The organism is Pigmentiphaga sp., assembly GCF_033795525.1.
In the GTDB taxonomy this organism is placed as follows: Bacteria; Pseudomonadota; Gammaproteobacteria; order Burkholderiales; family Burkholderiaceae_B; genus Pigmentiphaga.
The window spans coordinates 846427-959028 of the sequence record NZ_JARYGM010000001.1; the positions used below are offsets into that span (position 1 = coordinate 846427).

The window sequence follows — 112602 nt, forward strand, 5'->3', positions numbered from 1 at the left end:
AGGTTCTAGACATCATCGAGGTCCAGGCGGCAGCAGACTGGCTTGCCCCTGGATGCGGCTGCCGCGGGACTCGCGCCACCTTGGTGCATCGGCACTGCCTATGAGCGCCGTACGGCATCGCGCGGACCGCTGCAAAGCCCGTGCCACCGTACGCGCCGCGACTGCTGCGCGATGCCACGTCATAGGTACGGCCTATGCCTCGTCGCCTTACCCCCCGGAATGCCTAGGCATGGCCGCGGACGCGAACCGTCCCGGCCCGGACGGGGCATGGAAGTTGCATGACTCATGGCATGCACCAGAGCGAGTCCCTTTCCCATCCGTCGCGCTACGGCGATCTACGCCTGCGGCATGTCCGCATCGGCACGCAGGCGGCGCCGCAACCGGTGGACCTCGTCATACGGGATGGGATCATCGCCGCCATCGACCCACCGGCGGCAGCTGCCCCCCGGGCCGGGGAGACCGTTATCGAAGCTGGGGCACTGGTTGCCTTTCCCGGCTTCGTCAATGCGCACGCCCACTCCAACGAGCAATTCGAACAAGGCGCCTATGAAGGCGAACCGCTGGAAGTCTGGCTGGCCATGGCCTATCCGCCGCTCGGCGGCATGAAGGTGCCCGCGCGCTGGCATTACTTGCGCGCCATGATGCTGGCAATGCAATCGCTGCGCAGCGGCGTGACCGCGCTGCACGACGATTTTCTCAACCCGGCTCTGGACGCGGCAGCACTCGAATCTACGCTGGACGCCTACGAAGACGCGGGCATACGCGCGACCGTCGCCGTCACCCTGGCGGACCGGGGCTACCTGGACGGCATTCCGGCCGCACGCGAACATCTGCCTAGGGACCTGGCCCGCCAACTCGACGCAGTGCCCGTCGCACCCCTTTCGGCCCAACAGGCTCATTTCGAAGAAGCCCTTTGCCGTCTCGCGGCGCGGCGGTCACGCCGGCTTGCGCTGTCGCTCGGGCCGCGCGGCCCGCAACGCTGCACGCCCGAGCTGCTGCGCCTCGTTGCCCGGCTGTCCGCCGAACACAAGGTGCCGGTCCACATGCATGTCCTGGAATCCCGGGTCCAGGCCCTGACCGCGCAACAGCAGCACGGCCGCAGCTTCATCGAGGTACTGGACCAGCATGGGTTGCTCGGACGGTCCCTCTCGCTCAATCACGCAATCTGGCTGACCGAGGCGGACATTGGGCTCATCGCCCGGCGGGGCGCACGCGTGGTGCACAACCCGCTGTCCAACCTGAAATTGGCCAGCGGCCTCTGCCCCGTCGGCTCGCTGCTTGAGTCGGGCGTCGAGGTCGCGCTCGGCACCGATGGCGCGGCAACGGGTGACAGCGTCGATTACCTGGACAGCTTGCGCATGGCCGCGCTGCTCCACAGGCTGCACCCGCAGGCTGCGCCACCCACGGCCGCGGACGTCGTCACCATGGCCACGACCACGGGCGCGGCGACCATGGGCCAGTCAAGCAGCATGTCCGGCCTGCAGGTGGGTTCACGCGCCGACATCACGCTGTTCGACGCGACCGACCCTGCCTTCGTCCCGCTCAACGACCCGCAGCGCCAGCTCTGCTATGCCGCCACCAGCCGCAGTGTGCACACCGTCATCGTTGACGGCCAGGTCGTCTACCACCACGGGCGCTGCGTCTTGGTGGACGAAGACACCCTGCGGCATGAAATCGCGCAAGCCGCGGACGCCTTTCGTGAGCAGCGCCTGCGCATGCGTGGCCGCCCCGATCCGCTGCTGCGCGCCTTGCAGGCAATGACCGACGAAGCCCGCGCGCCGGCACAACGCCTTTTTACGCTGAACCGCATCCAGCTTCCGTGATGCGCCCCTGCCTGACCAACCGCCGCTCAACCGAGGACATCGCCATGATTCGCACCTTCAAGTATCTTTTGGCCGCACTGGTCGCCTGCAGCAGCGCCACAGCGCAAGGCGACACGCTCGACGACATCAAGACCAAGGGCGTCGTCGTGGTTGCCAACGGCGGCGCCTACCCGCCCTTCGGCTTCGTCGAAAACGGCAAGATGGTGGGCTTCGACATAGACCTGGGCAACGAAGTCGCGAAGCGGCTCGGCGTACAGGCAAAGTGGGAGAAGATCGATTTCAGCGGTCTGCTGCCCGCGCTGAGTTCCAAGCGCGTCGACATGTTGATTACGGCCATGACCTGGACGCCGGAGCGGGCACAGCGCATCACGTTCTCGACGCCCTACTACAACTCGGGCATCGCCGGGGCCTACAAGCCCGGCAACCCGGTCAAAACTCCCGCCGACCTCGCGGGCAAGACCGTGGCCGTCCAGATCGGCTCGGCCGGCGAACGCTTCGTGCGCGAGCTCGGTACGGCCAAACAGGTCAAGACCTACAACGATTTCCTGCTGGCGTTCGCCGACGTCGAGGCTGGTCGCGCCGACGTAGTGGTCAACACCTTGCCTGTGGTGCGCTACAACGCGCTGCGGCGGACCAGCGGCCTGGAAGTCTCGCCCACCTGGGACAAGCGCGACGTCGGCATCAACACCCGGATGGAGGACCAGCGGCTGCTGCAGGCCATCAACGCCGTCCTCGCGGATCTCGAACGCGAAGGCTTCCTCAAGCAGCTCGACGATAAATGGTTCCGCTGACGGCGGCGAATCGCAATGGACTTCGCCTTTCCTATTTTCGTCGAAGCCATCCCCTCCTTGTTGGCGGGAATGGCCGTGACGGCACAGATCGCATTCATGTCGGCCCTGCTGGGGTTCGTTCTCGGCACGGCCGGCGGCCTTGCCCGCGTATCGAGCCGGCGGGTGGTCGCGGCGCCGGCTTGGCTCTACGTGACGCTGATGCGGGCCACCCCGGTGCTGGTGACGCTGCTGTTCCTCTACTACGGGCTTCCGTCCGCCGGCATCCTGATGGACGCCACGACCGTGGCGGTGATCGCGCTGGGCGTCACCAACGGTGCCTACACCAGCGAGATCCTGAGGGGGGGCATAGAATCCATCGACCCGGGACAGATGCGGGCGGCGCGGGCGCTGGGTATGTCGTATCCGCTCGCCATGCGGCGCATCGTGCTGCCGCAGGCGGCGCGTCGCATCCTCCCTCCCATCACCAACGAGCTGATCAGCCTGATGAAGAACACGTCGCTCGTCTCGACAGTGGCGATCTCGGATCTGCTGCGGGCAGGCATGGACTTCATGAGCTGGAAGGCGAATACGTTCAGCCCTTTTGTCGGCGTCGCGCTGGGCTATCTGCTGCTTACGCTGCCGCTGATCGGAATCAATGCCTGGCTTGAAAAACGCTATCGGGTGACATGATGCCGGACCGTCCCATTCTCCGTATCACCAATCTGCACAAGAGCTACGGCGACAACGAGGTCTTGCGCGGCATAGACCTGAGCGTCGCGGCCGGCGAAGTCGTGGTCATCATCGGACCATCCGGATCCGGCAAAAGCAGCCTGCTTTCGTGCATCAACTTCCTCGAACCCTTCGACGCGGGCGAGATCGTGTTCGACGGCAAGCCGGTCGGCTACGGACCGGCAGGCGGTGCGGTCCGGGTACGCCTGGCCGATGCCGAAGCCAACATGCTACGACGCGACCTGGGTATGGTCTTCCAGCAATTCAATCTCTTTCCTCACCTGACGGTGCTGCAGAACATCATGGAAGCGCCCATCCACGTACGGGGCATGGCGCCGGCCCAGGCACGCACGCTGGCCATGCAGTTGCTCGAGAAGGTCGGACTGAGCGCCAAGGCCGATGCCTTTCCCCGATCGCTGTCGGGCGGACAGCAGCAGCGCATCGCCATTGCCCGTGCCCTGGCCATGACGCCCAAACTCATGTTGTTCGACGAAGTCACCTCGGCGCTCGACCCTGAACTCAAGGGTGAAGTGCTGCGCGTCATGCGCAACCTGGCCGACGACGGCATGACGATGCTGGTGGTCACCCACGAGCTCGGCTTCGCTCGCGAGGTGGCCGATCGAGTCGTATTCATGGAGGCCGGCAAGGTCATCGAGACCGGGCCGCCGGACGACATGTTCAATCGCGCGCGCAACGAGCGCACGCAGCGCTTCCTGAGCGCCAGCGCGAACTATTAATCGGCGAGTCGGCGGCCTGCCTACGGCGCAGGCGCGAAGGCAAACTCGTAGCCAAAGACATGGTCCAGTCTCACGGTGTGATGGTCCACCACATTGGTGTCCGCCAGCTCGAGATTGAAGAAGGCCAGGGTATCTCCCGTGTCGAAGAATGGTCCCGCGTGCCAAGTCCCGCGCGCCAGCATGATGGCCTGGTCGCCCTCGACGCGGAAAGCGCGGATACGGGCCGCATCGGGCAACGCCTGGGCATCGTCCGGAGAATCCGGAGGTGCCACCGCGATGAACCACGGCTTGCCGCCCACGGAGGCCAGGCATTGCGTCACCGACAGGTGCCGGGTGATGTGGCGGAACCGCGGTGGGCGGCGATGCAGATTCATGATGTAGAAGCGCGGCGTGCCGCGGTCCAGGACAAGCCGCGCATCGTGCGGGCCGAACGGTACGCCGTCCTCTGTCGCCTCGATCAACGTACCGTAGGGGCGGAAACGCTCGGCAGTGATCCGCTCCAGAGGCAGCTCGATACGACTCGCCGGGATCTCGGCTTCGGGGGATGTATGCATGTCCGGCCTCCAGGTCTGAATACACGGGCAACGCAACTCGCGTGCCACGCACGCCCCTATGCCTGCGAAGGCTTCTTCGACCGGCAAAACATCGGGCGATGCGTGCAGCCACCATCATCGCATCCGATCGCCGGCCCCAGCTTTTGCCAATGCCGGACCTCGATGCCTGCGTGCCCTGCCCTGCGCTGGTGCACCCGCGGCGCGGACTTTGCACAGCTATCGGGCCGCCGATTCAGCTTCGCTTGCTTTCCAGCAATTCCCAGCGTTCCAGCTTGGTCATGAGCTCTTCCTCGATGGCCGTCATGCGCTGCTGGATCGCGGCCGCTTCTTGCGGGTTCTCGCGATAGATCGAGCCGTCGGCCAGGCGTTCGGCCAGGGCATGCTGTTCGGCCTCCAGCGCCGAAATGGCCTCGGGCAGGGCATCGAGCTCCTTGGCCTCCCAGGAACTGAGCCGCGAACGTGCCGCCGGCTTGGCGGCAGGCGTCGCCGAAGCAGACGTCGAGGCGGCGTCCTTCATGTCCTTGGCTGGCTCGCGCACGGGCTTGCCGGCGGCCGGTGCCGCGGATGCCGGCGCGCTGCGCGCACGCTGGGCAGCCCAATCCTCGTACCCGCCTACGTAATTGCGCCAGCGCGCCTCGCCTTCGTAGGCGATGGTCTGGGTCACGACGTTGTCCAGGAACATCCGGTCGTGGCTGACGAGGAACACGGTGCCCGGATAATCCTGCAGCAACTCTTCGAGCAGCTCCAGCGTCTCGATGTCCAGGTCGTTGGTGGGTTCGTCGAGCACCAGCACGTTGGCGGGCCTGGCGAACAAGCGCGCCAGCAGCAGGCGGGCCCGCTCGCCGCCCGACAGGCTCTTGACAGGCGACCGGGCCCGCTCCGGCGGAAACAGGAAGTCGCCCAGGTAGCTCATCACGTGCTTGCGCTGGCCGTTGATTTCTATCCATTCGCTGCCCGGGCTGATCACGTCCGCCAGCGCCATCTCGTCATCGAGCTGGCTGCGCATCTGGTCGAAGTAGGCCACGGCCAGGTTGGCACCCTGGCGCACCGTTCCCGAATCGGGCGGCAACTCGCCCAGGATCAATTTGAGCAAGGTCGTCTTGCCCGCACCGTTGGGCCCGATGAGGCCGATGCGGTCGCCACGCAGGACCGTGGTCGAGAACGACCGGATCACCGGCTTGTCGCCGAAGGACTTGGAGACGTCCACGAGTTCGGCCACCAGCTTGCCGGAGCGCTGGCCCTCGGCCACGTCGATGGACACCTTGCCCATGCGCTCGCGCCGCTCGGCGCGCTGGACGCGCAACTGCTCGAGCCGCTTCACCCGGCCCACGCTGCGCGTGCGCCGCGCTTCCACGCCCTTGCGGATCCACGCTTCCTCCTGGGCCAGCAGCTTATCGAAGCGCGCTTGCTCCAGCCGCTCGGCCTCCAGCATCTCCGCCTTCCTGGCCTGGTAGGCCGAGAACGAACCCGGGAAACTCGCCAGCACGCCGCGATCGAGCTCGACGATGCGCGTGGCGACCGCATCGAGGAATCGCCTGTCGTGGGTAATGAAGACCACGCTGCCGGGAAAAGCCTTGAGCAGGTCCTCCAGCCATCCGATGGCTTCGAAGTCGAGGTGGTTGGTGGGTTCGTCCAGCAGCAGCAGGTCGGGATCGCCCAGCAGCGCCCGCGCCAGCGCGACTCGCTTGCGCGTTCCGCCCGACAACCCGGACACCGGCGCATCGGCAGGAAGGTTCAGCCGGGCCAAGGTTGCCTCCACCCGCGCCTGTACCGTCCAGCCGTCGTGGGCTTCGAGCTCCGCTTGCAACACCTGCAGGCGCGCCAGGAGCTCATCGCGCGCGGCACCGGCCGGCGCCGCCGCCAGTTCGTGCGTCAGGCGCTGATAGGCCCGCAGCAGGTCCCGCCCTTGGGCCAAGCCTTCGCTGACCGCGTCGAACACGGTCCCGGTCTCGTCGAAGGCCGGCTCCTGCTCGACAGTGGCGACCTTCAGGCCGTCCTGGCGGGAAATCAGTCCGTCATCAGGCTGCGCGCGGCCGTCCAGCAGCTTGAGCAAGGACGACTTGCCGGTGCCATTGCGGCCGATCAGTCCTACACGCTCGCCGGCCTCGACCGAAAAACTGGCTTGATGCAAAAGCGGAACGTGGCCGTAGGCCAGCTCGATGTCGGTGAGTGCGATAAGAGCCATATGGACAGCGCTGCGAGCACGCAGCCAAAAAAGCGCCCTGGCTTACGCCAGGGCGCCTTGTTCAAGAAAATCGAGGACGCCTGCGCGGCGTCTTAGACGGAGAACGAGGATCCGCAGCCGCAGGTAGACGTGGCGTTGGGGTTCTTGATGACGAACTGCGCGCCTTCCAGGCCTTCCTTGTAGTCGATTTCCGCGCCCACCAGGTACTGGTAGCTCATGGCATCGATCAGCAATTGCACGCCATTCTTGTCCAGTTGCGTGTCGTCCTCGTTGACGTCTTCGTCGAACGTAAAGCCGTACTGGAAGCCGGAACAGCCCCCGCCCTGCACGAAAACGCGCAGCTTGAGTGCCGGGTTGCCTTCCTCATCGATCAGTTCCTTGACCTTGGCTGCCGCGGCGTCGGTAAAGACGAGTGCGGAGGGAGGCGCTTCGAGATTGGCTTGTTCAACTGCTGCGTTCATAACTGCTCCTTGCATACGCGCCGGCTGACGGCCGGCAGCCGCGCATGCGCTCAAATCATAGATGAATAGGTAATTCAACCGCTATTGGCGCCTGATTTCAACCCCGGCGCCGGAAGGGGCACTGGCGATATGTCGCCGGCCGCCTTCGTCTTGTCCTTCTTTAGATCGGGGCGGGCGGAAGAGGTTCAAGACCGCCCGCCCGCTCATGCTGGAAGGTTGACGGTACTCTGGGACCGCACCATTCCTCCTTCCACCACGCGAACCGTGACGCTGTGGACCACGAAATCCAAGGGCACTTGCAGCGTGCCCTCGGCGCGCTGGTACTGCCGGAAGCGCAGCGCCAGCGGATCCTGCGCCCCGCTGCCTGTGGCCGACTCGTCCACCGGCGTATCTCCGGGCACCAGGAAGGGCTGCAAGTCCATCGTCACCGTGGACCCGCCGCGAAAGCCCGACGCCGAAAACTGCAGCCGCCCCTTGAACTCGCCCGAAGGCCGTCCTCCACGCATGAGCAGCACGCGATAGCGCAACAAGGTTCCCTGCCGCTCCAGTTCGGCCGACCGGATGCTGACCTGTGTCTGCCGCGGATCCATGGGGATCAGCTGGTCGAAAAACGCCAGGTCGTTGCGCATCTCGCCCATTTCTTTTTGCGCGTTGCGCAAGTCGGCCGCCAGCTGGTCCTTCGCAGCGCGTTCGATGGCCAGGCGGCTCTCGGCAGCCACCAGGCTGCCCTGCAGCCGCTCGTTGTCCGCGACCAGGCGCTGGTTCTCGGCCCGCAGCTGGGCGACCTCCGACGCCGATATCTGCGGAGCGCCGCCGACCAGACGGCGGGCGGACTCATACAGCCCCGTTCCGAGTGCGGCTCCCAGCGCCAGCAACACCAGCAGCACGGCCACGCGCCACGGCGACCCTGCCGTCAGACCTTCTACCTCCTGGCGCGCACCCGGCCCCGCGCCACGCCGCAATCGGCGTGGCACCAGCGCCGGGAACAGCGGCCGGCGCTTCATCAGGGCAGCACCGCCACCTGGCCAAGGCCGGCGTCCTCAGGCAGGCCGAACATCAGATTCATGTTCTGCACCGCCTGGCCCGAGGCGCCCTTCACCAGGTTGTCCTGTACCACGAGTACGACCAGCTGGTCACCATTGCCAGGACGGTGCACCGCGATGCGGACCATATTGGAGGCGCGCACCGACCGCGTGTCGGGCGTGCTGCCGGCGGGCATGACGTCGACGAAGGGTTCGTTGGCATAACGCTGCTCGAACAACTGCTGGAAATCGACGTCCCGGGCTTTCGGGTCGATGCGCGCATAAATGGTCGAGTGCATGCCGCGGATCATGGGCGTGAGGTGGGGCACGAAGGTCAGGCCGACCGGACCGCCGTGCAAGGTCTGCAGATGCTCCACGATCTCGGGATGGTGGCGGTGGCCCGACACGCCGTAAGCCTTGAAATTGTCGCTGGCTTCGGAAAAAAGGATGTGCAGCTCGGCTTTGCGCCCGGCTCCGGTTACCCCGGACTTGCAGTCCGCGATCAGCGACGAGGCGTCCACCAGCGGCGACGAAGCGCCGGCCTTGCCTTCCAGGAGCGGCGCCAGGCCCAGCAGCACCGTGGTCGGATAGCACCCTGGGTTCCCCACTACGCGCGCGCCGCGGATTTTCTCGCGGTTGATTTCCACCAGCCCGTAGACCGATTCGCGCAGCACGTCCGGGCACGCGTGAGGCATGCGGTACCAGGTTTCGAACGCGGCAGTATCCTGCAGGCGGAAATCCGCGGCCAGGTCGATGATCTTGGCGCCCGCGGCCAGCAGCTCGCGCGCCTGGGCCATGGCGACGCCGTGCGGCGTGGCGAAGAACACCACGTCGCACTCGGCAAGGGGCGCCTTCTCCGGAGACGAGAAAGCCAGGTCGACCTTGCCGCGCAGGTTGGAAAACATGTCGGCCACCGGCATGCCGTCTTCCTTGCGGGAGGTGATGGCCGCCAGCTCCGCATTCGGGTGCTGAGCCAGCAGGCGCAGCAGTTCCACGCCCGTATAGCCCGTGCCTCCGACGATACCTACCTTGATCTTGGCGGAACCCGCTTCTGTCTTGCTCATTGATATCTCCTGGAGCCCCGCTGCGCGCCTGGCGCAATTACCCGGAAGCGGCGCTGGGGCCTGGGGGAACCGGCCCGCCCGCGCCCGGATCGGAAAGGGGCATTGCCTTGCGGCGATGAACGAAAGAATACCCTAGCTGGCGGCTGTCTATGTGACGCCGCCGTAAGGGCGGCGTGCGCGTATTGCGGCCGGTCAGCAAAGAGAGCCCGCACGCTGGGCCCCGCGGGCCCGGCAGCAAAAAAAAGGCCGCATCGCTGCGGCCTTTTTTGCCCGTCCGCCGGCCGGGGCCGGAACGGAACGAGTGGGATCGAAGCCGATCAGCGCTTGCTGAACTGCTTGCGACGTCGCGCCTTGTGCAGACCGACCTTCTTGCGTTCGACTTCACGGGCGTCACGAGTGACGAAGCCCGCTTGCGACAGAGCCGGCTTGAGCGTGGCGTCGTAGTCGATCAGCGCGCGGGTGATGCCGTGGCGCACCGCGCCGGCCTGCCCGTTCACGCCACCGCCGTGGACGTTGATGTGGAAATCGAACGTTTCCAGGTGGCCGGTGAGTTCGAGCGGCTGACGCACGATCATCCGGCCCGTTTCACGGGCAAAGTATTCGTCGACGGGCTTGCCGTTGACGGTGATCTTGCCCGAGCCCTTCTTCAGGAACACGCGCGCTACCGAGGTTTTGCGGCGGCCGGTTCCGTAATTCCAGTTACCGATCATGCGCGGCTCCTCAGATTTCCAGCAGCTTGGGCTGCTGCGCGGTGTGCGGATGTTCGGATCCTGCGTACACCTTCAGCTTCTTGATCATGGCGTAGCCCAGCGGTCCCTTGGGCAGCATGCCCTTGACGGCCTTCTGGATCGCACGACCGGGAAAACGCTGCTGCATCTTCAGGAACGTGGTTTCGGTGATACCGCCGGGATAGCCCGAGTGACGGTAGTAGCGCTTGTCTTGCGCCTTGTTGCCGGTGACGATGATGTCGGCGGCGTTGATGATGACGATATAGTCGCCGGTATCAACGTGAGGCGTGAATTCAGGCTTGTGCTTACCGCGCAAACGGCGTGCGACTTCGCTGGCCACACGACCTAGGACTTTGCCCTTGGCGTCAATCACGTACCAGTCACGCGTCACTTCATGCGGTTTCGCAACGAAGGTTTTCATGATGGATCTCTGTGACGTAGCGCCGCGCTGAAACGGCGGCGCTTGCGTTATTGCCCGTGAGCCCCCTGTGGGCTTTCCTGACGGCACTCACCTCGAGCCACCTAGGCATTGTCATCTGCAAGTGTGGCAAAGGTAAGCCGGCAATATTAACGCATATTGATGCGCAAAGTCAAAAAGCCCTCCCCAAGCAGGCACGGCCGGCCCTTTCCCTCCATGTTACGGGCGGCTCTCCAGCTGTAACGATCTCCGACGCGGCTCCCCGCATCGCCCGTGATGCCAGTGCCGCGCTTCATGCTTTGATAAACATCCATACATAAGAAAAGATCCCCCCTCCCCGCCAGGACACACACTAGTCGTTCGAAGCCTCAAGGAGAATCTTCCAATGAAAACGATCACGACGATGCTGTCGGCCGGCGCACTTGCTGCCGGCCTGGCGGCCTGCTCGGCCCCGCAGACGCAGGCGCCCACGCAAACCGGCGTTACGCCGCAGTCGGTATCCTCAGACCAGTTGCAGCGCTTTGCCAATGCAGCCCGGAAGGTGAACGCGGTATCGGGCGGCGCCACGGCGTCGGGCGGGACCGCCGCGACGGGCACCACCAGCACCACGCAAGGCGGCCAGCCCACCAACGCGACCTTCGACGAGGCCAACGGACGCAAGGCCCAGGCAATATGGAGCGAAGGACTGACCGTGCAGGAATTCAATGCCATTAACGCGGCAGTCCAGCAAGACCCGGCCCTCAGGGAGCGCTATGGCACGCTGATGCGTGGCTCGTCGGGCTCCGGCGCTATGGGCGGCGGCTCGACCGGTGGCAGTTCCATGGGTGGCGGTTCCATGGGTGGCGGTTCCATGGGTGGCGGTTCCATGGGTGGCGGTTCCACGGGCGGCGGCACGATGATGCGCTAGCGGCCGCGATGCGGCCCGCCGGCGCGGGCCGTGAACTACCACGCCTGGCCGATCCGGACGGGGCCAGGTAAAAAAAATGCCCGAAGCCGCGAGGCTTCGGGCAAATCCACCAAAGGAGGAGGGTGGAGGAGACACCGGTAGATGTGCTTTGCGGTGCTATCCGACGATGCCGAGGGGCCCGGGGCCGTGTCGACATACAAAGCGACATCCGTTGAGTGAATTATAGGGAGGAGTTTTGTGCGTTGCAAGAACTTTTTTCGCTCTTACTTCACAATGCGGCACCCGATTTCAGTAGCCAAAATACCAATAAAAATCAAATACTTAATAGACCTCATCAGCCGTTTTTACCAACGAAGCCCGCGGGCGAGCACTACGAGAAATTTTTTCACGCCGCCGAAATCGACGTTCTTTCATGGCGTTTGACGCAAAGCAGCAAATCTATGTGGCTACAGGACGCGGGCACTGAGACACCAGCAAGCGACGCCACGGGCGGTCTCGGGCAAAAAAAAGCCCGAAGCCGTGAGGCTTCGGGCTAATCCACCAAAGGAGGAGGGTGGAGGAGACACCGGTAGATGCGCTTTGCGGTGCTATCCGACGATGCCGAGGGGCCCGGGGCCGTGTCGGCATACAAAGCGACATCCGTTAAACGAATTATATCAGCGCTGTTTGTGCACCGCAAGAACTTTGAGGGTTGTTGCTTAGGTACAAAAGCCCGGTCTGGGGCCTCAAAAAGAAACTCGGCAAATCAAGCACTTACAGCAAATTCTAGCGGCGTCTTGGCGCCATGGCGAGTGCCAAATAGCAACGTCTTGCAATGCCCCAAGGCCCAGCCGGCCGAGCTCGCCTTTTATTTTGCGCCGCAGCACCGTATCCAACGCAAGCCGCGGGAAAACCGCGGGCGCCACCCGCTATCATGCTTACGGTCGAATTCTTTATCGCAGCACGAGGAAATCATGGAATGCACCGTAAGCTGGGGAGGCCCCCAGGGAATGTTGTTCACGGCCCAGACCGGCAGCGGCCACGTGGCCGTCATGGATGGCGCGCCGGACGGCGGCGGCAACAATCTGGCCCCGCGGCCCATGGAGCTCGTCCTGGCCGGTACCGGAGGGTGTACCGCCTACGACGTCGTGCTCATCCTCAAGCGCGGCCGCCACGCGGTGCGGGGCTGCACCGTCGCCCTCCAGGCGGAACGGGCCGAGACCGACCCCAAGGTCTTCACCAAGATCCATTTCGCGTTCACGGTGAGCGGCAAGAATTTGCCCGCCGCGGCGGTCGAGCGGGCCGTGCAGCTCTCGCATGAGAAGTACTGCTCGGCTTCGGCCATGCTGGAAAAGACGGCGGAAATGACCTGGTCCGTCGAGGTCGTCGAGGCCGACTGAGCCGGCCCGGGTTCTCATCAAATGTAGTAAGCGGTAGAGGTCATGACCCGTGACCCGCACCGCATGGCTGCCCGCGCCGGCGCGGGCAGCGACACGCCGCCGTACTGTTCGGCGGTCACCCGGTGCTGGCGTTCGTCGACCGACATTTGTTCGACGATGGCACGCGAGCGAGTGTCGTTGGCGGGCAGCGATCCCAGGTGGCCATCGAGGTGGCGCTCCACTTGGCGTTCGGTTTCCGCCATGAACCCCAGGTTCCAGGCGTCCCCCACCCTGCCCGCGAGCACGCCCAGCCCGAAAGCGCCCGCATACCAGAACGGGTTCAGGAAGCTGGGGCGGGAACGCAGTTCCCTCAACCGCTCGTCCAGCCATGCCAGGTGGTCGGTTTCCTCGGCCGCGGCATCGAGGAACAGCCGGCGCGTAGCCGGCTTCTCGCACACCAGCGCCTGTCCGCGGTAGAGCGCCTGGGCACAGATTTCCCCGACATGATTCACCCGCATGAGACCGGCGGCATGCCGGCGCTCGGCTTCGGAAAGCGGCGCTTCGCCGTCCTCGCCCGCGGCAGATCCAGGCGCGACGCGCCCGGCCGGATTGGGCCGGCGCGCGGAAACGGAACCGGTCAGCACGCGCACCGCGCGATCCGCCTCGGCAAGCACCCGATCAAGCAAAGAAGCACGACGAAAAGGCACGGCTTCCGACATACGACCTCCGATCCGGCGCTGGCCGGCCTGCAACATCAACCAGGTATCAGTATAGGCAATCCCTTCTTCGTTGTTCATACACAACAGGAATCGGGATATGACGCAACTGTCATTTTCGCCTCATGTTGCGCCGTCATGCTCTCGTCCGAGCACCGAAGCAAGATTTTGCGTGCCACATCACAAATACCACCTGGAGTTCTCAATTGAAAAAGACCCTCATTGCCGCCGCTCTGCTGGTCGGTTTCGCCGGCACGGCGCAAGCCCAGAGCGTGACGCTGTACGGTATCGTCGACATGGGTTACGTCTATGACAAGCTGGACGGCTCGTCTGCCACCAACAAGCTCGACAGCGGCGCGCTGGGCAGCTCGCGCTTCGGCCTGCGTGGCGTGGAAGACCTCGGCAACGGCCTGAAGGCGAACTTCCAGCTCGAAAGCGGCTTCAGCGCCGACACCGGCGTCCAGAGCACCAGCGGCCAGCTCTTCAACCGCCAAGCCTGGGTCGGCCTGTCGGGCGGCTTCGGTGAAGTCCGCCTGGGTCGCCAGGATTCGCTGGGCTTCAACTGGTTCCGCGGCGCCGTCAACCCCTTCGGCAACGCCTACCTGCTCGGCCAGAGCAACACCGTCTTCAACGTGGACGGCGTTGAAGACCGCTTCAGCAACAGCATCTTCTACCTCTCGCCCAAGTTCAGCGGCTTCCAGGGCGGCGTCGGCTACAGCTTCAACACCGCCGGCAGCGAAACCACCGGCAACGATGCCGACAATCCCGCCTACTCGCTGGGCGTGCGCTACGACAACGGTCCCATCCTGGCCGTGTTGACCTACGAACAGCAGAACGGTGCCGACAACGACCCGACCCAGGCCGACATCAAGAACCTGCAACTGGGCGGCGCCTATGACTTCGGCGTGGTCAAGCTGCACGCGGGCTACGGCCAGCTGCGCAACGCCGCTTACGTCAGCGGTGCCGAGAAGCAGAACACCTACCTGCTGGGCGTCTCCGTTCCGTTCGGCGCCAGCAAGATCATGGCCACCTACCAGCGCGTGGACAACGTCAACGTGAACGCCGGCAACGAAGACAAGGCCATCGACGGCTTTGCCATCGGCTACAACTACTCGCTGTCCAAGCGCACCACCCTGTACGCGCTGTTCAACCAGTACAGCGACATCGGCGTGCGCGTCGACAACGGCCGCCTGGCCGACCGTCGCCAGTTCGCCGTGGGCGTGCAGCACAAGTTCTAAGAAACCCCACCCGGTACGCGCGTGACCGGTCTCCCACGCGCATACCGGTAGTTCTTTGCAGCAGTGAGTATTTCCCGCCTTCGGTTCGCCCGAAGGCGGGTATTTTTGCTTGTGCTTTCGGCATGAAAACAACAAACCGGGGTAAGAATCAGTAAAAACCCGAGTCTTCGCCGGCCGTAGACTTGGTAGAAACCCTAGTTTTTGCTGCAATAGCGTCAACTTCCCATCGGGAAGCGCTGGCTTTCCCGCAGCAGGCGGGCACCCGACGATGGACCCGCGCACGCCATCCCCCTTCGCACCCGCCGCCCGCTGCGAATGCCAGCTCAACATGGAGATGTTTCAATGAAGAAAACGTTGATCGCTGCCGCCGTCATGGCGGGCATGGCAGGTGCCGCGCACGCGCAAAGCTCGGTCACCCTGTACGGCATCATGGACATGGGCTACCTGTATTCCAAGACGGATGGCATGAAAGCCCGCAATGCCTTCGATAGCGGCCTGCAGAGCGACTCCCGCTTCGGCCTGCGCGGCTCGGAAGACCTGGGTAACGGCCTGAAGGCCAACTTCCTGCTGGAAGCCGGCATCAATGTCGACGACGGCACCAGCTCGCAGTCGAGCCTGTTCAACCGCCAGTCGTGGGTGGGCCTGTCGTCCAGCACGCTGGGTGAAATCCGCCTGGGCCGCCAGTTCATCCTCGGCTCGCAATTCTTCACCAACATCGACCCGTTCGGCACGACCTTCCGCCAGGCCGGCATGGGTTCGACCTTCATCGCTGCCAACCAGGTCCGCAATAGCAACAGCGTGATGTACTTCACGCCGACCTGGGCCGGTTTCCAGGCCGCCATCGGCTACAGCTTCAACCGCTCGTCCACCGAAACCCCGATCGCCGGCACCAACAACCGCGCCATTACCTCGGGCGTCCGCTATGCCAACGGTCCGGTCGAAGTCGCCTTGACCTATGACCAGGTCGAACCGGCCACCGGCGGCGGCGTGGGCAAGTCGACCCAGCTGGGCGGCACCTACGACTTCGGCGTCGTGAAGCTGCACGCCGCCGTGGCCGACCAGCGCAACGCCGCGGTCAACGTGGGCGACGTGCCGGGCTGGAACGGCCGCTTTGCCGACAAGACCCTCTCGTACATGGTGGGCGCCTCGGCTCCCGTGGGCCCGGGCTCGCTGTTCGGTTCCTACCAGAAGGCCCAGGACTGGGACATCAAAGGCTTCAGCGTGGGCTACACCTACCCGCTGTCGCGCCGTACCAACGCCTATGCTTTCTATAGCGACATCGACAACGTCGGCAACTACGGCCAAGCCGCTGCCCGCGACATCGGCACCCGCCAGTTCGGCGTGGGCCTGCGTCACGCGTTCTAAATCGGCGACGACGCGCGCCTAGCTGCGGCATCCAGAACCCCCTGGATGGCCGCTGGAACCGGACCGGAAACGGTCCGGTTTTTTCATGGACGGCCGTTTCCGATCTTCACGACTTACTCATGCTTTTCGATTACGCTATCGAGTCGTTCACGCACCGATATGGCGCAGGCAAAGCACTCCTCGCCAGCCCGCCCCGCGCCCGTCCAGCATGCCTGTCGCTTTTTCCTCGCCGCTCCGCCCTGCCTCGCCACGCCTTGCGACGCTAGCATCCGTCCTGGCGCTGCTCGTCCTGGCGGCAGGCTGCACGCTGCGGGCCCCTGCCCCGTCGGTGCCTCTCCCCACCCCGGCGAATTGGTACACGCCGCCACCGCAGCCTGATGCGGCCGCTGCTGCGCTGTCGGCGCCGACGCGCCAGCAGCGCCTGCTGGACTGGTGGTCGCAGACTGGGGATCCCGCCTTGGTCGACTTCATCGAAGCTGCGCAGGCGGCCAGCCCGACGACCGCCGCGGCGCGTTCGCGCTTCCTGCAGGCGCGTGCCGCGCGCACCGCGGCCGCCGCCGCGCTCGGTCCCGCCCTGGATGCCACCGCCCAGACGAGCCGCGGCTTCTCCCAGATTGCCGGCGGCATCGCGACCCAGAACCAGGCAGGCTTGCAGGCCTCGTGGGAAGTCGATCTATTCGGCGCCAATACGGCGACGCGCGACGCCGCCCAGGCGCGGCTCGAGGGAGCGCAGGCGCAATGGCATGACGCCCGGATATCGGTGGCCGCCGAAGTCGCCAACGAACTGAACAACTTTCGCGGATGCCGGCGCGAGCAGGCCATCCTCGAATCCGACGCCGCCTCGCGCGCCGAAACCGCTCGATTGACGGACCTCGCGATGCGCGCAGGCTTCCAGTCCACCGCCGACGCGGCCCTGGCCCGGGCCAGCAGCGCCGAAGCCTCAGGACGGGTCAGCCAACAGCGCGCATTGTGCGACATCAGCGTCAAGGCGCTGGTGGCACTGACCGCGCTCGATGAGACGCATCTGCGGGCACGGCTGGCCGAACCGCCGGCCCGGCCACCCGCCGACGCCCTGTTCGCCATCGACCAGCTGCCTGCCGCCGTGCTGGCGCAACGGCCCGATGTATTCAACGCCGATCGCAACGTGGCCGCCGCCAGCGCCGAAATCGGCAGCGCCCAGGCCGAGCGCTATCCCCGCCTGACCTTGAGCGGCAGCGTGGGCGCGGCCTCGTTCCGTGCGCGCAGCATGGCGCTCAATGTGAACACCTGGTCGATCGGACCGCTGGCGGTCACGCTGCCGCTGTTCGATGGCGGCCGGCGCCGGTCGGACATCGACGCCGCGCGCGCCCGCTACGACGAAGCGGTCATCCAGTACCGTGCCACCGCCCGCCAGGCCGTGCGCGAAGTCGAGCAGGCGCTGGTCAATCTGCAAAGCACGGCTGCCCGCGCCGCCCAAGCGCAGACCGCCGTCGAGGGCTACCGGGACTCGTTCGAAGCCGCCGAGCAACGTTATCGCAGCGGCCTGGCCAGCCTGTTGGAATTGGAAGAATCGCGGCGCTTGCTGCTGGCCGCCCGTACGACGCAATCGGCCCTGGAACGCGAACGGATGGCGGCCTGGATCGCGCTCTACCGGGCGGTCGGGGGCGGATGGCAGCCTGGCGACGCGGTGCCGCCGGAACAAGCTGCGTCCCCGGCCCCGTCCGCTGCCGTCCCCGCCGTGCCCGACCCATCCTGATGCGTATAGAAACCCGTGCCGGCGGCGCTGAGCGGAAACCGCGCCCGCTGCCCTGGCCGATCCAGACCATGACTCCTCCATGCCGCTACGCCTACTGATCGCCTCCGCCCTGACCCTGGCCCTGGTCGCCGCCATTTCCGTCGTGCCCGTCCTGCGGGCCGCCAGCGAGGATGGAGCCGCCGCGCAGCGTCCCGCGCTGACCGTGACCATCGCACAGCCCCAGACGCAGCCGATGCGCGTTTCGCTGCAGGCCAACGGCAACATCATGGCCTGGCAGGAAGCCAGCATAGGTGCGGAGATCGGCGGGCTGCGGCTGCAAGAGGTCCTGGTCAACGTAGGCGACGCCGTCAAGGCTGGGCAGACACTGGCCACCTTCGCGTCGGAGACCGTACGGGCGGATATCGCCCAGGCCCGCGCCGCACTGGCCGAAGCCGAGGCCAGCGCGGCCGAGGCGCGCGCCAATGCGGAACGGGCCATGTCGCTGAAAGCCTCCGGCGCCCTGAGCGAGGCGCAGATCAATCAATACGTGACCGGCGGGCAGACCGCGCGGGCCCGCGTCGAGTCGGCGCGCGCCAGTCTCGCCTCGCAGGAACTGCGGCTCAAGTTCACGCAAGTCAAGGCGCCCGACAGCGGTGTCATTTCCTCACGCACGGCCACGGTGGGCGCCGTCGTCAATCCCGGCACCGAGCTGTTCCGCATGATCCGCAAGGGGCGGCTGGAATGGCGCGGCGAAGTCACCTCGGCCGAAGTCGGCCGGATCCGTGTCGGCGGCCCCGTCACCGTCGTCGCGGCCAGCGGCGAACGCCTGCAGGGCAAGGTGCGCACCATCGGCCCCACGGTCGATCCGCAGACCCGCAACACCCTGGTCTATGTGGACCTGCCGGGCGCAAGCGCGGCCGGGTCCTCGGCCAAGGCCGGCATGTTCGCGCGCGGCGAATTCGAGCTGGGCAACGCGCAAGCCATGACGGTGCCGCAGCAGGCCGTCGTCATGCGCGAGGCATTCAACTACGTCTTCGTCGTCGGACCGGACAATCGCGTAGCCCAGCGCAAGGTGCAGACCGGGCGGCGGGACGGCGATCGCGTGGAGATCCTGGAAGGACTCAAGCCGGATGAGCGCGTGGCCGTACGCGGCGCCGGGTTCCTCACCGATGGGGACCTGGTGCGCATCGTCGAAGCGCCCGCGCCCGCCGCCACGCCGGCAACCGCCATTACGCGGTAACCGGAGGCGCCGCGATGAACGTATCGACCTGGTCCATACGCAATCCCATCCCCTCGGTGATGCTGTTCGTACTGCTCACCTTTGCCGGCCTGCTCTCGTTCCAGGCCATGAAGGTGCAGAACTTCCCGGACATCGACCTGCCCATGGTGATGGTCACGGCGACCTTGCCCGGGGCGTCGCCCAGCCAGCTGGAGAACGATGTCGCGCGCAAGCTGGAGAACTCCATCGCGACCCTGCAGGGGCTCAAGCACCTGTACACCAAGATCCAGGACGGCACGGTCACGCTCACCGCCGAATTCGAGCTGGAAAAGCCGCTGCAGGAAGCCGTGGACGACGTGCGTTCGGCCGTCTCCCGCGTACGGGCCGACATGCCGGCCGACCTGCGCGACCCCATCATCAACAAGGTCGATCTCGCGGGGCAGCCGGTGTTGGCATATACCGTGCGCGCGCCCAGCATGGACGACGAGGCGCTCTCGTGGTTCGTCGACAACGACGTGGCGCGCAAGCTGCTCGCCGTGCCTGGCGTAGGGGCGGTCAATCGCGTGGGCGGCGTAACGCGCGAGATCCGGATCGCGCTCGACCCCCAGCGCCTGCAGGCGCTGGGTGCCTCGGCCGCCGACATTTCGCGACAGTTGCGGCAGGTACAGCGCGAGAGCTCGGGTGGGCGGACCGACATCGGCGATAGCGAACAGCCTGTCCGCACGCTTGCCACCGTGCAAACGGCGGAAGAACTCGCGGACCTGCGCCTGGTCCTGAGCGACGGCCGCCCCATCCGCCTCTCCGAAGTCGCCACCGTGACCGACACCATCGCCGAGCGGCGCTCGGCCGCGCTGCTGGACGGCCGGCCGGTCGTGGGCTTCGAGGTGGCGCGCAGCCGAGGGGCGAGCGAGCTCGACGTGGGGGCGGGCGTCCAGCGCGCGCTGGACGAACTCACGGCGCAACATGCCGACCTCGAGATCACCGAATCCTTCAACTTCGTCACGCCGATACAGGAAGAATACGACGGCTCGATGCGCTTGCTGTACGAAGGCGCCCTGCTCGCGGTGCTGGTGGTCTGGCTGTTCCTGCGCGATTGGCGCGCCACCCTGATCTCGGCCGTCGCACTGCCGCTGTCGGTGATTCCGGCCTTCGCCGGCATGTACTTTCTCGGCTTCTCGATCAACGTCATCACCCTGCTGGCGCTGTCGCTGGTCATCGGCATCCTGGTCGACGACGCCATCGTCGAGGTCGAGAACATCGTGCGCCACCTGCGCATGGGCAAGAAACCCTACCAGGCCGCGATGGAAGCGGCCGACGAAATCGGCCTGGCAGTGGTGGCGACGACCTTCACGCTTATCGCGGTCTTTCTTCCCACCGCTTTCATGAGCGGCATCGCCGGCCGCTTCTTCAAGCAGTTCGGCTGGACCGCCTCGCTGGCCGTATTCGCCTCGCTCGTCGTGGCGCGCGTGCTCACCCCCATGATGGCGGCCTACCTGCTCAAGCCTGCCGTCGACGCCGGCAAGGAACCGCGCTGGCTGCAGACCTACATGGGCTGGGTGTCGGCGTGCATGAAGCATCGCTGGCTCACCATGCTCGCGGCCACCGTGTTCTTCATCCTGTCGATCGGCATGATTCCGCTGCTGCCCTCGGGCTTCATGCCGGCGGACGACAACTCGCAGACCCAGGTGGTCATCGAGCTGCCGCCGGGAGCGACCCTGGCCCAGACCCTGGACACCGCCGAGCAAGTGCGGCTGCGCCTGGCCCAGGTGCCCCACGTGCGCAGCGTCTACACCACCATCGGCGGCGGCACCGCCGGCGGCGATCCATTCTCGATGTCGGGCGCGGCCGAGGTGCGCAAGGCGACCCTGACCATCCAACTCGACCCGCGCCAAGAGCGGCCCAGGAAGCAAGGCATCGAAGCGCAGATGCGCACCGCCTTGCAGGATATCCCCGGCATACGCAGCCGCGTGGGGCTGGGCGGATCGAGCAACAAGTACGTCCTCGTGCTGACCGGCGACAATCCGGAGGCGCTGGACAGCGCCGCCCTGGCCGTCGCCAAGGAACTGCGCACCATTCCCGGCCTGGGCAACATCTCGTCCACCGCCAGCCTCATCCGCCCTGAAATTGCCGTGCGGCCGGATTTCTCGCGGGCGGCCGACCTGGGCGTGACCAGCACGGCCATCGCCGACACGCTGCGCATCGCCACCGTGGGCGACTACGACATCTCGCTGCCCAAGCTCAACCTCTCGCAACGGCAAGTCCCCATCGTAGTCCGGCTCGACGAGACCGCGCGCCAGAGCCTGCCGACGCTCGAGCGCCTGTCCGTCCCCGGCACCCGCGGTCCGGTCATGCTGGGCCAGGTCGCTTCCCTGGAATTCTCGGCCGGGCCGTCGGTCATCGACCGCTACGACCGCTCGCGCAACATCAACTTCGAGATCGAACTGGCCGGGATGGACCTGGGCGAAGTCGCCAACCGCGTAGCCGACTTGCCGACGGTAAAGAACCTTCCCGCCGGCGTGCGCCAGGCCACGGTCGGCGACGCCGAAGTCATGGCCGAACTGTTCCAGAGCTTTGGCGTGGCCATGCTCACCGGCGTGCTATGCATCTACGTCGTGCTGGTGCTGCTGTTCAAGCACTTCCTGCATCCGGTTACCATCCTCGCGGCCCTGCCGCTGTCGCTGGGCGGTGCCTTCGTGGGCCTGCTGATCGCGCAGAAGAGCTTCTCCATGCCCTCGTTGATCGGACTGGTCATGCTGATGGGCATCGCCACCAAGAACTCCATTCTGCTGGTGGAGTACGCCATCCTCGCGCGGCGCGGGCACCCCGCCACCGACGTACGGCCCGCCGTGCCAGGCATGAGCCGCTGGGACGCGCTCATGGATGCCTGCCACAAGCGGGCGCGGCCCATCATCATGACCACCATGGCGATGGGCGCGGGCATGTTGCCCATCGCGCTGGGCATAGGCGCGGCAGACCCGAGCTTCCGTTCGCCCATGGCGATCGCGGTCCTGGGAGGCCTGATCACGTCCACCTTCCTGAGCCTGCTGGTGATACCAGTGGTGTTCCTGTTCGTGGACGATTTCGGGCAATGGGTGGCAAGGCTGGTCAAGCGCGCCAGGGGGCACGCTGAGGCGTAAGGCAGAATCGGGCGCGGTAAAAAATGCATACAAAAAAGCGTCCGGCGCCGGGGCCCGGCAAAGCGCCCGAAAACCCTTGAATCCTCTGCGCCAGCGGCCTGCACGCGCCGATGCGCGACGCGGCCCGGGCCATTTCGATGTCATCTTTTGGTCAGGGGGGCTGGCCACAATCGGTCGTCCATTCCGACCACCCCAGGCCACCCATGTCGATGCCATCCTTCGCCATAGCCCCCCACCCGTTTCGTCGCCGCTGCCTCCATGCGCTGCTCGCGCTCGGCACCGCACTATCTCTGGCCGCCTGCGGCGGCGACGATGACGACGCGCCGTCCATCCCGCCCGCCGCGCAAGAAAGCGCCACCGCGCAGCTGGCCCTGCTCGCTTCGACCGACCTGCACTTCAACGTGCGCAGCTACGATTACTTCAAGCTGGCGGAAGATCCTTCCTACGGCTTCGAGCGCACGGCCACGCTGATCCGCGAAGCTCGCCGGGCCCATCCCAACAGCATCCTGGTCGACAACGGCGACACCATCCAGGGCACGGCGCTGGCCGACTACGAAGCGCAGGTCCATCCCGTCCCGTGCGAGCAACAGCTGTCGATGTACCAAGCGATGGCCGTACTCCAATACGATGCCGGCACGCTGGGCAACCACGAGTTCAACTACGGCCTGCCGTTCCTGAACCAGGCGCTGGGCGGGGGCCTGGACGTCGAGGGTGTCGACCCCAACAAACGCTGCGCCGGCCCGGGGTTCCCGATGACGCTGGCCAACGTGAAAAGCCTCAAGAGCGGCAAACCGCTGCTTCCTCCCTACGTGATCCTCGAGCGCGAGATCACCGCCACGCAAGAGGACGGCGACACCGTCAAGCTGCCGATCAAGATCGGGCTGGTCGGCTTGACCACGCCGGGCATCATGAACTGGGACAAGCGCTACCTCGAGGGCAAGGTCGACGTCGTGGGCGGGCGCGAAGCGGCCCAGCAATACGTCTCGCAAGCCCGCGCCCAAGGCGCCGATCTGGTCTTCGTGCTGCTGCACGGCGGCATGAGCGATGCCAACTACTCTGCCGATATGGAGAACCCCGGCCTTTACGTTGCCCAGGTACCGGGCATAGACGGGCTGGTCATGGGCCACCAGCACAACAGCTTTCCCGATCGCGGCGCGAATCCCATCTACACCTTCAACGGCGTGGACAACCAGGCCGGCACCGTCCACGGCGTGCCCGCGGTCATGCCCAGTTCGTGGGGCAAGGCCCTGGGCGTAATCGACTACTCGCTCAAGTGGGACGGCAGCGCCTGGCAAATCGACAAGAGCAAGACCCAGGTCGAGCTGCGCAATACCCTGGTCGACCCCGAGGCCCAGGGCGCCGCCCAGTACGTTGCCGCCGATGCCGCCGTTGCGGCCGCCGTGCAATCACAACACGACGCCGCCGTCCAGTATGTCAAGACACCGATAGGCAGCTCGGACTTCCGCATGAGCACGCTGTTTGCCGATGTGGGCGACCCCGGCGCGATCCAGCTCGTCAACCAGGCCCAGCAAAGCTACGTGAGCCGGTTCATCCAGGACAACCTGCCCCAATACGCTCAATTGCCGGTGCTGTCGATCAGCGCGCCCTTCAAGGCCGGCTTCCAGGGCGGGACGGACTACACCGACGTCGCCGCCGGCGACCTGGCCATCTACCATGCCGCCGACCTGTACCTCTACCCCAACACGGTCTACGCAGTGAAGGTCAATGGCGCCGAGCTCAAGCTGTGGCTCGAGAATGCGGCGCTGCGCTTCAACCAGATCGACCCCGCCAAGACCGAGGACCAGTGGCTCATCAAGGACACCAAGACCGGCCAGGTCCCCGCAGGCAAGACGGCCTTCGCCGGGTACAACTTCGACATGTTCACTTCGCCGGACATCCAGTATGAAATCGACGTGACCCAGCCCGAAGGCAGCCGCATCAAGAACCTGCGCTACCAGGGCGAGCCCGTCGACGGCAAGGAATTCATCGTCGCCACCAACAACTACCGCGCCGAAAGCAGCGCCCGGTACATCCTCGGGGAAGGCAAGGAGTTCGACATCGTCTATGCCTCGCCAGATGCGAATCGGGATGTGGTGATCAACTACATCAAGGAACATCCGCAGATTACCCGCGCCCAGAACGGGTCGGCCCGCAGCTGGCGGTTCACGCCGGTCAATACGGCGGGAGCGGTGCTGTTCAAGTCGGGTAAGAATGCGCTGCCGGTTGCGCAGAGCGCCGGCTTGAGCAATATCAGCCTGGTTGCCGCGGATGACGGAAGCGGCGAAGGGCGGGCGACCTACCGCATCGATCTCGCCCAGCACTAAGGCGGGAAAGCTCCCCGCCGGCCGGCCCCGCTTAGCCGCGGGGACCGGCCCGGCTCCGGAACGGCAGTCCTACAGCCCCGCCAATACCGAGCGGAACTTCTCGGCAACCTTCTTGCGCAATTCGGGACTGGCGCATGCCACCGGCGGGAAGGTCTTCAGCATCTCGAACGGACGGCAAGCGTCGATCACGGCGCGCGAATTGGTGCTGGTCCCGCGTGGAATGCGGGGGTCCAGCGGTCCGCTCCATGCCTTGCGGATGAATTCGATGTCCTCCACCGGGTCGCAGCGAGTGCACATGGCCCAGACCACGTCGAACAGATTGGTCGGGTCGACGTCTTCGTCCACAACCACCACGAAACGCCCGAGGTAGGACCCGGACTGGCAATTCGCGGCCAGCATCGCCGCCTGCCGGGCGTGCCCGGCAAAGGCCTGCTTGACCGAGATGATGTTGAACAGCCTGGCCGCGCCGGCCTCGTGGCACCACACACCTTGTACGCCGCTCAATCCGGCGCGCTCCACCTCGTCCCAGATCATCCCCGCCTTCATGACGCACTTCGAGAACGAGAAATCGGAAGGCGGGCGCAGCGGCGTCGCCATGGTCATGACGGGGTCGTTGCGGTAATAGACGCGCTGCACGCGCACAACCGGCTGGTCGCTCTTGCCGCCCGCGTAGTAGCCCGTGAATTCGCCAAACGGCCCTTCCGGCAAGGTATCGCCGGGATACATCTCCCCTTCCAGCACGATCTCGCTATGCGCCGGCATGGGCAGCTTGTGGACCTCGCTCAGGACCACATCGAACGGCAACCCGCGATGCCCGCCCGAGTAGTCGTACTCGGACAGGCCGAACCGCAGCTCGTTGCCGCCCGCCAGGAACAGCATGGGGTCATGTCCGCACGAGATCAGCACCGGGCACGGCTTGCCCTGCTTGAAGTACTTGTCGCGGATCTGCCTTCCCTGCTTGCCCGGGGACGTCCACAGCCCGACCTGGTTGCGGCTGTGCGCCATGGAGCGGTAGGTGCCGATGTTGATCCAGTCCAGCTCCGGGTCGCGCATGATGACCAGGTCGTCCGTGCCGATATAACGCCCGCCATCCATCTCGTGCAGGAAAGGGATGGGAAACTTGAAGATATCGACGTCGTCATCGCGATCGATGTTTTCCAGTACAGGACCGGTTTCCACGATGCGCGGCGGAATGGGCTCATGACGGCGCATGCGGTCCCGGTAGGAACGGACGACGTCCATCGGCCCCTGGGGGACCGGAAAACCGAGAGTCAGCGCCAGCCGCGCAGAAGAATTGGTTGCTCCCGACAGCAGCCGGAACCCCGGCGGATAGCCCGGGATGTTGTCGAACAGAATGGCGGGCGGTTCCGTCTGCCTCGAGCTGTACACGATCTCGGCCAGCGTGCCGACCTCCAGGTTCCAATCGGCGCCGGATATGCGCAACAGTTCGCCGGCCTTGTCCACGCGGTCCAGCAACTCCCGCAAATCCTGATGAGGACGGTCGTAGTCGTTCCAAGTCTTCTGCATGTTTCTACCTAGTCAGCCTTGATTTGCGCGGCGCGCACCACGGGCGGCCACCGCTTGATCTCCGTAGCCAGCACCTCGGCCATCCGCCCGGGCGTGCCGCCCTGGGGCTCGATACCCTGCTTGGCCAGGCTGGCCACCACCTCGGGGGCCTTCAGCGCCTCGTTCACTTGCTGGTTCAGCCGGTCCACCACCGCCGCCGGCGTGCCGGCCGGCGCCAGCAGGCCATACCAGACGTCGACCTGCACCTTGTCGTATCCCAGCTCCCGGAAAGTGGGCACCTGCGGCAAGGGCGCGACCCGCTCGGTACTCATCACGCCGAGTATCTTCAGCTTCTCGCCCTTGACCAGCGGCAGTACGGTATGCAGCGGCGCAATCATTGCCGACACATGGCCGCCCGACAGGTCGTTGATCGCGCCGCCCGTACCCTTGAAAGGAACGTGGAACAGGTCGATGCCGGCCTCTTGCTTGAACAGCTCCATGGCCAGATGCTGCGGGGTACCGTTCCCCGGCGACGCGTAATTGATCGCGCCCGGCGTCGCCTTGGCCGCGGCGACGAATTCCGCCAGCGTGCTGGCCGGGAACGAGGCCGGGACCACCAGGCACAGCGTGCCGGTGCCCAGCAGCGCGACAGGGGTGAAATCCTTCACAGGGTCGTAGGGCAGCGACTGGTTCACCGCTGCGTTGGTAGCGAAGGTCGTGGCGGCCACCAGCAGCGTTGCGCCGTCAGGCTTGGCGCGCGCGACGTGGTCGGCGCCGATGTTGCCGCTGGCGCCCGGCCGGTTGTCGACCACCGCGGCCACCCCCCAACGGGTGGCAAACTGCTGGCCGATCGCTCGCGCCAGAATGTCCACGCCGGTACCCGGCGACGCCGCAACCACCATAGAAATGGTGTGCTGAGCGGCCGGGGCCGCCGCCGGCCATGCCAACATGGCCCCCATTACCAGAGCTGCGCGGGACCCGAGGTCTCGCGACAGTCTGGACAAGCTTGTCCGAACGTCCATGGCACTCGTCTCCTCCACTGTGTCGTGGTTCGATCGCCATTACAACGCCCGGTCATTTATTATTCAAACGATTTATTATCATAGATTAATGAGGTTTACCAATGAACAGCTTCCACGCCTCGCTCGGCAATCTGTCGCTCAAGCAATTGCGGGCATTCGTATGCGTGGCGGAATCCAGCAGCTTTACCGCCGCGGCGGCATTGCTCAACCTTTCGCAGTCGGCCGTCAGCCTGCTGGTGCGTGAACTCGAGGCGGAACTGGGGCTTAAATTGCTGGACCGCACCACGCGATCGGTGCGCATGACCGAAGCCGGCGCGGAACTGCACCCGGTCGCCAGCCGCGTCCTCCAGGACCTGGGCGCGGCCATCGCCGGTTCAAGGGAACTGGCGGACCGCCGCCGAGGCCGGGTACGCATTGCGTGCTCGCCGCTGCAATCGTCGCTGCTGCTACCCCGGCTGATCGCGGCGTTCAAGGCTAGCCATCCGCATATCACCATCGTCCTGCGCGATACGCCCGGCGGCGAAATCGTCGACCTGGTCGCCAGCGGCGAAGTGGACCTGCGCTGGCGGTCCCGCCTGCCGACACCACCTTCGTGTCGGCCGAACCCATCCTGACCGACGACCTGCTGTTGATCTACCCGCGCGGCTACGGCTGGAACAGCCGTCGACGCATCACCTGGAAAGACATCGCGGCCCATCCCTTCATTGCGCTGGGCGAGCACAACTCGACCCGCTACCTGGTGGACCACCATGCGGCCCAGGTAGGCATACGGCTCGCGCCGGCGTATGAAGTGGCTTTTGTCTGGACCGCGATAGGATTGGTCGAGGCGGGCCTGGGCTTATCGTTGATTCCCGGCCATGCGCGGCCCATCGTGCAGAAGCATCCCGAGGTGGCCATGCGCCCCTTCGAACAACAGCAGATCAAGCGCCCGATCGCGCTGCTCCGGCATCGGCAGCGGACGCTGTCGCCGGCGGCGCAGGCATTCGCGGGGTTTGCGATGCGGTTTGTGGGGCGGGAGAAGGGGATTGCGCGGGGTGGCTAATGGGCCGCCGTTCAGGTCCGTTGACCTTGGCCCCCGGCAAGCGGCCTCAGCATCGACCGCATGCTGGCGACAACAAAGCTCTTGGCAAATCGGACGAGCCCCGCGGACTTGAAGTGCACGCCGTGCGACCAGATGTCCTTGATCGCAAGCGCCAGGTAGCGAGCCACCAAGCCCTTCTCTATCCGACTCAGCGCCCACAGATGCGTATTGATCTTGCACTTCAAGAGATAGCTTTCGATACCCGCATCCGCCCACGCTCCCACCTTGCCGTGCAACCATTCGAAAATGGGAAAGTGCACGAAGAGTCGCTCGTCCCGCACTGCGATGTCTTGGCCTTCTCGTTCTTGCCTGTAGTAGTAGTAGCACTCAGGGATGACCGACATCCGTTTTACCCTGGCAAGGGCCTCGAACTGGAACGGCAGATCATCGAAGCGGGGAATATGCTCGGGAAATTCAATCGCGTTCCCCCGCAGGAATTCACGCCGATAGATCCTGCGCCAGATCGTAGGCTTGACGGTCAAGTACGAGCGGGGATCCTTCACGAGGCCGTAGGTTTCACTGGCCGAAGAACCGCCCCATGCGGTGGAGTAGGGCTCTACCCGCCCTGAGTCTTCAAATGCTTCCAGGTAGCCGCATTGCGCGACATCCGCGGCGTTCAGCACGGCCGATCGGTAGAGCTCCTCGAACATGTGCGTATCGACCCAGTCGTCGCCGTCGACGAAGGCGACATACTCTCCCTGCGCAACCCGTGCGCCGGCATTGCGGGCACTTGCGCAACCACCGTTCGGTTTATGCACGACCTTGACGCGGCCGGGATGCTTGTCCGCCCATTCGTCCAAGCGCTCGCCCGTCGCATCTGGCGAACCATCGTCCACCGCTATGATTTCCAGTGACTCCAGGGTTTGGTCGACCAGGGTCTGCAAGCAGCGGTCTATCCAGGGCAGTACTTTGTATGCCGGCACGACGACCGAGACCTCGAAGGCGGGTGCATCGCCGGTGCCACTGAGCGGATTGGAAAGCCCATGAACGTTCCAATAGAAACTCGATACCCGCCCCCGGCAGTAACGGTATACCCGTAGCGGATCCGCATCGACCGGGCCGAAAGAGCCACAGATATGCTCGATTTCGAAGTCGTCCAGCAACGCCTTGATGGCGGTCCAATCGAAGGACGCCGCATCTACCCTGACGAGGGCAAAGCGCTTCAGATTCGTAGCGGCCAGCTCCGCGGCCGAGGTGTGAAACACGACCCGGTCGCGCCAGCCTAATCCGGGAACGTTTTCCAGGCACTCATCGAGCTCGCGTTTCAAGTTCCGGTTCGGCTCAACGACTACGACCTTGGCGGTGGCCGAGGTGGTCAGCAAATACACGATCTCGAGGCCGGAGCGGGCGCTCAGTAGAAGAATGGTGGACTGGGGACGAGGCACCCGCAAGCCCAGACCGAAATAATTGCCTTCCAAGCGCGACCGGTCGGTTTCGAGATAAATCTGCAGCAGCGGGCCATTCAACAGCGCAGCGAAGCGAGCGGTCTCTGTTTTTCTTAGCATTGCAACCTTCCTATTTCGCGTGCTGGCCTGCCAGCAAAGTCCTTCCCAATATGAATCGCGTCTTTTGCAAGCCGGCCCGAACCATCGTACGCCGCAGCTTGCGACCATGGCGCCAGCTGAACAACAGCTTCAAAACCCAGACGCGAACGGTCCGGCGGCCCGCGGAGTGGGCTGTCAGGAAACGCACGGCGTTGGCCCGCAGGGCGGACAGGAGAATGGCCTCGCGCCGGTCTATGCCGTGAGCCATGGCATAGCGAGCGGCCGCATCGTCGACATTGGCCTTGAACTGCGCACACGCCGCGGCAAAGAACCGGGCCCTGTCCTTGTTGAGCGTATGCTTTCCACACCAGTACGTCATTCTTGCGGCCATGATGGCGACATAGGCCCGGCCTGCAGTGTCCACATGATGTTTCTTGGCTGCGTCAAATGCCAATTGGACCGATTTCAGAATATCGAAGCGCTTTTCGCTCTTCTGGTCGGTGATTTTTCCCGGCCGGTTGACGCGATAGAAGTAGCCGGTACTGTCTACCAAGAGTACCTTGTGCGCCACTGCCAAAGCTTCCACATGCGTGGGAAAGTCCTCGAAGTGCAGTCCCAGCGGAAACGAAAGGTTTTTTTCCAACACGAAATCGCGTCGCAACAAGCGCGTATTGGCATTGGGTTCGAGCCGGTACAACCTGGGTTCGCGCAAGGCGCTCGTAACCAGGGCCCCCTGTCCATTCAGCGCGAGGTCCCATAACCACGCATCGTAGAAATCATGGTATTCCTGCGATACGCCATCGAAGACGATAGACCGGCATATCGCGACGTCGCAGTTTTCCCGCAGGGCCATCTCCGCCATTCTCAGGTAGCAGGGCATTTCCACGAGGTCGTCGCTGTCGCAGAACCCGATGAATTTTCCTCGGGCGTGCCGGAGTCCGGTCATACGCGCGGCAGACAATCCAGCGTTGGCTTGCCGGATGCAGACCACCGGAAGCTGAACCCTCCCGGTCCATTCCGCTATCCTTTCGGCGCTGCTATCCGTGCTGCCATCGTCGACGATGATGACCTCGATATCCGCATCAGCCACCGATGCAATCGAATCCAACGTCTGAGTCAGCAGATTTTCCGTGTTGTACACGGGGACGATCCACGAAATCAGCGGACCCTTGCCCCGCGGATCTCCGCGGCGATCAACCACTACTTCTTCTTTCATCGTTTGTTCCCACGCGTCTCGGAACGGAATTTTTCGCACTCAGACATAGCCGTCGGGATTGCCCGACTGCCAGCACCAACCATCCCGGCACATATCCTCGACAGTGCGGGTGGCCCGCCATCCCAGCTTCTCGTTGGCCGCGCTCGGGTCGGCCCACATCCCCGCCAGGTCGCCCGGCCGGCGATCCAGGAACTCGTAGGGCACCTTCTTGCCGGTAACGGCTTCGAAGGTGTGCACCAGTTCAAGCACGCTGGTGCCGCGCCCGGTCCCGAGATTGAAGGCTACCCACCCCGGCGTGGCCTGCGCGTATTCGACCGCCTTCACATGCCCTACGGCCAGGTCGGACACATGCAGGTAGTCGCGCACGCCTGTGCCGTCCACCGTCGGATAGTCGCGGCCGAATATCGACAGCTTCTCGCGCTTGCCGACGGCCACCTGGGTGATGTAGGGGAAAAGGTTATTGGGCCGGCCCCGTGGCGCCTCGCCTATCGTGCCGCTCGGGTGCGCGCCGATCGGGTTGAAATAGCGCAGGTTGACCGCCGTCCTGCCGGCGCCTGCCTGGCACCAGTCGGCCAGGATGGTTTCGACCATGGCCTTGGTCTGTCCGTAGGGATTGGCCGGCGCGAGCCGGTGGCTTTCGGTGTAAGGCAGGGAAACCGGTTCCCCATAGACCGTGGCGGACGAGCTGAAGACGATGCGCTTGACCTGCGCGCGGTCCATCGCCTTGAGCAGGACGATGCTGCCATGCACGTTGTTGTCGTAGTACTCGAGCGGCTCGGCGACCGAGTCGCCCACCGCCTTGAGCCCGGCAAAGTGGACCACGCAGTCGACCGGCGCCCCGTCACGCCGGGCTTGCTCGAACAGCGAATCGAGCAGTTGCGCATCGCGGATGTCGCCTTCATGCCAGCGCACCGGCGCACCCGCCAGCTTCTCCACGCGTCGCAGGACCTCGGGGGAGCTGTTGCCGAAGTTGTCGACCACGATGGGGCGATAGCCGGCCGCGAGGAATTCCAGCAAGGTATGCGACCCGATGTAGCCTGCGCCGCCGGTAATGAGTATGGAAGTCGTCATAGGGGTTCCAGGAAAAATGCAGCACCAAACCTATCGAGCAAACTGCTCGGATTGCGGAGCCGGCCCTGTGGGCGACTGATCGAAACGGCGAGCCGACCGCAAGGCCGAGAAAAGCATGGACCGGCGGGCACGCCCGCCTCCGCCGAAAAAGCTCCACGCGACCAGCGCCGCGGTAATGAAATAGGGCTTGAACCGGACCAGCGCGTTCTCGCCATACTTGAACTGCACGACGAAGAAGTTGCGGAACATGTAGAAGCCTTTCCAGGAGTCGAGGGCGTGCTGCTGGACGAAGTCGAGCTGGCGGACCATGACGGCATCGCGCACCGCGGAAATCCTATAGCCGGCGCGGCGTATGCGCAGCGCATAATCGACGTCGTCGTAGAAAATGAAGTAGCGGGCATCGGGATAGCCCACGGCATCCACCACGGACCTATGCACCATGAATCCCTCGAAGGCCACGTTCTCGACGTAGACGACGGGCGGCATGCGCTGGCGCTCCCCGTAGGCCTGGGCAACGGAGCGCCGCTTGCTGCGCAACACCAGCGGATTGCGCAAGTCGAAGCGCAGGGCGGAACGCTCGACCAGCTCCCCATCGGTACCTTGGCGTACGGCGATCATGGCGGGGTCCCCTTGCGCCACTAGCGCCTCGGCGCAGTCGGGTTCCGGCACCACGTCGTCGTCCATCAGCCAGATCCAGTCCCAGCCGCCTTCGTGCGCCAGTTCCATGCCGAGCGAGAAACCGCCCGCCCCGCCCAGGTTCTCGGGGCTGCGCGTGACCCGCAACGGCAGATCGGTCCGAGCCGCCAGCAGCTCGGCGGTCGCATCGGTCGATGCATTGTCGATGACGTACACGGCCTCGGGCCGCAGCGTTTGCCGCGCCAGGCCATCCAGGCAGCGCCCCAGCAGCTCGCAGCGGTTATGCGTAACGATGACGACGGCGATGGTGGCCATGGCTTACTCGATAAAACGCCGGTGGCCGGAGAAGTCGCCCCGCCAGCCATCGGCCAGCGCCCGCAGGCTCAGACGCAGCCGCTCCAGGCTGGGCCGGGAGAACGTATAGAACCAGAGGGTCTTGGCCGCAAACGCCAAGGCGCTGGCCGGCCCCCGGTAGGTCAACAGGTTGACGGTATTGTTGCGGCACAGGCAGTAGTGCTTGAGCGGCGAGCCGGTATTGTTGAAGTGCATCAGGCCGAAGAACATCGGCGCGCCCAGGTCGTCCTGGCGGGGATGAAAGAAGCCGGCGCCGCTGACGGTGGCGATGCGCGCCCCGGCCTTGGCCGCGCGCAGCACGTATTCGATATCGTCGCCCCAGATGAAGAATTCCTTGCGAGGCAGGCCGATCCGGCCGGCCAGCTCACGGCTGACCAGTACGCCGTTGAAGGGCATGACCACGTCCGGCAGCAAGCCCCGGGGACTGGCTTCTTGCACGGCCTGCCGGGTCCTGAGGATGCGCGCCGTACCGGGGATGCGCAGCGGAAAGCACAACTGCTCAGGCCGGGCATCGTCCAGTACCACCGGGCCCCAGAGATCCAGTTTCCCGCCCTCCCGCAATAGGGTTTCCAGGCAATCGCCGGCCGGATAACCGTCGTCGTCCATGAGCCAGGCATAGTCGCAATCCGACTGGAGCGCCGCCGCCATGCCGCGGTGGAAGCCCCCTGCCCCGCCTTCGTTGCGAGGCAGGGTGATCAGTTCGAACCCCGGCTGCGCCAGCATGCCGGCAGTTTCCAGTGCCTGCGCCGTACCATCGGTACTGGCGTTATCCACCACGACGATTCGGTCGGGACGGCGGCTCTGCGCGCGCAACGCCTCCAGGCAGCGGAATAGCAGCGCCTTGCGGTTGTAGGTAACGACTACCGCGCAGACACGCATCGATCAGCCCACGGGGTCGACGTAGAAAGCCTGCAGCTTGCCGCCGTTCTGCAGTACCGCCTTGGCGGAATCAGCAACCTCGAGCGCCTCTTTGATGGTGACGTCCATGTCGAGGTAGCGGTAGGTGGCCAGCCGGCCGACGAAGGTTACGCCCTGCTCGGCGCGCGCCCGGTCCACGTACTGCTGCAGCAGCGCCTTGTCCTTGACCAGGCGGATAGGGTAATAGGGAATATCGTTTTCGCCGCACAGCCGGCTGTATTCGCGGTAGGCGAGGCTTTTCTCGTGCTGTTCCCAGGGCGCGAAATACTTGTGCTCGGAGATACGGGTATAGGGCACGTCGGCATCGCAATAGTTGATGACCGCGGTTCCCTGGAGATCTCCATCGCACCGCACCGTCTCGAAATCCAGCGTGCGATATCCCAGGCGCCCCACGTCGAACCCGAACCAGGCATCGAGCGGGCCGGTCCAGAAAACGTGATCGGCCTGCTGGCGCATGGCTGCATCGTAGCGGGTGCCCAGGCGGACTTCGATGCCCGGATGATCGAGAATGGCTTCGACAATGCGCGTATAGCCGTCCTTGGGCATGCCCTGAAAGCGGTGCGCGAAATAATTGTCGTCGTAATTGAAACGCACCGGCAGCCGCTTCAGGATGCTGGCCGGCAACTCCGAGGGCGCCACGCCCCACTGCTTGCGCGTGTACCCTTCGAAAAAGGCTTCATACAGCGCCCTGCCCACGAATCGCAGCGCCTGTTCTTCGAAAGTCTGCGGCGACTCGATCGACAGGTCCGCCTGGCTCTCCAGGAAAGCGCGCGCCTCGCTGGGCGACAGCGTCTTGCCGAAAAACTGGTTGATCGTATGAAGATTGATGGGCAGCGAATACACGCGCCCCTTGGAAATGGCCTTCACTCGGTTGACGTAGGGCATCATCTCGCCATAGCGGTTGATGTATGCCCATACACGTTCATGGTCGGTATGGAAAATGTGCGGCCCGTAGACGTGCACCATGACGCCGGTTTCGCCATCGCGTGCCGAATGGCAGTTGCCCGCAACGTGGTCACGCTGGTCGATCACCGTCACCCGGTGTCCTTCCTCCGCCAGTTCCCGGGCAATGACCGCTCCGGAAAACCCTGCGCCCACCACGAGAAAATTCTTCATGACCTGATATCCAAAAATAACTTAGGCGGCGTTTTCGACGGGCGCTTCGACGATGCGGCCATGCTCGAGGCGGATCACCTGGCGGCAGATCCGGTTGGCCAGCTCCATGTCGTGCGTCGCCATGACGAGAATGCCCGCGCCGTTGACGAAACTCTCGAGGCGCTCGGCGGCCTTCTGCCGGAAACGCTCGTCACCCACGCTCATCCATTCGTCCATCAGCAGGATTTCCGGCTGCACGCTGGTCGATATGGCAAAGGCCAGACGCAACACCATGCCGCTCGAGTATGCTCTGACCGGCAGGTTGAGAAAATCACCCAACTCGCTGAACTCGGCAATATCGTCAATCAACCGGTTTATCGAGTTCGGTTTAATACCGAGAAAAAGGCTGCGCAGTTTGATATTCTCAAAACCGGTGGCATCGCCATCCATGCCCAGCATGGAATCTAGCAGGCTGGTGACCTTCCCCTGAATCGATACAGTGCCCTGCACCGGCGCGTATACCCCGGCCAGCACACGGAGCAGCGTCGTCTTGCCCGAGCCGTTATGGCCCAGCAGTGCAACGCGGTCACCCTCGCGGATATCCAGACTGATGTCCTTGAGAGCTTCGACTTCGGCAGGCCCGCGCCGCGACTCCAGAATACGGCCGCCGGTCGCGACATTCAGCATGGTCTGCTTGAAGGAACGCTGCTTGGCGTCGTAAATGGGAAACCGAACGGATACGTTGTCCAGGCGTATATGCATAACTGTCACAGCCAATAAGTTACGCGATGCCGGAAACGGGCCAGCAGTGCGATGGTCAATATGCTTCCCGCTACCGCCGCGGCCAGCGCCACTCCCCAATATATGGCGGGAGGCGCGACGCCGAGTATCGGCTGCCGCATCAGTTCAAGCAGGATGGTAAGCGGGTTCAAATGAGCCAGATGGGCCCGGTGGGCCGGTAGTTGATCGACCTGCCAAACAATGGGGGTAATGAAGAACATCAGCGCCATCACGCTGCTGACGACCGGCTGCATGTCCCGGTACCGCGTGCAGAATATGGCGACGACCAAGCCCACCCACAACAGGTTGAACGAAACCAGCAATAGCCCGGGCAATAGCAGCAACAGATTGGCGTTGAGCGACTTGCCGAGCAGGATCATTACCACGGGGTAAATAAGGATGTTATGTCCCAAGATAATGAATTGTCGGTAGATGACCCGAAGAACGAAAACAGTCAGCGGCAGCTTGACCTGCTTTAGATAATGGGCAGAGCCGGAAAATGCATCACAGAATTCGTTGATGCTGCCGGCGATGAATGACCAGAAAATCAGGCCCAGCGCCAAATGGGGAATGAACTCCCCGGGGGAGCGGTCAAACAGCGCACCATACAGCGGCCCCATGGCCGCCACGGTCACCGCGGTGCTGATCGTGATCCACAGCGGCCCCAGCGCCGACCGCCTGTAGCGGGTGCGTATGTCCTGCCATCCGAGAGCAATCCAGAAATAACGTTCACGAAAAGCTGCCGTTATATCAACTAACGCTTCTGAAAAATTCACCTAAAACACCGTTTTATCATGATGCCGTCATGCGGCATCCGCCAATGTGTACGCATTCTAGCCGCGCGAGGGGCGCCGATCGCCGGACTAGTCCGCATGGTGGTATACAAATGTAAAACCCACGAACGAAAAGAAAAGGGCTTCAAACCTTTGCTTGAAGCCCGCGCGTTTTACCAAGTGTGACGCGCTCCCTGGAGGGAAGCTATCGGGAGGTGCAGAGGAGCGGCCAGATCGGGTTAGCGGCCGATTATGGCAGGGGCATTAAGTGCCGTCAAAATCCCGCGGGACGTGAAATATCCGGTTGGCATTCCACGCAAATTGTCAGTCTTGAAGTGAGCATACACCAACTTCACTGGGGGCGTCGTTGGAAGGGGGGCCGCTTCCTCCACGCAAATATGCATCAGCCAGCCGCAGGAAGGCGCCGGCCTGGGGATCGTGTCCTGTCTCGGCCTCCAGCAGCCGGCCGACCTCCTTCGCGAGCGTCCGCGCCCGGGCCGCGTCGAGGAACAACAGCCGCCAACGCCGCGCCAGCACGTCCTCGACGGTGCGGGCGTACTCATGGCGGGCGGCAAATCGCACCATGGCCTCGGTCAACCCTCCTCCCAACTCGCGTCCGGCTCCCGGCAAGGCCAGCACCTCGTCCTGCTCGGAGCCATAGAGGCCCATGCCGGGGACTCCGGCGATGCGGTGCAGGCCCGGCGCCGCGCCGACCAGCGGGTATGCGGCCGTCGAGCACGGACTCGGCGGCTTGAGCAGGCCGGCATGGGCGCAGGCATCCAGCGCATCCTCGGCCATGGCCCGGTAGGTGGTCCACTTGCCGCCCGCCACGGTAACCAACCCGTCCGCATCGATGCGCACCACATGTTCGCGGTTGACGTTTTTGGTGCTGATCCTGGCCACGGGCCGCACCAGCGGCCGCAGCCCCGCCCAGGCACTGAGAATGTCGCGCTCGGCCGGCGGGCGCGACAGGTAGCGAGCCGCTTCGCCCAGCAGGAACGCCACTTCGGCCGACAGGGGACGCGGCTCGAGTTCCTGGCGGGAACGCGGCGTGTCGGTGGTGCCGATCAAGGTCGCGCCCATCCATGGCAGGGCGAACAGCACACGCCCGTCTCCGGTGCGGGGGACCAGCACCGCGCGGTCGCCGGGCAGGAAATCGCGTGACACCACAATGTGCGCGCCTTGGCTCAGGGTCAGCGTCGCGCTGCTGCCTGGCACCTCGCGGCCCAGGTCGCGGACGGCATCGACCCAGATGCCCGCGGCGTTGATGACGCAGCGCGCACGCACCGGGTAGCGCACGCCGGTCTCGGCGTCTTCGCATTGCAGTCCGGCGACCTTGCCGCCCTCCCTCACGATCGCGACGGCGGCACAATAGTTGAGCAGCAGCGCCCCTGCGCTCGCCGCCGTGCGGGCCAGCGCGATGGCCAGCCGTGCATCGTCGAATTGGCCGTCCCAGTATTCGACGCCTCCCCGCAGCCCTTCCGGCCGCAGCGCCGGCTGCCGTGCCAGCGTCTCGCGCGGGTCCAGCCAGCGCGTGTGACCCAGCCCGGCCTTGCCGGCCAGGGCCTCATAGACGACCAGACCGGTGCCATAGAAGGGTTTTTCCCAAAGCCGATAGGCCGGCACCACGAACGGCAGCGGCTGCGCCAGGTGCTGCGCGTTGCGCAGCAGGATGTGGCGCTCGCGCAAGGCCTCGCGTACCAGCGGAAGATTGCCCTGGGCGAGATAGCGCACCCCGCCGTGCACGAGCTTGGTCGCGCGCGACGACGTTCCCTTGGCGAAGTCGTGCGCCTCGACCAGTACGACGCGCAGCCCGCGCGTCGCGGCATCCAGCGCAATGCCCAGCCCCGTGGCGCCGCCGCCGATCACGGCCACGTCGTAGCACTGCGGCTCGGCCAGGCGTGCAAGCAGCGCCGCCCGGTCGGTACGCAAGGGCCGGGCCGAGGCGCTCAATGGCGCGCCCACCCGCGTGAACGCGCCACGGCCTCGCGCCAGCGCTCGACTTTGGCCCGCCTGGCCGTCTCCGTCATGGAGGGCTCGAAGCGCCGGTCCACGTCCCATTGCGCGGCGATTTCGGCACCATCGGCCCAGAACTCCGTGGCCAGCCCGGCCAGATAGGCCGCGCCCAGCGCCGTGGTCTCGGTAATGCGCGGCCGGACCACGGGCACGCCGAGGAAGTCGGCCTGCATCTGCATCAGGAGATCGTTCGCACATGCGCCTCCGTCCACCCGCAGTTCGCGGATGGCCAGGCTGGAGTCGCCCATCATCGCGGTCAACGCATCGGTCGCCTGCAACGCGATCGACTCCAGCGCGGCACGGGCAATGTGCGCGCGCGTAGTGCCACGGGTAAGTCCGATCAATGCGCCGCGCGCATAGGCATCCCAGTCGGGAGCGCCCAGGCCCGTGAAGGCCGGCACCAGGTAGACATCGCCCGCATCCGGCACGCTGGCCGCCAGGGGCTCGATCTCCGGGGCGCTCGAAATGATCTTCAGGCCGTCGCGCAGCCACTGTATGGTAGCGCCCGCCATGAATACCGATGCCTCCAGGCAATAGGCGGTGCGGGTGGCAGGATCGGCCGTGGACGGGCCCTGCCAGCCGACCGTGGTCACCAGCTTGTTATGACTCGGGATGGGAATGGTGCCGGTATTCATCAGCATGAAGCAGCCGGTGCCGTAGGTGTTCTTGACCATGCCGGGGGCAAAGCAGGCCTGGCCGAAGGTCGCGGCCTGCTGGTCGCCCGCGACCCCGGCGATGGGCACGGGTGCGCCGAACAACTCGGGCTCGGTCTCGCCCAGGATGGCGCACGAAGGCACGACGGCCGGCAGCACGCTGGCCGGAATGTCGAAGAGGTCGAGCAATTCGTCGTCCCACGCCATGCGATGCACGTCGAACAGCAGCGTGCGGGAAGCGTTGCTGGCGTCGGTGGCATGCACCCGACCGTTGGTCAGCTTCCAGATCAGCCAGGCGTCCACCGTCCCGAAAGCCAGTTCGCCATTGCGCGCCCGCTGCCGGGCGCCCGGCACATTGTCGAGCAGCCATTGCAGCTTGGTCGCGGAAAAATAGGCATCCAGAACCAGGCCCGTCTTGCGCTGGATCAGCCCCTCCTTGCCTTCCGCACGTAACTGGTCGCAGCGTTCGGCGGTACGCCGATCCTGCCAGACGATGGCGTTGGCCACCGGCCTGCCGGTGATGCGATCCCATAGCACCGTGGTTTCGCGCTGGTTGGTAATGCCTATGGCGATCGCGGGCGCCCGTGAATAGCCGTTGCCGGCCAGCGAGGTAGGCGCCCGGGCCAGGCAGGCGCGCGCCACGGCCAGCTGCGATTGCCAGATCTCTTCCGGGTCGTGCTCGACCCAGCCTGGACGGGGAAACAATTGCGGGAATTCCTTCTGGGCAACGGCTACGATCTGGCCGCCGTGGTCGACCAGCAGGGCGCGCGAACTGGTGGTGCCCTGGTCCAGCGAGAGGATATAGCGCATGCGTACTCCCTCTTTCGATCCGGTGCCAGCACCTTAACCCAAAACCGGGTGCCGCTAAATGCGCCGGATCCCCCTCAGGCGCCGCACCTCCCGGGGCGCTACGCCGTAGTATTGCTGAAAGGCCGTGGCAAAGCTCGATGCGTGACGATACCCTACCGCCTCGGCCACGGCGGCAACAGGCAGGTCGCCGCTGCTCAGCATGTCCAGGGCGGCGGCCATGCGTGCCCTAAGCACGAACTCGAAAACGGTGCAGCCGAACAACACCCGGAAACCGGATTTGATCTTGGCGGTGTTGGTCCCCACGGCTCGCGCGAGTTTTTCGATGGTGTACACCTGGGTCAGGTCGTCCAGCAGCAGCTGCCGGGCCGCCTGCAGCCGCTGGACGTCGCGCGGATGAAGCACGGCGCGGTCCTCGCGCGCCCGGCAATGGGCGGCCCATAGGTCCACCGTCAGGCACAGCAGCTCCAGCGTCTTGGCATGCGCGTAGTGCAGCCGCCGATGCCCTTGGTAGGGATTGGCCAGCAAGCGGGTCAGGAGTTCGATTTGCGGAGGACTGGAGGCGATACGGCGAAAATAGACCTCGCCCCGCCCCACCGAGGCGATTTCCCGCCGGACGTCCGCCACGGCCGCGGCGGGAGAATCGAGCAGCCCGGCGAAGAAATCCCGCTTGACGAACACCGCCACGGCCTTGCGCGGACCGGGCGGCATGTCGACGCGGTAGGCAGCGTCGGGACCCACGATGCAGATCACCAGGTCCAGATTGCCGACTTGATCGGAAAAATTATCGCTATGGACGGAAGAATTGCCGTCCAGCGTGAAATGCAGTTCGACGAAGTCCTCCGGCAGCACGGTTTCCGAGGTCGGGCGCCCATACACGCAATCGGACAACACCAGAAAAATGCTGCGGCCCAAGCGCAGCATCTCCCAGCTGGCGTCGGGGACCGCTACATGGGCGCCATACGCACCCTCGGCGGACAAGGGGTCGCCGAAGGTGCGCGGATCGGTCCGCAGGGCATCGAATGCGTCGACCAGCCGGCTGTCAGGGCCAGCCAGCGCGGTACGGAAACGCCCGGCTTGCGCCCGGGAAGGAGGTTCGCCATGCTTCATGCGGCAGACTGTATCGCATGAAGCCGCTGAAATCACTCAGGCTCGACGCCCGCCCGCTTCAGCGTCTCGCGGTAGCCGCGAACTTCGCGTTCCACCCAGGCCGCCGTCTGCGCGGGGGTCAGCACGTCGGCATAGCCGCCGAGACGCGCCACGTACTGCTTCCACTCGTCCGAGGCCACATAACGCGAAATAGCGCGGTACAAGGTATCGACCACAGGCTGGGGCACGCCACGCGGCGCGAACACGCCGGCCCAGTTGAGCTGTTCGAAACCGGGGAAGCCGGACTCGGCCATGGTGGGCACGCCGGGCAGGCTATCCAGGCGCCGCAGCGAGGTCACCGCCAGTCCCTTGATGCGCCCCGCCTGGATCATGGGGATGGACGCCACGGTGTCGAGGAACATGAAGTCGACATGCCCGCCGATCAAATCGGTCAAGGCCTGCGGACTGCTCTTGTAGGGGATGTAGCGCGCGTCCACGCTTGCGGCATGCCGGTAATTCTCCGCCGCCACGCGAGGGCCGGCGCTACCCGCCGCGAAAGTCAGCTCGCCCGGGCGCCGGCGCGCCAGCTCCGTCAATGCCGCCACGCTCTCCACGCCCAGCTGTGGCTTGGCCATCAGCACCAGCGGAAATACGCCGACACGGGTGATGGGCTCGAAATCCCCGATGGGGTCGTAAGGCAGCGTCTTGAACAGGGCCGAATTGGCGCCATGGGTGGTGTTGCCCGTGAAAAACAGCGTGTAGCCGTCGGGCGCAGCCTGCCTGGCCTCCTGCGCGGCGATGAAGCCATTGGCGCCCGGTTTGTTCTCGATGACGAACTTCCAGCCCTGCGCCTCGCCCACCTTCTGCATCAGCATCCGGGCCGCATTATCGAGGCCGCTGCTGGCTGGGAACGGCAGCACGACCCGGATCGGCCGCGCCGGGTAATCGTCGGCATGGACGGGCGCCATGCCGATCAAGCCCGCCATGCCAGTCAAACACATCGCCAGGAAACGCAGCATCACTCTTTCCTCTCTATCGGTGGAACATCCAGCAGTTCATGCAGACGCACCTGTTCACGCCCCGGTATCCGCACGCGGCGGAACTCCTGCTCGCGCCCCCAGGGCTTGGTGGCATCCAGGATCAAGCGGCCCCAATGATCTTTGTGGGGATCACGGTAGAAGCCGGGCAGGTCTTGAAGGACCGTGGCACGCTGGTCCGGCCGGGCGCGTGTCAGGAACGCCCACATGACGTCGTCCATATTGGCCGGGTCGACGTCGTCGTCGACCACGATGCACATCTTGCTGTAGAAGAAATGCGCCGCGACGGCCGCCATCAACACCTGGCGGGCCTGCCCTTCGTATTCCGGGCGCAGCTGGATCACGGTGCACAACATATTGGGATGGCAGACCACATCCAGCACGCCGGGAAACTGCGCCGACAAGGTCTTGTAGATACGCGCGGCGGTGGACAGCTCGAGCGGGCGCAAGTCATCGTTGGACCCGCACAGCAGAGCATGGAAGCAGGCATCGGTCCGCCGCTCCACTCGCGTGACCTCGAACACGTGCGATTGCTTCTCCGGCATGTAGTAGCCCATCCACTCGCCGAACGGGGCTTCCGGCCGGCGCTCGCCCGGCAGGATGCGCCCTTCGATGACGATCTGGGTTTCAGCGGGAACAGCCAGGCCCGCGATGCCGCTGGGGCGCATGGCGATCGGCCGGCCGGCGATGCACGACGCCAGGGCCAGTTCATCGGCTCCCTCGGGGATGGACGTGCAGGCCGCGAGAAACAGCGGCCCCGACACGCCGACCAGCATGGCGACTTCCAGCGCCTGGCCCCGTGCCTCGGCCCGGGCCTGCATGCGCCCCAGGTCGTGGCGCGGGCCGATGCTTATCCGCAATTCCTTGTCCGATACGCGCAGGCCGCGATGGAACGACAGATTGTGCACGCCGCTATCCGGATCCCGCACGATCACGATACCCGTCGTGATGTAGGCGCCGGCGTCCTCTTCGTGGTGGGTCAGCACGGGCAGCGCGCTCAGCGTGGTTTCCTGCCAGGTGCCGGCCTCCTCGCCCGCCGGGCACGTCGACGTCAGCGACGGCGACTGGCATTCGGCGATGTACCGGTCCAGCGCCGCACAGGCGGGCATGCCGTCCGGCACCCGCAGCATGCGGCGCAGCCGGGCGCGATCGCCGTAAAGGTTCGCGACGACCTGCATGTCGAAGCCCGAGATCCGATGAAAAACCACGACCTGGTTGCCTGCTGCCTGCACCTCGGCGACGATGGCGGCCGCCTCGAACTCGGGAGACACCTCGGCATGGACATCCACCACTTCGCCATGTTGGCGACACTGCTCGATCAGGTCTTTCATTCACGCATGCGTAACGGGAGCCGACGACGTCCGAGTCTAGAGGGCCCCCGCCGATCCGGTCTTGGCGATACGCAGAAAAAGTTTGGCAAGAGGAAGTATGAGCAGCTGCCAAGAACCTCCCAAGGGGAGCGCCTGGCAGCGCACGGAGCGCCCCTGCGCATGCCGGTCGGCGTCTGCCCGCGCCGCCTGCGGCGTCGCAAGACAGGAAAACACGCTATCGGATGACCATGTTGTCCCGATGCATGAGCTCGGGCTCTTCCATGCTTCCCAGCAAGGCTTCGATCTGGCTCGACGGCTGGCGCATGATGCGCCGGGTCGCGCCTGACGAGTAGTTGATGAGTCCGCGCGCGAGCTCCTTGCCGGACGCATCGACGCAGGCCACGACGTCGCCGCGGTCGAACTCCCCTTCCACCGCGATGACGCCGATGGGCAGCAGGCTCTTGCGGTCGCGTGTCAGCGCGAGGGCCGCCCCTTCGTCGACGGTGACGCGGCCGCGTAATTGCAGGTGGTCGGCAATCCATTGCTTGCGCGCCGAAAGCAGGGGCAGTGAGGCACGCAATTCGGTGCCGATGCAAGTGCCGCCGGCCAGCCGTATCAGCACATCGGGCTCGCGGCCCGAAGCGATGACCGTATGCGCACCGCTGCCCGCGGCACGCTTGGCGGCCAGGATCTTGGTCAGCATGCCGCCTTTGCCCAGGCTGCTGCCCGCGCCGCCCGCCATGGCTTCCAGCGCAGGATCGCCGGCTTGCGCATGCGCGACCAGCGTGGCGTCGGGATGCTTGCGCGGGTCGGCGGAAAACAGTCCCGCCTGGTCGGTCAGGATGACGAGCGCATCGGCTTCGATCAGGTTGGTGACGAGCGCGCCCAGCGTGTCGTTGTCGCCGAATTTGATCTCGTCGGTGACGACGGTGTCGTTCTCGTTGATGATAGGCACCACGCCCAGGCGCAGCAGCGCGAACAAGGTCGAACGCGCGTTGAGATAACGGCGGCGATTCGAGAGGTCATCGTGCGTCAGCAGGATTTGCGCGGTATGCAAGGCATGCTGCGCGAAGACGCTTTCGTAGGCCTGGGCCAGGCCCATCTGGCCGACCGCCGCGGCCGCCTGCAATTCGGGCACCAGCGTAGGACGCTTTTCCCAGCCCAGACGCAACATGCCTTCGGCAATGGCGCCGCTGGACACCAGCACGACTTCTTTGCCGAGCGCCCGCAAATGGGCGATCTGCGCAGCCCAGCGCGTCAGGGCGCGCCGGTCCAGGCCTCGTCCCTCGTCCGTCACCAGCGAGGAACCAACTTTGACCACAAGCCGCCGGGCAGCGGCGATCACGGATGGGGTAGTCATCGAACGCCGTGAAGCGAAGAAGTAAAGTGAATCGGTAAGAAGGCAGGGCCGCGCGAGTCAGTCGCCCCCGTCGCCATCGCCACCGGCATCGCCGTCAGCCGTGCCGGGCGCGTCGTCGGGCGTTGGCGACTCGGCATCGCCGCCGTCGGCGGGCGGCGACCGCCGTGCCGGGCGGCGACCGGTGGCCGGGGACTCGGCGGCCGGCGCGGCAGCGGCAAAGCGCGGGTCGTCGGCAAAGCCTTGCTCGATCTCGCGCTGCTCATCCAGCCAGTTCTGCACCGCCCAGGCCAGCTCCTGGGTACCTTCGCCCGCCAAGGCGGAAATGCAGAACACCGGCCCGTCCCAGCCCAGTTCGAGGCAGAACGCTTCTTTCAGGCCCTGCGGGTCGTCGACCATGTCCATCTTGTTCAATACCAGCCAGCGAGGCTTCTCGTACAGCGCGGGATCGTAGCGGCGCAACTCTTCGACGATGGCACGGGCGTCGTGCACCGGGTCGACGGAAGGATCCATAGGCGCCACATCGACCAAGTGCAGCAGTAGGCGCGTACGCGACAGGTGGCGCAGGAACTGGTGGCCCAGCCCGGCGCCTTCGGACGCGCCTTCGATCAGGCCGGGAATGTCGGCAATGACGAAGCTGCGCTCGGCATCGGTACGGACCACGCCGAGATTGGGATGCAGGGTGGTGAACGGATAATCCGCTACCTTGGGACGGGCATTGGACAGCTTGCGAATGAGCGTGGACTTGCCCGCGTTGGGCATGCCGAGCAGGCCCACGTCGGCCAGCACCTTCAGCTCCAGCCGCAGCTTGCGTTGCTCGCCGGGACGGCCCGGCGTGAACTGGCGCGGGGCGCGATTGGTACTGGACTTGAAATGCAGATTGCCCAGGCCGCCGGCCCCGCCTGCGGCCAGCACCACCTTTTGCCCATGGGTCGCGAGATCGAACAGCAGCTCGTTGGTCTCCGCGTCGTAGATCATGGTGCCCACGGGCATGCGCAGCGTGATGTCGCGGCCGCCCGCGCCATAGCGGTCGGAGCCGCTGCCCTGCTCGCCATTCTGCGCGCGATGGAGGCGGGCGTACCGGTAATCGATCAGCGTGTTGATGTTGCGGTCGGCCACGGCATAGATACTGCCGCCCCGGCCACCGTCTCCACCATCGGGACCACCGAAAGGAATGAATTTTTCGCGGCGAAAGCTCGCCACGCCATTGCCGCCTTTACCGGCGATGACCTCAATGGTGGCTTCGTCGACGAATTTCATGTTCCCCCCTACGCGCTGCGCACCCCGCAGGGCGGTACGGGTGGACCGGCCAAGCCGGATCCATCGCACCCTGGACCGGGCGGCGGCGGGGTTCCAAAACTATTAATGAACCGATCGTGCCAGCCTTAATGCTAGCGCCATCATAAAAAAAAAGCCCCCACGCCTGTGGCGCAGCGGCACTGCCCTTCGGGCACCACTTCGAATTCGGTCGCGCGGGCGATGCCATCGCCCGCGGCGGGTCCACCTAGCGCGCATGCGCGCGCCGGGGAGTCCTCAAACGGGTTCGATGGAGACGACGTGCTTGCGCAGCGCGCCTTTCACACCGAACTGCACGCGGCCGTCGACCAGCGCGAACAACGTATGGTCCTTGCCCACGCCGACGTTGACGCCGGGATGGAAACGGGTACCACGCTGGCGCACGATGATCGAGCCAGCCGGGATCACTTCACCGCCGAAGGCCTTGACGCCCAGGCGTTTCGCTTCGGAATCGCGGCCGTTCCGTGTGGAGCCGCCGCCCTTTTTCTGTGCCATGTTTGCACTCCTGCTTGTTCGTTACCGATTCTTGCCTACGTTCCGACAGCCGGCGTCCGCCGGCTTCCGATCAGGCGGAAATCGTGCCGATCTGGATTTCGGTGTAGTTCTGACGGTGGCCCTGGCGCTTCTGGTAGTGCTTGCGCCGACGCATCTTGAAGATGCGGACCTTGTCGTGGCGACCGTGTGCAAGAACCTTGGCCGTAACCACGGCACCGGACAGAAGGGGCGCGCCGATCTTGAGCTGATCGCCTTCACCTACTGCCAGGACCTGGTCCAGCGTAATTTCTTGCCCAATGTCTGCCGGTATCTGTTCTATCTTGAGTTTTTCGCCAGCGGCAACACGATACTGCTTTCCGCCGGTTTTTATGACCGCGTACATGGGATGACCTCTTAGGTGCAAAGAACTGCGATACTGGCCAGCTGCAGGCGCCCTTTGCTTCAAGAGCCCTACAATTGCCCGCACCGCCTGGAAACTCAGTTTCGCCGTGTCGGCTTTCACCCTTCTCCGGGCTTCAACCCTTCCCTGGGTTTCACCTTGGGGTTTCACCTTGAGACTTGGACTGGCTCTCGCCACCCACGCTTAGCTGCCACCCACGTGCAACCAGTCCCAAGGGAAGGTGCTACGATCCGGGGAAAACACGCAGCTAGGGGGAAAACTGAACTATAAAAGATAACATCAGTTGTTATCGGGCGTCAATCCACCCGTCGCACCCCGCCCAGGCTCGTATAATTCTGTTGCTGCCGAGGGAAACTTGCCGCCCGACGGCCCGCACCCGGTTCCACCCAGAATGATTCGCCGCCGGTTGTTCGTATTTCGGCATTTGTCGCACACCTGGCTGCGGCCAGCCAGCTTACCCACGGATTTCCCTTGAGCCTGCCGACCCTGTTCGCCCCCATCGCCGACGACATGAAGAGCGTCGATGCCGTCATCCGGGCAAGACTCGACTCCGACGTGCCGCTCATCCGCACGATCGCCGACTACATCATCGGCGCCGGCGGCAAGCGGATGCGCCCGGCCCTGCTCTTGATGATCGCCCGGGCCCTGGGTTACGAGGGACGGCAACATCATTTGCTCGCCGCCGTGGTCGAATTCATCCATACCGCCACGCTGCTGCATGACGACGTGGTCGATGAATCCGCGCTGCGGCGCGGGCGCGCCACCGCCAATGCCGTATTCGGCAACGCGGCCAGCGTGCTGGTGGGCGACTTCCTGCACTCGCGCTCGTTCCAGATGATGGTCGAGACCGGTTCCGTGCGCGTCATGCAGATCCTCGCCGACGCCACCAACGTCATTGCCGAGGGTGAAGTGCTGCAGCTGCTCAACGTGCACGATCCGCTGGTGACCGAAGAACGCTACCTGCAGGTCGTCCGCTACAAGACGGCGCGGCTGTTCGAAGCGTCGGCGCAGCTCGGCGCCGTCCTGGCCGGCGCCTCGCCCGGGCATGAAGCGGCCGCGGCCGAATACGGCCGGCGCGCCGGCACCGCGTTCCAACTGATCGACGACGTGCTCGACTACAGCGGCGACACCGAAGCGCTGGGCAAGAACCTGGGCGATGACCTGCGCGAAGGCAAGCCCACCCTGCCGCTGATTCGCCTGCTCGAAGTAGGAACGCCGGCGCAGCAGGCGCTGGTCCGCACGGCAATCGAAAACGGCGAAGGAGATTTCGTTGCGGTCGCCTCGGCCATCAAGGAGTCGGACGCCCTCGACTACACCCGGGCCCGGGCCGAAAAGGAAGCTCAGGCCGCCGTTGCGGCGATTTCCAGCTACCCGGTTTCCGCTTTCCGCGAATCTCTGCTAGAATTCTGCGCTTTCGCGATCACCCGAGATCGCTGAAAAGAAAAGCGGTAAGTAGTAGTTGAAGAAGCAGTTGAAAAAGCAGTAGTTCAAGAAGTAGTAGTTCTGGCGTGGCAGCTCGAGTAGAGCTGTGGATCAGTAGCTGGATCGACAAGTCGGGGCGTAGCTCAGCCTGGTAGAGTACTGCGTTCGGGACGCAGGAGTCGGAGGTTCGAATCCTCTCGCCCCGACCATTCATCATGGTCGATCTTCATGATCGAAAAACAAAGCCTGTAGCCAGGCATGCGAACGCACAGTCGACACTGTGCGTTTTTTGTTTGCCGGCTTGTTTTCGCGTTGTTTGCGCGCGCCTTCATCTGCCATTGCTGCTTATCCCTCCGAGGCTTTCTACAAGGCCCGGATACCATCCACCCGCTATGCCGGCCTGCAGTCGCGCGCTACACTGGCACGCTCTTGCCGGAAACCAAGAAAAGCAATCTGCCGGCCCGTGGTCCTACCGACATCGACTGCCATGAAACCCGATCGTCGCTCCGCCTCCGTGGCCCAGCAAGCATTCACCATCGATACTCCCGGCCGCGGCCTGATCGAGATCACTGACTCCATCCGGCGATTCGTCCGCAATAGCGGCATGACCGTCGGCGTGGCGCACGTGTTCGTCAGCCACACCAGTTGCTCATTGCTGGTCACCGAGAATGCCGACCCCGATGTCCGCGCCGATCTGGAGCGATATTTTTCGCGCCTGGTGCCCGACGGCGACTCTCTCTATGCGCACGACGTGGAAGGTCCGGACGACATGCCCGCGCATGTGCGGGCGGCGCTGACCGCGGTCAGCCTGTCCTTGCCCCTTTCCAATGGCGGGCTGGCCCTGGGCACCTGGCAAGGCGTCTACCTGTGGGAACACCGCCAACGCCCGCATAGAAGGCATGTCACGATAACGCTGGTGGGCGGCTAAAACAGCACCGCAGGGATGTCCGCCGGCGTGCTAGACCGCGGCGGCCAGCTCCGCGCACTGCGCGCGCACCACTGCCGGCGTGAAAGGCGCTTGCCGGAAACGCCGGCCGGTGGCGTCGAACAGCGCATTGGCGATGGCCGCAGCCCCGGGGACCGATGCGGACTCGCCGGCCCCCAGCGGAGGCTGGTCCTGGCGCGGCACCAGCACGACATCGATGGCCGGCACGTCGACGAAACCCAGGATGGGATAGGTGCCCCATTCACGGCTGGCCACCCCGGCGCGGTCGAAACTCACGCGTTCCTTCAGCACCCGGCTGACCATCTGGATCACGTTGCCGTGGACCTGGTGGATGACGCCGTCCGGATTGACGACCATGCCGGTATCCTGGCCGACCACGACGCGCTCGACGGCAACCGCCCCCGAAGCCGGATCGACCTCGACATCGGCCACCCATGCGGACCAGGCAGCGCCGAAGCCAGGGAACTTGCTGTGGATGTAGCGTGCATAGGCCAACCCGCGGCCGCGCAGTTTGCCGTCGGGCCCCGGCTGCCCGCGTGAACCCGGCGCACCGGACCGCCAAGCGGCGCGCTCGGCCACGGCGCGCAGCAAATCAGCGGCGCGGGGGTCGTCCAGGTGGCGCAGACGGAAAGCCAGTGGGTCCTCGCCCGCCTCGTGTGCGAGCTCGTCGACGAAGCATTCATGAGCAAAGGAATTGGGCAGCGCCGATACGCCGCGCAGCCAGGCGGCCCGCACCAGCGGCGGCATGTCGTGGCATTGGATGCGCGTGGCCCCATACCGATAAGGCGGCACCGCGGTACGGTCGCCCATCTGCAAGGTGCGAGGCTCGGCCGGTACAGTGCCGGTCAGCAGCAGCGCCAGCATGGGCGCGTCATTCGACGGGTACCAGGTCTGGAAGTCATACGCGGAAAGATTGCCGTGGGCGTCCAGCGCGCCGCGCACCTGCATGAGCTGCGCTGCGCCCTTGGGTTCCCACACATGTTCCTGTTCGCGCGAAAGCTGGACGCGCACCGGCCGGCCCACGGCGCGCGACAGCAGCGCAGCATCCGCGCAGACATCATCGGCGCAGTTGCGGCCATAGCAACCGGCGGCCTCCATGCGGATGACCTCTATCCTCTCCTCGCCCAGCCCGAACAGGCGATCCAGGTCGATGCGCAGCATGTGCGGATTCTGCGTGCCGCTCCAGACGGTGAGCCTGTCATCGCGATAGTCGGCCACCGCACAGGAGGGACCGATCGAGCCATGCATCTGATAGGGCCAGACATAGGTGCGCGCAAGGACGGTGCGTCCACCGGCCAGCGCGGCCTCCACATCGCCTGTACTGGCCAACTCGCGCGGCGAGGATGGCGCGCGCCGCAGCGCAGCCTCGATATCCTCGAGCGCGGGCACGGGCGGCGGCGCCTGCCACTGGATCCGTAGCCGGCGCGCTGCGCGGATAGCTTGTTCTTCCCTTTCCGCGACGATGCCGACGAAGTCGCCCTCGACGACGAGGCGCACAACACCCGGGATGTCGGCGATCGAGGCCTCGTCGATGGCGACAAGACTATGCCCGACAAAGGAGCCCGCATCCCGGCCGGCATAGGGCGGACGAACCACGCGGCCATGAAGCATGCCCGGCACACGCACGTCGTGCACATAGGTGAATTGCCCCGTGGCCTTGGCCGGGATGTCGATCCTGGACAGCCTGCGGCCGACCAAGCGGTGCTCCGACGGCGGCTTGAGCGGCTGGGTATCGTCGAGGGTGAGGTGTTCGCGCCGCTCCTGCAGCAAGGTCCAATAGCTGATGCAAGCACCCGATGCCGCAGCGACCTGCCCATCGGCCACGGAGAGCTCGCTCTGCGCCACGCCCAGCGCATCCGCAGCCCATGCCAGCAGGCGGGCCCGGGCCTGCGCCGCCGCACGCCGCAGCGGCATTGCCGAAATCTGGATACTGGCGCTGGCGATAGTGGGACCCTGGTTGGGGGTGGCTTCCGTATGTCCCAGGATCATACTGACGCGAGCCGGCTCGACATCGAGTTCATCGGCCACCAGCTGGGTCAATGCCGTTGCGATGCCGGTACCGAGGTCGACGTGGCCGTTGAAGGCCTGGACCCGTCCGTCGGCATGGACGGCGATGAACACATCGGGCAGAGCCGGGACATAGCTGGATGCGGCGCCCGGCTGGCCAGGTGCCGGCTGAACGGCGGGCAACGGCGGCCGCAGCACGAGCAGCACGCCGCGGGCCGCCAGCAATGCCGCGCGTTCGGCACGCGGCGTGACGGGAGCGACGTCAGCAGGATCGGCCATCGGAAAAGCGCGGAACGCGCGTCATGACAGGGCTCGACAGTGGAGGCCGACGCCAACCGCCAGGCGTCGGGAAGAGCAGCAATACCGCGTATACGCTTCATTGTGTCATCGCCCTACGGGGCTGGCAAGATACCGGCGAAGCGCGCCGGGCGGCCATGAAACGGCAGTATCCGTAGGTACGAGCAAACCCTTAATGGCTCTAGCCACGACCTGCGTAAAACCGGGTTTACTTGACCCATTGTCGCGCATACACTCATTTCATCGACGGTCGCCCGAAGCCATTCCCGATCCGCCCCTGCCCCATGCCCGCCGCCCCCCGTTCCTTCCAGCTCGACGTCAATGGCGACCGGCACGAGATCACGGTCGAGCCCGACGCCCCCCTGCTTTACGTACTGCGCAACGATCTCGGCCTGAACGGACCGAAATTCGGCTGCGGCCTGGGCGAATGCGGCGCGTGCACGGTGCTGGTAGACGGCGTCGCCGCGCGCTCCTGTGTCATCCCGGTAAAGGGCGTGGAAGGCCGCGCCGTCACCACCCTGGAAGGGTTGGGTACGGCCGGTGCGCCCGGCCGCGTGCAGCGTGCCTTCATCGCATGCCAGGCGGCCCAGTGCGGCTACTGCATGAACGGCATGATCATGACCTCGCACGCCCTGCTCGCGCGCAACCCCCACCCCACTGAAGCCGAAATCCGCCGGGAGCTTCAATACAACCTGTGCCGGTGCGGCACGCACATCGAGATCCTGCACGCGGTCAAGCGGGCGGCGCAGGACCGCACATGAAGCGCATGCCTCTTGCCAGCGGCAGCGCCCCGCGGCCGCCGGCAGCCACGGCGGTCTGTCATGGCGCGGTGCTGCGCCCGCCGGTGCTCCAATGGGACGGCCGCCGCTATGGCGGCGCACGGCTCGCCGGCCTGGCGGCCGGCCAGGTGCGCGCCATGCCGGGCGTACTGTCCGTGGTGGCCGAGCATGATTTCGTCGGCGTGGTGGCCGCCAGCCGCGAGATCGCCGAAGCCGCGGCCGCACGCCTGGCGCCGCAATGGCGGCAACCGGCGCCTGCGATGTCGTCATCGGCGGAAAATACGCCGGGACGGCGCCTGGAAGCCTCGTACTGCTGGCCGCTGGCCACTACCTTCCCCCCGCAGGCGCCGTGGGCTATTGCGCTGCCCGACCAAGACGGCATCACAGTTTGGGCGCCTTGCGATCTGGCGACGTCCCATGTGCTGCAGCAAGAACTTTCCCTGCTGGCCGGCCTGCACGCCGAGCGCGTCAACGTATTCGCCAACGGCCAGCCGCCTGACCCTCGCGCACTCGACATTGCCGCGGATGCGGCGCTGCTGGCCACACTGAGCGGCAAGGCGGTCCGCATCGCGGATACTGGCGTGCCGGCCGCGCCTTCGCCACGGATCACCGTCCGTGCCACTCTGACCGATGACGGCTCGATCGCCGCATATGCGTTGGATGGCGGCCCGCCCTTGTGGCCGCGGCCCAGCCTGGCCCGCCTGCTGGCGGGCGGCGAGGCCATTCCCCGCCCGGTCCCGGCCGCCCTGCCGCCCTATCGCTATGCCGCATCCTTGGCCGCGGGTCCATCGGATCTCGCTGCCGGCCCGGCTGGCCTCCATGACAGAGCATCGGCAACGGCCCGCGTGTTCGCCCATGAATCCTTCATCGACGAAGCGGCCGCTGCCGCGGGCGTCGACCCGATTACCTATCGGCTCCGGCAGCTCGACGATCCCCGCGGCGCCGCACTGATTCGCCAGGTGGCCCGCCAGGCAGGCTGGCAGGGCGCACGGCCTGCCAGCCTGCCTCGGCGTACCGGCCGCGGCTTCGCCTATGCCTCGGTCACCGACGACTCGGTCATGCCGCCACAACGTACCTGGGCGGCCTGGGTCGCCGAAGTAGCGGTCGATCCGGACAGTGGCGCGGTCGACGTCACCCGTATCGTGGTCGGCCACGACACCGAATCGCTCACCCCGTTGCCGGCGGACCGCGCGCGCATGCAAGGCGAGCTGCTGGCGGCGACGCGCAAGGCGCTGCAGCCGCCGGCATTCGACGATCCGGGCGGCATGCCGCCGCTGCGGCGGGAGGCCGCGGGCACAGCGGTCGAGGTCGTCGTGCCGGAACGCGCGCTCGCCCCGGATGCACCCCTGACCTGGAGCGACCACGTCACATTGCCCGCTGCGGCTGCCGTAGCGAACGCCATATTCGACGCTACCGGCGTACGCTTGCGCGAGCCCCCCTTCAATACGCCCGCGGCATCGCGGCAGCTGGCGCTGCCGGCCGCTGCGCGCGGAACCGCGCGGCGCGCCACCGCATGGATGGGAGGCATCGCCGCTGCAGCGGCAGGGCTGCTGATCAGCGGTTCGCCATGGCGTAGCGCGATCCCGCCGGTGGCCTCGCCGGATCTATCCGTGTATTCGGAAGCGGCCATCGAGCGCGGCCGGCTGGTGGCCGCCGCGGGCGACTGCATGGTCTGCCACACCGCCCCGGGCGGCGCGCCCCACGCCGGCGGGCGCGCCCTCGATACACCCTTCGGTACGATCTACACGACCAACATCACGCCGGATCCGGAAACCGGCATAGGGCTATGGTCGCTGGCGGCTTTCGAGCGCGCGATGCGCGAAGGTGTACATCGCGACGGCCGCCGCCTGTATCCCGCGTTTCCGTATACCTCGTTCGCCAAGCTTACCGATGCCGACATCCAGTCCGTGTATGCCTACCTGATGACGCAGCCGCCGGTGAAGGCCACGCCGCCGCCCAACCAACTGGCCTTCCCCTACAACATCCGTCCGCTGCTGGCCGGCTGGAACGCGCTGTTTCACGACAAGGCCGTCTACCAGCCCGACCCCTCGCAATCCTTGATGTGGAATCGCGGTGCCTACCTGGTCCAGGGAGCCGGCCATTGCGGCGCCTGCCATACGCCGCGCAATGCGCTGGGTGCAGAGAAATCCGGCAAGCTCGATTACCTGGCAGGCGGCATGGCGGAAGGCTGGGAAGCTCCCGCGCTATCTGCGCTCAGCCCGGCCCCTCTGCCGTGGCGCGAAGAAGACTTCTACCAGTATTTGCGCACGGGCTTCTCGGAACGGCACGGCGTGGCCGCCGGGCCCATGGCCCCTGTGGTGCACAGCCTGGCGGCCCTGCCCGACACCGACATCCGCGCCATGGCCGTCTACCTGGCCTCGCTTCAAGCCGCCGAGTCCGAGACCGGTGCGCCCGATGCCGCGGCTATCGAAACCCTCGAGGCCGGCGCCGGCGACACCGCGGGCGTACTCGACGCCGCAGGCGCACAGACCTTCCGCGGCGCATGCGCCGTGTGCCACCAGACGGGGGAAGGGCCGCAGCTGTTCGGCGTCAAGCCATCGTTGGCGCTCAACACCAACGTGCACAGCAGCCGGCCGGACAACCTGGTGCAAGTCATCCTGCACGGCATCCCCGATCCACCCAATGGCGACCTGGGCTACATGCCGGGCTTTGCCCAGAGCCTTGATGATGAACAGGTGGTGGATTTGGTGCGCTACGTGCGCGCCCGCTTTGCCCCGGACAAGCCGGCCTGGGATGACCTGCCCTGGACCGTGGCACGCCTGCGCGCGCGGGCGGCGGACTGACGCAGCCGCCAGAGAAAAAGACGCCTCCCGCGGGATAGGAGGCGCAAAAAACGGTAGCGCGAGCCGGACTAGTTGGTCTTGCGCAGCTTGCGGACCTCCTCGTCGCTAGGCAGCACCTTGGCACCGTCGACATAGGTGAAGTCCACCATCACACCCTTGCCGTCCTTGACGGCGGTCTTGCCGACATAGGCACCCATGGTGGATTGGTTGTCGATCGACCGGTAGGTGATCTTGCCGAACGGAATCGTGACGGGCAGATCCTTGAAAGCCTTGATCATGGCCTGCGTCTCGGTCGAGCCGGCACGCTTGACGCCCTCGGCCAGCGACACGATGGCGCTATAACCCACCACCGAACCCAGGCGGGGATAATCGTTGAACTTGTCCTGGTAGGCCTTCAGGAAAGCCTTGTGCTCAGGCGTATCGATGGCATACCAGGGGTAGCCGGTAACGATCCACCCTTCCGGCGCGTCGCCGCGCAATGGATCCAGGTACTCGGGCTCGCCCGACAGCACGCTGACCACCGGCAGGTTCTTGAAGAAGCCGCGGGTAGACCCTTCCCGCACGAAACGCGTCAGGTCGGCGGCGAACAGCACGTTGAATAGCGCATCGGGCTTGGCGCCGGAGATGGCCTGGATCACGCTGCCGGCATCGACCTTGCCCAGCGGGGTAGCCTGCTCGGTGACGAACTCCACGTCGGGCTGGCCTTCCTTCATCAGCTTCTTGAAGGTCTCGACCGCCGACTGGCCGTACTCGTAGTTGGGATAGACGATGGCCCAGCGTTTTTTCTTGAGCTTGAGCGCCTCGGGGACCAGCATGGCGACCTGCATGTAGGTCGAGGTCCGGAGGCGATAGGTGTACGGGTTGCCGTTGGCCCAGGTGATCTTGTCCGTGAGCGGTTCGCTTGCCAGGAAGAAGACCTTGCGCTGGTTGGCGAAATCGGTCAGGGCCAGGCCGACGTGCGACAGGAACGAACCGGTCAGCAGGTCGACCTTCTCGCGGCTGATGAGTTCTTCGGCCACGCGCACGGCATCGCCCGGGTTGCCATTGTCGTCGCGCACGACCAGGCTGAGCTTCTTGCCATTGACGCCGCCGGCGGCATTGATCTGATCGATGGCCAGCTCCATGCCTTTCCGGTAAGGCTCCAGGAACGCGGGCTGCGACTTGTAGCTGTTGATCTCGCCGATCTTGATGGTGTTCTGCGCCCAGGCGGACGCTGAGAGCGTGGCGAAGCTGGCGGCCGCAATGACCCGGAAATAGCGTTTGCTGGCGAACATGGATTTTCCTCAGAGGAAGTAAAGGACTTCACTGCGACAACGGCGGCACGGCGTGCGCGCCGGACGTGAAAGATATCGGGCACACACTCAAATCGTCAGTACCAGCGCCACGCCGGCGATCGATACCCGCCTGGCATGACCGGCACGCTGCGAAGATCGCAGGAATCCAGAACTTCACTCCAGGAGTAGTACACGGCGCGCGCAAAGGCGCGTGGTCCAACGCAGGCGTCCCCCCGGCCAAGGCCCGCCCCTCCTCGAGCCACGGCTTTGAGAGTGTGGCAAATTACAGTGTTCACACTGTATTGGGATTAGCCCTAGGCAAGATCCTCGCCCGCCATCTTGCGCAACAGAAAAACGATGGCGACGCGCTCGGCCGGGTTCAACCCCGCGAAGGTGGCCTCGGTAATGTCTTGCGCGAAGGGCACCATTTCACCGACCAGCGCCTTGCCCCCGGCAGTCAGGGAAAGCAGCACCCGCCGGCGGTCATGGCTGTCGTGACCCAGAGAAAGCAGGCGCCGCGCCACCAATCGCTTGATCACCCCTCGCACCGTGGCCTGGTCGATCGCGGTGGCCTTGACCACGTCGCTGAGCGAGCATGACCCCGCATCGCGCACTGCACAGAGAACGACGAACTGCACGACGGTGAGCTGCGAGTCGGGAATGACCTGCTGGAAGATGGCCGTATGCCGCTGGTAGGCCCGGCGGAGAAGATGCCCGACCTGCTCGTTGAAACGGTAGGCGTCGCCGGCCTGTGCGTCCGGTCTGGGTCGCGGTTGTCTTGGCATGAAGGGGGACGTCCCGGAAACACGAGAGGGTCGCGTCGCAAAACTATACCCGACGGCCGCGGTTCCTTCACGTACCTGTCATAGACGCTGCGTATCGTGGCGCCATCGACTTGTCTAGATAACTACACATGAGCCTCTACGCGGTGACCCGGGAAAACGGCGAAGCGCTCTATGCGCAGATTGCCAGGCAACTGGAACAGGAAATCGCCAGCCTGTATTCCCCGGGCGATTTTCTCCCTTCGGAAGGCGTCCTGGCTGCGCGCTTCGGCGTCAATCGCCATACGCTGCGGCGCGCCATCGACGAGCTGGTCGATGCGGGCATGCTCGAGCGGCACCATGGTCGCGGCGTCGCTGTGCTGGACAGCCAGCTGGATTACCAGATCGGCACCGGAACCCGCTTTACCGAGAACCTCGCTGCGCTGGGCATGCTGCCTACCAGCCGCCTCGTGCGCAAACAGACCCTGCCCGCGATCCGCCGCGTGGCCGAGCGCCTGCACATCGACGAAGGGGATCCGGTGTATTGGCTGGAGACGCTGCGCACGGCGGACGAACGTCCGATGTGCGTGAGCTCGCACTTCATTTCCGCGCGGCTTTTCCCGGATCTGTCCAGCCATTACGACGGAGGCTCGCTGCATGCGTTCCTAGCGGACCGGTACGGCTGCCGGCTGCGCAGGACGGAAAGCCTGGTGACGGCGGTGCTCCCGCAAGGCGATGACGCCAAGTGGCTGAGAATGCCGCAGAACCGGCCGGTGCTGCGCGTGAAGAGTGTCAACGTAGACGATAGGGACGGAACCCCCATCGAATACGCAATAACCCGGTTCCGCGCAGACCGCATCCAACTGCGCATCAATCTCTGAAGGTCTCGCAAACCTCGCTTTTTGCCATTCCCCTTGCAGGAGCACAAGTAATGTATCGGAAACTCCCCCTTCGACGCCAGTTGCTCGCCCTGGGCGCGGCGGCCGCCATGGCCATGCCCCTCGCCGCCCTGGCCCAGGCGCAGCACGACGGCAGCGCCGCCAAACCGCTGCGCGTCGTACTGATCCCCGCCGATGGCGGCACCGAAGACGGAACCAAGAAGGACTTCCAGCCCATCTTCTCCGCCATGGAGCAAGCGACCGGCCTGAAGTTCGACCTGAAGGTGGGGCAGAGCTACGCCGCCGTGGTCGAGGCCATGTGCAACGGCGCGGCAGACATTGCCTGGTATGGGCCGGCTTCCTACCTCCAGGCCAAGGGCCGCGGCTGCGCCGAACTGCTGGCGCTGGCCGTGAACCGCGGCGAGTCCGTCTACTACTCGGGCGTCTTTGCCCGCGCCGGCAGCGGCATCGAGAAACTGGCGGACCTGCGCGGCAAGCGCGTGGCGCTGGGCGATATCAACTCCACGTCCAGCTTCAATGTGCCGGTCGCCATGATGATCGAAGACGGACTGAATCCCGCACGCGATCTGGGCGTCATCAATATGGCGGGCACTCATGCCAACGTGCTGAAAGCGCTGTCCGAGGGCCTGGTCGACGCGGGCGGCGCGTCGTTCGACTCGTTCGAGAAGGCGGTCAACGCCAAAGCCATCGATCCGTCGAAGGTAAAAGTCATCGCCAAGAGCGCGCCTATCCCCTATCCGCCGCTCGCCATCCACCCCAAGGTAGATCCGGCCATCAAGGCCAAGCTGCGGCAAGCGTTCAACAACGTCGACAAGCTCCCCGGCATTTCCAAGGACCAAATACGCGGCTATGGCGGCGGCCGGGTCGACGGCTATACGGCCGAAGTCAGCGAAGCCGACATGGCCAAGGCCGGAAAGATGTTCGAACTGGTGACCGACCAGGTCAAGCAAGACATCGTGAAGAAGGCCAGCTCGCGCTGACCGCCCGCAAGCAGTCAGAGGCCGGCACCGGACCCGGTGCCGGCCAGACTCCAGAGAGACCCATCGCCATGATCCATTTCGACAACCTCGACAAGCAGTGGCCGGACGGCACCAAGGCCTTGAGCAACATCAGTCTGACCGTTGCCCGGGGCCAGTTCTGCGTCATCCTCGGCCCTTCGGGGGCGGGAAAATCGACCTTGCTGCGCGCCGTGAACGGGCTCGTGCCGCCCACCCGCGGACACGTGGAAATCGACGGGGTCGTCCTGTCGCCGAGCACGCAGCGCCACCTGCGGCGGCGCGTAGCCATGATCCACCAGCACTTCAACCTGGCCTCGCGGCTCAGCGTCGCTGCCAATGTGCTCTCCGGGCTGCTGCCCGCCGTATCCACCGCGCGCGCCCTGTCCGGCTGGTTCCGGGCGGAACACCGGCGCAAGGCCTGCGCGCTGCTCGAGCAGGTCGGCCTGTCGCCCACTCACCTGAAGCGGCGGGCCGGCGACCTCTCCGGCGGCCAGCAGCAGCGGGTAGGCATCGCACGGGCGTTCATGCTGGACCCTGAAGTGGTCCTGGCAGACGAGCCGGTGGCGAGCCTCGATCCCAAGATTTCGCGGGACATCCTCACCTTGATCCGCGATGCGGCCCGGGAACGCAATACGACGGTCTTGTGCAGCCTGCACCAGATCGAGCTGGCGCGCGAGTTCGGCGACCGGATCGTCGGCATGCGCGACGGGCGCATCGTTTTCGACGGCACGCCGGAAGCCTTCACCGACGAACGGGTGCGGGCGCTCTACCATGGCGCGCAATGGGAAGAGCCGCCCAGGGCTCCGAGCACTGCCGCGCCGGCCTTCGAGCTTGCACATGCCTGAGATCGCCATGCAGACCAAGCCGATTCCTGTTCCGGCGCCGGGGACGGTTGCCCGCTGGCACCTCGACCCGCCCTTTTCCTTCCGCCATGTCCTGATCTTCGTCATGGTGGCCGCGGTGCTGGTCCTTACCGGCCACCGAACCGAGATGGACCGCATGGTCTCGATGACCGTGCAGGCCGCAGGCAACCTGTTCGGGCTTACCGACGAGTCGCAAGTGGTACGCGGGCTGTCGCGCGTCGCCAGTTCGATGTGGCCGCCGGCGGTCGGGGAAAGCGAGGAGGTCTCGCGCCTGCCCGGTCTCGACCGCGACAACCTTCCGGCATTCTCGCGCATCGAAGTGCAAGAGCGGGTCCAGCAGCGCATGAACCCCGACACGCTGGCCCTGGAACCGCACGTCGAGCGGACCGAGGTCCTGGTCCAGCCCCTGGGTTACGTGTGGACCGTGTTCGTCAAGATGATCGAAACGCTGGAGATCGCGCTGTGGGGGACCATCCTGGCGGTCCTGCTGTCGGCACCCCTGGCGTACTTCGCGGCGCGCAACTACAGCCCGAATCAGGCCACCTACACTGCGGCCCGCGGATTCATCAGCCTGCTGCGCTCTGCGCCCGAACTGATCGTGGCGCTGTTCCTGGTGCTGGCCTACGGCTTCGGCCCCATCGCAGGCGTGCTGGCGCTAGGCCTGCATGCTGCCGGCTTCCTGGGCAAGTTCTACGCGGAAGACATCGAGAACGCGGACCGCAAACCGCAGGAAGCGCTCGAAGCGATAGGCGCCGGCAAGCTCAAGACCTTGTGGTACGGCGTGGTGCCGCAGGTCCTGCCGCAGTACATCGCCTACACCGCCTACATCCTGGACCGCAACCTGCGCATGGCCACCGTCATCGGACTGGTCGGGGCAGGCGGGATCGGCCAGGAACTGAAGGGACGGTTCGACATGTTCCAGTACGGACATGTCATGACCATCCTGATCGCCATTTTCCTGTTCGTCTTCGTCCTCGACCAGCTGTCCGCCAGGGTCCGGGCCAAGCTCATCTAGCGACACGATGAACCCCACGACCGTCCTACCGCAACCAGCTTGTCTAGATATCCGTACAAAAGACTCCGTCCATGACAACCTTGCCTGAATTCCCCCGCCACCAGTGGCTGCGCCTATGGTCGGCGCTGCCCGCCGACCGCGTGAAAGCGGCTGCCGGCACGCTGGCGGCGCGCTATCGCATCGACGACCTCGAACTGCCGCAATCCGGCCTGGGCCTGCTGCCGCTGGCCGACGGCGCTCTGGGCCAGGCCTATTTCCTGGGCGAGATCCCGCTTGCCCGTGCCCACGTGCGCATTTCCGACGACCAGGGCCACGCGGCGGAAGGGGCCGCCGCGGTGATGGATGACCGTGCCAGCCTCGCCCGGGCGCTGGCCGTGCTCGACGGCATCGTGGCTGCCCGGCTGCCGGGACATGAAGACGCACGGCAACTGCTGGCCGAGGGTGCGGACGAAGTGGCCAGGACCGAAGCCGAGCGCAGGAAACTGCTGATTGCCACGGGCGTCGATTTTTCCATCCTCGGCACCCAAAGCGGCGAGGACGACGATGCCTGATAGCGCCTCGCACAGCCGCACCTCGGTGCCCTCGGACTGGCAACCCGCCGCGCAACAAGCCGCTTTCCGGCAAGTGCTCGCAGCCTTCTCCTACCCCGGACGCATCGTCTCGTTCGATACCGGCGCGGCCGATGCCTTGCCGCTGTTGCTGGCGACCCTGATCGACGGCAGTGTCAGCATGGCCGATCCGCACGGCTTGGTCGCCGCGGACGACCGCCGCCGCCTGGGCGCGCGGCCAGCCACGCCCGAGACCGCGCAATTCGTGGTCGCCGAGGGCTCGCGCGCGCCGGACTTCGCGCCTGCGCTCGGCTCGCTCGATAACCCCGAACAGGGCGCCACCCTGCTGCTGGCGGCGAACGGACTCGGCTCCGGTTATCGACTGAGCCTGGAGGGCCCCGGTATTGCGGCCCCCGCCACCCTTGCGGTTCAAGGCATCGAGCCGGTCTGGTGGCAGGAACGCGCGGCGTGGAATGCCGGCTTCCCGCTCGGCGTGGACCTCGTCGTACTGGCCGGCCGTTCGGCTGTGGCCCTGCCGCGCACGACCCGTATCGTTATGGAAGGAGCCGCCTGATGGGATACGTCGCAATCAAAGGAGGAGGCGAGGCCATCCGGGGCGCCGAAGCGGCGCTGGAGGCCCTGCGCACGGCCGAGGGCGAGTCGGGCGTCCCGCTTGCGCTCGCCGCCATCGAGAACCAGCTGCGTCTGCTGACGTCGCGGGTGGTGTCGGAAGGCGGGCTCTACCATCCGCGCCTGGCGGCGCTGGCCATCAAGCAGATGCAGGGCGACACGCTGGAGGCCGCCTTCGCGTTGCGCGCCTACCGTTCGACCAAGCCGCGGCTTCTCGATGCGCCGATGCAGGACACGCGCAAGATGCGGCCGATCCGCCGCATCTCCAGCGCGTTCAAGGACATACCCGGCGGCCAGATGCTCGGACCGACGTCCGACTATGCGCTGCGGCTTATGCGCCTGGATCTGGCCGACGAGTGTCCCGAGGCCTTCCGCGGCGTCGCGCGGCGCTTCCTGGAAGACGTCGTCGACGCCGAGCTGCCGGACACCTTTCCCAAAGTGGTCGATGCCCTGCGCGCGGAAGGCTTGTTGCCGGCGCTCGATGCCACCGTCAGCCCGCCCTTCGACATCACCCGCGAGCCCCTGGTGTTTCCGGTTCCCCGCTCCGCGGCACTGGCAACGATGGCGCGCGCGGAAACCGGTTCGCTGCTGGCCATCGCCTATTCGAATATGCGCGGCTATGGCGACGTCCACCCCACCATCGCAGAGCTGCGCGTCGGCTATCTACCGGTATTGCTGCCGCATCCCGCGACGGGCGAACCGGTCGAGGCCGGCGAGGTCCTCATTACCGAATGCGAGGTCGTTGCCATGTACGAAGGCAACGCGGACGGCCCGCCGACCTTCACCCTCGGCTATGGCGCCTGCTTCGGCCACAACGAAGTCAAGGCCATCTCCATGGCCATTCTCGACCGCTCGCTGCAAAAAGGTATGCGCGACGGCCCCGGCAATCCGTCTGAGGATCCCGAGTTCGTCCTGCTGCACGTCGACGGGGTCGACTCCATGGGCTTTGCCAACCACTACAAGATGCCCCACTACGTCACTTTCCAATCCGACATGGACCGCCTGCGCACCACGCAGGCCAAGGCCGGTATCGGCCGGGGAGGACATCGATGAACGCCCCCTATGCGCTGCCTGGCGACGACGTTGCCTACAGCTTCGGCTTCCTCGATGAGTTTGCCAAACGCGAAGTCCGGCGTGCCATCCTGAAAGCCATTGCCATTCCCGGCTACCAGACCCCGTACGCCTCGCGGGAAATGCCCATGGGACGCGGGTTCGGCACCGGCGGCCTGCAGCTTACGCTGTCGCTGGTGGGCCCGGACGACACGCTAAAGGTCATCGACCAGGGGTCGGACGACTCGGTCAATGCCGTCAACCTGCGCCAGTTCGTCGAGCTGACCTGCCCCGGGGTGCAGACCACCACCCATACCCGGCAGGCAAGCCTGATCCAGTCGCGCCACCGCGTCCCGGAAGTGCCGCTGACCGACGCGCAAATCCTGGTGCTGCAGGTGCCCTATCCCGACCCGCTGGTCGTGGTGGAACCTTCGGAGGCCCGGCGCAAGGCCATGCACGCGGAAGGCGACTACTCCCGCCTGCTGACCAAGCTCTACGAGGACATCGTGCAGTTCGACGAGATCACCATTTCCCACCGCTATCCGACCCGGATCAACGGTCACTACGTGATCGATCCGAGTCCTATTCCACGCTACGACGTGCCCAAGCTGCACCAGTCGGCCGCGCTGGTCCTGCTCGGGGCCGGCCGCGAGAAGAAGATCTATGCCGTGCCGCCCTATACCGATGCCGTGCCGCTGGCCTTCGATGACGTCCCGTTCCGCGTCGAGGACTTCCACGACGAGCATGGCCAGCGGCGCGCCTGCTGCCGTTGCGGGGCCACCGACAGTTTCCTGGACGAACTGATTGCGGATGACGGCAGCAAATCGTGGCAGTGCTCGGATTCCGACTACTGCGACGAGCAGCTCGCCGCACACCAGGCGGGAGCCGCGACATGAAGAAGATCCTGGAAGTGCGCAATCTGGCCAAGATCCACGGACCCGGTTGCCCCCAATGCGTCGCCAGCACGGGCCCGCAGGCCGATACCAACATCTGCCCGCATTGCGGCTCGGTGGTGGCCGCCCATGGCGTGTCGTTCGACCTGCATGCCGGCGAGATCCTCGGCATCATGGGTGAATCGGGGAGCGGCAAATCCACCGTCGTCAAGACGCTGTTCTTCGACGAAACGCCCACCAGCGGCGCGGCCCGGTTCCACGACGGCGACCGGTCATGGAACCTGTTCGCCTCCAATCCCGCGCAGCAGCGCTGGCTGCGCAACCACCGCTTCGGCATGGTGTACCAGAACCCGCACCTGGGCTTGAATTTCAACGTCTCGGCGGGAGGAAACATCGCCGAGCGCCTGTTGATGAGCGACCTGGCCCACTACGGCGATATCCGCGACCGCGCCCGCCGCCTGCTGGCACGCACCGAGGTCCGGCCTGACCGCATGGACGAATCGCCGAAGCAGTTCTCGGGAGGCATGCAACAGCGGGTACAGATCGCCAAGGCCCTGGCCACGCGGCCGCCGCTGCTGTACCTGGACGAGGTCACCACTGGACTGGATCTTTCGGTGCAGGCCCGCATCCTCGACCTGATCCTGGAAATACAGCAGGAACTCGCGACCGCCATGATCGTCGTCACGCACGACCTCGGCGTCATCCGCCTGCTGGCGGGGAGAACCCTGGTCATGAAGTACGGCCGGATCATCGAGTCCGGACTGACCGATCAAATCCTGGAAGACCCCCAGCACGCGTATACCCAGCGGCTGGTGGCCTCCGCCCTGTAAGGAGGCCGCCATGCAGCCCATTCTGACCATCGAGGGATTGCGCAAGCATTTTCTGCTGCATGACCAGGACAAGCGCTTGCCTTCGTGCGTTGACGTAAGCCTGTCGGCGTTTCCGGGGCAGCTCTCCGCGCTGGTGGGCCCCACCGGCGCCGGCAAGTCGTCGGTCCTGAAGTGCGTCTACCGCACCTACCTGCCCAGCGCCGGCCGCATCCTCTACCGTGACGGCGGTGGCCGCGAGGTGGACCTCGCCCAGGTGTCGGAGCACGAGATTCTGGCGCTGCGGCGGACCGAGATCGGTTTCGTGACACAGTTCCTGCATTGCCTTCCCCGCAAGCCGGCGCTCGACGTGGTGGCCGAACCCCTGGTCATCCGGGGGGAAGCACGCGATTCGGCGCGGGAGCGGGCGCGCACGCTGCTGGCGCTGCTCGATGTCCCTGAACGCCTATGGGAAGTGCCCCCCGCCACTTTCTCGGGCGGCGAAAAGCAGCGGGTCAACCTTGCCCGCGGCCTGATCGCGCGTCCGCGTCTGCTGCTGCTCGACGAGCCGACGGCCAGCCTGGACCCCGCCACCACAGAACGCGTGGTACGGCTGCTGCAAACCATCAAGCAGGAAGGCGTGGCCATGCTGGCCATCTTCCACCATCCCGAGCTCGTCCGCCGCCTCGCCGACCACGTAGTCGAGCTGGCGCCGCCGGTCGCGGCAACCGACCTCCTGGAGACTTGCCTTTCATGAACCGATTCCTGCTCACCCACGCCACCGTCGTCCTGTCCGACCAGGTGTGCTCCGACCTTGCCATCCTGGTCCAAGGGGAGACGATTGCCGCCATCGATCCCGACGGCACGGCAGGCGCCGTCGAAATAGACCTCTCCGGCCGGATGCTGATGCCCGGCCTGGTCGACCTGCACTGCGACGCCCTCGAAAAAGAAGTAGAGCCGCGCCCCGGCGTCCATTTCCCCCTGGACCTGGCATGCGCCCAGGCAGACAAGCGCAACGCCGCGGCGGGGATTACGACGGTCTTCCATGCGCTGTCTTTCGCCAACCATGAACTGGGCGTGCGCAACAACGCCTTCGCCTCGGACATTGCCCGCGCCATCCATGCCTGGCAAGCCCATGCCCTGATCGACAATCGCGTGCACGCCCGCTACGAAGTCACGGACGAGACCGCATCGCCCTATCTATCGGCGCTGCTCGGCGAAGGCGTGGTGCACTTGCTCTCGTTCATGGACCACAGTCCCGGCCAGGGCCAGTTCCGCGACGTCGAAGCCTACCGGAACTACCTGGCAAAGACCTACAAAACGGGTGAAGCGGCGCTGGACGACATCCTCCAGCGCAAAGCCGAATCGGCGCGCGGCGCACTGTCGCGAATGGAAGCCCTGGCGGCCGCAGCCCGTGACCGCGGCGTAGCCATCGCCAGCCATGACGACGACTCGCCCTCGAAGATCGCCGCGGTCGACGCGCTGGGCGCGGTGATCTCCGAGTTCCCCATCAACCTCGAGACCGCCGCCGCCGCCCGCGCCCAGGGCCTGGCGACCTTGTTCGGTGCTCCGAACGTGCTGCGCGGCAAATCCCAATCGGGCAATATGCGTGCCCTCGACGCCGTCCTGGCGGGCGTGGCCGATTGCCTGTGCGGCGATTATTCGCCCGCAGCGCTGCTGCCCTCGGTGATGCGCCTCCCCGAACTGGCCGGCATCTCGCTGCCGGCGGCCATCGCGCTGGTGACACGTAATCCGGCGCGCGCCGCCGGCCTCGCCGACCGGGGCGAGATCGCGGCCGGCAACCGCGCCGACCTCATCGCCGTCCGGCAATGCGCAGGACTGCCCCAGGTCGAGCGCGTCTGGTCCGCCGGCAGGCCCGCCCTGTCCGCCCATTTCGCCCCCGCCTGAGGCCGTCATGCAAACGCCTTTGATCTATGTCGTCGGCCCGTCGGGCAGCGGCAAGGACTCCCTGATCCGGTACGCGCGCGAGCGGCTGGCGAGCCAACCGGGCGTCTGCTTCGCGCACCGCTACATCACGCGGCCCGCGGATGCCGGCGGCGAAAACCACATCGCCTTGTCCGAGGAGGAATTCGCGGCCCGGGCGAAGGCGGACTTGTTCGCCCTGCATTGGCGCAGCCACGGCCTCTCGTATGGCATAGGCATCGAGATCAACCAATGGCTGGCGAAAGGCGTGACCGTGGTGGTCAATGGTTCGCGCGGCTATCTGCCCCAGGCCAGGAAACGCTATCCGGAACTGCTGCCGGTGGCGATCGAAGTCTCGGACGCCGTCCTGCGGGCACGGCTGCGCGCCCGAGGACGCGAGACGGCGGAACAGATCGAGGCGCGCCTGCAACGTCATCACGAGCTCGGCGGCATGGGCGACTCGCGCGACGTAATCCGCAACGACGGCGAGCTCGCGCCGGCGGGCGAAGCACTGGTTGCGCTGATCCGCAGGCGCAGCGGGGCCCTGGCATGCGCGTAACGTTCCTGGGCACGGGCGCGGCGGGCGGCGTGCCGCTTCATGGGTGCCCATGCGCGGCCTGTGCACAGGCTAGGCGAGACCCCGCGGCGGTTCGCCGCCCGTGCTCGGCCCTGGTCGAGACAGCCGCCACGCGCATCCTGCTCGACGCCGGGCTGACGGACCTGGACCACCGTTTCCCCCCGGGCAGCCTGGATGCCATCGTACTGACGCATTTTCATCCCGATCATGTGCAGGGCCTGTTTCATTTTCGCTGGGGGGTGGGCGAACCGATCCCGGTCTGGGCGCCGCCCGATACCGAAGGCTGCGCGGACTTGTACCGGAACCCTGGTTTACTGGCCTTCCGCCAGGCCGCGAAATTCACGCCCTTAGACATCGGCGACCTGCGCCTGACGCCGCTGCCGCTGATCCATTCCAAGCCCACCCACGGCTATGCCGTCGAAGGGCCGGACGGCGCGCGCTTCGCCTACCTCACGGATACCCTGGATTTGCCGCCGAAAACCGCTGCCTGGCTGGAAGACTGGGCGCCGAGCGCGCTGGCGCTGGACTGCACCTTTCCGCCTTGCGGCAATCCGCGCAACCACAACGACTGGACCCGCGCGCTGGCATCGGTCTCGCAGATCGCGCCCGCGCAGGCGTGGCTGACGCATATCGGCCACGACTTCGACCGATGGTGGATGGAAGGCGGCGTGGACCAGGCGCCGGCCGGGGTGGCGGTCGCGCGCGACGGCCTGGTGGTGGACGTCGCGGGTACGCCGTAAGGCCGCCGGGCGACGGCCCCTGCGCTGCTGCGGTGTCCCGCTACGGGCGCGTTCTACTGCAGGCTGCGGCCGGCCAGCCCGTCTGCGTAGCGCTCCCAGTGCCGCAGCCGGTAAGCGAGGTCCTCGGCTTTCGCGCCGGCAGGGCCTCCACCAGAGCAGAAGACACCGTTGCGCAACACATGCTGGACCGTACCGGGCACCAGATCGCGCCATTCGTCGTTCTGGGCACGCTGCCAGCCGGAACCCGGCCGGTACAGCGCGACGGTGCGCCATTCGCGCGTGCCGCAGCGCACGGATTCATAGGAAATGTTCTCGGCGCCCATGTCGCTCACGGCGCGCAGCGTATAGCGGACGATAAGGCCGGGCGCGATCTCGATGGAGCGGGGATCCACGCCGAAACGGAAGTGCTCGGTGCGGGCGAGCGGTTCGACAGGCAGCACGTCGCCCGCGGTCGGCACGGGTGGCAGCTTCGATTTCAATGCGTCCCAATCGGCGTCCGGCAGGTTGCGCTGGGCATCGAGGTCGTCCAGCAGGTAGTTGCCTTCGCCGCGCGGCTGGCTGCCGCAGGCGGCAAGAAACACGGCCAGGCACCCTGCCCCGGCCCAGGCGGCGAGCCGGCCCAGCTTGCGAACAGGCCGCGCCGCATGCCACCTACCGTAATGAGTATGCATATCCATCTTCCATTGGGACCTAGGCCGCATCATACCGAAGTCGTTCCCCGGCGCCGGTCGCATGGCGGCGCGCCGCCAGCACATAGGCAGCGTTCAGACCTCCGGGACTTCCCGGGACATGGACGACTGGGGATCGGGCTGGCCACGCCGGTGCGAACCCACGTGCTGGCGCAGGTAGCGGGTCTCGTGGCTGCGGCGGAACAGGACGACCGCCAGCTCGTTCAAGGCCAGCGTATAGACGTCGCGCTTGAATTCGATGACCGATTCCAGCGGCACCCAGTAGGAGCTCCAGCGCCACGCATCGAACTCCGGATGCGAGGACGCGCGCAAGCAGACGTCGCTGTCGCGGCCCAGCATGCGAAGCAGGAACCAGATCTGCTTCTGTCCTTTGTAGTGCCCCCGCCATTCCCGCCTGACGAAATGTTCGGGCACGTTATAGCGCAACCAGTCGCGTGTTCTACCCAATATCCGGACATGCTCGGGCCGCAGACCCACTTCTTCGTGGAGCTCGCGGAACATGGCCTGGACCGGGCTTTCGCCGTGCTTGATTCCGCCTTGCGGAAACTGCCAGGAATGTTCGTTGACGCGCTTGCCCCAGAAGACCTCGTTCTTCTGGTTGACGAGGATGATGCCGACGTTGGGACGGTAACCTTCACGATCCAGCATGAGCCACCCCAGCGATTCTCATACAATTGAGTCGATTATAGGCCCAGGGGGCCCAACCCGTATCCACCCACGTGAGCAACGCAATGCGCGCATCGCAGTTCCATATCGGCACCCTCAAGGAAGCGCCGTCCGACGCCGAAATCGTCAGCCATCAACTCATGACCCGGGCCGGCATGATCCGCAAGCTGGCCGGCGGCATCTATAACTATATGCCCATCGGCCTGCGCGTCATCCGCAAGATCGAAGGCATCATCCGCGAGGAAATGGACCGCGCCGGCGCGCTGGAGCTGCTGATGCCGGTCGTGCAGCCGGCCGAACTGTGGATGGAATCGGGCCGCTGGGAACAATACGGCCCCGAGCTGCTGCGCATCAAGGACCGCCACGGCCGCGACTTCGTGCTGCAGCCCACATCGGAAGAAGTCATCACCGACATCGCGCGCAACGAAATCCACAGCTGGCGCCAGCTGCCGAAGAATTTCTACCATATCCAGACCAAGTTCCGGGACGAGCGCCGACCCCGCTTCGGGGTCATGCGGGGGCGCGAGTTCACGATGAAGGACGCCTATTCGTTCGACCGGGACGAAGCCTGCGCGCAGAAGAGCTACGACGCGATGTACGAGGCGTATATGCGGATCTTCTCCCGCATGGGGCTCACGTTCCGCGCCGTGGCGGCGGATACCGGATCGATAGGCGGTTCGCGCAGCCATGAATTCCAGGTCATCGCCGACACCGGCGAAGACCTCATCGTGTACAACCCCGCCACCCAATACGCCGCCAACATCGAACTGGCCGAGGCGCCCTGCCTGATCGGCCAGCGCGGCACGCCCGGCCAGCCGCTGCAGAAAATGCCGACGCCGGGCGCAACCAAGTGCGAGGCGGTGGCCGAACTGCTCGGCCTGCCGCTGGCCGCCCACGTCAAGTCCATCGTGCTTGCCGTGGAGCCCGAGGAAGCCGGTCAGCCGGTCCAGATCTGGCTGCTGCTGCTGCGCGCCGACCACGAGCTCAACGAAATCAAGGCCGGCAAGATTCCTGGGCTGGACCGCGGTTACCGCTTCGCCACCGATGCGGAAATCGTCGAGCACTTCGGGTGCGTGCCGGGTTTCATCGGTCCGGTCGGTACCGCCAAACCGGTCAAGGTCGTGGCCGACCGCACGGTCGCCAACATGCATGATTTCGTTACCGGGGCCAACCAGGCCGACCATCACTACGCCTACGTCAACTGGGGCCGGGACCTGCCCGAGCCCGATCTCGTGGCCGACCTGCGCAACGTCGTGGAAGGCGACCCGGCGCCCGACGGCAGCGGCACGCTGTCCATCCAGCGCGGCATCGAAGTGGGACACGTGTTCTTCCTGGGTACCAAGTACTCGGCAGCGCTCAAGGCCACCTACCTCGACGAAACCGGCAAGCCGGCGCTGATGCAGATGGGTTGCTATGGCATAGGCGTCACCCGCTTGGTGGGCGCCGCCATCGAGCAGCACCACGACCCCCGCGGCATCATCTGGCCGCGCGCGCTGGCGCCGTTCGAGGTGGTCGTATGTCCGGTGGGCTGGGGCAAGAGCGAAGCCGTCCGCGAAACCGCTACCCGGCTCTACGAAGGGCTGAAGGAAGCGGGCGTGGACGTCATTCTGGACGACCGCGACGAGCGGCCCGGCGTCATGTTCGCCGACTGGGAGCTGATAGGCGTACCGGTGCGCGTGACGGTGGGTGATCGCGGCCTGAAGGACGGCGTGATCGAGATCCAGGGCCGCCGCGACGACGCCGCGTCCAAGGTGCCCGCGGCCGAAGGGCTTGCCGCCACCCTCGACAAGCTCGCCCAGGCCAACTGACGCTCCGGCAGGGACGGCCCTGCCGGCGGCCCCTCCAGACCCCTGCGGATGCGCGGCGCGCTACTCCACCCGGATATTCCGCGCCTTGATGACCCGCTCCCATTTGGCGCGCTCGTTGCCGATGAACGCAGCGAACTGGGCGCGCGACATGCCAGCGTCGACCAGGCCGGCGTCCCGCATGTAGCGCTGCACGTGAGGCGCCTGCAAGGCCTGCGCCACGTCCCGGTGGATCTGGTCCTTCACCGCATCCGGCGTCGCGGCCGGCGCGAAAAAACCGAACCAGCTGCCCGATACCACCCCCGGCAGTCCCGCCTGGGCGAACGTGGTCAGCTCGGGTGCCTCGGCCAGGCGCGCGTCGGCTGCCACGGCAATGGCGCGCAGCTTGCCCTGCTTGACCTGCGCCAGCGAAGCCGGAAAGTGGAACATGGCATTCACGTGCCCCGCCAGGAGATCATTCAAGGCAGGACCGGCGCCCTTGTAGGGAACATGCAGGATCGAAATGCCGGCTTCCGATGCCAGCAGCTCGGCCGTCAGGTGCGGACTGGATCCGTTCCCGGTCGAGGCGAAGCGCAATTCGCCCGGCTTGGCCTTGGCATAGGCGACCAGCCCGGCCACATCGTGGACGGGCAGGCTGGGATGGACGTAGAGCACGTTGGGCGCCGTGCCTCCCATGGCGACGGGCGCCAGCGAATCGGACTCGTAGGGCAGCGACTTCATCAGGATCTGGTTGGTCACGAAGCCCGTGCTGGTAAACAGCAAGGTGTGCCCGTCGGCATCGGCCCGCGCCACTTGCGCCGTCCCGATGGTGGTGCCCGCGCCTCCCCGGTTCTCGACCACTACGCTCTGCTTCCACTTCTGGCCGAGCTCGGTCGCCACTTGCCGGACCAGGCCGTCGGTCAGCCCACCGGGCGGATACGGCACCACGATCTGTACGGTGCGGGTGGGAAAGCCTTCCGCCTGGACGGCCGCCATCGGCGCCATGCCGGCGCATGCCAACGCCACCACCCACTGCGCGCCCCTGCCCCAGGCCGGCCGGATCCTGCAAAAACCGCTCATTGTCGTGTCTCCTCTCTATATGTTTGCTTTCAGCGCGCATTATTCGCGCATTAATTGAACAAATCAACTACATAGTTGATAATATCCACAATATAGACAGAACGAAGGAGCGGGACATGGGCGCGACAACGGGGGATCGCTATGAATGCGTGGTGGCGGGCGCCGACATACTGGGCGAAGTGCCGATGTGGTGCGAACGCACCCGGTTGCTGTGGTGGGTCGACGTGCGCCGGGCAGCGCTGCAGTCGTACGATCCGGCCACCGGCCGGCACACGGCGCGGCGGGTGGCCGAGGGCATGCTGATAGGCAGCATGGCACTGCGCCGCAACGGCGGCTTCCTGCTGGCAACCGACTCGGGGTTCTACACCTATGATCCCGATCTGGCGGAGCCTCCGCGCCCGCTGTTCGACCCCGAGCCCGACCATCCCGGCAACCGGCTCAACGATGGCCGTTGCGACCGCCGCGGCCGCTTCTGGGTCGGCAGCATGGTGGACGCCGAGCGGATTCCCGGCGGGCGGCTGTACTGCCTCGAGGCGGACCTGCGCTGCCGCACCATGCTGGAGGGCATCGTGGTCCCCAATTCCATTGCCTGGAGCCCGGACGACCGGACCATGTACTTTGCCGACACGCATCGCCAGCTGATCTGGGCTTTCGACTACGACGCGGACGACGGCGTCCTGAGCCGCCAGCGGGTATTCCAGGACTGGAGCCACCAGAAGGGACGGCCCGATGGCGCGGCCATAGACGCCGACGGCTGTCTATGGAATGCCATGGTTGCCACCGGCCAGCTGGTGCGGCACACGCCCGACGGCCGGGTGGACCGCATCATCCAGCTGCCGGTGTCGAACCCGACCTGCCCGGCCTTCGGCGGCGACGGCCTGGACCTGATGTTCGTCACCAGCCACTCGCAGCGCCTGGGCGACCAGCTGGCGCGCGAACCGCTGGCCGGGGGTCTGTTCGTGGTCGAAACCGGATGCCAGGGCCTGCCCGAGCCCCGCTTCGCCGGTTGACCCGCCGGCGGATCAGCGCAGCGTAACCGCCGCGCCAGCCGGCCGCTCCTGGCGCGCCGCCCAGTCGGCCACTTCGCGGGCCAGGGCATCCGCGGCACGGCCGAAGGCATCCACCACCACCGGCACCGCGGTCCCGTCGGCCGGCTCGGCAACCTCGAACGCCCGGGATGCCACGATCCGGCGCGTAGCCGTCGCGACCAGCTGCGCCTGCAGCGCAATAACGGCGTGCGGCTGGCCTTGACGATATTCGCTATGGAAGGCACGCAGCTCGGTGTCCAGGTCGAGCTCTGCCTGCACATTGCTTTCGGCGGTCGTCACATTGACATAGCCGCCGCCCGACCGGAGGGCCTCGGTGAGCCGGTCGCGCATCATGGCCGGCGGCGTGTCGGCCCATCGCGCACCGGCATAGGTGCTGATGCGATTGGCTTCGGCGATGACCGCGATGCGAGGGCTCTCGAGGCGGTAGGTCGCATGCGGCATGGAGACCCGCAGCGTCCCCCGCCCGCTGGCCGAGGCAGGCGCCGGTGTCAGCGCCGAAGGCAGGCGGTAGATGTCGACCGGGTTCCGCTCGGGCAGGACCGAGCAGGCCGCGGCCAGCGACAGCGCGACGAGGGCGGCCAGCCGGCCGGCATGGCGGACGGAAATCATGGGGTGAACTCCTTGGGTTGTTCGCGGCCCAGCAGGTAGTCGGCGGGGTTGTCCTCCAGGCGCCGCGTAATGGCCCGCAGCGAAGCCAGGGTCGAGCGCAGTTCGCGCAGCGCGGCGCCCAATTCGTTGAGGCTTTGCGCGCCGTTGCCGATCGCGCCGCGATTCTCCTGCACCAGGGTATCGATGCTGACGCTGGCGCGGGCCAGGGACTGCATGGCCTCCTGGGCGCTCTCCATCGTCGGCCGGCCGTGCTCGCTCACCAGACTGTCGGCATGGCCCACCAGGGCCGAGGTGCGCTGCAGCGTCTCGTCGGCCTGGCGGCTCACCCGCGTCAGGCTCTCCACCAGCGCCGCAAAATCCTCGCGCTGGGCAGCGATCGCGCCCGTGGTTTCCTCCAGGTTCTGGAGCACGCGCGTCAATTGCCGGGCATTTTCCTCGGACAGGATGCGGCGCGAGCTGGCGACCAGCTCGTTGACGTTGAGCATCAGGTCTTCGCCGCCGGCCAGCAATTGATTCAGCGGCGACGGCGTAGCAACGATCACCGGCACTTCATCGCCATCGCCCGCCAGCCGGGGACTCTCGGGCGTCCCGCTGCCCAGCTGGATGATGGAGGTGCCCGTGACGCCGGTCAGCCGCAGCTGGGCGCTCGTATTTTCCTTGACCGGCACATCGCTGCGGATGCGGATCCGCGCCACCACCTTGCGCGGATCGACCGGGTCGAGCCGCAGCCGGGCCACGTCGCCGACCCGGATGCCGCTGTACATGACGGCGCTGCCCTCGGAGAGCCCGTTCACCGCTTCGTTGAAAACGACGTCGAATTCGGAGACCTGGGAATCGGAGTGGGTCTTGGCCAGCCAGAGCGCGAACAGCAGGCCGGCGGTCACCACGATCAGGACGAACAGTCCGATCACGACATGATGCGCACGTGTTTCCATCTCATCCATCCATTCGAGCAGAGCGGGCCGCGGCGTGGGCGGCGGCCCGGCCGCGCGGCCCCTGGAAGTATTCCTGCACCCACGGATCGTCGACGTTCTCGACGACATCGAGGCGGTCGGCCACCAGCACCTTCTTCTGCGCCAGCACCGCCACCCGGTCGCAGATGGCGTACAAGGTATCCAGGTCGTGGGTAACCAGGAACACCGTCAAGCCCAGTGCGTTGCGCAAGGTCAATATCAACTGGTCGAATGCGGCGGCACCGATCGGATCCAGGCCCGCCGTGGGCTCGTCCAGAAAGAGCAGGTCCGGATCGAGCGCCAGCGCACGGGCCAGCGCCGCGCGCTTGACCATGCCGCCGGACAAGGACGCGGGGTACTTGTCGCCAGCGTCGGCAGGCAGGCCCGCCAGCGCCAGCTTGACCCGCGCCAGCCGCTCGGCCTCGGCCCGGGGCATCCGGGCATGCTCGATCAAGGGCAGCGCGATGTTCTCGGTCACGGTCAACGAAGAGAATAGCGCGCCTCGCTGGAACAGCACCCCCATGCGCCGCTCCAGCTCCGACCTCGGCCCGGGCGGCAAGGCAGTGAGATCCTGTCCGAACACGCTCACCCGGCCGGCGGTCGGCCGGCGCAAGCCGACGATGGAACGCAGCAGCACCGATTTGCCGGACCCGGAACCGCCCACGACTCCGAGGACTTCTCCCCGGTAGATGTCCAGGTCCAGGTCGCGATGGACCACCTGCCGGCCGAACTGGTTGACCAGTCCCCGCACTTCGACGATGGGCGGCGGGCTCACCATCCCATCTCCATGAAGAACAGGGCCGCCAGCGCATCGAGCAGGATCACCACGAAGATGCATTGCACCACGCTGGAGGTCGTGTGCTCGCCCACCGACTGCGCACTGCCGCTGACCTTGAACCCTTCCAGGCAACCGATGACGGCGATGACGAACGCGAAGACCGGCGCTTTGACCATGCCCACCAGGAAATGGCCGACGCCCAGGTTCTCGCGCAAGATGCCGAGGAACATGGCCGGAGGAATGTCCAGGCTGACCGCGCAAACCGCCATGCCTCCGGCAATGCCGGTCAGCATCGCCAGGAAGGTCAGCAGCGGCAGCGATATCAGCAGCGCCATGACGCGGGGCAGGACCAGCAGATTGATGGGGTCGAGGCCCTGCGCCCGGATGGCGTCGATTTCCTCGTTCGCCTTCATCGAGCCGATCTGTGCCGTGAATGCGCTGGCGGTGCGGCCGGCCATAAGGATGGCTGTCAGCAGCACGGCGAACTCCCGCAGGAACGCAAAACCGACCAAGTCGACGGTATAGAGCGTCGCGCCGAATTCGCGCAGCACCGTGGCGCCCAGGAACGCCACGACAGCGCCCACCATGAAGGTCAGCAAGGCGATGATGGGGACGGCGTCCAAACCGGTCTGGTCGATCTGCGCCACGGTCGCGGTCAGGCGCCAGCGGCGGGGACGGAAGGCGGTGGCAACCAGCGCCTGCAGTGTCAGCCCGATGAATCCGAACAGGCTGATGACGTGGTTCCAGACGACCTCGGCGGCGCGTCCGATGCGGCCGAGCAATTCGCGGCAGGCGCCTTCGCGCCGCGGCACCGCGGCCTCGGCAACCACGGTGGCCGCCCGGGCGACCGTGCCGAGCAAGGCGCGGCGAGCGGGGTCGAGATGGGGATCGGCGTCCACCCACTGCGCCAGCTTGTCCGGGCCGACCGCTTCGGCAAGCAGGGCGGCGCCGGCGGTATCGATGGCGGCAAGGTCCTGTAGCGCCAGTACGCCGACCTTGCCTTGCGGCACGCGCCCCAGCTGCGCGCGTAGCCGGGCGTGATGGGCCAGGGTCCAATCGCCGCGCACGGCCAGCCGGCCCGGTCCGGACGCGTCCCAGTCCAGTGTCCCGGGTTGCCCGGCCTGCCTGTCCAGGTCGCCGGCGGGAGGGGCGCCGGCCCCATCCCCGACGGGAGAGTCCGCCTTCGTCATGATGCGGACACCGTGCACGCGTAAATAAGACCTCCTATATATATATTGAGGCCGGGTCTACTTGAAGCCGGGCAGCCCTTTCATTCCCCGCAACGCCTTCATGCCGCCCATGGCCCGCATCATCTTGGCCATGCCGCCTTTTTTCATCTGCTTCATCATGGCCTGCATCTGCTCGAACTGCGACAGCATGCGGTTGACCTCCTGCACCTGCACGCCCGCGCCGGCTGCGATGCGGCGCTTGCGTGAAGCCTTGATCAACTCCGGCTTGGCGCGCTCGAGCTCCGTCATCGAGTTCAGGATACCTTCCATCCTGCGGATCTGCTTGCCCGCCTGCTTGCTGTCGACCTGGGCCGCCGCCTGGGCGAACTGCGCGGGCAGCTTCTCCAGCAACGAACCCATGTCGCCCAGGTTTTTCATCTGGGCGATCTGGGCGCGGAAATCGTTGAGGTCGAACTTGTCGCCCGACTTGAGCTTGGTCGCCAGCTTCTGCGCTTCGTCGACGTCGATGGCGCGCTGGGCTTCCTCCACCAGCGACAGGATGTCGCCCATGCCCAGGACCCGCTGCGCCATGCGCTCCGGATGGAAAGGCTCCAGGCCGGTCAGTTTCTCGGATACGCCCACGAACTTGAGCGGCTTGCCGGTGATATGCCGCACCGACAGCGCCGCCCCGCCCCGCGCATCGCCGTCGAGCTTGGTCAGCACCACGCCGGTGAGCGGCAGCGCGTCGTTGAAGGCCTTGGCGACGTTGACCGCGTCCTGCCCGAGCATGGCATCGACCACGAACAGGGTCTCGATCGGATCGAGCAGCGCATGGAGAGCGCGGATCTCGTTCATCATGGCTTCGTCGATACCCAGACGGCCCGCGGTATCGACGATCAGGACGTCATAGTGATGGCGGCGGGCATGATCGAGCGCGGCCCGGGCAATGGCTTCCGGGGTCTGGTCCGCCGAGGACGGCAGGAAATCGACGCCGGCCTGCGCCGCCACGGTCTTGAGCTGCTCGATGGCCGCGGGCCGGTAGACGTCGGCGCTGACCACCAGTACTTTCTTCTTGCCGCTCTTGCGCCCGTTCTGGCTGTGACCGCCCTCGGCCAGCCAGCGCGCGAGCTTGCCGGTGGTCGTGGTCTTGCCCGAGCCTTGCAGGCCCGCCATCAGGATCACGGCGGGCGGCTGCTGCGCCAGCGACAGCTCGCTCGCATGGGGGCCGAGATCGCCCCCCATCAGCGCGGTCAGCTCTTTATGGACGACGCCCACCAGGGCCTGGCCCGGCGTCAGGCTGCCGGCGACGTCTTCACCCAGCGCCTTTTCCTTGACGCGGGCAATGAATTCGCGCACGACGGGCAGCGCGACGTCCGCCTCGAGCAGGGCCAGCCGCACCTCGCGCAGCATCTCCTGGGTATTCGCCTCGGTCAGGCGGGCCTCTCCCTTGAGCGTCTTGACGACGCGGGACAGGCGGGCGGTAAGGTTATCGAGCATGAATGGGATTCGCTTACACTTCCATATGGATATGGGAATTGTATTGCACGCACTGGCCGCGGCCGGTTACGCCTTGTTGACGGTGCTCGCCTGGCGGGCCGTCTCCTTGCACCCCGAAACCCGGACCGGCACGGCCGAACGTCTGGGGCTGGCGCTGGTGCTGGTCGTGCACGGCCTAGCGGTCCAGCAGGCCATGTTCGGCGACGGCAACCTCAAGCTGGGCTTTGCGCTCGGGATTTCGGCCGCGCTATGGCTGGGCCTGGTCGTTTTCTGGGCCGAAAGCCTCTGGGTGGCCATCGATGGCCTGCGCCTGTGGCTGATGCCGCTGGGCCTGATCGGCACCATCCTGCCGGTCGTATTCCCGGAAGGACGCATCATCGCCCATGCCGACAGCGGCTGGCTGCGCGTGCACCTGGCCATCGCGCTGGCCGCCTACAGCATGATAACCATCGCGGCACTGCACGCGCTGCTGATGGCCTCGGCCGATCGGCGGCTGCACGACATCTCGGCCAACAACCCGCCCGCGCCGCGCGAATCGGCGCGCGTCTACGCCCGGCTGTTCGATGCCGTCCCGCCGCTGCTGGTGCTCGAGCGCCTGCTGTTCCGCCTGATCTGGATCGGCTTCGTGCTGTTGACCCTGGCCGTGATCACCGGCATCGTGATTTCCGAATCGCTGTCCGGAACTGCCCTGCCCTTCGACCACAAGACCGTGTTCACGCTGCTCTCGTGGCTGACCTTCGGGCTGTTGCTGCTGGGCCGGCAGGTGTGGGGCTGGCGGGGGCGGATCGCGCTGCGCTGGACGCTGGCGGGATTCGCCTTCCTGCTGCTGGCCTACACCGGCACCCGCTTCGTACTCGAATTCGTCCTGCACCGCTAACCTTTTCCGAGTCCCATGGGCAAGCTACTTTTCTGGCTGTTCGTCATCGTCGTGGCCCTGCTGGTGGCCCGCATCGCCGCGCGCAGCGCCGTGCAAGGTCACCGGCGCCAGTCGCGGCGGGCCGACGCCTCGCGCTTTCCCGCGGACGGCATGGTGCGCTGCGCGCATTGCGGCATCCATCTTCCGCCCGCCGAGGCAGTGCGCCGCAAGGGCTACAACTATTGTTCGCTGGCGCATTCGCTCAAAGGACCCCGTTCGTGACTCCCGGCAGACCGCCGGGCCGGCTCGATCGCCAAGGCTGGCTCGACCATCCCGCGGTGCGCATCGTGCCTTCGCCCAACGTCGATGAACGGCCGGCCGGCACCGAGGTCTCGTTGCTGGTTCTGCACAACATCAGCCTGCCCCCGGGGCAGTTCGGCGGCCCTTACATCGAAGCGCTGTTCACCAACACCCTCGATTGCGATGCCCATCCTTGGTTCGCATGCCTGCGCGGACTGAAGGTCTCGGCCCATTTCCTGATCGACCGCGCCGGGTGCATCGTGCAATTCGCCAGCACCGAGCAACGGGCCTGGCACGCGGGCGTCTCGCGCTATGCCGGCCGGGAGCGCTGCAACGACTTCTCCATCGGCATAGAGCTCGAAGGCTGCGATACGGATCCCTATACCGCCGAGCAGTACCAGGCGCTGGCCTGGCTCACGCCGGCGCTGCGCGACCGCTACCCGCTCGAAGCGGTGCGCGGCCACGAGCACATCGCGCCCGGCCGCAAGACCGATCCCGGTCCGGCCTTCGATTGGCTGCGCTACGGCCGGGAAGCCGGCTGGACACTGCGCGAAATGCCGGTCGAGTGAGGTGCCGGCCGCTCTCCAGGCCCACCGGGGCGCTGTTCCACGAAGAGTAAACGCCGCATTTCATCGGCCATTCGTGTGCGTTTCGCCGTGAAACACGCGTGGTTCCTCACTGTCAAATAACAGATGCCCGATTTGTCTATGAAAGCGGGGAGCACACCCTCCAGCAACATTTTTGGACTTGCCGTACAATGCCTCCCCCCCTAGAATTAGTGCCGTGGCGGCCACACACCACTAGATGTAGTAGCCGCGCTGCATGGGAGGGGAAACATGGCTTATCCATACCAGCCCGGATGTGCGGTGGCCGCAGTCATCTCACACTTCGTCGTTAGGCCCCGAGCCGCGCTTCGGTGCGGCCTGACGCCCTTGTAGTCCCAGATTTTTCGCTTCAGATCCCCGAACACCGAGTACCGGCGCGGCTCCATCTCCGCGCCTTCATGCATCCAGGAGGCCTTATGCAACTCACGACTCCCTCGGCCCAATCGAACGCTGCGCCGCTTGCTTCCAAACCCGCAGCGCTCGAGGCCGACAAGAACGCGTACGCCGACTACAAGGTCATCCGGCGCAATGGCGCCGTGGTCGGCTTCGAACCCGGCAAGATCTCGATCGCGCTGACCAAGGCCTTCCTGGCCGTCAACGGCGGCCAGGGCGCGGCATCCGCGCGCGTGCGCGAACTGGTCGAGACGCTGACCAAGCAGGTCGTCCATGCACTGATACGCCGCCAGCCCAGCGGCGGCACCGTCCACATCGAGGATATCCAGGACCAAGTGGAACTGGCGCTGATGCGCTCCGGCGAACATGACGTCGCTCGCGCATACGTGCTGTATCGCGAGAAGCGCGCCCAGCAGCGCGCCATGATGCATACCGAGCCCGACCAGCCCGTGCTCCACGTGACCGAAAACGGCCTGCGCATCCCGCTCGATCCCAAGCACCTGGAGGCGATCATCCAGGCCGCTTGCTCGGGCCTGGAAGAATTCGTATCGGCCGAAGGCATTTTCAAAGAGACCGTCAAGAACCTGTACGACGGCGTGTCCACCGACGAGATCTTCAAGTCCGCCATCCTGGCCGCCCGCTCGCAGCTGGAAAAGGACCCGGCCTACAGCACGGTCACGGCACGCCTCTTGCTGCACACCATCCGCAAGGAAGTGCTGGGCGAGGAGGTCGAACAAGCCGCCATGGCGACGCGCTACGCAGAATATTTCCCGCAATTCATCGCGCGGGGCATCGAAGGGAGCCTGCTCGATCCCAAGCTGGCGGCCTTCGACCTGGCTCGCCTGGGCGCAGCGCTGGACCACACCCGTGACCTGCAGTTCACCTATCTGGGCCTGCAGACCCTCTACGACCGCTACTTCCTGCACATCAAAGGCACCCGCATCGAGCTGCCGCAGGCCTTCTTCATGCGCGTCGCCATGGGTCTGGCCCTCGAGGAAACCGACCGCGAAACGCGCGCCATCGAGTTCTACAACATCCTGTCCTCGTTCGACTTCATGAGCTCGACGCCCACGCTGTTCAACGCGGGCACCCTCCACTCGCAGCTGTCCTCGTGCTACCTGACCACCGTGTCCGACAGCCTGGAAGGCATCTACGACGCGATCAAGGAAAACGCCCTGCTGGCCAAGTACGCCGGCGGCCTGGGCAACGACTGGACCCCGGTGCGGGCGCTGCGCAGCCATATCAAGGGCACCAACGGCGAAAGCCAGGGCGTCGTTCCCTTCCTGAAGGTGGTCAACGACACCGCGGTGGCGGTCAACCAGGGCGGCAAGCGCAAGGGCGCCGTCTGCACCTACCTGGAAACCTGGCACCTGGACATCGAAGAATTCCTGGAGCTGCGCAAGAACACCGGCGACGAACGCCGCCGCACGCACGACATGAACACGGCCAACTGGATTCCCGACCTGTTCATGAAGCGGGTCATGGACAACGCCGAATGGACGCTGTTCTCGCCCTCGGACTGCCCCGACCTGCACGACAAGGTCGGCAAGGAATTCGAGAAGGCCTACCTCGGCTACGAAGCCAAGGTCGCCAGCGGCGAGCTGAAGCTGTACAAGAAGATCCCGGCCGTCAACCTGTGGCGCAAGATGCTGTCGATGCTGTTCGAGACCGGCCATCCGTGGATCACGTTCAAGGACCCCTGCAACATCCGCTCGCCCCAGCAGCACGTCGGCGTCGTGCACAGCTCCAACCTGTGCACCGAGATCACGCTCAACACCAACGAGTCCGAAATCGCGGTCTGCAACCTCGGGTCGGTCAACCTCGTCGCCCACCTCAAGACCAACGACGATGGCTCGGTCACGCTCGACCACGACAAGCTGCGCCGCACCATCCGCGTGGCCATGCGCATGCTCGACAACGTGATCGACATCAACTACTACGCCGTCGACAAGGCGCGCAACTCCAACCTGCGCCACCGCCCCGTCGGCATGGGCATCATGGGATTCCAGGACGCGCTGCACATCATGCGCGTGCCCTACGCGTCGGAAGCCGCGGTCGAATTCGCCGATCGTTCGATGGAAGCGGTGTGCTACTTCGCCTACCTCGCCTCGACCGAACTGGCCGAGGAACGCGGCCGCTATTCGTCGTTCGAAGGTTCGCTGTGGGACCGCGGCATTCTTCCGCAAGACTCCATCAAGCTGCTGCGCGAAGAGCGCGGCGGCTACGTCGACGTCGACGAAAGTTCGTCGATGGACTGGAATGCGTTGCGCGAGCGCATCAAACTGCACGGCATGCGCAACTCCAATTGCATCGCTATTGCCCCGACTGCAACGATTTCCAATATCATTGGTGTATCTGCGTGCATTGAACCGACTTATCAGAACTTGTACGTCAAATCGAATCTTTCCGGCGAATTCACGATCGTCAACGATTACTTGGTGCGTGATCTCAAGAAGCTCGGGTTGTGGGACGAGGTGATGATCGCAGACCTGAAGTACTTCGATGGCAGTCTCGCCAAGATCGACCGGGTACCTCCCGAGCTGCGCAAGCTGTACGCGACGGCCTTCGAGGTGGAACCCCGCTGGCTCGTCGAATGTGCAGCGCGCCGCCAGAAGTGGATCGACCAGTCGCAGTCGCTCAATATCTATATGGCAGGTGCGTCCGGCAAGAAACTCGATGAAACGTACAAGCTGGCTTGGCAGCGCGGACTGAAAACCACGTATTACCTGCGCACCCTGGGTGCCACCAGCGCTGAAAAATCGACTGGACGCGGCGGCGAGCTGAACGCCGTGCCCATGGCATCGTCCAATGCGGGCGCGTCCGCAGCGGGCACCAATCTTCCGGAACCGGAAATCGTCGGGGCGGTATGTACCATGAAACCGGGTGATCCCGGCTTCGAAGAGTGCGAAGCCTGCCAATAACCCCCGCTGAATACCGGAGTCGATCTATGTTGTCTTGGGACGAAGAAGTATCCACCCCCTCCACGCCGGCGCCGCAGCCGGCGGGAGCTGCCGCGCCGGTTCAGCGTGCCGGCGCGTTCGACGAGGTCGCGCTGGCCGCGGGCGCCCCGGCGCCTGCCGGCGCTGCCGCCTCCAGCCGCGTCAATATCGCGGACAAGCGCATCATCAACGGCCAGACGGACGTCAACCAGCTGGTCCCGTTCAAATACAAGTGGGCCTGGGAAAAATACCTGGCCACCTGCGCCAACCATTGGATGCCGCAGGAAATCAACATGTCGCGCGACATCGCGCTGTGGAAGAACCCGGACGGCCTCACCGATGACGAGCGCCGCATCATCAAGCGCAACCTCGGGTTCTTCGTCACCGCCGACTCGCTCGCCGCCAACAACATCGTGCTGGGCACCTATCGCCACATCACCGCCCCGGAGTGCCGGCAGTTCCTGCTGCGCCAGGCCTTCGAGGAAGCGATCCACACCCACGCCTACCAGTACATCGTCGAGAGCCTGGACCTGGACGAGTCGGAAATCTTCAATGCCTATAACGAGATTCCGTCCATTCGGGCCAAGGACGAGTTCCTGATCCCCTTCATCGACGCCATCGCCGATCCGAACTTCAAGACCGGCACGCCCGAAGCCGACCAGACGCTGCTCAAGTCGCTCATCGTCTTCGCGTGCCTGATGGAAGGCCTGTTCTTCTACGTCGGGTTCACGCAGATCCTGGCGCTGGGCCGCCAGAACAAGATGACCGGCGCCGCCGAACAGTACATGTACATCCTGCGGGACGAGTCCATGCACTGCAACTTCGGCATCGACCTCATCAACACGATCAAGCTCGAGAACCCGCACCTGTGGACGCCGGAATTCCGCGAGGAGATCCGCGGCCTCTTCCGCAAGGCAGTCGAACTCGAATACGCTTACGCCGAAGACACCATGCCGCGTGGCGTGCTGGGACTGAACGCGCCGATGTTCAAGTCGTACCTGCGCTTCATCGCCAACCGCCGCTGCCAGCAGATCGGTATCGAGCCGCTGTTCCCACAGGAAGAGAATCCGTTCCCGTGGATGGCTGAGATGATTGATTTGAAGAAAGAACGCAACTTCTTTGAAACCCGTGTGATCGAGTACCAGACCGGCGGAGCGCTGAGCTGGGACTAGAACGCACGTAAACAGGATCAGGCGCTCTCGGGCGCCCGGCAGGGCCGGATGATGTTCAGACGCGGGCGGGAGGGGCGAAAGCCCCCGCCCAGCGCACCATCCGCCCCTGCGCATGCTGCTTTGTCCAACCAAAAGCAGCGGCAGCCGGGCAAACGGGGGGCGTCATCCGGCAGGCGCAGATCGCCTGTCAAGTCATTCGACATGGGTCGCACCGCGAGGCGGGTTATGTCGAATGGCTGTGTGCCGAATTCATTAGCGCAAACTGATTCCGCTGTTGGAGCAGTTTTGTTCAGCAGCAGGGCTTGCGCCGATGAATAGCCCGTGAGGATGGTCCGAGCGGGTTCGTGTTCTGGGTCCCTGAACGTCTCGTAAAGGAGCAGACCATGGCGACAGCCAAGAAGGCCGCGAAGAAAGCGGCAGCCAAGAAGGCCCCGGCTAAGAAAGCCCCGGCCAAAAAGGCGGCAGTGAAGAAGGTAGCAGCGAAGAAGGCGCCGGCCAAGAAAGCTGCAGTGAAGAAGACCGCGGCCAAGAAAGCCCCGGCCAAGAAAGCTGCAGTGAAGAAAACCGCGGCCAAGAAGGCTCCGGCCAAGAAAGCCGCAGTGAAGAAGACCGCGGCCAAGAAGGCCCCGGCCAAGAAAGCTGCTGCCAAGAAAGCCGCACCGGCCAAAAAAGCTGCAGTGAAGAAGACCGCAGCCAAGAAGGCCCCGGCCAAGAAAGCCGCTGCCAAGAAGGCTGCACCGGCCAAGAAAGCTGCGGCCAAGAAGCCGGCCGCCAAGAAGGCTCCCGCCAAAAAGGCCTCGCCCAAGAAGCCTGCTGCCAAAAAGCCTGCCCCTGCGCCGTCCACCGCGGCTGCGCCGGGCGCGAAAACGGCCCTCAACCCCGCAGCAGCTTGGCCTTTCCCTACGGGCAGCCGTCCGTAAGCGATCAATCGGAGCGCCTGCGCTCTGATTCGCCACCCCGCCAGGGCCACGCCTTGGCGGGGTGTTTTTTTGGCCCCCCCCTACGCCCTTCGGGCGCCCCCCAGGGGGCGGCGCTGGCGGACCGGCAGGGAGAGCCCACCCCTCGGCGGCCTTTGGCCGCTCCCCCTCGAGGGGGCGGCGCTGGCGGACCGGCAAAGCCGGATCCGCGGCCCCCTGGGTCTAGTACTGTTGTCTTGAGTCGGGGCGCTTGTGCTTCGCTGGCAACGGCGGCTCGCTATTTGCTTGGTCGCAGCAAAGTTACCGCGGCAGCCACGTCAGTCGATCGGCCCAAACCAAGAAGCTCGCTCTAGATCGAGGGCGCCGCGGATCCGGCTTTGCCGGTCCGCCAGCGCCGCCCCCTGGGGGGCGCCCGAAGGGCGTAGGGGGGGGCCCATTCCATGCGACAATCAGCCTCTGTCTGACCGCCTGCTGAACAGGCGCCTACCGGAGTCCCCATGTTCGGCGACATTGCCCGATTTTTGCTGAATATCCTCTTTACCTTGTATGGTGCCGTGCTGTTGCTGCGGCTGTGGCTGCAGTTCGTGCGCTTGCCGCCGTACAACTCGGTCTCCCGCACGGTGTTCCAGGTGACGGACTGGATCGTGATACCGCTGCGGCGGGTGCTGGGCGGACGGGGAGGCGTCGATTGGGCTTGCGTCGTGGCCGCGTGGCTGACGGCGCTGGTTTATCTGACGGCGGTGATGCTATTGTCGGGCGCCAGCCCGCTGTCCCTGCTGCCCGAAGGACTATGGATCGCGCTGCTGCTGGTCCTGAAGTGGGGGATCAACCTGGTGATGTGGGTCACGCTGCTGATGGTGATCCTGTCCTGGGTCAATCCGAGTGCGCCGGCGATGCCGGTGTTGCACGCGTTGACGGCACCGCTGCTGGATCCTATCCGGCGCATGCTCCCGTCGCTGGGTGGCCTGGATCTCTCGCCGCTGGTGCTGTTCCTGCTGACGCAAATCGCGTTGATGGTACTTTCGCGAATCGGCTTGCCCATATTCGGGCTATAACGCCGACGGCACCGATACCGGAACGAATGCCAGGTATCCGCGGTGCCACTCGCACCGGCGCAACGGGGGCGCGCCATGCGCCCCCGTCTGTTCAAAGATGCGTGACGCGAGTTGCGCCGGTACCGCTGAGCACCCGGACCTTGTCTCCGACGTAGAACATTTCGTCGGCTTCCTGCACGATCGATCGCCGTTCGCCGTTATCGAAACGGACGGTGATTTCCAGGCCGGCACGCTTGGATACGCCGCCTTCGATAGCCTGCCCGGCGATGCCGCCCGCAATGGCGCCAAGCACCGACGAGATGATCTGCCCGCGGCCCCCGCCTATGCTGCTGCCGGCAACACCGCCCACGATGGCACCCCCGGCCGTCCCGACCCCCGTCTGCCCGCGGTCGATCGTGACCTGCCGAACGCCTTCCACCGTTCCAAACCGCACCACCTGTTCGCGCTGCGCCTGGTTGCGTTCGTAGACCGACGCCGAATTGCTGCCCGTCGCGCATCCTCCCAGCAACGCCAGCGCGGATAGCGCGGCGGCGACAGCCATGGTGCGGCTGCGCCGGCCTGCGAAGGAGAGGGACGAAATAGATCGATTCATAGTGCCATCCTGATGGGAACGCGGAAATGTGCCGCAGCACACTTCTTATTAAACAACAGGTTTTGGACCGGATTTATACCCCGCCGGTTCGCGGCCTTGCCGGCTCGCACCGCCCGCGCGGGCGAAAGGTTGTTTCAAACCATGACGCCGGGGAAAAATGGGAATATACGGTTTCGCCAGCCTGGCTGGCAGTCTAGTACAAAAACCATGCCTATTCTGCAACGCGCGGGCAATACGCTGCTCAAGCTGCTCTACCGCTACAGCCATTCCCGGCGTCATCGCCACAATGAAAGGCTGTGGCCGCACGTGAAGATCCAGCGCGACGCAAGCGGCCATATCCGCGCCTTCTCGTACCGCGGGCGCCCCTTTCCGCTGGCCGACCTGGCAGGCGCGCGCCGCGGGAGCCGGGGCCGATGCCATATCATCGCGTCGGGGCCATCGATCAACGACATCGACTATGCCCGCCTGCCGCTGGAACATGTTATGGGCGTCAACGGAGCCATCGCGCTATCGGACCGCTCGCCGGTGCGTTTCGACTATTACTGCTTCAACGATACCGGCTTCGTACGCGCGCGCCCGGACCTGGTGCGGCGGATCGTCGCTCAGGACCTCCTGCTGTTCACCACGCCCCTATGCCTCTGGCATGTCTTGCAGCGGGTGCCGGCCGAAGCGCTGCGCTGCCGCCTGTTCCTGATGGAAAATCCGCAATGGCCGGCATTGCAGCCCGCACGCACGCTGGCCGAAGCCGCCGCGGCCTTTCCCGGCGGCGAGCTGGAAATATTCGACGCCGACAAGGCGCTCGGATTCAGCCACGATGTTCGCAAGGGCGTGTTCGACGTGGGGACGGTTGCCTACACTGCCCTGCAGATCATGGCGTGGCAAGGTTACGCCGAGATCGTGCTGCATGGCGTGGATTTGAAGAACGCCGCCGCCGCGCCGCGGTTCTACGAAACGGCGGCAAACCGGCAACCTACCACCCTCGACCAATACGTGCCCCACCATATCGTCCCGGCATTCAGGCAGGCCGCCCGCCGCCTGCGCGAAGCGGGCGTGCGTATCGTGAATCTTTCTCCCGACAGCGCCCTGGAAGGCCCTGAGTTCGACAAGCGCCACTGGCAGGAACTCGCGTCCGCCGCGGGCGCGTCGTCGCAAATACCCCCGGAGGTCCCATGGAAGACCGGATCAGAATCTTTATAGGATGCGACCCCAACGACTGCGATCTCGAGCAGATGATGGTGCTCGAGTACAGCCTGCGCAAGCACGCATCGCTGCCCATCGATATCGAATGGATGCGCCTGTCCAAGGATCCACGCAGCTTCTGGTTTTCGGACGCCGCTACGCAGCGCGGCTGGCGGACCGAGACCTGGGCCACGCCCTTCTCGGGTTTCCGCTGGGCGGTGCCTGCCTTCTGCAACTACGAGGGGCGCGCCATCTATATGGATACCGACATGGTGGTCCTCTGCGACATTGCCGAACTCTGGCGCATGCCCTTGCCTGCCGGCAAGGTGTTGACCGGCAAAGGCCGCAAGCACTCCTGGCGGTTCTGCGTATCCGTGTGGGACTGCGCCGCGGCCCGCGCCCACTTGCCGCCTATCGAAACGCTGCGCAGCGATCCCCAGTCGCACCAGAAGCTGATGCGCTATTTCGCCGACCGGCCCGAGCTGATCCAGCCCATGCCTTCGGACTACAACAATATCGACGGTGAAGAAAAGCCGGTCGAGGCCATACGCATTCTGCACTACTCCGACATGGGAACGCAGTTCTCCCACCGGTATGCCTTCCCGCGGCTCGAAAAAGAGGGCCGGCGGCACTGGTTCGACGGCACCGTCCTGCCCCACCCCCGGCACGATCTATCCGCCTTGTTCGACCGCTACTACGAGGAAGCGCTGGCGCACGGGCTGCGGCTGGACGACTACCGGACGCCGGAGTTGTTCGGCATGACCATCAAGGAATCGCAACGCGACTATGCCGGCAACCGGCGCACACGGAAACGGACGCTCTGGCAAAGGTTGGGCCTGGGCCGCTGATCGCGGCGGCGCGCGACTACGCTAGCTCTGCCGGAAAAGTAACAGCCGGTCGGCGGCTGCCGAGGGAAAGCGCTTGTCGTGCTGTTACTACCGTTACAACATGAAAGGGCTTTCAAACGTATTATTAAACTGACTAGACTTTGCAACAGGGGCCTCAGGCATGAGCAACGTCGCCGCCGATCCGGAGACGGCACCACCCACCCATCCGCTGCAGCGCGACTGGCACGTAGCCTTCGTCATGTCGCCGCGCATCGGCGATACGCTGATCTCGATGGTGGTGGTGCAGAATCTGGTCCGCCAGGGCTGGCGCGTGACGGTCTTCAGCGACCACCTGCGCGCCCTGGAGGCGTGGTTCCCCGGCTTCGACATTCGCCCGCGTTTCACTTCCAAGCAGGCACGCCGCCATCTGGCGGGTACCGATGTCGTGCTGCACGCCTATGCCGCGGACGTGGTCGGCGACGTCCGGCAATGGCATCCGCGGGCGTGGGTCATGGACGAGTGGGCGGTCTACCGGCAGGTCAAGCCCATGGTCGACATCCAGCTCGATGTGTGTCGCCACGCGCTCGGGCTGCATCATGCCACGCGGCATAACGGATTGGTGGTACCGGGTGCGCTGCGCATCGACGTCGTGCGCAACCGCGTCATCATCCATCCCACGGCCAGCGCGCTGCACAAGCAATGGCTGCCGATCAAATTCCTGGATCTTGCCCGCCGTTTGCGCGATGCCGGTTACGAGCCTTGCTTTGTCGTGGCCCCCGCCGAGCTCATTTCTTGGCGTTGGGTCGAGCGCCACGGTTTCCGTGTGGCCGCCCACGGATCGCTGGGCGACCTTGCCGCCTGGCTGATACAGGCCGGTCTTTTCATCGGCAACGATTCCGGCCTCGCCCACCTTGCGTCCAACGTCGGCGTACCGGCCATCTCGCTGGCGATGCGTCCGAGCATCGCGCGCCGCTGGGCGCCGGGATGGGCTCCCAGCATCGCCCTGACGCCGCTGCCGCTGCTGCCCGGCCGCTGGCTGAAAGAAGCTTGCTGGAAGTACCTGCTGCCCGTCTCCAAGGTCATGGGGGCGGTGGATCGCCTGCGGGTACGAATGGCGGGATCCGAACGCGAATTCGGAGTGGATGTGCGCCCCCGCCTGACTGCGCCGGTACATCAGGTGGCCAACGGCGACCCGCTTTCCCCCCTCGCTGCCAAGGTATCCAAACGCAGCACCGGCTGAGCCGTCGCCGCCGGCCGGACCTCGTTCAGCCCCGCGGCAAGGAGAGCCCGTAGTTGCGTTCGAGCCGCGCCGAGATCTCCTCCCGGCCGACGCTGTGGTTTTGCGGACCCCGGCTGGCGATCTTGATCGCGCCCATCACGCTGGCCAGCTTGCAGCAGTCCTCCCAGGCCCAGCCGAGCGTCATGCCGTAGAGCAAGCCGGCGCGATAGGCATCGCCGCATCCGGTCGGGTCGACTACGGCGTCGGCCTTGACCGCATCGATATGGATTTCCTTGCCGCCGGTCAGCAGCGTCGAGCCCTTCTCGCCCAGCGTAACGATGACGGCCTGCAGCCCGGAGGCGATATCGGCCATGCTGCGCCCGGTACGCTGCTCCACCACGTGAGCTTCGTAATCGTTCACCGTCAGCACCTGGGCCAGCGCAAGCATTTGCTCGAGATCCTCGCCGTCGAACAGCGGCATGGCCTGTCCCAGGTCGAAGATGAACGGTATTCCGCGCGCGTGCAGCCGCTTCGCATGAGCGAACATGCCGTCCTTGGCATCCGGCGCGACGATTCCCCAGACGCCCGGTGCACCGTCGAGGTCGTTGCTGGCCGCCGCCGACATCGCACCGGGATGGAAGGCGGTGATCTGGTTGTCCGCCAGGTCGGTGGTGATGAAACATTGCGCCGTGTACGTGCCGGGCACCACCTTGACCCAGTCGACGTTGATGCCGAGCTCGCGCATGCGGCGCAGATAGTCGCCGGCGTCCTCGCCGACCGTCGCGACAGGTACCGGCGTGCCGCCGAGCAGTCTCATGTTGTAGGCGATGTTGCCCGCGCAGCCTCCGTATTCCTTGCGCATCGACGGCACCAGGAAGGACACGCTCAGCGAATGCACCTGCTCGGGCAGGATGTGCTCCTGGAACTTGCCTTCGAACACCATGATCGTATCGAACGCAACAGAGCCGCAGATAATGACGGGGGCAGTTTCGGGATGAGCCATGGCGGTCAAGGGTAGAAAATGGCGACGCGGTAGCCGGTGGCATGCGCATCGATGGTTTCGACGGGAATCCGCAGGACGCGCTCCTGGAGCGGCCCCAGGGGCTCGGCAAGATCCTGTGGCGATAAGTAGACAGACGGCTGCAGGATGCGGCGGGCCACCACAGCATCGGAAAGATCCATCAACGCCAGTTCGATCGCTGGCCAGGATTGCGGAAACTCAGCGCGGTTGCGCAGCACCATGCGCAACGCCAGCCTACGCACCGGCAAGATGACTTCCGCCGGCTCGCCGGCCTCTCCTTTGTCGGCCACGGCCGGCGACTGGGGCGACCAGGGCTCGATCGACGAAGATTCGATGACCAGCAGCTCGGGGGCGCGCGGATAGCCCACCGTGCAGTCCAGGCGTTCGCACATCCCTTCGAGCACCGGCCGCAGGGCCGGCACCCGGGTCGCAAGCTCGGCGCGGAAGATCCATACCAGCTGCGCCAGCAACGCCAATAGCGCGACCAGCCCAGCCGCTCCCCACCACCATTGCGCCCGCCGGCGGCGGCGCCGGTCTTCCTCGTCCAGAAAATCCAGCGCCGGGCCGCCGCGTGTGCGGCTTTCAGCAACGAGCGGAGCCGGCGCGGGGGGCGGAAGCGGACGGCCGGACCGGAGGACGGAGGGCAATCCATCGCTGGACGGCTGCCCGGTGGAGCGATCGGCAGGGTTTTCGTGCGGGGCCGTGGCGAGTGTCGGTTGCGCAGGCTCGTCCCCGGCTGGCACCGCACTGGCCGGCACGTCGCGGGCGAGCGCATCGCCGGCGGGCTCCTCCAACGATGCGGTTGCGGAAAGCCGCGCCGGAGGAGCATCGGACGAGGGGGCGTCCTCTTGTTCGTCATCGCCCCCGGTGGAAGGCACGACCAGCCCTTCGCCCCGGCGCCGCACGACATGCGGCTCGGACGGCTGGTGCTGGACGATACCGGGTTCAGTGGGCGGGTGCTGCGCGATACCCGATTCGGTGGGCCGGTCCTGGGCGACACCCGGCTCGGACGGCGGGTCCTGGAGCAGGTTGGCGCCCGCATCGAAGACTTCGTTGCATACGCCGCACCGCACCCAACCGCCGCGCAGCTTGATCTGATCGGGTACGACGCGGAACGCAGTGGCGCAGTGCGGGCAGCGAGTGGCGAGGACCATGGATGGACCCCCTCAGGGACGGCGACCGTGCAGGCATACCCAGCCGTCGAGGGCACGCCAGACGGTCAGGGTCATCCACGGCGCATAGGCCTGCGCCACCTCGTCGGCCTGGCGCTCGAGGACGCCGGACAGCACCAGGTCTCCGCCCGGCTGCACGCGGTCGCACAGCATGGGCGCCAGGACTTTCAATGGGTTGGACAGGATGTTGGCCACCACGACATCGGCCCGCCATCCCTGGCGCAGGTCGGGCAGGCCGGTCAGGACTTCGACGTCGTTGGCCGCGGCGTTGGCCTGGGCCGACTGGACCGCCTGCGGGTCGATATCTATCCCCACCGTCTCGCCCGCGCCCAGCTTGCGGGCGGCGATCGCCAGGATGCCCGATCCGCAGCCATAGTCGAGCACGCTGCACCCGGGCCTCACGTTGCGCGCCAGCCAGGCCAGGCACAAATGCGTGGTGGGATGGCTGCCGGTGCCGAACGCCAACCCCGGGTCGAGGCGGATCGAGATCGTCCCCGGCCGGTCCGGCACTTCGTGCCAGGTGGGCACGATCCAGATACGCCCGTCGACTTCTATCGGTTCGAACTGGGATTGGGTGAGCCGGACCCAGTCGGCATCCGGCACTTCCCGCAATTGCCACGCGGGAACGTCGTCCAGGCCACAGGCGGCGCATGCATCCGCCAGCAACTGGGCCGGGTCCTCGCCATCGGGCAGCAGCGCCACGACGCGATTGCGCGACCAGGCGTGCGTCTCGGGCTCAAGCCCGGGTTCGCCGAACAAAGGCCGCTCGGCCTCGGTGCCGAAATCCGCATCCTCGACCGAGACCGACAGCACGCCGGCTTCCAGCAGCGCATCGGACAGCGGCTCGGCGAGTTGCTCGGGGCAGTCGAACACCAGTTCGCGCATGGCGGGCTCTTAGTCCGGCCGCTGGGCCAGGCGATGCTCCAGGTAGTGGATGTTGGTGCCGCCCTCGATGAAGCGGGCATCCTGGAGCAATTCACGGTGCAGCGGAATGTTGGTCGAAATGCCGTCCACGGCCATTTCCGAAAGCGCAATGCGCATCCGGGCCAGCGCCTGGTCGCGGGTATCCCCGTAGGCGATGACCTTGGCGATCATGGAATCGTAGTTGGGCGGCACGAAATAACCATTGTAGACGTGCGAATCGACCCGGATACCCGGCCCGCCGGGAACATGCCAGTTCGTGATGCGGCCCGGGCTGGGCGTGAACCGGAACGGATCTTCGGCGTTGATGCGGCATTCGATGGCGTGGCCGCGGAACACGATGTCGCGCTGGCGCAGCCGCAGCTTTTCCCCGGCCGCGATGCGGATCTGCTCCTGCACCAGGTCCACCCCGGTGATCGCTTCCGTCACGGGATGCTCGACCTGGATACGGGTGTTCATCTCGATGAAATAGAACTCGCCGTTTTCATAGAGGAACTCGAACGTACCGGCGCCGCGGTAGCCGATCTTGCGGCACGCATCGGCGCACCGATCGCCGATGCGGTCGATCAGCCGGCGCGGGATGTGCGGCGCCGGCGCCTCCTCGATGATCTTCTGGTGGCGGCGCTGCATGGAGCAATCGCGCTCGCCCAGCCAGACGGCGCCGCGCTGGCCGTCGGCCAGCACCTGGATCTCGACGTGGCGGGGATTCTCGAGGAACTTCTCCATGTACACATCGGGATTGTTGAACGCCGCGCCCGCTTCCGATCGCGTCATGGTGACGGCATTGAGCAGCGCGGCCTCGGTATGGACCACGCGCATGCCGCGGCCACCGCCGCCGCCGGCGGCCTTGATGATGACCGGATAGCCGATCTTGCGGGCAATCTGGATGATTTCCTTGGGATCCTCGGGCAGGGCGCCGTCCGAACCCGGCACGACCGGGACACCCGCCGCGATCATCGCCTGCTTGGCGCTGACCTTGTCGCCCATCAGGCGAATCGATTCGGGCTTGGGACCGATGAACACGAAGCCGCTTTTCTCGACGCGTTCGGCGAAATCGGCGTTCTCCGACAAGAAACCGTAGCCGGGGTGAATGGCCTCGGCATCGGTCACCTCGGCCGCCGAAATAATGGCCGGCATGTTCAGGTAGCTCTCGCGCGAAGGCGCCGGGCCGATGCATACCGATTCGTCGGCCAGCTTGACGTACTTCGCCTCGCGGTCGGCCTCGGAATGGACGACCACGCTCTTGATCCCCAGTTCGCGGCAGGCGCGCTGGATACGCAGGGCGATTTCCCCACGATTGGCGATCAGGATCTTTTCAAACATGAACGAATGTCCTGAAAAAGTCGGACGGCTGGCCCGGGCGGCTTTCTTCCGCGGCGATATGGCAGCAGGCGCCTTGCCGGGATCGGCACGCCGGTCCCGGCGCCCGACTGGTAACACGGTGTGAAGCGCATCGATGGACGAAAGTACCGATGCGCATGAGGGCGACCAGGTCAGCCGATCACGAACAGAGGTTGGCCATATTCGACCGGCTGGCCGTTCTCGACCAGGATTTCCTTGATGGTGCCGGCCTTGTCCGCTTCGATTTCGTTGAGCAGCTTCATGGCCTCGATGATGCAGAGCGGATCGCCTTCCTTGACGGTCTGGCCGACGTCCACAAATGCCGGCGCGCCCGGATTGGGCGCGCGATAGAAAGTACCCACCATGGGCGACTTGACGACGTGGCCTTGCAGCACGGCCGGTGCGGGCGCCGCGGCCGGAGCTTCGGCGGCGGGCGCCGGCGCCGCGGGGGCCGGGGCCTGCGGCACGACCTGGTAGGCCTGGACCGCGTGTCCGGCAGCGACCTGGCCACCTTGCGCAAACTTGACGATGCGCACCTTGCCCTCGCCCTCGGTAATCTCGAGCTCCGCAATACCGGACTCGGCGACCAAGTCAATCAAGGTTTTCAGTTTTCTAAGATCCATGGGGCTTCCCCAGTAAATTTCTTTAATGCGACAGCGCGTAACGCACAGCCGCTTCGTAGCCATCGGCGCCCAGCCCGGCGATCACGCCCACGGCCAGGTCGGAAAAATACGAACGGTGCCGGAAGGCTTCCCGCTTGTGTACGTTCGACAGATGCACTTCTATGAATGGCAGCGCCACCGCAGCCAGTGCGTCCCGGATCGCCACGCTGGTATGCGTGAAGGCCGCCGGGTTGATCACGATGAACTCGACGCCTTCGCCGGGGGCCGCCTGGATGCGATCGACCAGCACCCCTTCATGGTTGCTCTGGAACGAATCGAGCACGGCCCCGTGCTGCTGCGCCAGCGCCTGCAGACACGCATCGATGTCGGCCAATGTCGTTGCGCCATAGATACCGGGCTCGCGCGTGCCGAGCAAATTCAGATTGGGGCCGTGCAAAACCAGTATGCGATGGGCCATATTGCCTGCGATGCGATACGGAAGGGCGCGATTTTTACGCAAAACACGCCATATTGTCTATCAATTGTAACGAATTCGGCGCATTCGCCCCGTACCAGCCCGCTCCTTTTGTCCCGGTTGCCCCCGGCCTCATGCCTCGACCAGCGCGCGGCGCAGGGTCTCGGGCTGGATTCTGCCCGAATATTGATGAACAATCGCCCCTTTTTCGTCGATGACCACGGTAAACGGTAGCCCCCCGCTGGCGTTTCCCAGCTCCCGGGCCAGCTCGGTACCGACATTCCCGGCTATCAGCAGAGGATAACCGACCGGGACTTTTTCGACGAATTTACGCATGTTAGCGGCGGAATCGATGCCGATACCCACGAAGTGCACCTGATTCACGAATTCCTGGTGCAGCTGGTCGAGCTCGGGCATTTCTTCGACGCAGGGGGGGCACCACGTCGCCCAGAAATTGACCACCAGCCGGCGGCCCCGCCATTGCTCGAACGCGTAGTTACGGCCATCCAGCCCCTCCAGGCTCTGGGCATAGAACAGATCGACCGCCCGGTCCGACGCGGCTTTGGGCGCCAGCTGCCGCCAGGCCAAACCTCCGCCCAGTGCAGCGGCAGCCACGCCAGCCGCTCCGTAGAAGAGCAGGCGCCGCCGATTCCTACCGCCCGTCTTCTGCGCGGGGGTCATGCCACGCCCCCTTGCAAATCCGGCACGTCGTCCAGCAGGCGGGCGACGGCGCGCGCATCGCCGCGCTCGGCACGTCCATCGGCGCCAGGCTTGAGCGCCCCCCGCAGCGCCAGGCCGTCATAGATGCTCAACATCACGCCCTCCCCCTGCCACAGGAAATAAAGGGCCTCGACCTTCCCGCGGCCGCGGAAGTCGGGCCGCTCGCCCACTTCGTATTTGATGCCATGGTTGATCAGGAAGATCTCGACTTCCTTGGAGGAATCGGCAAAGCATTGCAGCGCGATGTCGGAATGCTCTCCCGCCGTGCCGTTCCAGACCGGCCCGACCAGATAGGGCCGGAAACGATCGAGCAGCCCCATGACCGACAGCGCCACCCGCCGCAGCGTGGCAAGCCGGGCAGGCTGAGTATCGCCCATGAACAAGGCCTGGTACTCGCGGACCTCGGTTTCTATTTCGTCGTTATCGGGCAGCACGTCGCCACGCGGCAGCGTGCCGGACCCCACCAATTGCTTGACCGCCTTGCGCTTGGCCGTGCTGTAGTCCAGCCCGTCTTCGGCGATCATTCTGGCCGCGGCGGCGGCGATTTCCTGGCGCAAAGAAGAAAACGACATGATTGCTCCAAGGGGGTGACCCCGTCATCATACTTCGTGTCCCGCGGCGCCGGCGGCCGGGCGCGCCAGCGGTCTACAATCCATACCCCGACCGTAAGCAGGCAACCATGCATCTACACATCCTCGGCATCTGCGGCACTTTCATGGGCGGACTCGCGTTGCTGGCGCGCGCGGCCGGCCACCGCGTCACCGGCTGCGATGCCGGCGTCTATCCCCCCATGAGCACCCAGCTCATGGAGCAAGGCATAGACCTGATAGAGGGCTACGATGCCAGTCAGACCAGCCTGAAGCCGGATTTGTTCGTGGTGGGCAACGTCGTGACCCGCGGCAACCCCCTGATGGAAGCCATACTGAACGAGGGCCTGCCCTATACCTCGGGGCCTCAATGGCTGGGCGAACACGTGCTGCCCGGCCACCACGTGCTGGCCGTGGCCGGCACGCACGGCAAGACCACCACCACGTCCATGCTGGCATGGATACTCGAGGCCGCCGGACAGCGTCCCTCCTTCCTGGTAGGCGGGGTACCGCACGACTTCGGGGTATCGGCGCGGCTGGAACCGGCGCAACGGGCGAGCCGTCCGGTCTTCGCCATCGAGGCGGACGAATACGACACCGCGTTTTTCGACAAGCGGTCCAAGTTCGTGCACTACCGCCCCCGTACCGCCATCCTCAACAACCTGGAATACGATCACGCCGACATCTTCCCCGATCTGGCAGCAATCGAGACCCAATTTCACCATCTCGTGCGGACAGTGCCTGGCCAAGGCCGGATCGTCGTACCTACGCGCTCGCCCGCGCTGGAACGCGTACTTGAGCGAGGATGCTGGTCGGAAACCGTCACATTCGGTGAAGATGGCACCTGGCAGGCGGGGCCCGAGGATGCCGCCGGCTCGTTCGAAGTCGCCTATCGCGGCACCGTGGTCGGCCGCGTCCAGTGGGCGCTGAGCGGCGAGCACAACCGGATGAATGCCCTGGCCGCCCTGGCCGCGGCCGAACATGTCGGCGTCCCGCCCGCGGAATCCATCGCCGCCCTGAGCCGCTTCGCCGGCGTCAAACGCCGCATGGAACTGCGCGGCACGGTGAACGACATCCGCGTATACGATGACTTCGCGCATCATCCGACCGCCATCGCCACCACGCTGGCAGGCTTGCGCGCACGCGTGCCGGCGGGCCGCATCCTCGCGGTGCTCGAGCCGCGGTCCAACACGATGAAGCTGGGCGCCATGAAGGCCCAACTGCCTGGCTCGCTGGCCGCGGCCGACTTGGTATTCTGCTTTGGCAACAACGAGGGCAAGCACGCGCTGGGCTGGGACCCGGCCAACGCTCTCGCGCCCCTGGGCGATCGGGCCAGCACCTGGTCGGACCTCTCCGCGATGGTGGAAGCGATCGCCGCAGCGGCACGGCCCGGCGACCATATCGTCGTCATGAGCAACGGCGGCTTCGGCGGCGTACACGACAAACTGCTGCAGGCGCTGGACAGCCGGCGCGCCCATACCGGACGGGGCAAATGATCCTTTACCTGCATGGCTTCCGTTCTTCGCCATCGTCCTACAAGGCCAGATTGCTGGCCGAGGCGCTGGCCGAACGCGGCCGGCAACGCGAATGGGCCTGCCCGCAGTTGCCCGCCAGTCCGCGGGCAGCCATGACCCTCGCCGAAGGGCTGGCGCGGGACATGCTGGCGCCCAGCCACGCAGCGGGTCGCGAGCTGACCCTGGTCGGCTCCTCGCTGGGCGGCTACTACGCGACCTGGCTGGCGGAACGCCTGGGGTGCCGCGCGGCATTGCTCAATCCCGTGGTGCACGCGGCGCGCGACCTCGCCACGCAGGTGGGAGAACACTTGTCCTACCATGATGGGCAGCCGTTCACGTTCACGACCGATCACGTCGAGGAACTCAAAGCCTATGCCGTGGCGCGCATCACCCGCCCCGGCCGCTACTATCTATTGGCGGCCACCGGCGACGAAGTGCTGGACTGGCGCGAAATGCGCGACCACTACCCGGGCGCGCGCCAGCACATTATCGAGGGCGGCGACCATGGAATCAGCGATTTCGGCCGCTACCTGCCCGAGGTGCTGGACTTCGCCGACGCCGCGGCAAATGAAGAATCTTCCCCTGGATAACACGCAATGCATGTCCTTTACGAGGATGACGGCGGGTTCAAAGCCGCCACCATCCTGAGCGAAACCGACGCCAGCCTCCAAGTGGAGGCGACCAGCGGCAAGCGCAGCAAGATCAAGAAGTCCGCCGTCATCGTGCGTTTCGAGCAGCCTTCCCCCGAGGCGCTGCTCAAGCAGGCCGAGGAAGCTTCGCAGGAACTGGACCTGGAGTTCCTCTGGGAATGCGCGCCCAAGGACGACTTCGACATCCCGGTACTGGCCGAGGAGTACTACGGCCACCCGCCCACGCCTGTCGAGCAGGCGAGCATGCTGCTGCGGGTACACGGCGCCCCCGTCTATTTCCATCGCCGCGGCAAGGGGAAGTACCGCCCGGCCCCGCCCGATATTCTCGCCGCCGCACTGGCCGCGCTCGAGAAAAAGAAGCGCCAGGCCGAACAGCAGCAAGCCTGGGTGGATGAAATCAAGGCCGGCGCGCTGCCCGAGCCCCTGGCGCGCCAGGCGGAAACGCTGCTGTTCAAGCCCGACAAGAACACCCTGGAGTGGAAGGCGCTGGACGCGGCCTGCACACAATTGCAGATGCGGCCGGAGCGGCTGCTGATGAACCTGGGCGCATTTCCCAGCGCGCTATCCATACACAAGCGGCGTTTCTACGTACAGCATTTCCCCCGCGGCACGGGTTTCGCGCCGGTGGAGGTGCCGCCCGTCGGGCGCGACCTGCCCATGGCGGATGTCGAGGCTTATTCGATCGACGACATCACCACCACCGAGATCGACGACGCCTTGTCGGTCCAGCCCCTGGACGACGGCACGCTGCGCGTCGGCATACACATCGCCGCACCCGGGCTGGCCGTGACCCGCGACAGCGGCTTGGACGCGATCGCGCGCGCGCGCATGTCGACCGTCTACATGCCGGGCGACAAGATCCCTATGCAGCCCGACGAAGTCATCGCCAGCTTTTCGCTGGATGCCGGCAGGCCGGTACCCGCCGTTTCCCTCTACGTCGTGGCCGACCCGGAGACCGGCGAGATCCTCTCGCACGAATCGCGCATAGAGCGCATCGTGGTACGCGAGAACCTGCGCCACAACGTTCTCGACGAGCGCGTGGATGAAGCCTCGCTAGCCGATCCTAATGCCGAGCTTCCCTACGGACACGTGTTCCGGCCGCTGTGGCGGCTGGCCCAGGCCTTGTCCGCCAAGCGGGATGCGGTGCGCGGCAAGCCCGAATCGAACAACCGGATCGACTTCAGCTTCTATGTGGACGGCGACCCCGACCACCCTGAACAGGCCACGGTCCGTATCGAGCAACGCAAGCGCAACGCCCCGCTGGACCGCCTGGTGGCCGAATACATGATCCTGGCCAACAGCGTCTGGGGCGGCCTGCTTGCCTCATGCGGCGTACCGGGCATCTACCGGTCCCAGCAAATGGGGCGCGTGCGGATGGGAACGGCGGCCGCGCCCCACGACTCCATAGGCGTGCCCCAGTACGCGTGGTGCACGTCGCCGCTGCGGCGCTACGTCGACCTGGTCAACCAGGGCCAGTTGATCGCCGCTATCGATCATGGCGTGTCGGCGCGGCTGGTCGCGCCCTTCAAGCCGCGCGAGGCGGACCTGTACGCGATTATCAGCGCCTTCGAGGCCAAGTACGGCGCCTACGCCGATTTCCAGCAGTCCATGGAACGGTTCTGGTGCCTGCGCTGGCTCAAGCAACAAGGCCTGCGCCGGGTCGAGGCCGTGGTCCTGCGCGAAGACCTGGTGCGCCTCAAAGATGCGCCGTTCTACACGCGCGTGGGGACGCTCCCCGCGCTGGAACGTGGACGGCACGTCATGCTCGAGATCATGGGCGACGACGAACTGGACCTGACGCTGGATTGCCGCTTCGTCGACGTGGTCGAGGCGGCCGACCAGGGCGAGGAGATCGAGGACGAACCGCCCGCCGAAGCACAAGTGGAGGTGGCCGAAACCGATGCCGCCGATGGCCCCGACCCGTCGGACCTACCGCTGGACGCCCCCACGGAACCGGATACCGGCAAGGATCAGGAGCCGAAAACCTAAGACGGGCGGCAGGCCACCACCTTCATCTCGACGATCATGTCCGGCCGTGGAAGCTCGCTGACCGCCACGGTCGTACGCGTCGGACCCCCCGCCTCGAAATACTCGCCATATACCGCGTTGTATTTCGGGAAGTCCCGCATATCGGTCAGGAATACCAGCACGTCTATGCAGTCGGCCAAGCCGGCCCCTGCTTCGGCCAGCGTCGCACGGACGTTCTCGATCACGACCCGGGTCTGGACCTCGATGTCGCGGACCACGCTGCCATCCGGCAGCCGCCACGCGCCGGCTATCGAGCCGTCGGCCAGCCGGGCACTGATGCCCGATAGGTAGATAAAGTCGCCGGCCCGCCGGTAGGGCGCATATTTGCCCAGGGGCTGCGGACGGTCAGAAGACAAAGCGCGGTCTGGCATGGCGAACCTCGAAGCGTACGGGAAAGGAAAGGGGAGGGCGCCCGCTCAGCCGATGCCGTGGAAGAAGTCCAGGATCTCGCGCCCCAGCAACTCTTCCCCGCTGTCGAAGTGGGCCACGATGGACGTATGGTTATGGCGGGTCAGCTGCATGAACCGGGGCACATAGCCCCGCGCCTGCGCAAGGCGCCGGCAGAACTCGAGGCCGTATAGATCCAGGTAGGGATTCTCGTATTGCGCGATCGCGACCATGACGGGCAAATCGGACTCGGCCGCATGGGCCATGGGGGAATCGATTTCATAACGCGAGGTATCGCTGCCGAAATAGGCTTCGACGGCCTTGGCGTTCGGATTGCCGGGCAGCACGTCGGCCTGCAGCCGGGCGCTGATGAGCACCGCGCCGCGCACGCCGCGATCCGGCCGAAAGCCGTGCCGGGGATCGAAGCAATAGGTAGCCACGTGCGTGCCGCCCGCCGAATGCCCGATCAGGAAGAGGCGGCGGGGATTACCGCCGAATTCGCCGACATGGCCGGCCAGCCACCGGACCGCCGCGGCCACATCCTCCGCGCCGCCTGGAAACGGCGCTTCGGCCGCCAGCCGGTATTCCATATTGACGGCGACCAGCCCATGCCGGGCGAACCAGTACGAAACATTGTCGTAGATATGGCCGTTGAAACTTTTGGCGCCGCGAATGAACGCGCCGCCATGGACGAACACCACCACATCGGCTTCATGCGCATCGCTGGGTTGAAAAATGTCCAGCACCTGCCTGGGGCTGTCGCCGTACGGCAGGTCCCGAGCGACCGAGATCCCGTCCTTGGGAGCAGCCGCCACCAGCGGCGTATAGGCGCGCACGACCAGATCGCGAAAACCGTTGATGTCGCTGCCCCATACCGGGCCCGCGCGTTCAAGTTCCGCGGCCTGCGCGGGCGGCAGGCTGCCCAGCGTGCGAGTGGCATCGATCATGGACATTCTCACGTGATGGCGTTGGCGGTTTCCAGGCTTTCGAGCAAGGACGCCCGGCGCATGTACTGCCTGGCACCGGCCCGGTCCTCCGCGATCCGGGCCAGCTCGTCGAACTTCTGCTGGCGGCTGCGTTCGTCCTTTTCTTCCAGCATCTTCTTGTTGGCAATAGTCTGGGCCTGGACGTAAGCCACGGCGGCATGGCGCCGCTGGCGGCTGTAGAGATCCAGCAAGGCTTCGTCCGCTCCGTGCTGCAACACCGCCCCCAGCTTGCCGGCGAGGTTGACCGCATCATGGATACCGCCGTTCATGCCCATGCCGCCGATGGGATTGTTGACATGCGCCGCATCGCCCGCCAGCAATACCCTGCCGCGCCGAAACACCTGAGCCACGCGCTGGTTGACGCCATACACGTTGCAATAAGCGACCTCGTAGCGGCCCGCCTTGGGAAAAAACTTCTGCAGCCGCGCCTCGACGCCCGCCTCGCTCAAGGCCTCTTCCTCGGTTTCGTCCACCCGGGTGGGGAAAATGGCCCGCCACAACCCTTCGCCGTCTTCGCCCCGGACCTTGAACAGATTGCACCACTCGTTGGGGTCGGAAAAATAATTGCGGTAGGCGTAGTCGGGGTGCGCCTTCTGAAAATCGAAGGAAGTAGCGATCTTGATGAACCGTTCCTGGTAGGTGAACCCTTCGAACGGAATGCCGGCGGCCTTGCGTACCGTGCTGCGCCCGCCATCGGCTCCGATCAGGTAGGCACCCCGGTAGCGCCGGAGGCCGTCCGGACCGCGCACATCGATTTCCACACGGTCGGCATGCTGGTGGACGGCCGTCACGGCATGGTCATAGCGCACGTCGAAATCCGATTCGTTGGCGTATTGCTGGGCGATGTCGCGCGTCAGCTTGTATTGCTCGTACTGCAATACGAACGGGAAGCGGAATAGGTCGGCCAGCTGACGCAGATCGAACTCGGCCACCAGCCGGCCGCTCACGCGGTCCCGGTACTGATAGGTTTCCGAGACCAGGCCGCGCGGGACGATAGTGCGCGTCACGCCCAGGTCGTCCAGCATGGCCAGCGTAGTGGGATGCAGCGAGGCGGCCCGCTGGTCCTTGACCGGACCGGGCTCCTGTTCGAACACCGTCACGGGAATCCCCTGCCGGTTCAGCGCAAGGGCGCATACCATCCCCACCGGCCCGGCCCCCACGACCAGCACACGCTGCTCGTCTTTCTGCGTCATTGCTTCGACTCCTTACTCCGGCTTGATGCCGGCCATCTCGATCATGGGTTTCCAGACGGCGATGTCGTGTTGGATGCGCTGGGCGAACTGGTCCTTCGCCTCCGGCAGAGGCGTAATGCCCGCGTCCTCGAGCTTCTTGCGGAACGCCGGATCGGCCTGCGCAGCCAGCACCGCGGCGGAAATCTTGTCTACGACGTCCGCCGGCATGCCAGCCGGCCCCAGCAGGCCGTTCCAGGTTTCGACTGCGGGAATGCCCGGCACGAACTCGGCCAGCGTAGGCACGTCCGGCAACTGCTTGACGCGCTCTTTGCTGGACACGCCCAGCAGCCGCACGCGCGTATCCCTTACATAGGGCACCACCTCGGACAAGTTGCCCGAGTACATATCGATCTGCCCGGCCACCACGTCGGCCAACGCCAACGCCGCGCCCTTGTAGGGCACTTCGACCAGGTCGACGCCCGCATGCTTGGCAAACACCAAGCCCGACAGATGCGTCAGCCCGCCTATGCCGGCGTTGCCCATGTTGAGCTTCCCGGGGTTCTGCTTGGCATAGGCGACCAGCTCCTTGATGTCGCGCGCGGGCACGCGGGCGTTGACCGTAATCACGAAGGGATTGCCCCCCACATTGGCGATCGGGACGAAGTCTTTCAACGGGTCATAGCGGATCTTGTTGGTGAAGGGCGCCGTAGAAATCTGGGTCAGCGTGCCTATGAAAAGCGTGTAGCCGTCCGCCGGTGAACGGGCCACGAACTCCGCCGCGATCAGGCCCGCCGCGCCGGCCTTGTTGTCGATCACCACCGGCGACTGCAGGGCCTTGGACAACTGTTCGCCGATCAGGCGCGCCATGAGGTCGGTGTTCCCGCCAGGTGCATAGGGCACCACGATAGTGATGGGCCGCACCGGCCAGGGCGCTGCCGCCTGGGCAGACGTTGTCCCGGCCGCGGCAGCAGCAAGGACGAGGGCCGTGATGAAGGATCTGCGTTGCTTTTCCATGCTGAGCTCCCTATTGGTTTATGTGGCCCGGTCAGCGCTCCCCGGAGGCATTCGTCCACATGAGCACCCATGCAAATTACATGCCAAATTTATTTTATGTATTCATATCTAACTTCAAATAACTAATTTTGTTGATTTAGTATACCAACACTATAAAATCGAACACCAACAGATGGAACCCCGATATCGGGACCACCCCATCCCCTACCGAGCATGATCAGGAGATCCCATGGAGAAACTCAGGCATATCGCCCTGTCGGTCGAAGACCCGGAAGCCGCGGCGCAATTCTTCGAACGCGCATTCGGCATGCAGCGGGCCGGCAAGGCCATGCGCGGCATCTACATGACGGACGGGGTCATGAACGTGGCCTTGCTCAACTTCGCCAACGAAACCGTCCCCGGCTACGCCGGCCTGAAGGACGTCCGCGGAGTGATCCACTTCGGCATGTGGGTCGAGGACCTCGAAGCCGCCGAAAAGCGCATCCTCGAAGCGGGCGGCACATACCTGACGGGCCGCAAGGAAACCGACCCCAATGTTTTCTATGAGGTGAAGTACCGCATGCCCGACGGCACGGTCTTCGACATCACGGAGAACGGCTGGAAGGGCGCCGTCAAGGAAGTCAAACCCGCCGCTTGAACAACGCCGGGGCGCCCGCCCGGACCAGGCGCCGCTGCACCCGCTCTCCAGGAAAACCCGCCCATGACCGCACACGTGTTGTCCGTCATCGCCCTGCCGCCCAGCTTGCGCGAGGGGCTGGCCCGCCATTACCGGCTCCATGGCGGCGCGAACCAGGCGCCGCTCGATCGGGGCGATCCCCTGCTCGGCCAAGTGCAGGCCGTCGTCACCAACGGCTCCACGGGCTTTACCGGCGAGCAGATGGACTTGCTGCCCAGGTTGCGCGTCATATGTTCCATGGGCGCGGGAACAGAAAACATCGATGTCGCGGCGGCACGTGCGCGCGGCATTCCGGTGACCCATGCCCCGGGCGCCAATGCGGCCACCGTGGCCGACCACGCCATCGGCATGGCGCTTGCCCTGGCACGCGGCTATCGCCCGCTGACGGACAGGCTGGCCCAGGGAGCCGCCTGGACTTCACTGCGCGCGCTGCGGCCCAGCCTCGACCAGTCGCGGGTCGGCATCATCGGCATGGGCCGCATCGGCCGGCTGGTCGCGGCGCGCGCGGCGGCCTGCGGGGCCGACATTGCCTACTACACGCCTGGCGCCAAGCCCGACGCGCCGGGGGTGTATTGCGGGGACCCGCTCGAGCTCGCCCGGCGCAGCGATTTCCTTTTCGCCTGCTGCCCGGGAGGACCCCGCACGCGGCACCTGCTGAATCGCGACATGTTCGAGGCGCTGGGCCCTCATGGATTCGTCATCAACGTCGCCCGCGGCTCGGTGCTGAAAACGGACGATCTGCTGCAGGCCTTGCGGCGCGGCACGCTGGGCGGGGCCGGTCTGGACGTGCTGGACGAAGAGCCGGATCCACCGGCCGCGCTGCTGGCCGAACTGGCCGCCATGGAGAACGTCCTGTTGACGCCCCACATCTCCGGCCGCTCGCCGGCTGCCACGCAAGCCCAGCTCGACATCATGCTGGAAAGCCTGGCCGACGGGCTCGCCGGCCGGCCGCCGCGCTTCGCCGTGCCGGGGCCAAACGCGCCGGCCTGACGCTTTACAATCGCGGGGTGTCGCACCGCCCCGCCCCCCCTTCGTCACCAGAATGCCCGCCTGCCGCGGTTGCCGGCATGCGGCCGCCGTCCCGGCGCACCTCGTCCGCGGACCGGTTCATGCGCGTCTGCGCCGTCATCGGCGCCCGCCTGGCGGAAGACTGGACCACCCGGCCCGACCGGCGCTACCTGATGAGCGCCATCATCATCTCGCTGCTGGCCCACGGTATTCTCTTCGCATTGCATTTCACCACCCCCCAGCCGCAGCGGCCGGAACGGGACGAAGGGCTGGAAGTCGTGCTGCTCAATGCCGGCACCCGGCATGCGCCGCCCAAGGCCGAACTGCGAGCCCAGGTCGCCAGCGACGGCGGCGGCAACGCCGAAGCGGGGCACGCCAAGGCGCCCGTGCCGCACGCGGCCGCCGACCGCGATGGCAAGCTGCTGGCCGAACTGCAGCAGCGCCAAGCCGCGCTGGAGGCGGAGCAGCGGCAACTGGCGGCGGCACTGTCGCAGCGGCACGCCAGGCCGCCCACCCCGTCCGGCGCCCTCAGTGCGCCCGCCACCGAGCGCCGGGCCGCCGAAACCAAGGCCGAGCAACTGGCGCGCCAGTTCGCCGAGATCTCGCAACGTATCGACGACTACAACAAGCGGCCGCGGCGGCATTTCTTTTCGCCCTCGACTTCGGAGTACCGCTTCGCCGTCTACGTGGAGCAATGGCGCCGCCGCATCGAGACGCTGGGCACGCAGAACTACCCCGCTGCCGCCCGCGGCAAGGTCTACGGATCCTTGCGCATGACCGTCTACATCCGCAGCGACGGCACGGTCGAAGGCATAGACATCGACAAGCCTTCGGAACATAAAATACTCAACGACGCGGCCCGGCGCATCGTGGCGCTGGCCACGCCGTTCGCTCCGTTTCCGCCCCAGATCGCGCGCGATACCGATGTGCTGGCCATCACGCGCACCTGGTACTTCACCAACGACAAGCTCATTGCGAAGCCTGGCTGATGCCTCTTGCCGCCCCTACCCGCTACGCCGTGATCGGCAATCCCGTCGCCCATAGCAAGTCGCCGTGGATCCACGCCCGCTTCGCCGAGCAGACCGGCCAACAACTCGCGTACGGCACGATCTGCGCCCCGGTGGACGAATTCGCCAGTCAGGTCCGCGATTTCTTCGCCGCGGGCGGCGGCGGCCTGAACGTGACCGTACCGTTCAAGCTCCAGGCCTTCGACCTCGCGCAGGACCACGCCAGCGCCCGCGCGCGCGCGGCCGGCGCGGTCAATACGCTATGGATGTCAAACGGCCAGCTGCACGGCTGCAATACCGACGGTGTCGGCCTGGTCAACGACCTGCGGCGCCTGGGCGCCCGGCTGGCGGGCGCCCGTGTGCTGCTGGCCGGCGCCGGCGGCGCCGCCCGCGGCATCGTGCTGCCGCTGATCGAGGCAGGCTGCGCCAGCATAGACATCGCCAACCGCACACCGGCCCGAGCGGTGGAATTGGCCGCGTCGTTTGCCGGCGCCGGGCACGGCGCCGCGCTGCGCGGCACGAGCTACGCCGACCTGCCGGCAGGCACGCAATGGGACCTGGTCATCAACGCCACCGCCAGCAGCCTGAGCGACGAGGCGCCGCCCCTGCCCGCCCGCGCGTATGCGGCTGGCGGCCTCGCCTACGACCTGATGTATGCCGCCCGGCCGACGGCTTTCATGCGGCAGGCCGCGGCCGATGGTGCCGCCGGGACGGCCGACGGGCTCGGCATGCTGGTCGAACAGGCCGCCGAGAGCTTCTTCATCTGGCGCGGCGTGCGGCCGGATCCGGCGCCGGTCCTGGCCGACTTGCGGAAACAGCTGTCGGCATGAGCCCGGCCCTCATGAATAGGCTTGCGCAGGCACCCGGCGGGGCGCGATCCGCGTCGCGGGAGGACTGATGGCCGGCCGCCGACCCGTCCGCCGCAAATCGTTCGCCGCGCGCGTCAGCGGCATGGGCCTGCGGCTGGTGGCCGCGGCCGTCGCGCTGGTGCTGCTCTATCAAGTCTGGCTGTTCGGCTGGGTGGTCTGGTATGCCTATGTTCCGCCCGCTTCCACCGCCATCATGCGCGCCGAACTCTCGCGCCTGCAGGCGCAAGACCCGCACCGGCGGCTGAACTACCAGTGGGTGGACTATCGCCGCATCAGCAACCACCTCAAGCGCGCGGCGGTAGCCGCCGAGGACGCCAATTTTCTCGAGCATGGCGGCATCGACTGGGACGCCGTGGAACGGGCCTACGCGCACAACCGGCAGTTGGCCGAAGCCACCGAGCGCGCGCTCGCCCGCGGCCGCAAGCCGCCATCGCGGCCGATGCGCGGCGGATCGACCATCACTCAGCAGGTAGCCAAGAACCTGTTCCTCTCCAACTCGCGCAACTATCTGCGCAAGGGCCAGGAAGTAGTCATTACCTACATGATCGAAATGGTCATGAGCAAACAGCGGATCCTGGAGCTTTACCTGAACATCGCGGAGTGGGGCGAAGGAGTGTTCGGCGCCGAAGCCGCGGCACGCCATTACTTCAAGACCTCGGCGGCCAGCCTGTCGGCCTACCAGGCCGCCCGGCTGGCTTCCATGCTGCCGCGCCCGCGCTACTACGACAAGCACCGCGGCTCGGCCTACCTCGCTTCGCGCACCGACCGCCTGTTGCGATGGATGCCCGGCGCCGCCATTCCGTGACGCTTTTGCAACCAAAGCCGTCATCCTCCCGGCATGCGCTGACGGATGACTTCCCGGACGCGTACAATTGCGGCGTCGTCAACTCCGCAGTACCCGAGTACTGCTTTTCCGGTATGGCCTCACAGCCACGACCTAGACCCTTACTACCAGCCGGCTCTTTGTCCCCCGGTTTCCGTTCGAGCCCTTTCTGAACCCGCCTGCGTAGGCGTCAGATCCCGAGGCCCGTGCGGGGCCGTTTTGTGTTTTCCCGCGCGATGGTCGAACAAGCAACACAATCCAAATCCCTCGAGCGTAACCGGCTCGAAACCGAAGACGCCCAGGAAGCCCTGGAGCACGTCCAGGAACTGCTGCGGCGCCAGCACCTGGTCGAAGAACTCGTGCACCGGCAAGAGATAGGCGACACGCGTGCGCCGCTGGTCGAAGCCCTGGTCCATCGCCAGCACGAAGCGGAACTGGGCGCGCTGCTCGATGACCTGCATCCCGCCGACGTCGCCTTCATTCTCGAATCGCTGCCCAAGGAAGACCGGCAAGCGGTCTGGCAACTGGTCCGCCCCGAGCGCGTGGGCGAAATCCTGCTGGAAGTGGCCGACTGGGTGCGCGAATCCCTCATCGCCACCATGGACCAGCAAGAGCTGGTGGCGGCGGCCGAGAACCTGGAAGCCGACGAGCTGGCGGACCTCGCCCCCGACCTGCCGCCGGAGGTGGTGGCCGAGGTCCAGAAGGGCCTGACCGACGAAGAGCGCGCCCGGCTGACCGAAGTCATGAGCTACCCCGAGGACTCGGTGGGTGCCATCATGGACTTCGAAATGGTCCGCGTGCGCAATGACGTGACCTTGGAAGTGGTGCTGCGCTACCTGCGGCGTCTCCAGGAGCTGCCGGACCACACCGACCAGATCTTCGTCGTCGACCGCCTCGACAAGCTCATGGGCAGCCTGCCCATCAACCGGCTCATCGTCAGCGATCCCGACACCCAGGTCGCCGACGTCATGGATACCGAGATCCTGACCCTGGCGCCGCTGGACGAGGCCGACGAAGCCGCAGCCGCGTTCGAGCGCTATGACCTGGTTTCGGCCCCGGTGGTGGACGCGGTCGGCCGCCTCATCGGGCGGGTAACGGTGAACGAGGTCGTGGACGTGATCCGCGAGGCTTCGGACGAACAAGTGCTGTCCAAGGCCGGCCTGCAGGAAGAAGACATCTTCGCCCCGGTCTCCCAGGCCATCCGCAACCGCGCCCCGTGGCTGCTGGTGAACCTGTGCACCGCCTCCATCGCGGCCTTCGTCGCGTCCCGCTTCGAGGATACGGTCGGCCACATCGTCATCCTGGCCTTCCTGATGTCCATCGTCGCCGGCATAGGCGGCAACTCGGGCAACCAGACCATGACGCTGATCATCCGCGCCCTGGCCGTCGGCCGCATCAACGCGGCCAACGTCGGCAAGCTGGTACGCCGCGAACTGCAGATCGCCTTCCTCGTCGGGCTGGGAGGCGGCGCGGTGGCTGCACTGTTCGCCTGGGCGATTTCCGGCCGCTACTCGCTGGGCCTGGTCATGATGGCCGCAATGATCCTGAACCTGCTGGTCGGTGCCAGCATAGGCATGCTGGTGCCGCTTACCCGCAGCCGCTTCGGCAAGGACCCGGCCATAGGCTCGTCGGTGCTGCTGACGTTCGCCACCGACACGATGGGATTCTTCATCTTCCTCGGCCTGGCAACGCTCTTCTTGCTGTAGGCCGCCCCGCGCGGTTCGCCCGCTGCGTCAGCGCGCCGGCGACGGCCTGTCCTGCCAGCCGTAGATGTCGAGCGAGGTCTCGCCCGCGATCAGCCGCTCGATGATGCGGGCCTCGTCGGCCTCGCGCTGGCGCGCCATGGCCAGCACCTCGTCGGCCCGGGCACGGGGAATGGCCACCACCCCGTCGGTATCGCCGACGATAAGATCACCCGGTTGCACGATCGCGTCGCCGAACAGGGTGGGCGCATTGATCCAGCCGCGCGCGTCGAAATCCTTGCCTGTCCCCCGTATGCACAGCCCCCGGGCGAATACGGGAAACCCGACTTGCTCTAGGATAGCGCCGTCCCGCACGCAGCCATCGATCACCAGCCCGGCCAGCCCGCGTGCCTTGGCCGCCTGCGACATCACCTCGCCCCAATAGCCGGCCTCGTAGTGGCCGCCTACGTGTACCACCAGCACATCGCCCGGCCGGGCCGCCACGATGGCGCGGTGGAGCCAGAGATTGTCCGCCGGCGGCGACTGCACGGTCACAGCCGGCCCGCATACCTTGAAAGAAGGATGTACCGGCTTGATGGCCGAAGGCAGGGCGCCGATCTTGCCGGCCGCTTCGTGCAGGGTCGAACTGGGCAGCCGTGCCGCCTGTTCCACCTGTGCAGGCGTCGGCCGCTCGATATCCGCCACCACCGTAGGCAGCGCCATGAAAGGGAAGCGATCGCGGTTCATTTCTTCCTCGTCTGCAAGGTGTGGTAACCGAAATTGCGGCGCGCCTCGTCCAGGCGCATGCCGCCCCGGGCAGCCTCCCGGATGCGATCCTCCACCATGGCGATCTCCTCCGCCGCGTCGAGCACGGCGTCCTCATGGGTGCGCGGGACCACGATCAGGCCATCGGCGTCGCCCCGCAGCAAGTCGCCGGGCGCAACACGGGCATTGCCGATGTTGACCGGTACATTGCTCGCTTCCACCTGCACCCGGTCCTTGCCCGTACGCATCCAGTGCCCACGGCTAAATACCGGATAGCCCAGCTGCATGCACAAGGACACATCGCGGCAGATACCGTCGATGACCGTGCCACCCAGGCCGCGGCGATGGGCGATCTCGGTCAGGATATCGCCCCACACCGTGCAATCCTCCCGGCCGCCGTTGTCCAGCACGATGACCTGCCCTTCCGGCACGTCGTCGATGAAATCCCCCACCGTACCGGGTGGATTGGACGCGGGGCCATAGAGAATCGTGAAGGCCCGGCCCGCCAGCCTGAAATCCGGTGTGCGGGGCTTGATGCCATGACATTGGCCCGCTATGCCCAGCCTATCCAGTGCATCGCTAAGGGTTGCCGTATCCAGCCTGGCGGCTCGTTCCACATTCTTGTCCATGTCGTCTCCGTTGCTGCGGCCTGGCGGCCACGGCGCTCAACGCGCCAGCATGTTTTCGTAATTGGCGCCCATCACTTCGGTAATCGGCCGGCCGGCCAGCAGCGCGCGCGCCATCGCAGCCTCGCGGG

At 65.7% G+C, this 112602-nt stretch carries 105 protein-coding genes, 1 tRNA gene and 1 pseudogene (1 of these 107 only partly in view); 53 read left to right on the forward strand and 54 right to left on the reverse strand.

Going from position 1 to position 112602, the window contains the following annotated elements:
- The first annotated feature begins 278 nt into the window (after window positions 1-278).
- Genes QHC78_RS04030 through QHC78_RS04045 form a run of 4 tightly spaced genes read left to right on the forward strand, consistent with a single transcriptional unit; the run spans window position 279 to window position 4059 of the window.
- Window positions 279-1823 carry an amidohydrolase family protein gene (locus QHC78_RS04030; protein WP_319742571.1) on the forward strand — a complete coding sequence of 515 codons (1545 nt, stop codon included), beginning with the start codon at window positions 279-281 and terminating at the stop codon, window positions 1821-1823.
- A gap of 44 nt (window positions 1824-1867) precedes the next feature.
- Window positions 1868-2614 (forward strand): ABC transporter substrate-binding protein, encoded by a 747-nt coding sequence (locus QHC78_RS04035; protein ID WP_319742572.1) that lies wholly within the window; start codon window positions 1868-1870, stop codon window positions 2612-2614.
- Between the two features lie 15 nt (window positions 2615-2629).
- Window positions 2630-3283: an amino acid ABC transporter permease gene (locus tag QHC78_RS04040; RefSeq protein WP_319742573.1), complete on the forward strand. Its 654-nt coding sequence runs from the start codon at window positions 2630-2632 to the stop codon at window positions 3281-3283.
- Complete coding sequence (locus QHC78_RS04045) at window positions 3283-4059, forward strand: amino acid ABC transporter ATP-binding protein (RefSeq protein ID WP_495886035.1); 777 nt, start codon at window positions 3283-3285, stop codon at window positions 4057-4059. Before QHC78_RS04040 ends, QHC78_RS04045 begins: the two co-directional genes overlap by 1 nt.
- A gap of 20 nt (window positions 4060-4079) precedes the next feature.
- On the opposite strand, the gene QHC78_RS04050 is transcribed toward QHC78_RS04045, so the two are convergent.
- From QHC78_RS04050 to rplM, 7 genes are all read right to left on the reverse strand, one after another.
- Window positions 4080-4613: an ureidoglycolate lyase gene (locus QHC78_RS04050; protein ID WP_319742575.1), complete on the reverse strand. Its 534-nt coding sequence runs from the start codon at window positions 4611-4613 to the stop codon at window positions 4080-4082.
- Window positions 4614-4845: 232 nt separating this feature from the next.
- Complete coding sequence (locus QHC78_RS04055; RefSeq protein ID WP_319742576.1) at window positions 4846-6798, reverse strand: ATP-binding cassette domain-containing protein; 1953 nt, start codon at window positions 6796-6798, stop codon at window positions 4846-4848.
- A gap of 92 nt (window positions 6799-6890) precedes the next feature.
- Window positions 6891-7259 (reverse strand): iron-sulfur cluster insertion protein ErpA, encoded by a 369-nt coding sequence (erpA, locus tag QHC78_RS04060; RefSeq protein WP_319742577.1) that lies wholly within the window; start codon window positions 7257-7259, stop codon window positions 6891-6893.
- A gap of 203 nt (window positions 7260-7462) precedes the next feature.
- The gene (locus tag QHC78_RS04065) at window positions 7463-8263 is read right to left on the reverse strand and encodes a DUF6776 family protein (RefSeq protein WP_319742578.1); all 801 of its coding nucleotides are present in this window, start codon (window positions 8261-8263) and stop codon (window positions 7463-7465) included.
- Window positions 8263-9345: an N-acetyl-gamma-glutamyl-phosphate reductase gene (gene argC, locus QHC78_RS04070; protein WP_319742579.1), complete on the reverse strand. Its 1083-nt coding sequence runs from the start codon at window positions 9343-9345 to the stop codon at window positions 8263-8265. Before argC ends, QHC78_RS04065 begins: the two co-directional genes overlap by 1 nt.
- A gap of 317 nt (window positions 9346-9662) precedes the next feature.
- Window positions 9663-10055 carry a 30S ribosomal protein S9 gene (rpsI, locus tag QHC78_RS04075; protein ID WP_319742580.1) on the reverse strand — a complete coding sequence of 131 codons (393 nt, stop codon included), beginning with the start codon at window positions 10053-10055 and terminating at the stop codon, window positions 9663-9665.
- Between the two features lie 10 nt (window positions 10056-10065).
- Window positions 10066-10494 (reverse strand): 50S ribosomal protein L13, encoded by a 429-nt coding sequence (gene rplM, locus QHC78_RS04080; protein ID WP_319742581.1) that lies wholly within the window; start codon window positions 10492-10494, stop codon window positions 10066-10068.
- 382 nt (window positions 10495-10876) lie between these two features.
- Here rplM and QHC78_RS04085 point away from each other — a divergent pair, with 382 nt between their 5' ends.
- The 3 genes from QHC78_RS04085 to QHC78_RS04095 all read left to right on the forward strand — a co-directional run bounded on the left by QHC78_RS04085 (window position 10877) and on the right by QHC78_RS04095 (window position 12777).
- Window positions 10877-11398, forward strand: a complete 522-nt coding sequence (locus tag QHC78_RS04085) for a DUF4168 domain-containing protein (protein WP_319742582.1) — start codon at window positions 10877-10879, stop codon at window positions 11396-11398.
- Window positions 11399-11640: 242 nt separating this feature from the next.
- Window positions 11641-11934, forward strand: a complete 294-nt coding sequence (locus QHC78_RS04090; RefSeq protein ID WP_319742583.1) for a hypothetical protein — start codon at window positions 11641-11643, stop codon at window positions 11932-11934.
- Window positions 11935-12351: 417 nt separating this feature from the next.
- Window positions 12352-12777 (forward strand): OsmC family protein, encoded by a 426-nt coding sequence (locus QHC78_RS04095; protein WP_319742584.1) that lies wholly within the window; start codon window positions 12352-12354, stop codon window positions 12775-12777.
- Window positions 12778-12794: 17 nt separating this feature from the next.
- Here the strand turns inward: QHC78_RS04095 and coq7 are convergent, their stop codons facing one another.
- Entirely contained in the window at window positions 12795-13442 is a 648-nt protein-coding gene (coq7, locus tag QHC78_RS04100; protein ID WP_319742745.1) for a 2-polyprenyl-3-methyl-6-methoxy-1,4-benzoquinone monooxygenase, read from the reverse strand.
- Window positions 13443-13678: 236 nt separating this feature from the next.
- Between coq7 and QHC78_RS04105 the strand changes: the two genes are divergently transcribed.
- From QHC78_RS04105 to QHC78_RS04130, 6 genes are all read left to right on the forward strand, one after another.
- Window positions 13679-14710 carry a porin gene (locus tag QHC78_RS04105; RefSeq protein WP_319742585.1) on the forward strand — a complete coding sequence of 344 codons (1032 nt, stop codon included), beginning with the start codon at window positions 13679-13681 and terminating at the stop codon, window positions 14708-14710.
- Window positions 14711-15052: 342 nt separating this feature from the next.
- The gene (locus tag QHC78_RS04110) at window positions 15053-16075 is read left to right on the forward strand and encodes a porin (RefSeq protein WP_319742586.1); all 1023 of its coding nucleotides are present in this window, start codon (window positions 15053-15055) and stop codon (window positions 16073-16075) included.
- 208 nt (window positions 16076-16283) lie between these two features.
- Window positions 16284-17810 carry an efflux transporter outer membrane subunit gene (locus tag QHC78_RS04115; protein ID WP_319742587.1) on the forward strand — a complete coding sequence of 509 codons (1527 nt, stop codon included), beginning with the start codon at window positions 16284-16286 and terminating at the stop codon, window positions 17808-17810.
- Window positions 17811-17889: 79 nt separating this feature from the next.
- A complete protein-coding gene (locus QHC78_RS04120) occupies window positions 17890-19029 on the forward strand; it encodes an efflux RND transporter periplasmic adaptor subunit (protein ID WP_319742588.1) in 1140 nt (379 codons plus the stop codon).
- A gap of 14 nt (window positions 19030-19043) precedes the next feature.
- Complete coding sequence (locus QHC78_RS04125) at window positions 19044-22145, forward strand: efflux RND transporter permease subunit (RefSeq protein WP_319742589.1); 3102 nt, start codon at window positions 19044-19046, stop codon at window positions 22143-22145.
- A 209-nt stretch (window positions 22146-22354) separates the two neighbouring features.
- Complete coding sequence (locus QHC78_RS04130) at window positions 22355-24469, forward strand: bifunctional 2',3'-cyclic-nucleotide 2'-phosphodiesterase/3'-nucleotidase (protein WP_413816415.1); 2115 nt, start codon at window positions 22355-22357, stop codon at window positions 24467-24469.
- 69 nt (window positions 24470-24538) lie between these two features.
- Here QHC78_RS04130 and QHC78_RS04135 read toward each other — a convergent pair whose 3' ends face one another.
- Both QHC78_RS04135 and QHC78_RS04140 read right to left on the reverse strand, forming a co-directional pair.
- Window positions 24539-25996 carry a UbiD family decarboxylase gene (locus tag QHC78_RS04135; protein WP_319742591.1) on the reverse strand — a complete coding sequence of 486 codons (1458 nt, stop codon included), beginning with the start codon at window positions 25994-25996 and terminating at the stop codon, window positions 24539-24541.
- Window positions 25997-26004: 8 nt separating this feature from the next.
- On the reverse strand, window positions 26005-26925 hold the full coding sequence (locus QHC78_RS04140) for a tripartite tricarboxylate transporter substrate binding protein (protein ID WP_319742592.1): 921 nt from the start codon (window positions 26923-26925) through the stop codon (window positions 26005-26007).
- A 173-nt stretch (window positions 26926-27098) separates the two neighbouring features.
- Here QHC78_RS04140 and QHC78_RS04145 point away from each other — a divergent pair.
- A pseudogene (locus tag QHC78_RS04145) lies at window positions 27099-28039 on the forward strand (LysR family transcriptional regulator).
- 11 nt (window positions 28040-28050) lie between these two features.
- On the opposite strand, the gene QHC78_RS04150 reads toward QHC78_RS04145, so the two are convergent.
- The 17 genes from QHC78_RS04150 to rplU form a co-directional block, all read right to left on the reverse strand.
- Window positions 28051-29583 carry a glycosyltransferase gene (locus QHC78_RS04150; RefSeq protein WP_319742593.1) on the reverse strand — a complete coding sequence of 511 codons (1533 nt, stop codon included), beginning with the start codon at window positions 29581-29583 and terminating at the stop codon, window positions 28051-28053.
- A gap of 10 nt (window positions 29584-29593) precedes the next feature.
- The gene (locus tag QHC78_RS04155; RefSeq protein WP_319742594.1) at window positions 29594-30778 is read right to left on the reverse strand and encodes a glycosyltransferase; all 1185 of its coding nucleotides are present in this window, start codon (window positions 30776-30778) and stop codon (window positions 29594-29596) included.
- Window positions 30779-30817: 39 nt separating this feature from the next.
- On the reverse strand, window positions 30818-31849 hold the full coding sequence (gene galE / locus QHC78_RS04160; RefSeq protein ID WP_319742595.1) for a UDP-glucose 4-epimerase GalE: 1032 nt from the start codon (window positions 31847-31849) through the stop codon (window positions 30818-30820).
- Window positions 31850-31879: 30 nt separating this feature from the next.
- On the reverse strand, window positions 31880-32800 hold the full coding sequence (locus QHC78_RS04165; RefSeq protein WP_319742596.1) for a glycosyltransferase family 2 protein: 921 nt from the start codon (window positions 32798-32800) through the stop codon (window positions 31880-31882).
- Window positions 32801-32803: 3 nt separating this feature from the next.
- Window positions 32804-33718, reverse strand: coding sequence for a glycosyltransferase family 2 protein (locus QHC78_RS04170; protein WP_319742597.1), 915 nt, complete (start codon window positions 33716-33718; stop codon window positions 32804-32806).
- Between the two features lie 3 nt (window positions 33719-33721).
- A complete protein-coding gene (gene glf / locus QHC78_RS04175; protein ID WP_319742598.1) occupies window positions 33722-34873 on the reverse strand; it encodes a UDP-galactopyranose mutase in 1152 nt (383 codons plus the stop codon).
- A gap of 21 nt (window positions 34874-34894) precedes the next feature.
- Window positions 34895-35614: an ABC transporter ATP-binding protein gene (locus tag QHC78_RS04180; RefSeq protein WP_319742599.1), complete on the reverse strand. Its 720-nt coding sequence runs from the start codon at window positions 35612-35614 to the stop codon at window positions 34895-34897.
- Between the two features lie 5 nt (window positions 35615-35619).
- Window positions 35620-36408, reverse strand: coding sequence for an ABC transporter permease (locus QHC78_RS04185; protein ID WP_319742600.1), 789 nt, complete (start codon window positions 36406-36408; stop codon window positions 35620-35622).
- A 321-nt stretch (window positions 36409-36729) separates the two neighbouring features.
- Entirely contained in the window at window positions 36730-38358 is a 1629-nt protein-coding gene (locus QHC78_RS04190) for a glycerol-3-phosphate dehydrogenase/oxidase (protein WP_319742601.1), read from the reverse strand.
- The gene (glpK, locus tag QHC78_RS04195; protein WP_319742602.1) at window positions 38355-39884 is read right to left on the reverse strand and encodes a glycerol kinase GlpK; all 1530 of its coding nucleotides are present in this window, start codon (window positions 39882-39884) and stop codon (window positions 38355-38357) included. Before glpK ends, QHC78_RS04190 begins: the two co-directional genes overlap by 4 nt.
- 54 nt (window positions 39885-39938) lie before the next feature.
- Entirely contained in the window at window positions 39939-40991 is a 1053-nt protein-coding gene (locus tag QHC78_RS04200) for a helix-turn-helix transcriptional regulator (RefSeq protein ID WP_319742603.1), read from the reverse strand.
- Window positions 40992-41023: 32 nt separating this feature from the next.
- Complete coding sequence (locus QHC78_RS04205; RefSeq protein ID WP_319742604.1) at window positions 41024-41989, reverse strand: Bug family tripartite tricarboxylate transporter substrate binding protein; 966 nt, start codon at window positions 41987-41989, stop codon at window positions 41024-41026.
- Window positions 41989-43338 carry a UbiD family decarboxylase gene (locus QHC78_RS04210; RefSeq protein ID WP_319742605.1) on the reverse strand — a complete coding sequence of 450 codons (1350 nt, stop codon included), beginning with the start codon at window positions 43336-43338 and terminating at the stop codon, window positions 41989-41991. The genes QHC78_RS04205 and QHC78_RS04210 overlap by 1 nt, the downstream gene beginning before the upstream one ends.
- A 214-nt stretch (window positions 43339-43552) precedes the next feature.
- Entirely contained in the window at window positions 43553-44677 is a 1125-nt protein-coding gene (proB, locus tag QHC78_RS04215) for a glutamate 5-kinase (RefSeq protein WP_319742606.1), read from the reverse strand.
- Between the two features lie 57 nt (window positions 44678-44734).
- Window positions 44735-45934 carry a GTPase ObgE gene (obgE, locus tag QHC78_RS04220; protein WP_413816405.1) on the reverse strand — a complete coding sequence of 400 codons (1200 nt, stop codon included), beginning with the start codon at window positions 45932-45934 and terminating at the stop codon, window positions 44735-44737.
- 273 nt (window positions 45935-46207) lie between these two features.
- The gene (rpmA, locus tag QHC78_RS04225) at window positions 46208-46465 is read right to left on the reverse strand and encodes a 50S ribosomal protein L27 (protein WP_319742607.1); all 258 of its coding nucleotides are present in this window, start codon (window positions 46463-46465) and stop codon (window positions 46208-46210) included.
- 70 nt (window positions 46466-46535) lie between these two features.
- Window positions 46536-46847 carry a 50S ribosomal protein L21 gene (gene rplU, locus QHC78_RS04230; protein ID WP_087841668.1) on the reverse strand — a complete coding sequence of 104 codons (312 nt, stop codon included), beginning with the start codon at window positions 46845-46847 and terminating at the stop codon, window positions 46536-46538.
- Between the two features lie 489 nt (window positions 46848-47336).
- Between rplU and ispB the strand changes: the two genes are divergently transcribed.
- The 3 genes from ispB to QHC78_RS04245 all read left to right on the forward strand — a co-directional run bounded on the left by ispB (window position 47337) and on the right by QHC78_RS04245 (window position 49215).
- Window positions 47337-48302 (forward strand): octaprenyl diphosphate synthase, encoded by a 966-nt coding sequence (gene ispB / locus QHC78_RS04235; RefSeq protein ID WP_319742608.1) that lies wholly within the window; start codon window positions 47337-47339, stop codon window positions 48300-48302.
- Between the two features lie 117 nt (window positions 48303-48419).
- Window positions 48420-48496 (forward strand) — tRNA-Pro (locus QHC78_RS04240).
- A gap of 278 nt (window positions 48497-48774) precedes the next feature.
- Window positions 48775-49215 (forward strand): secondary thiamine-phosphate synthase enzyme YjbQ, encoded by a 441-nt coding sequence (locus QHC78_RS04245; protein ID WP_319742609.1) that lies wholly within the window; start codon window positions 48775-48777, stop codon window positions 49213-49215.
- 30 nt (window positions 49216-49245) lie between these two features.
- On the opposite strand, the gene QHC78_RS04250 is transcribed toward QHC78_RS04245, so the two are convergent.
- Complete coding sequence (locus tag QHC78_RS04250) at window positions 49246-51519, reverse strand: xanthine dehydrogenase family protein molybdopterin-binding subunit (RefSeq protein ID WP_319742610.1); 2274 nt, start codon at window positions 51517-51519, stop codon at window positions 49246-49248.
- A 302-nt stretch (window positions 51520-51821) separates the two neighbouring features.
- Here QHC78_RS04250 and QHC78_RS04255 point away from each other — a divergent pair, with 302 nt between their 5' ends.
- Complete coding sequence (locus QHC78_RS04255) at window positions 51822-52298, forward strand: (2Fe-2S)-binding protein (RefSeq protein WP_319742611.1); 477 nt, start codon at window positions 51822-51824, stop codon at window positions 52296-52298.
- On the forward strand, window positions 52295-55120 hold the full coding sequence (locus QHC78_RS04260; protein ID WP_319742612.1) for a c-type cytochrome: 2826 nt from the start codon (window positions 52295-52297) through the stop codon (window positions 55118-55120). Before QHC78_RS04255 ends, QHC78_RS04260 begins: the two co-directional genes overlap by 4 nt.
- 68 nt (window positions 55121-55188) lie before the next feature.
- On the opposite strand, the gene QHC78_RS04265 is transcribed toward QHC78_RS04260, so the two are convergent.
- Together QHC78_RS04265 and QHC78_RS04270 are read right to left on the reverse strand one after the other, a co-directional pair.
- Window positions 55189-56394, reverse strand: coding sequence for an ABC transporter substrate-binding protein (locus QHC78_RS04265; RefSeq protein WP_319742613.1), 1206 nt, complete (start codon window positions 56392-56394; stop codon window positions 55189-55191).
- A gap of 314 nt (window positions 56395-56708) precedes the next feature.
- Entirely contained in the window at window positions 56709-57179 is a 471-nt protein-coding gene (locus tag QHC78_RS04270; protein WP_319742614.1) for a MarR family winged helix-turn-helix transcriptional regulator, read from the reverse strand.
- 128 nt (window positions 57180-57307) lie between these two features.
- Between QHC78_RS04270 and phnF the strand changes: the two genes are divergently transcribed.
- From phnF to phnP, 13 genes are all read left to right on the forward strand, one after another.
- Window positions 57308-58036, forward strand: coding sequence for a phosphonate metabolism transcriptional regulator PhnF (gene phnF / locus QHC78_RS04275; RefSeq protein WP_319742615.1), 729 nt, complete (start codon window positions 57308-57310; stop codon window positions 58034-58036).
- Between the two features lie 50 nt (window positions 58037-58086).
- Window positions 58087-59034, forward strand: coding sequence for a phosphate/phosphite/phosphonate ABC transporter substrate-binding protein (locus QHC78_RS04280; protein WP_319742616.1), 948 nt, complete (start codon window positions 58087-58089; stop codon window positions 59032-59034).
- Window positions 59035-59102: 68 nt separating this feature from the next.
- Window positions 59103-59897, forward strand: a complete 795-nt coding sequence (gene phnC / locus QHC78_RS04285) for a phosphonate ABC transporter ATP-binding protein (RefSeq protein ID WP_319742617.1) — start codon at window positions 59103-59105, stop codon at window positions 59895-59897.
- Window positions 59890-60930: a phosphonate ABC transporter, permease protein PhnE gene (gene phnE, locus QHC78_RS04290; RefSeq protein ID WP_319742618.1), complete on the forward strand. Its 1041-nt coding sequence runs from the start codon at window positions 59890-59892 to the stop codon at window positions 60928-60930. The genes phnC and phnE overlap by 8 nt, the downstream gene beginning before the upstream one ends.
- A 71-nt stretch (window positions 60931-61001) precedes the next feature.
- Entirely contained in the window at window positions 61002-61481 is a 480-nt protein-coding gene (gene phnG / locus QHC78_RS04295; protein WP_319742619.1) for a phosphonate C-P lyase system protein PhnG, read from the forward strand.
- Window positions 61474-62052: a phosphonate C-P lyase system protein PhnH gene (gene phnH, locus QHC78_RS04300; protein ID WP_319742620.1), complete on the forward strand. Its 579-nt coding sequence runs from the start codon at window positions 61474-61476 to the stop codon at window positions 62050-62052. The genes phnG and phnH overlap by 8 nt, the downstream gene beginning before the upstream one ends.
- Complete coding sequence (locus tag QHC78_RS04305; RefSeq protein WP_319742621.1) at window positions 62052-63161, forward strand: carbon-phosphorus lyase complex subunit PhnI; 1110 nt, start codon at window positions 62052-62054, stop codon at window positions 63159-63161. The genes phnH and QHC78_RS04305 overlap by 1 nt, the downstream gene beginning before the upstream one ends.
- Window positions 63158-64054, forward strand: coding sequence for an alpha-D-ribose 1-methylphosphonate 5-phosphate C-P-lyase PhnJ (locus tag QHC78_RS04310; protein WP_319742622.1), 897 nt, complete (start codon window positions 63158-63160; stop codon window positions 64052-64054). The genes QHC78_RS04305 and QHC78_RS04310 overlap by 4 nt, the downstream gene beginning before the upstream one ends.
- Window positions 64051-64881: an ATP-binding cassette domain-containing protein gene (locus tag QHC78_RS04315; RefSeq protein ID WP_319742623.1), complete on the forward strand. Its 831-nt coding sequence runs from the start codon at window positions 64051-64053 to the stop codon at window positions 64879-64881. The genes QHC78_RS04310 and QHC78_RS04315 overlap by 4 nt, the downstream gene beginning before the upstream one ends.
- A 10-nt stretch (window positions 64882-64891) precedes the next feature.
- Window positions 64892-65614, forward strand: coding sequence for a phosphonate C-P lyase system protein PhnL (gene phnL, locus QHC78_RS04320; RefSeq protein ID WP_319742624.1), 723 nt, complete (start codon window positions 64892-64894; stop codon window positions 65612-65614).
- Complete coding sequence (locus QHC78_RS04325; protein WP_319742625.1) at window positions 65611-66765, forward strand: alpha-D-ribose 1-methylphosphonate 5-triphosphate diphosphatase; 1155 nt, start codon at window positions 65611-65613, stop codon at window positions 66763-66765. The genes phnL and QHC78_RS04325 overlap by 4 nt, the downstream gene beginning before the upstream one ends.
- 7 nt (window positions 66766-66772) lie before the next feature.
- A complete protein-coding gene (phnN, locus tag QHC78_RS04330) occupies window positions 66773-67339 on the forward strand; it encodes a phosphonate metabolism protein/1,5-bisphosphokinase (PRPP-forming) PhnN (RefSeq protein WP_319742626.1) in 567 nt (188 codons plus the stop codon).
- On the forward strand, window positions 67330-68097 hold the full coding sequence (gene phnP, locus QHC78_RS04335) for a phosphonate metabolism protein PhnP (RefSeq protein WP_319742627.1): 768 nt from the start codon (window positions 67330-67332) through the stop codon (window positions 68095-68097). The genes phnN and phnP overlap by 10 nt, the downstream gene beginning before the upstream one ends.
- Before the next feature lie 53 nt (window positions 68098-68150).
- Here the strand turns inward: phnP and QHC78_RS04340 are convergent, their stop codons facing one another.
- A complete protein-coding gene (locus QHC78_RS04340; RefSeq protein ID WP_319742628.1) occupies window positions 68151-68768 on the reverse strand; it encodes a CNP1-like family protein in 618 nt (205 codons plus the stop codon).
- A 93-nt stretch (window positions 68769-68861) separates the two neighbouring features.
- The gene (locus QHC78_RS04345; RefSeq protein ID WP_319742629.1) at window positions 68862-69434 is read right to left on the reverse strand and encodes an RNA pyrophosphohydrolase; all 573 of its coding nucleotides are present in this window, start codon (window positions 69432-69434) and stop codon (window positions 68862-68864) included.
- Window positions 69435-69517: 83 nt separating this feature from the next.
- On the opposite strand from QHC78_RS04345, the gene QHC78_RS04350 reads away from it, so the two are divergent.
- Window positions 69518-71260, forward strand: a complete 1743-nt coding sequence (locus tag QHC78_RS04350) for a proline--tRNA ligase (RefSeq protein WP_319742630.1) — start codon at window positions 69518-69520, stop codon at window positions 71258-71260.
- A 60-nt stretch (window positions 71261-71320) separates the two neighbouring features.
- Here QHC78_RS04350 and QHC78_RS04355 read toward each other — a convergent pair whose 3' ends face one another.
- Window positions 71321-72316 (reverse strand): Bug family tripartite tricarboxylate transporter substrate binding protein, encoded by a 996-nt coding sequence (locus QHC78_RS04355; RefSeq protein ID WP_319742631.1) that lies wholly within the window; start codon window positions 72314-72316, stop codon window positions 71321-71323.
- A gap of 116 nt (window positions 72317-72432) precedes the next feature.
- On the opposite strand from QHC78_RS04355, the gene QHC78_RS04360 reads away from it, so the two are divergent.
- Window positions 72433-73326 carry an SMP-30/gluconolactonase/LRE family protein gene (locus QHC78_RS04360; RefSeq protein ID WP_319742632.1) on the forward strand — a complete coding sequence of 298 codons (894 nt, stop codon included), beginning with the start codon at window positions 72433-72435 and terminating at the stop codon, window positions 73324-73326.
- Window positions 73327-73338: 12 nt separating this feature from the next.
- Here the strand turns inward: QHC78_RS04360 and QHC78_RS04365 are convergent, their stop codons facing one another.
- From QHC78_RS04365 to ffh, 5 genes are read right to left on the reverse strand one after another with little or no spacing between them, the layout of a single operon-like run.
- A complete protein-coding gene (locus QHC78_RS04365; protein ID WP_319742633.1) occupies window positions 73339-73974 on the reverse strand; it encodes an ABC-type transport auxiliary lipoprotein family protein in 636 nt (211 codons plus the stop codon).
- Window positions 73971-74909: an MlaD family protein gene (locus tag QHC78_RS04370; protein ID WP_319742634.1), complete on the reverse strand. Its 939-nt coding sequence runs from the start codon at window positions 74907-74909 to the stop codon at window positions 73971-73973. Before QHC78_RS04370 ends, QHC78_RS04365 begins: the two co-directional genes overlap by 4 nt.
- 1 nt (window position 74910) lies before the next feature.
- Window positions 74911-75705, reverse strand: a complete 795-nt coding sequence (locus QHC78_RS04375) for an ABC transporter ATP-binding protein (protein WP_319742635.1) — start codon at window positions 75703-75705, stop codon at window positions 74911-74913.
- On the reverse strand, window positions 75699-76895 hold the full coding sequence (locus QHC78_RS04380; RefSeq protein ID WP_319742636.1) for an ABC transporter permease: 1197 nt from the start codon (window positions 76893-76895) through the stop codon (window positions 75699-75701). The genes QHC78_RS04375 and QHC78_RS04380 overlap by 7 nt, the downstream gene beginning before the upstream one ends.
- 57 nt (window positions 76896-76952) lie before the next feature.
- On the reverse strand, window positions 76953-78371 hold the full coding sequence (gene ffh, locus QHC78_RS04385) for a signal recognition particle protein (protein ID WP_319742637.1): 1419 nt from the start codon (window positions 78369-78371) through the stop codon (window positions 76953-76955).
- Window positions 78372-78396: 25 nt separating this feature from the next.
- Between ffh and QHC78_RS04390 the strand changes: the two genes are divergently transcribed.
- The 7 genes from QHC78_RS04390 to QHC78_RS04420 all read left to right on the forward strand — a co-directional run bounded on the left by QHC78_RS04390 (window position 78397) and on the right by QHC78_RS04420 (window position 86608).
- Window positions 78397-79248, forward strand: coding sequence for a cytochrome C assembly family protein (locus QHC78_RS04390; RefSeq protein ID WP_319742638.1), 852 nt, complete (start codon window positions 78397-78399; stop codon window positions 79246-79248).
- Window positions 79249-79263: 15 nt separating this feature from the next.
- Window positions 79264-79509 (forward strand): PP0621 family protein, encoded by a 246-nt coding sequence (locus tag QHC78_RS04395; RefSeq protein WP_319742639.1) that lies wholly within the window; start codon window positions 79264-79266, stop codon window positions 79507-79509.
- Window positions 79506-80096, forward strand: coding sequence for a 1,6-anhydro-N-acetylmuramyl-L-alanine amidase AmpD (gene ampD, locus QHC78_RS04400; protein WP_319742640.1), 591 nt, complete (start codon window positions 79506-79508; stop codon window positions 80094-80096). Before QHC78_RS04395 ends, ampD begins: the two co-directional genes overlap by 4 nt.
- A 452-nt stretch (window positions 80097-80548) precedes the next feature.
- Complete coding sequence (locus QHC78_RS04405) at window positions 80549-83446, forward strand: ribonucleoside-diphosphate reductase subunit alpha (RefSeq protein WP_319742641.1); 2898 nt, start codon at window positions 80549-80551, stop codon at window positions 83444-83446.
- 26 nt (window positions 83447-83472) lie between these two features.
- On the forward strand, window positions 83473-84636 hold the full coding sequence (locus QHC78_RS04410; RefSeq protein ID WP_319742642.1) for a ribonucleotide-diphosphate reductase subunit beta: 1164 nt from the start codon (window positions 83473-83475) through the stop codon (window positions 84634-84636).
- Between the two features lie 383 nt (window positions 84637-85019).
- Entirely contained in the window at window positions 85020-85556 is a 537-nt protein-coding gene (locus tag QHC78_RS04415) for a histone H1-like DNA-binding protein (protein WP_319742643.1), read from the forward strand.
- Between the two features lie 494 nt (window positions 85557-86050).
- A complete protein-coding gene (locus tag QHC78_RS04420) occupies window positions 86051-86608 on the forward strand; it encodes a YggT family protein (protein ID WP_319742644.1) in 558 nt (185 codons plus the stop codon).
- Between the two features lie 91 nt (window positions 86609-86699).
- On the opposite strand, the gene QHC78_RS04425 is transcribed toward QHC78_RS04420, so the two are convergent.
- On the reverse strand, window positions 86700-87200 hold the full coding sequence (locus QHC78_RS04425) for an outer membrane lipoprotein (RefSeq protein ID WP_413816406.1): 501 nt from the start codon (window positions 87198-87200) through the stop codon (window positions 86700-86702).
- A 207-nt stretch (window positions 87201-87407) separates the two neighbouring features.
- Here QHC78_RS04425 and QHC78_RS04430 point away from each other — a divergent pair, with 207 nt between their 5' ends.
- From QHC78_RS04430 to QHC78_RS04440, 3 genes are all read left to right on the forward strand, one after another.
- The gene (locus tag QHC78_RS04430) at window positions 87408-88397 is read left to right on the forward strand and encodes a WaaZ-like lipopolysaccharide core biosynthesis protein (protein WP_319742645.1); all 990 of its coding nucleotides are present in this window, start codon (window positions 87408-87410) and stop codon (window positions 88395-88397) included.
- A complete protein-coding gene (locus QHC78_RS04435; protein ID WP_319742646.1) occupies window positions 88370-89227 on the forward strand; it encodes a glycosyltransferase family protein in 858 nt (285 codons plus the stop codon). The genes QHC78_RS04430 and QHC78_RS04435 overlap by 28 nt, the downstream gene beginning before the upstream one ends.
- Window positions 89228-89387: 160 nt before the next feature.
- Entirely contained in the window at window positions 89388-90446 is a 1059-nt protein-coding gene (locus QHC78_RS04440) for a glycosyltransferase family 9 protein (protein WP_319742647.1), read from the forward strand.
- A 25-nt stretch (window positions 90447-90471) separates the two neighbouring features.
- Here the strand turns inward: QHC78_RS04440 and QHC78_RS04445 are convergent, their stop codons facing one another.
- From QHC78_RS04445 to QHC78_RS04480, 8 genes are all read right to left on the reverse strand, one after another.
- A complete protein-coding gene (locus QHC78_RS04445) occupies window positions 90472-91428 on the reverse strand; it encodes a carbohydrate kinase family protein (RefSeq protein ID WP_319742648.1) in 957 nt (318 codons plus the stop codon).
- A gap of 5 nt (window positions 91429-91433) precedes the next feature.
- A complete protein-coding gene (locus QHC78_RS04450) occupies window positions 91434-92600 on the reverse strand; it encodes a zinc-ribbon and DUF3426 domain-containing protein (RefSeq protein WP_319742649.1) in 1167 nt (388 codons plus the stop codon).
- Between the two features lie 12 nt (window positions 92601-92612).
- Entirely contained in the window at window positions 92613-93503 is an 891-nt protein-coding gene (gene prmA / locus QHC78_RS04455; RefSeq protein WP_319742650.1) for a 50S ribosomal protein L11 methyltransferase, read from the reverse strand.
- Window positions 93504-93512: 9 nt separating this feature from the next.
- Complete coding sequence (accC, locus tag QHC78_RS04460; RefSeq protein ID WP_319742651.1) at window positions 93513-94862, reverse strand: acetyl-CoA carboxylase biotin carboxylase subunit; 1350 nt, start codon at window positions 94860-94862, stop codon at window positions 93513-93515.
- Between the two features lie 170 nt (window positions 94863-95032).
- Window positions 95033-95503: an acetyl-CoA carboxylase biotin carboxyl carrier protein gene (gene accB / locus QHC78_RS04465; protein ID WP_319742652.1), complete on the reverse strand. Its 471-nt coding sequence runs from the start codon at window positions 95501-95503 to the stop codon at window positions 95033-95035.
- 22 nt (window positions 95504-95525) lie between these two features.
- Window positions 95526-95960, reverse strand: a complete 435-nt coding sequence (gene aroQ / locus QHC78_RS04470) for a type II 3-dehydroquinate dehydratase (protein ID WP_319742653.1) — start codon at window positions 95958-95960, stop codon at window positions 95526-95528.
- A gap of 129 nt (window positions 95961-96089) precedes the next feature.
- A complete protein-coding gene (locus QHC78_RS04475; RefSeq protein WP_319742654.1) occupies window positions 96090-96638 on the reverse strand; it encodes a TlpA family protein disulfide reductase in 549 nt (182 codons plus the stop codon).
- Window positions 96635-97249, reverse strand: coding sequence for a hypothetical protein (locus tag QHC78_RS04480; protein ID WP_319742655.1), 615 nt, complete (start codon window positions 97247-97249; stop codon window positions 96635-96637). The genes QHC78_RS04475 and QHC78_RS04480 overlap by 4 nt, the downstream gene beginning before the upstream one ends.
- A gap of 107 nt (window positions 97250-97356) precedes the next feature.
- On the opposite strand from QHC78_RS04480, the gene mpl reads away from it, so the two are divergent.
- From mpl to QHC78_RS04495, 3 genes are read left to right on the forward strand one after another with little or no spacing between them, the layout of a single operon-like run.
- The gene (mpl, locus tag QHC78_RS04485; RefSeq protein WP_319742656.1) at window positions 97357-98760 is read left to right on the forward strand and encodes a UDP-N-acetylmuramate:L-alanyl-gamma-D-glutamyl-meso-diaminopimelate ligase; all 1404 of its coding nucleotides are present in this window, start codon (window positions 97357-97359) and stop codon (window positions 98758-98760) included.
- Window positions 98757-99368: a YqiA/YcfP family alpha/beta fold hydrolase gene (locus QHC78_RS04490; protein ID WP_319742657.1), complete on the forward strand. Its 612-nt coding sequence runs from the start codon at window positions 98757-98759 to the stop codon at window positions 99366-99368. The genes mpl and QHC78_RS04490 overlap by 4 nt, the downstream gene beginning before the upstream one ends.
- Before the next feature lie 6 nt (window positions 99369-99374).
- Window positions 99375-101417: a ribonuclease catalytic domain-containing protein gene (locus QHC78_RS04495; protein WP_319742658.1), complete on the forward strand. Its 2043-nt coding sequence runs from the start codon at window positions 99375-99377 to the stop codon at window positions 101415-101417.
- On the opposite strand, the gene QHC78_RS04500 is transcribed toward QHC78_RS04495, so the two are convergent.
- From QHC78_RS04500 to QHC78_RS04515, 4 genes are read right to left on the reverse strand one after another with little or no spacing between them, the layout of a single operon-like run.
- Window positions 101414-101827: a RidA family protein gene (locus QHC78_RS04500; RefSeq protein WP_319742659.1), complete on the reverse strand. Its 414-nt coding sequence runs from the start codon at window positions 101825-101827 to the stop codon at window positions 101414-101416. The genes QHC78_RS04495 and QHC78_RS04500 overlap by 4 nt on opposite strands.
- 45 nt (window positions 101828-101872) lie before the next feature.
- A complete protein-coding gene (locus QHC78_RS04505; protein WP_319742660.1) occupies window positions 101873-102790 on the reverse strand; it encodes an alpha/beta hydrolase in 918 nt (305 codons plus the stop codon).
- An 8-nt stretch (window positions 102791-102798) separates the two neighbouring features.
- Window positions 102799-104022 carry an FAD-dependent oxidoreductase gene (locus QHC78_RS04510; RefSeq protein WP_319742661.1) on the reverse strand — a complete coding sequence of 408 codons (1224 nt, stop codon included), beginning with the start codon at window positions 104020-104022 and terminating at the stop codon, window positions 102799-102801.
- Window positions 104023-104034: 12 nt separating this feature from the next.
- Window positions 104035-105015: a Bug family tripartite tricarboxylate transporter substrate binding protein gene (locus QHC78_RS04515; protein WP_319742662.1), complete on the reverse strand. Its 981-nt coding sequence runs from the start codon at window positions 105013-105015 to the stop codon at window positions 104035-104037.
- Between the two features lie 229 nt (window positions 105016-105244).
- On the opposite strand from QHC78_RS04515, the gene QHC78_RS04520 reads away from it, so the two are divergent.
- The 6 genes from QHC78_RS04520 to mgtE all read left to right on the forward strand — a co-directional run bounded on the left by QHC78_RS04520 (window position 105245) and on the right by mgtE (window position 111104).
- On the forward strand, window positions 105245-105652 hold the full coding sequence (locus tag QHC78_RS04520) for a VOC family protein (protein WP_319742663.1): 408 nt from the start codon (window positions 105245-105247) through the stop codon (window positions 105650-105652).
- Window positions 105653-105715: 63 nt separating this feature from the next.
- Window positions 105716-106681, forward strand: coding sequence for an NAD(P)-dependent oxidoreductase (locus tag QHC78_RS04525; protein WP_319742664.1), 966 nt, complete (start codon window positions 105716-105718; stop codon window positions 106679-106681).
- Between the two features lie 119 nt (window positions 106682-106800).
- Window positions 106801-107688 (forward strand): TonB family protein, encoded by an 888-nt coding sequence (locus QHC78_RS04530; RefSeq protein ID WP_319742665.1) that lies wholly within the window; start codon window positions 106801-106803, stop codon window positions 107686-107688.
- Window positions 107688-108536: a shikimate dehydrogenase gene (gene aroE, locus QHC78_RS04535; protein ID WP_319742666.1), complete on the forward strand. Its 849-nt coding sequence runs from the start codon at window positions 107688-107690 to the stop codon at window positions 108534-108536. The genes QHC78_RS04530 and aroE overlap by 1 nt, the downstream gene beginning before the upstream one ends.
- Before the next feature lie 121 nt (window positions 108537-108657).
- Window positions 108658-109380, forward strand: coding sequence for a monofunctional biosynthetic peptidoglycan transglycosylase (gene mtgA, locus QHC78_RS04540; RefSeq protein WP_319742747.1), 723 nt, complete (start codon window positions 108658-108660; stop codon window positions 109378-109380).
- 254 nt (window positions 109381-109634) lie between these two features.
- On the forward strand, window positions 109635-111104 hold the full coding sequence (gene mgtE, locus QHC78_RS04545; protein ID WP_319742748.1) for a magnesium transporter: 1470 nt from the start codon (window positions 109635-109637) through the stop codon (window positions 111102-111104).
- Between the two features lie 27 nt (window positions 111105-111131).
- On the opposite strand, the gene QHC78_RS04550 is transcribed toward mgtE, so the two are convergent.
- The 3 genes in view from QHC78_RS04550 to QHC78_RS04560 are tightly spaced (at most 36 nt apart) and all read right to left on the reverse strand, a layout consistent with a single transcriptional unit that may run on beyond the window.
- Entirely contained in the window at window positions 111132-111827 is a 696-nt protein-coding gene (locus QHC78_RS04550) for a 4-carboxy-4-hydroxy-2-oxoadipate aldolase/oxaloacetate decarboxylase (protein WP_319742667.1), read from the reverse strand.
- Window positions 111824-112474, reverse strand: coding sequence for an RraA family protein (locus QHC78_RS04555; protein ID WP_319742668.1), 651 nt, complete (start codon window positions 112472-112474; stop codon window positions 111824-111826). Before QHC78_RS04555 ends, QHC78_RS04550 begins: the two co-directional genes overlap by 4 nt.
- 36 nt (window positions 112475-112510) lie before the next feature.
- On the reverse strand, window positions 112511-112602 hold the 3' portion of the coding sequence (locus tag QHC78_RS04560) for an RraA family protein (protein ID WP_319742669.1). The gene runs 577 nt beyond the window's last position; the window shows 92 of its 669 coding nt (coding positions 578-669); its start codon lies off the right edge, out of view; it ends in the stop codon at window positions 112511-112513.

Bases quoted from the DNA above. Each gene is read 5' to 3' on its own strand.
- QHC78_RS04445 (WP_319742648.1), bottom strand. From the start codon at position 91,428: ATGGCTCATCCCGAAACTGCCCCCGTCATTATCTGCGGCTCTGTTGCG.
- QHC78_RS04325 (WP_319742625.1), top strand. From the start codon at position 65,611: ATGAACCGATTCCTGCTCACCCACGCCACCGTCGTCCTGTCCGACCAG.
- QHC78_RS04525 (WP_319742664.1), top strand. From the start codon at position 105,716: ATGACCGCACACGTGTTGTCCGTCATCGCCCTGCCGCCCAGCTTGCGC.
- QHC78_RS04550 (WP_319742667.1), bottom strand. From the start codon at position 111,827: ATGAACCGCGATCGCTTCCCTTTCATGGCGCTGCCTACGGTGGTGGCG.
- QHC78_RS04450 (WP_319742649.1), bottom strand. From the start codon at position 92,600: ATGGTCCTCGCCACTCGCTGCCCGCACTGCGCCACTGCGTTCCGCGTC.
- aroQ (WP_319742653.1), bottom strand. From the start codon at position 95,960: ATGGCCCATCGCATACTGGTTTTGCACGGCCCCAATCTGAATTTGCTC.
- QHC78_RS04120 (WP_319742588.1), top strand. From the start codon at position 17,890: ATGCCGCTACGCCTACTGATCGCCTCCGCCCTGACCCTGGCCCTGGTC.
- proB (WP_319742606.1), bottom strand. From the start codon at position 44,677: ATGACTACCCCATCCGTGATCGCCGCTGCCCGGCGGCTTGTGGTCAAA.
- mgtE (WP_319742748.1), top strand. From the start codon at position 109,635: ATGGTCGAACAAGCAACACAATCCAAATCCCTCGAGCGTAACCGGCTC.
- accC (WP_319742651.1), bottom strand. From the start codon at position 94,862: ATGTTTGAAAAGATCCTGATCGCCAATCGTGGGGAAATCGCCCTGCGT.
- QHC78_RS04305 (WP_319742621.1), top strand. From the start codon at position 62,052: ATGGGATACGTCGCAATCAAAGGAGGAGGCGAGGCCATCCGGGGCGCC.
- QHC78_RS04140 (WP_319742592.1), bottom strand. From the start codon at position 26,925: ATGTTGGCATGGCCGGCGGCGGCCCCGGCCGCTCAGCACACCATTTCT.
- QHC78_RS04180 (WP_319742599.1), bottom strand. From the start codon at position 35,614: ATGCATATACGCCTGGACAACGTATCCGTTCGGTTTCCCATTTACGAC.
- QHC78_RS04360 (WP_319742632.1), top strand. From the start codon at position 72,433: ATGGGCGCGACAACGGGGGATCGCTATGAATGCGTGGTGGCGGGCGCC.
- QHC78_RS04480 (WP_319742655.1), bottom strand. From the start codon at position 97,249: ATGTCGTTTTCTTCTTTGCGCCAGGAAATCGCCGCCGCCGCGGCCAGA.
- QHC78_RS04065 (WP_319742578.1), bottom strand. From the start codon at position 8,263: ATGAAGCGCCGGCCGCTGTTCCCGGCGCTGGTGCCACGCCGATTGCGG.
- QHC78_RS04410 (WP_319742642.1), top strand. From the start codon at position 83,473: ATGTTGTCTTGGGACGAAGAAGTATCCACCCCCTCCACGCCGGCGCCG.
- QHC78_RS04095 (WP_319742584.1), top strand. From the start codon at position 12,352: ATGGAATGCACCGTAAGCTGGGGAGGCCCCCAGGGAATGTTGTTCACG.
- QHC78_RS04255 (WP_319742611.1), top strand. From the start codon at position 51,822: ATGCCCGCCGCCCCCCGTTCCTTCCAGCTCGACGTCAATGGCGACCGG.
- QHC78_RS04085 (WP_319742582.1), top strand. From the start codon at position 10,877: ATGAAAACGATCACGACGATGCTGTCGGCCGGCGCACTTGCTGCCGGC.
- QHC78_RS04510 (WP_319742661.1), bottom strand. From the start codon at position 104,022: ATGACGCAGAAAGACGAGCAGCGTGTGCTGGTCGTGGGGGCCGGGCCG.
- mtgA (WP_319742747.1), top strand. From the start codon at position 108,658: ATGGGCCTGCGGCTGGTGGCCGCGGCCGTCGCGCTGGTGCTGCTCTAT.
- QHC78_RS04415 (WP_319742643.1), top strand. From the start codon at position 85,020: ATGGCGACAGCCAAGAAGGCCGCGAAGAAAGCGGCAGCCAAGAAGGCC.
- accB (WP_319742652.1), bottom strand. From the start codon at position 95,503: ATGGATCTTAGAAAACTGAAAACCTTGATTGACTTGGTCGCCGAGTCC.
- phnP (WP_319742627.1), top strand. From the start codon at position 67,330: ATGCGCGTAACGTTCCTGGGCACGGGCGCGGCGGGCGGCGTGCCGCTT.
- QHC78_RS04435 (WP_319742646.1), top strand. From the start codon at position 88,370: ATGGAAGACCGGATCAGAATCTTTATAGGATGCGACCCCAACGACTGC.
- mpl (WP_319742656.1), top strand. From the start codon at position 97,357: ATGCATCTACACATCCTCGGCATCTGCGGCACTTTCATGGGCGGACTC.
- QHC78_RS04530 (WP_319742665.1), top strand. From the start codon at position 106,801: ATGCGCGTCTGCGCCGTCATCGGCGCCCGCCTGGCGGAAGACTGGACC.
- aroE (WP_319742666.1), top strand. From the start codon at position 107,688: ATGCCTCTTGCCGCCCCTACCCGCTACGCCGTGATCGGCAATCCCGTC.
- glf (WP_319742598.1), bottom strand. From the start codon at position 34,873: ATGAAGAATTTTCTCGTGGTGGGCGCAGGGTTTTCCGGAGCGGTCATT.
- QHC78_RS04165 (WP_319742596.1), bottom strand. From the start codon at position 32,800: ATGGCCACCATCGCCGTCGTCATCGTTACGCATAACCGCTGCGAGCTG.
- QHC78_RS04365 (WP_319742633.1), bottom strand. From the start codon at position 73,974: ATGATTTCCGTCCGCCATGCCGGCCGGCTGGCCGCCCTCGTCGCGCTG.
- prmA (WP_319742650.1), bottom strand. From the start codon at position 93,503: ATGCGCGAACTGGTGTTCGACTGCCCCGAGCAACTCGCCGAGCCGCTG.
- QHC78_RS04500 (WP_319742659.1), bottom strand. From the start codon at position 101,827: ATGCCAGACCGCGCTTTGTCTTCTGACCGTCCGCAGCCCCTGGGCAAA.
- obgE (WP_413816405.1), bottom strand. From the start codon at position 45,934: ATGAAATTCGTCGACGAAGCCACCATTGAGGTCATCGCCGGTAAAGGC.
- QHC78_RS04110 (WP_319742586.1), top strand. From the start codon at position 15,053: ATGAAGAAAACGTTGATCGCTGCCGCCGTCATGGCGGGCATGGCAGGT.
- QHC78_RS04505 (WP_319742660.1), bottom strand. From the start codon at position 102,790: ATGATCGATGCCACTCGCACGCTGGGCAGCCTGCCGCCCGCGCAGGCC.
- QHC78_RS04405 (WP_319742641.1), top strand. From the start codon at position 80,549: ATGCAACTCACGACTCCCTCGGCCCAATCGAACGCTGCGCCGCTTGCT.
- QHC78_RS04135 (WP_319742591.1), bottom strand. From the start codon at position 25,996: ATGCAGAAGACTTGGAACGACTACGACCGTCCTCATCAGGATTTGCGG.
- QHC78_RS04315 (WP_319742623.1), top strand. From the start codon at position 64,051: ATGAAGAAGATCCTGGAAGTGCGCAATCTGGCCAAGATCCACGGACCC.
- rpmA (WP_319742607.1), bottom strand. From the start codon at position 46,465: ATGGCACAGAAAAAGGGCGGCGGCTCCACACGGAACGGCCGCGATTCC.
- QHC78_RS04250 (WP_319742610.1), bottom strand. From the start codon at position 51,519: ATGGCCGATCCTGCTGACGTCGCTCCCGTCACGCCGCGTGCCGAACGC.
- QHC78_RS04035 (WP_319742572.1), top strand. From the start codon at position 1,868: ATGATTCGCACCTTCAAGTATCTTTTGGCCGCACTGGTCGCCTGCAGC.
- QHC78_RS04055 (WP_319742576.1), bottom strand. From the start codon at position 6,798: ATGGCTCTTATCGCACTCACCGACATCGAGCTGGCCTACGGCCACGTT.
- QHC78_RS04430 (WP_319742645.1), top strand. From the start codon at position 87,408: ATGCCTATTCTGCAACGCGCGGGCAATACGCTGCTCAAGCTGCTCTAC.
- QHC78_RS04045 (WP_495886035.1), top strand. From the start codon at position 3,283: ATGCCGGACCGTCCCATTCTCCGTATCACCAATCTGCACAAGAGCTAC.
- erpA (WP_319742577.1), bottom strand. From the start codon at position 7,259: ATGAACGCAGCAGTTGAACAAGCCAATCTCGAAGCGCCTCCCTCCGCA.
- QHC78_RS04040 (WP_319742573.1), top strand. From the start codon at position 2,630: ATGGACTTCGCCTTTCCTATTTTCGTCGAAGCCATCCCCTCCTTGTTG.
- phnH (WP_319742620.1), top strand. From the start codon at position 61,474: ATGCCTGATAGCGCCTCGCACAGCCGCACCTCGGTGCCCTCGGACTGG.
- QHC78_RS04170 (WP_319742597.1), bottom strand. From the start codon at position 33,718: ATGCGTGTCTGCGCGGTAGTCGTTACCTACAACCGCAAGGCGCTGCTA.
- QHC78_RS04495 (WP_319742658.1), top strand. From the start codon at position 99,375: ATGCATGTCCTTTACGAGGATGACGGCGGGTTCAAAGCCGCCACCATC.
- QHC78_RS04490 (WP_319742657.1), top strand. From the start codon at position 98,757: ATGATCCTTTACCTGCATGGCTTCCGTTCTTCGCCATCGTCCTACAAG.
- phnL (WP_319742624.1), top strand. From the start codon at position 64,892: ATGCAGCCCATTCTGACCATCGAGGGATTGCGCAAGCATTTTCTGCTG.
- QHC78_RS04355 (WP_319742631.1), bottom strand. From the start codon at position 72,316: ATGAGCGGTTTTTGCAGGATCCGGCCGGCCTGGGGCAGGGGCGCGCAG.
- QHC78_RS04150 (WP_319742593.1), bottom strand. From the start codon at position 29,583: ATGCTAAGAAAAACAGAGACCGCTCGCTTCGCTGCGCTGTTGAATGGC.
- phnC (WP_319742617.1), top strand. From the start codon at position 59,103: ATGATCCATTTCGACAACCTCGACAAGCAGTGGCCGGACGGCACCAAG.
- QHC78_RS04370 (WP_319742634.1), bottom strand. From the start codon at position 74,909: ATGGAAACACGTGCGCATCATGTCGTGATCGGACTGTTCGTCCTGATC.
- QHC78_RS04475 (WP_319742654.1), bottom strand. From the start codon at position 96,638: ATGACCCCCGCGCAGAAGACGGGCGGTAGGAATCGGCGGCGCCTGCTC.
- phnG (WP_319742619.1), top strand. From the start codon at position 61,002: ATGACAACCTTGCCTGAATTCCCCCGCCACCAGTGGCTGCGCCTATGG.
- galE (WP_319742595.1), bottom strand. From the start codon at position 31,849: ATGACGACTTCCATACTCATTACCGGCGGCGCAGGCTACATCGGGTCG.
- QHC78_RS04440 (WP_319742647.1), top strand. From the start codon at position 89,388: ATGAGCAACGTCGCCGCCGATCCGGAGACGGCACCACCCACCCATCCG.
- QHC78_RS04265 (WP_319742613.1), bottom strand. From the start codon at position 56,394: ATGTTCGCCAGCAAACGCTATTTCCGGGTCATTGCGGCCGCCAGCTTC.
- QHC78_RS04520 (WP_319742663.1), top strand. From the start codon at position 105,245: ATGGAGAAACTCAGGCATATCGCCCTGTCGGTCGAAGACCCGGAAGCC.
- rplM (WP_319742581.1), bottom strand. From the start codon at position 10,494: ATGAAAACCTTCGTTGCGAAACCGCATGAAGTGACGCGTGACTGGTAC.
- QHC78_RS04030 (WP_319742571.1), top strand. From the start codon at position 279: ATGACTCATGGCATGCACCAGAGCGAGTCCCTTTCCCATCCGTCGCGC.
- QHC78_RS04340 (WP_319742628.1), bottom strand. From the start codon at position 68,768: ATGCATACTCATTACGGTAGGTGGCATGCGGCGCGGCCTGTTCGCAAG.
- glpK (WP_319742602.1), bottom strand. From the start codon at position 39,884: ATGCGCTATATCCTCTCGCTGGACCAGGGCACCACCAGTTCGCGCGCC.
- QHC78_RS04115 (WP_319742587.1), top strand. From the start codon at position 16,284: ATGCCTGTCGCTTTTTCCTCGCCGCTCCGCCCTGCCTCGCCACGCCTT.
- QHC78_RS04425 (WP_413816406.1), bottom strand. From the start codon at position 87,200: ATGAATCGATCTATTTCGTCCCTCTCCTTCGCAGGCCGGCGCAGCCGC.
- QHC78_RS04205 (WP_319742604.1), bottom strand. From the start codon at position 41,989: ATGCTGCGTTTCCTGGCGATGTGTTTGACTGGCATGGCGGGCTTGATC.
- QHC78_RS04050 (WP_319742575.1), bottom strand. From the start codon at position 4,613: ATGCATACATCCCCCGAAGCCGAGATCCCGGCGAGTCGTATCGAGCTG.
- QHC78_RS04395 (WP_319742639.1), top strand. From the start codon at position 79,264: ATGGGCAAGCTACTTTTCTGGCTGTTCGTCATCGTCGTGGCCCTGCTG.
- QHC78_RS04125 (WP_319742589.1), top strand. From the start codon at position 19,044: ATGAACGTATCGACCTGGTCCATACGCAATCCCATCCCCTCGGTGATG.
- QHC78_RS04515 (WP_319742662.1), bottom strand. From the start codon at position 105,015: ATGGAAAAGCAACGCAGATCCTTCATCACGGCCCTCGTCCTTGCTGCT.
- QHC78_RS04260 (WP_319742612.1), top strand. From the start codon at position 52,295: ATGAAGCGCATGCCTCTTGCCAGCGGCAGCGCCCCGCGGCCGCCGGCA.
- argC (WP_319742579.1), bottom strand. From the start codon at position 9,345: ATGAGCAAGACAGAAGCGGGTTCCGCCAAGATCAAGGTAGGTATCGTC.
- QHC78_RS04345 (WP_319742629.1), bottom strand. From the start codon at position 69,434: ATGCTGGATCGTGAAGGTTACCGTCCCAACGTCGGCATCATCCTCGTC.
- QHC78_RS04245 (WP_319742609.1), top strand. From the start codon at position 48,775: ATGAAACCCGATCGTCGCTCCGCCTCCGTGGCCCAGCAAGCATTCACC.
- rplU (WP_087841668.1), bottom strand. From the start codon at position 46,847: ATGTACGCGGTCATAAAAACCGGCGGAAAGCAGTATCGTGTTGCCGCT.
- QHC78_RS04280 (WP_319742616.1), top strand. From the start codon at position 58,087: ATGTATCGGAAACTCCCCCTTCGACGCCAGTTGCTCGCCCTGGGCGCG.
- QHC78_RS04130 (WP_413816415.1), top strand. From the start codon at position 22,355: ATGCCATCCTTCGCCATAGCCCCCCACCCGTTTCGTCGCCGCTGCCTC.
- QHC78_RS04210 (WP_319742605.1), bottom strand. From the start codon at position 43,338: ATGAAAGACCTGATCGAGCAGTGTCGCCAACATGGCGAAGTGGTGGAT.
- phnF (WP_319742615.1), top strand. From the start codon at position 57,308: ATGAGCCTCTACGCGGTGACCCGGGAAAACGGCGAAGCGCTCTATGCG.
- QHC78_RS04155 (WP_319742594.1), bottom strand. From the start codon at position 30,778: ATGAAAGAAGAAGTAGTGGTTGATCGCCGCGGAGATCCGCGGGGCAAG.
- phnN (WP_319742626.1), top strand. From the start codon at position 66,773: ATGCAAACGCCTTTGATCTATGTCGTCGGCCCGTCGGGCAGCGGCAAG.
- QHC78_RS04420 (WP_319742644.1), top strand. From the start codon at position 86,051: ATGTTCGGCGACATTGCCCGATTTTTGCTGAATATCCTCTTTACCTTG.
- ffh (WP_319742637.1), bottom strand. From the start codon at position 78,371: ATGCTCGATAACCTTACCGCCCGCCTGTCCCGCGTCGTCAAGACGCTC.
- rpsI (WP_319742580.1), bottom strand. From the start codon at position 10,055: ATGATCGGTAACTGGAATTACGGAACCGGCCGCCGCAAAACCTCGGTA.
- QHC78_RS04270 (WP_319742614.1), bottom strand. From the start codon at position 57,179: ATGCCAAGACAACCGCGACCCAGACCGGACGCACAGGCCGGCGACGCC.
- QHC78_RS04380 (WP_319742636.1), bottom strand. From the start codon at position 76,895: ATGACGAAGGCGGACTCTCCCGTCGGGGATGGGGCCGGCGCCCCTCCC.
- QHC78_RS04200 (WP_319742603.1), bottom strand. From the start codon at position 40,991: ATGAAGCATGGCGAACCTCCTTCCCGGGCGCAAGCCGGGCGTTTCCGT.
- QHC78_RS04390 (WP_319742638.1), top strand. From the start codon at position 78,397: ATGGATATGGGAATTGTATTGCACGCACTGGCCGCGGCCGGTTACGCC.
- QHC78_RS04310 (WP_319742622.1), top strand. From the start codon at position 63,158: ATGAACGCCCCCTATGCGCTGCCTGGCGACGACGTTGCCTACAGCTTC.
- QHC78_RS04375 (WP_319742635.1), bottom strand. From the start codon at position 75,705: ATGGTGAGCCCGCCGCCCATCGTCGAAGTGCGGGGACTGGTCAACCAG.
- QHC78_RS04350 (WP_319742630.1), top strand. From the start codon at position 69,518: ATGCGCGCATCGCAGTTCCATATCGGCACCCTCAAGGAAGCGCCGTCC.
- QHC78_RS04555 (WP_319742668.1), bottom strand. From the start codon at position 112,474: ATGGACAAGAATGTGGAACGAGCCGCCAGGCTGGATACGGCAACCCTT.
- phnE (WP_319742618.1), top strand. From the start codon at position 59,890: ATGCCTGAGATCGCCATGCAGACCAAGCCGATTCCTGTTCCGGCGCCG.